Below are 84,190 nucleotides of genomic sequence, written 5' to 3'. Positions count from 1 at the left end.
GTGCCCCGCCGGCGGGGGGGGGGGGGGGGGGGGGGGGGGGGGGGGGGGGGGGGGGGGGCCCCCCGCCCCCCCCCCCCCCGCCGCCGCCTCAGCGCCAGCGGCTGACCTCGACGTTCTCCAGCACGCCGAGCGCGTCCGGGACGAGGACGGCCGCCGAGTAGTAGGCCGTGACCAGGTACGAGATGATCGCCTGCTCGTCGATCCCCATGAAGCGGACCGAGAGGCTCGGCTCGATCTCGTCCGGGATGCCGCTCTGCTGCAGACCGATGACGCCCTGGTCGGCCTCGCCGGTACGCATGCAGATGATCGACGTCGTACGGGCGTCGGAGATCGGGATCTTGCTGCACGGGAAGATCGGCACCCCGCGCCAGGTCGGGATCCGGTTGCCGTTGACCTCGATCGACTCGGGCACCAGGCCGCGCTTGTTGCACTCGCGCCCGAAGGCGGCGATGGCGCGCGGGTGGGCGAGGAACAGCTTGGAGCCGCGGCGGCGGGACAGCAGCTCGTCCATGTCGTCGGGGCCCGGGACGCCGTCGTGCGGCTGGAGCCGCTGCCCGTAGTCGCAGTTGGAGAGGAGGCCGAACTCCCGGTTGTTGATCAGCTCGTGCTCCTGGCGCTCGCGGAGCGCCTCGACCGTGAGCCGCAACTGCTGCTCGGTCTGGTTCATCGGCTGGTTGTAGAGGTCGGCGACCCGGGTGTGCACCTTGAGCACGGTCTGGGCGACGCTCAGCTCGTACTCGCGGGGCGAGGCGTCGTAGTCGACGTAGGTGTGCGGGACGACGGCCTCGCCGACGTGGCCGGCGGAGAGGTCGATGGCGGCCTCGCCGTACTTGTTGGTGCGCTGCTCCGGCAGGGCGGCCACGATCGCGAGGTGGGCGGCGAGCGAGGTGGCCCGGTCCGCGAGGTTGCGCACGTCGTCGCGGGTGAGCTCGAGGACGGTGCAGGCGGTGGCCGCCCGGGAGGTCCACTCCCAGGTGGCGTCGGGGTCGGTGAGCGTGGCGTCGCCGAAGTACGCGCCGTCGGCGAGGACGCCGAGCACCGCCTCGTCGCCGTACGGGCCCTCGCCGATCTGCTCGACCCTGCCGTGTGCGAGCAGGAAGACCCGGTCGGCGGCCTCGCCGGAGACGGCGATGATCTCGCCGGCCTGGAACTCGCGCTGCCGGCAGCGGTTCGCCAGCTCCGTGAGCGCCTCCTCGTCCTCGTAGCCGCGCAGCGCGGGGAGCTCGCCGAGCTCGGCCGGGATGACGGCGACCCGCGCGCCGGTCTGGACGAAGGTGACGCGGCCGTCACCCACGGAATAGCTGAGCCTCCGGTTCACCCGGTAGGTACCGCCCTGCACCTGCACCCACGGCAGCATCCGCAGCAGCCACCGACTGGTGATCTCCTGCATCTGCGGGGCTGACTTCGTGGTGGTCGCCAGGTTCCGCGCGGCGGCGGTACCGAGACTCTGCTGCGGGGACGCCTGCTCCGCGCGGACCTCGTCGCCAACCGAACCAACCGACATGGGACTCCCTCTCGATCATGAAAACCTGCGAGAGGAAGCCTTTCAGCACGCTCGGTGCGCGAGCCATTACACAAATGAGTGGGCATGATCCGCGCATGGCGGGGCAGAACACTCGGTTTCCACCCGATCGGCCGAGCGAGCCGCCGGCCGGGTCGCGGGGTCTGTCCGGATCGGCTCGCACACCGACCGAACGGCTCAGGGCGCAGCTCCGTACTCCGATACATCCGGTAGGAGCAATTCCGGCGGGAGCACATCCGAAACGACGAGTAGGAGGCGGCCATGGCGACACCCATGTCCGCGAGCAGGTTCCTCGACGCGCTGCGCGACGAGGGCCTGACGGTCGTCCAGGTCGGCGACTGGCGCACCCACAACCGCAACCACAAGGGCCCCTGGGGGCCGGTGCACGGCGTGATGATCCACCACACGGTCACCCGGGGCACCGCGAACACCGTCCGGCTCTGCCGCGACGGACACAGCGAGCTGCCGGGGCCGCTGTGCCACGGCGTGATCGCCAAGGACGGCAGGGTCCATCTCGTCGGCTACGGCCGCGCCAACCACGCGGGCGCCGGGGACGATGACGTGCTGCGGGCGGTGATCGCCGAGCAACGGCTGCCGCCCGACAACGAGGCGACGACGGACGGCAACCGGCACTTCTACGGCTTCGAGTGCGAGAACCTCGGCGACGGAAAGGACCCGTGGCCCAAGGTCCAGCTGGAGGCCATCGAGAAGGCCGCGGCGGCGGTCTGCCGGGTCCACGGCTGGACGCACCGCTCGGTGATCGGCCACCTGGAGTGGCAGCCGGGCAAGGTCGATCCGCGCGGCTTCACCATGGCGTCGATGCGGCAGAGGATCGCCGAGCGTCTGAGGTAGCGCGCAGCGCCCGAGTCCCACCCGCCCAGGGGCGGCCGCCCGCGACGCGGGTCGCACCCGCGACGCCGGTCGCCCGCGCCGCGGGCCGGCCGTCCCGTCACAATGGCCGGGTGAACGACTCCCGCCTGCGGCCCCGCCTCCCCTCCCCGCTCCAGGCGGTCGCGGACGAGCGCTTCGCGCGGCACGGCGTGCAGCTGCTGCTGAAGCGGGACGACCTGATCCACCCGGACCTGCCCGGCAACAAGTGGCGCAAGCTGGCGCTCAACCTGGAGGCCGCCGCGGGGCGGCCGGTGCTCACCTTCGGCGGCGCGTACTCGAACCACCTGCGGGCGACCGCCGCGGCCGGTCGCATCCTCGGCTTCCCCACGATCGGCGTGGTCCGCGGCGACGAGCTGGCGGGCCGGCCGCTGAACCCGTCCCTTGCCCGCTGCGCGGCCGACGGGATGCGGCTGGTCTTCGTGGACCGGGGCACGTACCGCGCCAAGGACGATCCGGCGGTGCTGGCGGAGCTGCTGCGCGACGCGCCCCCGGGGACGTACACGGTCCCGGAGGGCGGCAGCAACGCGCTCGCCGTACGGGGCTGCGTGGAGCTGGGCCGGGAGCTCGCCGGGGCGGGGGCCGACGTGGCCGCCGTGGCCTGCGGCACCGGCGGCACCCTGGCGGGCCTCGCCGCCGGGCTCGGCCCGGGGCGGCGCGCGCTGGGCGTCCCCGTCCTCAAGGGCGGCTTCCTCGGCTCGACGGTGGCGGCGCTCCAGGAGACGGCGTTCGGCGGCCGCATCGGCGACTGGAGCCTGGACGAGCGCTTCCACTGCGGAGGCTACGCACGGACGACGCCGGAGCTCGACGCGTTCGCACAGGACTTCGAGACGCGGCATGGACTCGCCATCGAGCGTCTGTATGTCGCCAAAATGTTGCAGGGACTTCTGGTGCTCACGGAGGAGGGCGCGTTCCCCTCCGGGACCCGGCTCGCCGCCGTGATCACCGGCTCGGGGGATGGCTCGAACGTCCGCGCGGTCACCGCCGAGGGTGATCAGTCCGCCGTCTCCTCCCGGTAGGCCGCCGCCTCCTCCAGGTCCAGCCGGCGCAGCAGCGTGCGCATCATCTCGTCGTCGATCCGGCGCGCGTCCCGCAGCTGGACGAAGACCTCCCGCTCGGCCTCGATGACCACGCGGGACAGCCGCCGGTAGGTGTCGTCCACGGTCTCCCCGGTGATGGCGTTGGCCTGGCCGAGCCGCTCCCAGACGGCGTTCCTGCGCCGCTCCACGACCGTGCGAAGCCGGTCGGCGAGCGGCTGCGGCAGTGCGTTGCGCTCGTCGGCGAGCAGCGCTTCGAGCCGTTCCTCCGCGGCCCGGGACGCCTCGCTCTGCGCCTGCGCCTCGGCCAGCGTCTCCGCCTGCACGTCGCGGGCGGGCAGTTTCAGGGCCCGGATCAGCGGCGGCAGCGTGAGCCCCTGCACCACGAGCGTGCCGATGACCGTGGTGAAGGTGAGGAAGAGGACGAGGTTGCGCGCCGGGAAGGGCTCCCCGTCGGTCGTCACCGGGATGGAGAATGCGATCGCCAGCGAGACCACGCCGCGCATCCCGGCCCAGCCGACGATCACCGGGGCGGTCCAGTTCACCCCGGGCTCCCGCTCCCGGATCCTCGGCGAGATCCAGCGCGGCAGAAACGTCGCCGGGAAGACCCAGAGGAACCGCACCACGACGACGGCGACGAAGACCCCGAGCGCGTACCAGGCGGCCTCGCCGATCCCGTACGGGCCGAGGCGCTGGACGACGTACGAGAGCTGGAGGCCGATCAGCGCGAAGACGGTGGACTCCAGGATGAACGCGACCATCTTCCACACCGCCTCCTCCTGGAGCCGGGTCGCGAAGTCCACCTGCCAGGCCCGGTGCCCGAGGTACAGGGCGACCACGACGACCGCGAGGACGCCGGAGGCCCCGACCTCCTCGGCGGCCGCGTAGGCGACGAAGGGGATCAGGAGGGACATGGTGTTCTGCAGCAGCGGGTCGGAGAGCTTGCAGCGCAGCCAGTGGATCGGCGCCATCAGGATCAGTCCGACGCCGATGCCGCCGACGGAGGCCAGCGCGAACTCGCCGAGCCCGCCGGCCCAGCTCACGCCCTCGCCGACGGCGGCCGCGAGGGCGACCTTGTAGGCGGTGATCGCGGTGGCGTCGTTCACCAGGGACTCGCCCTGCAGGATCGTGGTGATCCGGCTGGGCAGCCCGAGCCGGCGGGCGATCGCGGTGGCGGCCACCGCGTCCGGCGGGGCGACGACCGCGCCGAGGACCAGCGCCGCGGTCAGCGGCAGGTCGGGGATCAGGATGTAGGCGAGCCAGCCGACCGCGAAGGTCGCGAAGAGCACGTAGCCGACCGACAGCAGCGCGATGGGCCTGATGTTGGCCCGCAGGTCGAGGTACGAGGAGTCCACGGCGGCCGTGTACAGCAGCGGCGGCAGGATCAGCGGCAGCACGATGTGCGGGTCGAGGGCGTACTCCGGCACTCCGGGGATGTACGAGGCGATCAGTCCCGCCGCCACCAGGAGCAGCGGTGCGGCGACCGGGGTCCGGCGCGCGGCTCCCGCCACCACGGCGCTCACCGCGACCAGTCCCACCAGCTCCAGTGCGTCCATCTCTCCCGTCCCCACCGTCCCGTGCGCCACGTAACCTGGCCATCATGAGCGAGTGCCCGCACGTTGCCGAACTGCCGCGCCCCGAGCCTGTGCCCCTGAGCCCGACCTGTCCGGAGTGTCTGGCCACCGGAGCGCACCCGGTGCAGTTGCGGCTCTGCCTGCACTGCGGGCACGTGGGCTGCTGCGACTCGTCGGCGGGGCGGCACGCGACCGCGCACTTCACCGACAGCGGACACGCGGTGATGCGTACCTTCGAACCGGCGGAGAGCTGGCGGTGGTGCTTCGTGGACGGTTCGATCGTCTGAGGCCTGGGTACGTCACCCCGGTCAAAGGACTGCCGGTTCCTCGCAATTGGGCGTCGCCGACCTCTAGCCACTTTCCGTGCTCATGGACCTACCATGAGTGACGGCCGGTGCGGGACGGTCGGACGGGGGCCCACGGCGACACGGGACCATGGATCGCGATAGTTTCACGGCGGACCAGTGACCGACTGAGTACCGCCCGGTTCGGGGGAGTCCCGCTCCCCCGGGCCCCGAATGAGCTTGTGCCACCTTGGAGGTGAGGGTGTCCCAGATCGCAGGCGAGCCCGGGACCCAGGACTTCGTGGAAGTCCGGCTGCCCGCTGCGGGCGCCTACCTGTCCGTGCTGCGTACGGCCACGGCGGGTCTGGCCGCGCGCTTGGACTTCACCCTCGACGAGATCGAGGATTTGCGCATCGCGGTCGACGAGGCCTGCGCGATCCTGCTCCAGCAGGCCGTGCCCGGCTCCGTCCTCAGCTGCGTGTTCCGTCTTGTCGACGACTCCCTCGACGTGACGGTCTCGGCCCCGACGACCGACGGCCGCGCCCCGGAGCGGGACACCTTCGCCTGGACGGTGCTCTCCGCGCTGGCCGGCAAGGTGGAGTCCTCCGTCGCGGAGGACCGTACGGTCTCCATCAGCCTGTACAAACAGCGCGGCGCCGGACCAGGCCCGGCGTGAGGAACGAGCGCGCCACGGCGGGCATCCCTGGACAGCAAGCTACCGAGCAGGCGCAGGTTGGGGGTACCTCCCAGGCGGAGCCCTGGGGGAGGGCGGTCCATATGAGCGAGCACGAGCAGCAGGAACCCAAAGACCGGAACGAGGGCCCCGCTCCGCAGGAGGCGGCCCCGGGCGGGCACGACCGGAGCGGCGCCCGGGCGATGTTCGTCGAGCTGCGCGACCTGCCGGAGGGCTCCGCGGAGAAGGCGGAGCTGCGCAACAAGCTGGTGCGGATGCACCTGCCTCTGGTGGAGCACCTGGCCCGCCGGTTCCGCAACCGCGGGGAGCCGCTGGACGACCTGACGCAGGTCGCCACGATCGGTCTGATCAAGTCGGTGGACCGGTTCGACCCGGACCGCGGCGTCGAGTTCTCGACGTACGCGACGCCCACGGTCGTCGGCGAGATCAAGCGCCACTTCCGCGACAAGGGCTGGGCGGTGCGGGTGCCCCGCCGGCTCCAGGAGCTGCGGCTGTCGCTGACCACGGCGACGGCGGAGCTGTCCCAGCTGCACGGCCGCTCCCCCACGGTGCACGAGCTGGCCGAGAAGCTGGGGATCTCGGAGGAGGAGGTCCTGGAGGGCCTGGAGTCCGCGAACGCGTACTCGACGCTCTCGCTGGACGTCCCGGACACCGACGACGAGTCGCCGGCGGTGGCGGACACGCTGGGCGCGGAGGACGAGGCGCTGGAGGGCGTCGAGTACCGCGAGTCGCTGAAGCCGCTGCTGGAGGACCTGCCGCCGCGGGAGAAGCGGATTCTGCTGCTGCGGTTCTTCGGGAACATGACCCAGTCGCAGATCGCGCAGGAGGTCGGCATCTCGCAGATGCACGTCTCCCGGCTGCTCGCCCGCACGCTGGCGCAGCTGCGGGAGAAGCTGCTCGTCGAGGAGTGACTGTGAGCGACAGGAGTGACGTGGTGTGACGGCGGGCCGTGAGGCTCCGCCTACGAGGCGTCCTGACCCGGGCGCCGGATGTCGAGCGCCTGGGTCGTCGCGGGGCTGACCAGCAGGGTCAGCCCGGTGACGGCCAGTACGGCGAGGGCGATGCCGCCCGGGATGAGCACGCTGTCCGCCTGGAGCAGCTGCCAGGCCACCGGGAGCGCCAGGATCTGGGTGATGACCGCCGGGCCCCGGCTCCAGGAGCGGAGCAGCCACAGGCCGCGCGCGGCGGCGAGCGGGATGAGGCCGAGGGCGATCAGCGTCGCCCCGCCCATGATCGCCGAGGTGAGGTCGCCGGGCTTTCCGGTCAGGGCGGTCACCAGGACGAAGAGGCCGCCGACCACGAGGGCGAGGGCCTCGGTCCCGGCCACCGCGGCGGCGGCGGTGATGCGCCCGGGACGGGTGGGGGTCTGCTCCGTGCTGCTCATGCAGGCAGGGTAGCCGGGGCCCGTACGGGCGCGGTCGGCAGTGTCCCGGCCCGCGGACCGGACTGGGACGAGTACCGAACGGTAGGTACCCTGGCCGCCATGCGCGCACTTCTCGTGGTCAATCCGGCAGCAACCACCACCAGTGCGCGTACCCGTGATGTCCTGATCCGTGCGCTGGCCAGCGAGATGAAGCTGGAGGCCGTGACCACGGAGTACCGGGGGCACGCCCGCGACCTGGCCCGGCGGGCCGCCGAGGGCGGCGAGACCGAGCTGGTGGTCGCGCTGGGCGGCGACGGCACGGTCAACGAGGTGGTGAACGGGCTGCTGCACGACGGCCCGGACCCGGAGGGGCTGCCCGGCCTGGCGGTGGTCCCGGGTGGTTCGACGAACGTGTTCGCCCGCGCGCTCGGATTGCCCAACGACGCGGTCGAGGCGACCGGCGCGCTGCTCGACGCGGTGCGTGAGCGCCGGACACGCACGGTGAGCCTGGGTCTGGCGTCGGGGACGCCGGGCACGGAGGACGAAGGGGTGCCGGCCCGCTGGTTCACGTTCTGCGCCGGGTACGGCTTCGACGCCGGCGTCATCGGACGAGTCGAACAGCAGCGCGAACGGGGCAAGCGTTCGACTCATGCCCTCTATCTGCGCCAGGCGTTCCGCCAATTCGTGGGCGAGCCGCACCGCCGGCACGGAACGATCGCCCTGGAACGGCCGGGACAGGACCCCGTCGAGGACCTGGTCCTGTCCATAATCTGCAACACCTCACCCTGGACCTACCTGGGCAATCGCCCGGTCTACGCGTCCCCGGGGGCGTCGTTCGAGACGGCGCTCGACGTGCTCGGTCTGAGCCGGCTGTCGGCCCCCGCGATGGCCCGGTACGCGACCCAGCTGCTCACCTCGTCGCCGGAGCGCGGGCCGCACGGCAGGCATGCACAGTCACTTCACGATCTGACCGACTTCACCTTGCATTCGAAGGTTCCGCTCCCCCTTCAGATGGACGGAGACCACCTCGGTCTGCGTACGAGCGTGACGTTCACAGGCGTACGCCGTGCACTGCGTGTGATTGTGTGACCAGAAGGACCGAAAGTCCTTCCACTCGAACGTTTAGGCTGCCATCCACCCCCTAGAAGTACGGCTGTGACCTAGCCGACACCGAGGAATCAAAAAAAACTTTCCGGAAGGGGTTGTATCCGCAGCCGAGGTTTGCGAATCTCTACATGGCGATCGGGACGGCCCGCAACACCGGCCTCCACTGAGAGCCAGAACCCCTCCTCATTCAAGGACCACACCAGTTCTCCTGGCAGTCGGCCCTTCCCTTGCGGGGGGATTCGTGAAAGCGTTCACATTCACAAGCAACCTGCACAGAAGACCAAGAGAGGTAGCAGCCATGGACTGGCGTCACAACGCCGTTTGCCGCGAGGAAGACCCCGAGCTGTTCTTCCCCATCGGCAACACCGGTCCTGCGCTGCTGCAGATCGAGGAAGCCAAGGCCGTCTGCCGTCGCTGCCCCGTGATGGAGCAGTGTCTGCAGTGGGCGCTCGAGTCCGGCCAGGACTCCGGCGTCTGGGGTGGCCTCAGCGAGGACGAGCGCCGTGCGATGAAGCGCCGCGCCGCTCGCAACCGGGCGCGCAACGCCAGCGCCTGACGCCACCTGTGACACGAGCCTGAGGCGACCGGCGCGTACACCGCGTACGCAATCACCGCCCTCGAGCCGCAGCGCGCAGCAGTAACCCACAGCATTCGAGCCCCGGACCGATTCACTTCGGCCCGGGGCTCGCTGCTGTGTTCAGCTCACTTCTGCGGCTGGACGGGCACGTCCAGGACGACCCGGGTGCCGCGGCCGGCGGCCGGCTGCATGTCGAACGAGCCGCCCAACTCCCCCTCCACCAGCGTCCGTACGATCTGCAGGCCCAGGTTGCCCGCGCGCTGCGGGTCGAAGCCCTCCGGCAGTCCGCGGCCGTCGTCGGTGACGGTGATCAGCAGCCGGGCGTCGGCGCGGGGCTCGCCGCGGACGGCGGTGACGTCGACGGTGCCGGTCTCGCCCGGGGCGAACGCGTGCTCCAGGGCGTTCTGCAGGACCTCGGTGAGCACCATGGACAGCGGGGTGGCGACCTCGGCGTCGAGGATGCCGAAGCGGCCGTTGCGCCGGCAGGTCACCTTGCCCGGGGAGATCTCCGCCACCATCGCGATGACCCGGTCGGCGATCTCGTCGAACTCCACCCGCTCGTCCAGGTTCTGGGAGAGCGTCTCGTGCACGATCGCGATGGAGCCGACCCGGCGGACCGCCTCGTTCAGCGCCTCGCGGCCGCTGACCGACTCCATCCGGCGGGCCTGCAGGCGCAACAGGGCCGCGACGGTCTGGAGGTTGTTCTTCACCCGGTGGTGGATCTCCCGGATGGTGGCGTCCTTGGTGATCAACTCCCGCTCGCGGCGGCGCAGTTCGGTGACGTCGCGGAGCAGCACCAGGGAGCCGATGCGGCTGCCCTTCGGCTTCAGCGGGATGGCGCGCAGCTGGATCACGCCGCCATTGCCCTCGACCTCGGCCTCGCGGGGCGCGTAGCCGGAGGCCAGTTTGACCAGGGCCTCGTCGACCGGGCCGCGGGACGGGGCGAGTTCGGCGGTGATCTGGCCGAGGTGCTGGCCGACGAGGTCGGCGGCGAGGCCGAGCCGGTGGTACGCGGAGAGCGCGTTGGGCGAGGCGTACTGGACGATGCCCTCGGCGTCGAGCCGGATCAGGCCGTCGCCGGCGCGCGGGGAGGAGTCCATGTCGACCTGCTCGCCGGGGAACGGGAAGGAGCCCGCGGCGATCATCTGGGCCAGGTCGGAGGCGGACTGGAGGTAGGTGAGCTCCAGGCGCGAGGGGGTCCGGACGGTGAGCAGGTTGGTGTTGCGGGCGATCACGCCGAGGACCCGGCCCTCGCGGCGCACCGGGATGGACTCGACGCGGACCGGCACCTCCTCGCGCCACTCGGGGTCGCCCTCGCGCACGATCCGGCCCTCGTCGAGGGCGGCGTCGAGCAGCGGGCGGCGGCCGCGCGGGACGAGGTGGCCGACCATGTCGTCCTGGTAGGAGGTGGGTCCGGTGTTGGGGCGCATCTGCGCCACCGAGACGTACCGGGTGCCGTCCAGGGTGGGCACCCACAGGACCAGGTCGGCGAAGGACAGGTCGGAGAGCAGCTGCCACTCGGAGACCAGCAGGTGGAGCCACTCGAGGTCGGACTCGCTCAGAGCGGTGTGCTGGCGTACGAGGTCGTTCATGGAGGGCACGTGTGCGAGCGTACCCGTGGAATTCACGGCCGGTGAACCTGGATCTCAGGGCCCTGGTGTTGGAGGATGGGCCGGGAACGGACGTGTTCCGTCGGATGGACAGACAAGATTGGTCTAGTCCACAATGAAGGTGTAAGACCTCCGCCCTCCCCGCACAGGAGGACGGACCGAGGTACCCGGCGCTCTCTGCCCTGACTGCGCCGAGACCTCCCACAACGGCCGCGGGGCCGCACACCCCCGGCCGGCGCAACTCCGGGCTGCGGTGCCGGACGGGTTGAGGGTCCCGTCAGGCGCCGCGGCCCGCGGGTGTTTCCGGGGCCTTTTTCTCTGCCGTTCACGGCGCGCCCGGCCGTTCCCGCTCTGCTAAATTGGACTTTGATTGGTCTATACCACCAGCCCGGCACCAGCCCCTCAGCAGATCGGCAGGCACAGCGTGGAAGTCATCATCGTTCCGGACGCCCGGGCGGGCGGCGAAGTCATCGCGAACGGCATCGCGGACCTGCTGTGGCGCAAGCCCGACGCGCTGCTCGGCGTCGCCACCGGTTCGACTCCGCTGCCCATCTACGAAGCTCTGATCGCCAAGGTCCAGGGCGGCTCGCTGGACGCCTCGCGCGCCCGCGTCGCCCAGCTGGACGAGTACGTCGGGCTGCCCGCCGGGCACCCGGAGTCGTACCGTTCGACGGTGCTGCGCCAGGTCGTCGAGCCGCTCGGGCTCTCCGAGGACGCCTTCCTGGGGCCGGACGGCTCCGCGCAGGACGTCCAGGCCGCCTGCACGGCGTACGACCGGGCGCTGGCCGCCGCCGGCGGGGTCGACCTGCAGATCCTCGGCATCGGCACCGACGGCCACATCGGCTTCAACGAGCCCTGCTCCTCGCTCGCCTCGCGCACCCGGATCAAGACGCTCACCGAGCAGACCCGGATCGACAACGCGCGCTTCTTCGACAACGACATCGACCAGGTGCCGCACCACGTCATCACCCAGGGCATCGGCACCATCCTGGAGGCCCGTCACCTCGTGCTGCTCGCCACCGGCGAGGGCAAGGCCGACGCGGTGGCCGCCACGGTCGAGGGCCCGGTCGCCGCCCTGATCCCGGCCTCGGCGCTCCAGCTGCACCCGCACGCCACCGTCGTGGTGGACGAGGCCGCCGCGTCCAAGCTCAAACTGGCGGACTACTTCCGGCACACCTACGCGAACAAGCCCTCCTGGCAGGGCCTGTAGGCGCGCGCTACGACAGACGGAAGGGCCCGGCACCTCATCGAGGTGCCGGGCCCTTCCGCTTCCCCTCCTCGGGGTCTCAGACGCCCGCGATCCGCTCCGCCGCGGCCCGGCCGCAGACCCGGGCCGCGCCGTACGTGGCGATGTGCAGCGCCCCACGGGGCTCCGCCTCGGCCAGGCCCATCTCGACCACCACGGTGTCCGGACGGGCGGCGAGAAGGCCGTCCAGGGCCTCGGTCATCCAGGCGTGCCGGTGCGCGTCGCGGACCACGGCGACGATCCGCCGCTCCCCCGCGGCGGCGAGCACCGCGGCCACGGCCGGCTCGGCGTACGAGCCCGAAACGGTGCCCGGCAGCAGCCGGTCCAGTTCGGCCGCGACGCCCCAGGGCGTCTCGTCGCCGACCGCGATGTTGGCCTCGGGCGTGAACGAGGCGACGTACGGCGCCTCGGTGAGCGGCTGGAAGGGGAACTCCCCCGGGGTGACGCGTACGGCACGGCGGGCCGCCACCAGTCCGATGTCGGCGCCGGGCGCGGTCCCCTCCTGCACTGCCGCGCCCGGCCCCGATACGACCCCCCTGACCCTGTGCGCCTGGGTCCAGGACGCGAGGGCACGCACGCGCGCCGCCGCATCCACCAGCCGCTCCTCGGGCAGTTCGCCGGACCGTACCGCCGTCACCAGCGCGTCGCGCAGCCGCAGTACGGTCTCCTCGTCGGCCAGGCCGCCGCCGACGCAGATCGCGTCGGCTCCGGCGGCGATGGCCAGGACGGAGCCGCGCTCGATCCCGTAGACGGAGGAGATGGCCTGCATCTCCATGCCGTCCGTGACGATCAGGCCGTCGTAGCCCAGTTCCCGGCGCAGCAGACCGGTGAGGATCCGCGGGCTCAGGGTGGCCGGGCGTTCGGTGTCGAGCGCGGGCAGCAGGATATGCGCGCTCATCACCGCTTTGGAACCCGCCGCGATGGCCGCGCGGAAAGGCACCAGCTCACGGGCGTGCAGTGTGTCCGGATCCACATCGATACGGGGCATCGCGTGGTGCGAGTCGACGTTGGTGTCGCCGTGTCCGGGGAAGTGCTTGGTGCAGGCCGCGACGCCCGCCGCCTGGAGGCCCTCGATGTACGCGACGGTGTGCCGGGCGACGAGCCGGGGGTCGGGTCCGAAGGAACGGACACCGATGACCGGATTGTCCGGGTTCGAGTTGACGTCGGCGGACGGGGCCCAGTTGAGGTCCACCCCGCAGGCGGCCAGCCGGCGGCCCAGCTCGTGGGCGACGGCCCGGGTGAGCTCGACGTCGTCGACGGAGCCGAGCGCGTAGTTGCCGGGGAACGAGGAGCCCTCGCGGACCTCCAGGCGCGTGACGTCGCCGCCCTCCTCGTCGATGGCGACGAGGACGTCGTCCCGTTCGGCGCGCAGCCGGGCGGTGAGCGCGGCGAGCTGCTCGGGGTCCGTGATGTTGCGGCCGAAGAGCCCCACCGAGGAGAGCCCCTCGCCGATCCTCCTCAGCAGCCAGTCGGGCGCCGTGGTTCCGAGGAAGCCGGGCTGCAGGACGGTCAGGGCGTCGCGGGTGAGGGTGTCCGACCCGGTCAGGAGTGTCGTCATGAGGAGCCGTTATCCCTTCACCGCGCCGGCGGTCATCCCGCCGACGGCCTTGCGCTGCAGGAAGAGGAAGACGATGAGCACGGGGAGGGCGAAGAGCGTGGAGGCGGCCATGGTGGCGCCCCAGTCGCTGCCGAACGCGGTCTGGAACTGGGTCAGCCAGAGCGTCAGGGTCTGCGCTTCCTTGTCCTTGTTGAGCATCAGGATCATCGCGAACTCGTTCCAGGCCGTGATGAAGCCGAAGAGCGAGGTGGACATCAGGCCCGGCGCGAGCAGCGGGAAGATCACCTTGCGGAAGGCCTGGCCGCGGGTGCAGCCGTCGATCTGGGCGGCCTCCTCCAGCTCCATCGGGACGGCGGCGATGAAGCCGCGCAGGGTCCAGACGGTGAACGGCAGGACCATCACGAAGTAGATGAGCGTGAGCAGCGGGATGCTGTTCAGCATGTCGCCGTCGCGGGCGATCATGTACATCGCGATGACCATGACCTCCCAGGGGGCCATCTGCGCCATCATCACGATCAGGACGATGCCCTTGCGGCCCTTGAACCTCATGCGGGCGATCGCGAAGCTCGCCGCGAGGGCGACCACGAGGGCCAGCAGCACCGCGCCGAGGGTGACCACGAGGCTGTTCGTGACGTACGTCCAGAACAGGTCGATGCCGGTGGCCGTCGAGTAGTTCTCGAGGGTCGGGGCGAAGACGAAGACCGGGTCCTTGGTGAGGATCTCGTGCTGCGGCTTCAGCGAGGACGAGAACATCCAGTAGACCGGGAAGACGAACAGCAGCGCGAGGACGAGCGCGGTGAGGTTCTTCAGGACCGCGCCGGGCCTCAGCGGCTTCCTGGTGCGCAGCTTCTGCGGGGTCGGGGCGGTGGTGCTCACAGCTCCTCCTCCTGCTTCAGGATCAGGCGGAAGTAGAAGGACATGGCGGCGAGGAGCAGCAGGATCGTCAGGACCGAGATCGCCGCGGCGAGGCCGTAGTGGAACTGGCCGACGCCCTCGATGTAGGCGAAGACGGGCAGGGTCTCGGAGGCGCGGTCGGGTCCGCCCGCGTTCATCGCGTACACCTGCGCGAAGGCCTTGAAGATCCAGATGATCTCCAGGAACGTGGTGATCATGAAGAAGGGCTTGAGGTTCGGGAAGACCACGGCCCAGAAGGTGCGCCAGCCGTTCGCGCCGTCCATCTTCGCGGCCTCGTACAGCTCGGTGCCGATGGTGGTCAGGCCGGCGTACATGTTGAGGGCGACGAACGGGATCGAGCCCCACACGAGCAGGACGGCGATGATCGTCAGGGTGGACAGGCCGGTCTCGAACCAGTTGTGCTGCTCGTAGCCGGAGAAGCCGAGCGTCCGCATCAGCCAGTTGATCACGCCGAACTGCTCGTCGAAGAGCCACCGGAAGACGGTCACGGAGGCGACGATCGGCATGGCCCAGGCGAGCATCAGGGACAGCGAGAGCACCAGCCGCATCTTCTTGCCGAGGCGGTTGAGCAGCAGTCCGATGCCGGTGCCGAGCAGCATGATCAGGAAGACGTTGGCGCCGGTGAACAGGACGCTGCGGACCACCACGGTCCAGAAGTCCGGGTCGGCGAGCAGGCTGGTGTAGTTGTCGAAGCCCGTCCAGACCGTCTCGCGGGTGATGAACTCCTTCCGGTCCAGCTGCTGGAAGGAGAGGATCACATTGCGGATCAGCGGGTAGAGCAGCAGCGCCGCCATGGACAGCAGCGCGGGGGTGACGAGCAGGTACGGCAGCACCCCGGCGGGCAGGGAGCGTCTGCCGCGCGGAGGCTGTAGGACTTCCTTCGGGCCGGAAGGGGATGGCGGAGTCTGCTGCGTCTCCAGCGTCTTCGCCGCCCTCCCGGGCGCGTCCTGAGGAGCGGCTGCGGCCGCCCCCTGGGAGTCCACGGTCATGGTCTTCATTCCTCGCGGTTCTGGGGCTCCCGCGCCCACCGGTCGCGGCCCGGGGGGAGCGGGCCGCTGCTCACTGCGATGACCCGGTGGTGGGGGGGGGGGGGGGGGGGGGGGGCCCCCCCCCCCGGGGGGCGCGCGCCCCGGCCGGGGCGGGGGGGGGGGGGGGCGGCGGGCCCCCGCGGGCGGCGGCGGGGCGGCCCGGCGCCCCCCCCCCCCCCCCCACCACCGGGCGGCGTACTACTTCTGGTTGATGCGCTCGTCGATGACCTTGTCGGCGGCCGCGCCGGCCTTGGCCGGGTCCTCGCCCTTCAGGACCTTGGTCATGTAGTCCTTGATCGGGTTCGGGGCGGTCTCGACGTTCGCCCAGCCGGCGGTGACCGGGGTGATGCGGCCGGTGCCGGAGGCCTGGACCATGGCCTCGGCGAAGGAGCCGGCGGCGGGCTTGAACTGCGCGGCCGGGATGTTCGGGATCAGACCGCCCTGCACGGCCTCGCCGTACTTGGTCATCTGGGCCTTGCCGGCGGCGAAGGCCAGCCACTCCTTGGCGAGGTCCTTGTTGGCGGAGCGCTCGGCGACGGCGAGGTTCGAGCCGCCGAAGAACACGGAGCCCGGCTTGTCGGCGGTCTTGCCCGGGATCGGGAAGTAGCCGAAGTCGGCGGTCTTGCCGGCCTTCTTCATGGCGTCGATCGCGCCGCCGGCCTCCCAGCCGAGACCGATCCAGGACGCCACACCGCCCTTGGGGACGATGTCGGTGGACTGCTGCGGGGTGGCCTCGTCCTTGTCCTTGGGCGCCGTCGAGTAGGAGGCGAGCTCCTTGTAGAAGTTCATGCCGGCGGCGGCCTGCGGGGTGCCGAGGGCGCCCTTCCACTTGTCGCCGTCCTTGACGGCGAGGTCGCCGCCCTCGTCCCAGACGAAGCCGGCGAGCACGTACCAGCTCTGGCCGGGCAGGTAGATCGGCTGCGACTTCGGGTCGGAGGCCTTGAGCTTCTTCAGGCCGTCGATCCACTCCTGGCGGGTCTTCGGCGGGGTGACGCCCGCCTTCTTGTACGCGGCCTTGTCGTAGACGACGACGCGGCTGGCGGCCCACCACGGGGCGGCGTAGAGCTTTCCGTCGAGCTCGGCCGACGGCAGGATGCCCTTGTTCCAGGCGTCGTAGCCCAGCTTGGCCTTGTCGCCGGTCAGGTCGGCGAGACCGCCGGTGGCGGCGTAGCCCGTGGTCTGGGTGTTGCCGAGCTCCAGGACGTCAGGGGCGTTGTCCTCGGAGAGGGCCGCGGTCACCTTCTCCTGGATGCCGTTCCACTGCTGCTTCTCGACCTTGACCTTGACGCCCTTGTGGCTGGCCTCGAACTCCTTGTTGACGGCCGCCATCCAGGCGTCCGGAGCCGAGCCGTCCATGACCCAGACGGTCAGGGTCTTGTTGCCGGACGCGTCCGTCTTCCCGCCCTTGTCGCCGTCCGAAGAACCACACGCAGCGACCGAGACCATCATGCCCGCGACGCCGACCGCCGCGATGAGCTTGCGCTTCACGCCACCCTCCTCAGGGATGCCTGCAACCCCCCTGCCCACCGCGCGAGGTCGTATGACGAGTCATGCTTGTAGGGCTGGGACCTGGCCTTTAATGGTTTAGACCAGTACCGGGAGCTTGGCCTAGACCTTTAGGGGTGTCAAGGGTGTATAAGAAGGGCTGTCGGCTCCGTTATCGGACCGACACCTGAGGCAGGGCGACGACCCGTGACCGGTCCGTGCCACCATGTGAGCCGCTACAGACGGAGGAGCCGGTGACGGCAGCAGCACAGGAGTCGGAAAGGCAGGCCATGGCCACGGACGCGGGCAGCACGGAGACAGAGGGCGGCGCCGCCACCCGGACCGCGCGCGTGCCCAAGTACTACCGGCTCAAGCGGCACTTGCTCGACATGACCGAGACCCAGGCGCCCGGTACGCCGGTCCCGCCCGAGCGGACGCTCGCCGCGGAGTTCGACACCTCGCGCACGACCGTGCGCCAGGCCCTGCAGGAGCTGGTCGTCGAGGGCCGGCTGGAGCGGATCCAGGGCAAGGGCACGTTCGTCGCCAAGCCCAAGGTCTCGCAGGCCCTGCAGCTCACCTCGTACACCGAGGACATGCGGGCCCAGGGCCTGGAGCCCACCTCGCAGCTGCTCGACATCGGGTACGTCACGGCCGACGACACCCTGGCCGGGCTGCTCGACATCTCCACCGGCGGCCGGGTGCTGCGGATCGAGCGGCTCCGACTGGCCAGCGGCGAGCCGATGGCCATCGAGACCACACACCTTTCGGCCAAGCGCTTCCCCGCGCTGCGCCGTTCGCTGGTCAAGTACACCTCGCTCTACACCGCGCTGGCCGAGGTGTACGACGTCCACCTCGCCGAGGCCGAGGAGACCATCGAGACGTCCCTCGCCACCCCGCGCGAGGCCGGGCTGCTCGGCACCGACGTCGGCCTGCCGATGCTGATGCTCTCCCGCCACTCCAAGGACGCCGACGGCGAACCGGTCGAGTGGGTGCGTTCGGTGTACCGCGGCGACCGCTACAAGTTCGTCGCGAGGCTGCAGCGGCCCAACGGCTGATCACACGGCTGAAAACCGATCTGAACCTTTGCCCCGACGCATCCGTGAGGTGTGTCGGGGCATTGGTGTTCCCGGGGCACGGCCCACTCCGAGACCCGCCTGATACACGTCCGTTATTCGGACCAGGGTTCCAAAAGGCGGGACGGTCCCCTAGATTTCGTGCCCATTACACGGGTGATCACTGAGGGGACGGTTCGCCGTATGTCAGAAGTGACGCAACACCAGCAACAGGAAAAGCAGCCAACCGTCACACCGGTGCGGGTCGTTGTGGCGCTCTGCCTCGTCGCACCGTTCGTGGCCATGCTCTGGGTGGGCTCGTACGCGAAGACCGAGCCGTACCTCGCGGGCATCCCGTTCTTCTACTGGTACCAGATGGCCTGGGTGGTCCTGTCGACCGCGCTCACCATGCTCGCGTTCATGCTGTGGCAGCGCGACCAGCGCGCCTGCAAGGGAGGTGAGCCGCAGTGAAGGACGGCGTGAACGGCGTCGCACTCGCCGTCTTCATCTTCTTCTTCCTGGCCGTCACGGTCATGGGCTTCTGGGCCGCGCGCTGGCGCAAGGCGGAGAACGAGAACAGCCTCGACGAATGGGGCCTCGGCGGCCGCTCGTTCGGCACCTGGGTGACCTGGTTCCTGCTCGGCGGCGACCTCTACACCGCGTACACCTTCGTCGCCGTCCCGGCGGCCATCTACGCGGCGGGCGCGGCCGGCTTCTTCGCCGTGCCGTACACGATCCTGGTCTACCCGCTGATCTTCACGTTCCTGCCCCGCCTGTGGTCGGTCTCCCACAAGCACGGCTACGTCACCACCTCCGACTTCGTCCGCGGCCGCTTCGGCTCCAAGGGCCTGTCGCTGGCGGTCGCCGTCACCGGCATCCTCGCCACCATGCCGTACATCGCGCTCCAGCTGGTCGGCATCCAGGCCGTGCTGGACGTGATGGGCGTGGGCGGCGGCGAGAGCACGCACTGGTTCATCAAGGACCTGCCGCTGCTGATCGCCTTCGGCGTGCTCGCCGCGTACACGTACTCCTCCGGCCTGCGCGCCCCGGCGCTGATCGCCTTCGTCAAGGACACGCTGATCTACATCGTCATCGCGGTGGCGATCATCTACATCCCGATCAAGCTCGGCGGCTTCGACGCGATCTTCAGCGCGGCGAACGAGAAGTTCACCAGCAGCGGCAAGGGCTCGCTGGTGCCCGCCGAGGCCGGCCAGTGGACCTACGCCACGCTGGCGCTCGGCTCCGCGCTGGCGCTGTTCATGTACCCGCACTCGATCACGGCGACGCTCTCCTCCAAGAGCCGTGAGGTGATCCGCCGCAACACCACGATCCTGCCGCTGTACTCGCTGATGCTGGGCCTGCTCGCGCTGCTCGGCTTCATGGCGATCGCGGCCGGGGTCAAGGTGGCCAACGGCCAGCTGGCCATCCCGCAGTTGTTCGAGAACATGTTCCCGGACTGGTTCGCCGGCGTGGCCTTCGCCGCTATCGGCATCGGCGCGCTGGTCCCGGCCGCCATCATGTCGATCGCCGCGGCCAACCTCTTCACCCGCAACATCTACAAGGACTTCCTGAAGCCGGACGCCACGCCGGAGCAGGAGACGAAGGTCTCCAAGCTCGTCTCGCTCCTGGTCAAGGTCGGCGCGCTGGCCTTCGTCCTCACCATGGACAAGACGGTCGCGATCAACTTCCAGCTGCTCGGCGGCATCTGGATCCTGCAGACCTTCCCGGCCCTGGTCGGCGGCCTGTTCACCCGCTGGTTCCACCGCTGGGCGCTGCTCGCCGGCTGGGCGGTCGGCATGATCTACGGCACCGCCGCGGCGTACGGCGTGGCCAGCCCGACGCAGAAGCACTTCGGCGGCTCGTCGGCGGAGATCCCCGGCATCGGAGAGATCGGCTACATCGGCCTGACGGCGTTCATCCTGAACGTCGTGGTGACGGTGGTCCTCACCTTCGTCCTGAAGGCGGTCAAGGCCCCCGAGGGTGTCGACGAGACCGCCCCGTCGGACTACACCGCGGACGCCGGCGACCAGGGCGTCCGGACCGACCTCCCGAAGGTCGGCGCCGGCCACTGACCCGCCCCTGTGTGACGAAGGCCGCCGCGCTTCACGACGTGAATGCGCGGCGGCCTTCGCCGTTCCCGGGCGAGGATGGGCGGATGAGACGTCGCCGCCGTACTCCCGCGCTCGCCCTGCTCCTCCTGTCCCTCGCCGTCACCGGCTGCGGCACGGAGGTGGTCGGCGCGGGCACTCCTGACCGGGCGGAGCTGGAGAGCCGCGCCCGCGCCGCGCAGACCCGCGTCGAGCACGTGTACGTCACCGAGTCCGACGGCTTCGAATTGGCCCGGCAGTCGGTCGGCGTCATAGGCGACGACGGCTTCCAGGCCGTGTACGTCGGCACGAAGGGCGAACAGCTCACACTGAGCGTGGAGCGCCGCCCGTTCACCGAGGAGGACTGTGCCGCGGGGCCGGACTCCTGCACGAAGGAGGGCGCGAGCTGGTACCGCAGCTCCCCGGACGGCCACTCCTATGTGCGCAACGACGGCGGGCTGCGCGTGCAGCTCACCGCCCCCGCCTCGATGCCGAAGGACGCCCTGAAGGCCGCCGCCGACCGCGCCCACCGCGCGAACGACGCCGAACTCGACGCCGTCCTGCCGGAGAACACCGCCTCGGGTGGCGGCGCGGGCGGCCCCGTCGAGCGCGGCGACCTGCCCCCGAACGGCGACGGGGCGCCGCGGAACGACGTGGGCGCGAGCGGCTGAGGGGCGGGAGACTGCGGGTATGGACTTCACGATCAGGGTGGTGCGCAGGCAGGAGCACGCGGAGCTCGGGGAGGTCATCGCCCAGGCGTATCTCGTCGACGGGCTGCTGGCCTTCGGGGAGGCGGACTGGTACCTCGGCGAGCTGCGGGACGTGGCCAAGCGGGCCTCCTCGGCCGAGGTGCTGGTGGCCGTCGATGCGGAGGGCACGGTCCTCGGAGGCGTGACGTTCGTCCCCTCCCCCGGCCCGATGGCCGATCTGGCCCGCGCGGGCGAGGCGGAGATCCGGATGCTGGCGGTCGACCGCGCCGCCCGCGGCCGGGGCGTCGGCGAGGCGCTCGTACGGGCCTGCGTCGACCGCGCGCGAGCCGTCGCAGGCTGCGTGCGGATCGTGCTGTCCACGCAGTCCGCGATGCACGGCGCGCACCGCATCTACGAGCGGCTGGGCTTCCGGCGCACGCCGGAACGGGACTGGAACCCCATCCCCGAGCACCCCGAATTCGTACTGCTCAGCTACGCGCTGGAGTTGTAGGCGGCCTCGGGCGACACAACATGTGGGGGGTGCTTCGAGAAGCGCCCCCCACATGTATGCTCTAGCTCGCTGTCGCCGCAGGGGAATCCGGTGCGAATCCGGAACTGTCCCGCAACGGTGTGCTTCGTGCGCCTTCGCGCACGGCCGAGTCCGAAGACCTGCCGACGGTGCGCCCGGTCCGTCCGTTCCGGGTGCCGACTGACGTCCGGGCCTCGCGGAGTGGGCCGGTGGACGCGGGCCCCCGTGCGTACGGCCGCCCGCCCGCCTCCCTCCCCGCGCCGGCCACGAGCGCCGAGCGAGGGAGAGCCCCCACCGTGACCATCGCGCCCGCCGATCCGGCCGCAGGCGTCGAGAGCGACGGCCCCGGCACCGCCCACCCGTCTCCCACCACCACCCTCAACGGAGGCCCTTCGGGCCGCGGATCTGATCTGCTGCGGACCCTGACCGACCTCACCGCCGATCTCGCCGACACCGACCCCGGCCGGGTCGCCGCCGCCGCGCTGCGCGGCCGGCACCCCGGTTCGGACGAGGCGGAGCTGCGCGAGCTGGCCACCGAGGCCGCCGCGGGCCTGATCGCGGAGGACCCCGCGTACTCCCGGCTCGCCGCCCGGCTGCTCACCCTCACGATCGCTCAGGAGGCCGCCGGCCAGGGCGCGGTGTCGTACTCCGCGTCCGTCGCCGTCGGGCACCGCGAGGGTCTGATCGCGGACCGCACCGCCGACTTCGTCGCCCTGCACGCCGCCCGCCTGGACGCGCTGATCGACGCAGACGCCGACGACCGGTTCGGCTACTTCGGGCTGCGCACCCTTTACTCGCGCTACCTGCTGCGCCACCCGATCACCCGCAAGGTCGTCGAGACCCCGCAGCACTTCATGCTCCGCGTCGCCTGCGGCCTCGCCGAGACTGGATTTGATTCGGAAGAGGGCAGCGTCCGGGCGCTGGACGAGGTGGCGGCGCTGTACGGGCTGATGAGCCGGCTCGACTACCTGCCCTCCTCCCCCACCCTGTTCAACTCCGGCACCCGGCACCCGCAGATGTCCTCCTGCTACCTGCTGGACTCCCCGCAGGACGAGCTGGACTCGATCTACGACCGGTACCACCAGGTCGCGCGCCTGTCGAAGCACGCGGGCGGCATCGGCCTGTCGTACTCCCGCATCCGCGCCCGCGGTTCGCTGATCCGCGGCACCAACGGGCACTCCAACGGCATCGTGCCGTTCCTGAAGACCCTGGACGCCTCCGTCGCCGCCGTGAACCAGGGCGGCCGGCGCAAGGGCGCGGCCGCGGTCTACCTGGAGACCTGGCACGCGGACATCGAGGAGTTCCTGGAGCTCCGCGACAACACCGGCGAGGACGCCCGCCGCACCCACAACCTGAACCTGGCGCACTGGATCCCGGACGAGTTCATGCGCCGGGTCAACGCGGACGCCGAGTGGTCGCTGTTCTCGCCCGCGGACACGCCCGAGCTGGTCGACCTGTACGGCGAGGAGTTCGACGCCGCCTACCGCGCCGCCGAGGCCAGGGGCCTGGCGCGCAAGACCATGCCGGCCCGCGACCTGTACGGCCGCATGATGCGCACCCTCGCGCAGACCGGCAACGGCTGGATGACCTTCAAGGACGCCTCCAACCGCACCGCCAACCAGACGGCGGAGCCCGGCTCGGTCGTCCACTCCTCGAACCTCTGCACCGAGATCATCGAGGTCACCGACGACGGCGAGACGGCCGTCTGCAACCTCGGCTCGGTCAACCTGGGCGCCTTCGTGGCGGGTTCGGAGCTCGACTGGGAGCGGCTCGACGAGACCGTCCGCACGGCCGTCACCTTCCTCGACCGGGTCGTCGACATCAACTTCTACCCGACCGAGCAGGCGGGCCGCTCCAACGCCCGCTGGCGTCCGGTGGGCCTGGGCGCGATGGGCCTGCAGGACGTCTTCTTCAAGCTGCGGCTGCCGTTCGACTCGGCCGAGGCGCGCGCCCTGTCGACGAAGATCTCCGAGCGGATCATGCTCGCCGCGTACGAGGCGTCCGCCGACCTCGCCGAGCGCAACGGCCCGCTCCCGGCCTGGGAGAAGACCCGCACCGCCCGGGGCGTCCTGCACCCCGACCACTACGACGTCGAGCTGAACTGGCCCGAGCGCTGGGCCGCGCTGCGCGAGCGGATCGCCGCCGTCGGCATGCGCAACAGCCTGCTGCTCGCCATCGCGCCGACCGCGACGATCGCCTCGATCGCCGGTGTGTACGAGTGCATCGAGCCGCAGGTCTCCAACCTGTTCAAGCGCGAGACCCTGTCCGGCGAGTTCCTCCAGGTCAACTCGTACCTGGTGGCGGACCTGAAGGAGCTCGGCGTCTGGGACGCGCAGACCCGCGAGGCGCTGCGCGACTCCAACGGCTCGGTGCAGGGCTTCTCCTGGGTGCCGGCCGAGGTGCGTGCGCTGTACCGGACGGCCTGGGAGATCCCGCAGCGCGGACTGATCGACATGGCCGCGGCGCGCACCCCGTTCCTGGACCAGTCGCAGTCGCTGAACCTGTTCCTGGAGACGCCGACCATCGGCAAGCTGTCGTCGATGTACGCGTACGCCTGGAAGCAGGGTCTGAAGACCACGTACTACCTGCGCTCCCGCCCGGCGACCCGGATCGCCCGCGCCGCCCAGGCGGCCACCGTGCCCGTCCAGCAGGCCGCCCCCGACGCGGACGCCGTCGCCTGCTCCCTGGAAAACCCCGAGTCCTGCGAGGCCTGCCAGTAATGAGCTCCAACGAACAGAAGAACCTCCTGGACCCGGGCTTCGAGCTGACGCTCCGCCCCATGCGCTACCCGGACTTCTACGAGCGCTACCGGGACGCGATCAAGAACACCTGGACCGTGGAGGAGGTCGACCTCCACTCCGACGTGGCGGACCTCGCCAAGCTCACGCCGGGCGAGCAGCACATGATCGGCCGTCTGGTCGCGTTCTTCGCGACCGGCGACTCGATCGTCGCGAACAACCTCGTGCTGACGCTGTACAAGCACATCAACTCGCCCGAGGCGCGCCTGTACCTGTCGCGGCAGTTGTTCGAGGAGGCCGTGCACGTCCAGTTCTATCTGACGCTGCTCGACACCTACCTGCCCGACCCGGCCGACCGCGCCGCCGCGTTCGACGCCGTCGAGAACATCCCCTCCATCCGCGAGAAGGCGCAGTTCTGCTTCAAGTGGATGGACTCGGTCGAGAAGATCGACCGGCTGGAGACGCAGGCCGACCGGCGCCGCTTCCTGCTGAACCTGATCTGCTTCGCCGCCTGCATCGAGGGCCTGTTCTTCTACGGCGCCTTCGCCTACGTGTACTGGTTCCGCTCCCGGGGCCTGCTGCACGGTCTGGCGACCGGCACCAACTGGGTGTTCCGCGACGAGACCATGCACATGAACTTCGCCTTCGAGGTCGTGGACACGGTCCGCAAGGAGGAGCCGGAGCTCTTCGACGAGCTGCTCAAGCAGCAGGTCACCGACATGCTGAAGGAGGCCGTGGAGGCGGAGCTGCAGTTCGGCCGCGACCTGTGCGGCGACGGACTGCCGGGCATGAACACGGAGTCGATGCGCGAGTACCTCCAGTGCGTCGCCGACCAGCGCCTCACGCGGCTGGGCTTCGCCCCGGTGTACGGCTCGGAGAACCCGTTCTCCTTCATGGAGCTGCAGGGCGTCCAGGAGCTGACCAACTTCTTCGAGCGCCGCCCGTCCGCCTACCAGGTGGCGGTGGAGGGCTCGGTGGACCTGGACGAGGACTTCTAGTCCCGTCCGGCGTACGGCGAGGGCCCCGCTCCTTCACGGGGGGAGGAGCGGGGCCCTACGCGTACGGTCGCGTCGCGCGCGTCAGTCGTTCGGGACCGTCTCGTAGCGCGGGGTGCCCTCGGCCATCTGTCGCAGGGCGTCCTTGCGGTCGCGCTTGGAGAGGCGGTCGATGTACAGGTAGCCGTACAGGTGGTCCGTCTCGTGCTGCAGGCAGCGGGCGAAGTAGCCGGTGCCGCGGACCTTGATCGGGTTGCCCTGGGCGTCCTGGCCGTGCACCTCGGCGTAGTCGGGGCGGGCCAGCGCGGCGTACGCGGTCGGCACCGACAGGCAGCCCTCGTTCGAGTCGTCGAGGATCCGGCGCTCGGCCGGCAGCTCCTGGAGAACCGGGTTGACGACGACGCCGGTGTGCCGCACGCCCTCGTCGTCCGGGCAGTCGTAGACGAAGACCTTGAGGTCCACACCGATCTGGTTGGCGGCCAGGCCCACGCCCTCGGCCGCCTTCTGGCTGGCGAACATGTCGTCGATCAGCGCCGCGAGCTCGTCGTCGAACTCGGTGACGTCCTTGCACTCCTTGTGGAGCACCGGGTTCCCGACGACGGTGATCGGGCGCGCCGTGCCCCGCTCGCGGTACGCGAGCTCGCGCGCCTCGCAGTCCTCCGTGTCGACGACGAACCCGTCGTTCACCTGCTCGTCCGTCTCCTGCTGCGCCATGTTGCCGCCGCGCCTTCCTGAAAACCCGATTCCGTCGGAGGACAGCCTACGGGGCGGTGGCGGAAGGCTCAGCAGACCTCTTCCAGATCACGCCATTCACGGGTGTCCGGGCTGTCCGCGACCCAGCCGTCGAGCAGCCCGCGGACCAGGCCGACCGGGGCGGCGATGCCGCACTCCCGCTCGGGGGTCCACAGTTCGCCGGGCGAGCGGTGGCCGAGCGGGCCGGGGTGGCCGGGCTCGCTGTGGTCGTGCGGGTCCAGGTGTTCGCCCTCGCCCTCGGCGCTGGGCATCGAGGACTCGGAGCAGGCACGGCAGAGCAGCCTCACGGAGGACGACCAGTCCTCGGCGGCGAAGCCGGCGTCCGCGGCGAGCGATTCCAGCGCGTCGCGGTCGTCCTCGGAGGCGGCCTCCAGGAGCACCACCCAGGTGGGGACCGGTGAGGGAGCCCAGAGTTCGATCTCGTCGAAGACCGGATACGACGGGCCGGCGCTGGTCGTCCGCTCCCCGTTGGGCACGCCGTCGTGCAGCACGACCTCGCCCCAGCGGCGGCCGGAGGACGGCAGCGGGATCGACAGCACCTCGATACGGGCCGGGTCGAGCCGCCGGCCCCACACGACCTCGGCCTCGCCCTCGGGCGAGAGCCGCACGGCGGCGCTGCCCAGCTCCATGCCGGCCGGCTCGCCGGTGCCGGCGGAGGCGCCGGGGACCTTCAGTCCGTACGCCTGCCAGGCGCGGCGGGCCAGCGGCCAGTCCTGCAGGGCGGTGGCGGCGATGCCGACGTTCCACCAGTCCGGGGCGCCGGTCTCCTTGTCGAGCAGCGCGACCGCGCGCAGCCCGGCGGCGCGGGCCTGCTCCCAGTCGTGCCGGAACTTGTGCAGCAGCGCCAGGTTGAACCAGGACTCGGAGAGCCAGGGCTCCAGGTCCGCCGCGCGGGTGAGCAGCGCGCCCGCGTCCTCGTACCGGCCGTCGCCGATCAGCGTGAACGCGCGGTCGGTGGCCTGCCGCCACGAGGCGGAGGGCCGATGCCGTACCTTCCCGAAGATCCTCACGATTCCCGCCTGCCGGTCGCTTCACCCTCTTGTTCGCATCCAACCATGCCCGGTCGGACGCGCGCTCATTACCCATGGGTTACCCAGGCCGACGAGGGGCGACGCCGTTCTTGACACCCCCCTTGCCACCGCCGTTCGCGAGGACCCGGGCGAGTGCCTCGACGACCGCGGGACTGTGGTCGCGGGCGGTCCCGAGGCGCAGCCGCTCCAGCGCCGCGAGGCCCCCGCCGGGCCCCTCGCCGGCGAGGTCGTCGTACGCGTTGACGGTGCGGACGATCCGCGCGGGCACGGGCTGCTCGCGGTACGGGTCGGCCTGCCGTTCCACGACGACGGCGACGGCCTCCTGGACACCGGTGCGGCGGACCACCGCGCCGCCGAGCAGGGCGATCCGGCGCTGATCCGCGGCCGGGAGCACGGCGGTCGCGCCGGACGGCACGGGGTCGACGAGGGAGAGCTGGCCGATGTCGTGCATCAGAGCCGCGTGCTCCAGGACGGTCAGCTCGGGCCCGGACAGGCCGAGGTCGCGTCCGACGGCGGTGCTGAGCGCGGCGACCCGGCGCGCATGCCCCGCCGGGGTGTATCCGGCGACCTCGGTGGCGCGGGCGAGGGAGGCGATGGTCTGGCCGTTGGTGACGCGCGCCTCGGTGTAGCGGCGGTAGGAGACCTGGGTGAGCAGCAGCGGCAGACAGAGCACGGGCAGCGCCCACAGTCCGGCGGCGGCGACACCGAGGGCGGTCACCGCGCCGGTCGCGCCGACGGCGGAGCCGATGCCGAGCAGCCCGCGCAGCTCGTCGCGCAGCAGGGGGCCGTACGGGGGTCGGTTGCCGGCCCGGGCGCGCAGCAGCAGGGCGGCGAGCACGGCGTCGCAGAGCGCGGTGAGCCCGATCAGGAGCAGCAGGAACCCGGCGTGGGCGGCACCCTGGCCGAGGTGCCGGTCGAGCAGGCCCGCGTTGTAGAGGGGCTGGAAGCAGAGGGCGGCGAAGCCGATGGTGAGGGTGCGCCGGGCCAGGTGGTCGAGGTCGGGTCCGCCGCCGCGGGCCAGGTGCGGGACGGCGCCGGCGAGCCCGGCGGCCACGACGACGGCGACGATCTGGGGGACGTCGTGGGTGGTGACCCGGCCGCCGCTCTCGCCGAGCAGCGCGTACGCGAGGGCGCCGGCCGCGGCGAGCGGGGCGGGTTCGCGGTCGCGCAGGGCGGCGGCGCGGGGGACGGGGCGCCAGCCGGCGAGCTCGCCGAGGGCGATGAGCACCCCGAAGGCGAGGGCGTTGACGGGTTCGACGACCCCGTCCCGGAGGGTGCGGCCGACGGCGAAGACGGTGAGGACGAGGGCCGCGCCGTGGACGCCGAGGAGCGTGGCGCGGGAGGTGTTCAGGGCCGGGGCGGCCTTGTGGGCGCGGGCCGGGGCGGCGTGGGCGTGGGGCCGCTTCCTCATCCGCTGCCTGGCCGGGAGCCGGGGGCCGGTGCGGCGGCGTACGGGCGGGGCCCGGGCAGGGGGCCGGCGGCGCCGCTCTCCACGGGGCCGGCCTCGCCCGCTCCGGGCGCCCGGCCCACCTCGTACGGACGGGCCCCGGGCAGCTCGGCGCTCGGCGCGGGCTGCGGTTCGTCGGAGGTGACGGCCGTCTGCCAGCCGTGCCGGTCGAGGGCGGTGGCCAGGGCGTGGACCATCCGCGGGTCGAACTGGCTGCCCGCACAGCGCCGGAGCTCGGCCAGGGCGGTCTCGACGGGCCGGGCCCTGCTGTACGAGCGGGTGGACGTCATCGCGTCGAAGGCGTCGGCGACGGCGACCACCCGGGCGAACTCCGGGATCCCGTCGCCGCTGAGCCCGTACGGGTACCCGCTGCCGTCCATCCGCTCGTGGTGGTGCAGGATCGCCGCGCGCGCCTCGCCGAGGAAGCCGATGCCGCGCACGATCTCGTGCCCGTACTCGGGGTGGAGTTCGATCACCCGCCGCTCCTCCGGGGTGAGCGGCCCGTCCTTGCGCAGCACCCGGGTGGGCACGCCCAGCTTGCCGATGTCGTGCAGGATCCCGGCGAAGCGGAGGATCTCCACGCGGTCCTCCGCCATCCCCAGCTCACGGGCGATCAGCACCGAGGCCCGGCCGACCCGTTCGCTGTGGCCGCGGGTGTACGTGTCCTTCAGGTCCACGGCCTGGACGAGGGCCCGGATGGTGCCCTGGTGGGAGGCGCGCTCGCGGTGGTACTGGGCGAAGACCCAGCAGGAGAGGTACATCGGCAGGAGGACGAGGACCGCGGCGACCGGTCCGTACGCGCTGCGCCAGAGCACCGCCGTCATCAGCCCGGCGAGGCCGTGCACGGTGTGCGGGGCGAGCGCGGGGACGAGCAGTCCGCGCCAGGCGGTGCGGACCGGCCGGCGCTCGGCGGCTACGCGGACGGCGCCGTCCAGCGCGGTGACGACGAGGCTGAAGACGACCGCGGCGGCGAGCGCGACAAGCAGGATCCGCGGGAAGCGCGCGGGCGCCAGGGCCTCGGGCCCGCCGAGGAGTTCGGCGGTGCGGGCGGCGGCCCAGACGGCGATCGCGAGCTGTGCGGCGCGCCAGACGCGGCGCGGCCCGGCGGGGCGCTGTTCGACCCGGGCGGCGAACGCGCCGGGCAGCGCGGCGAGCGCGGCGGCGGCCGGCGGCAGCAGGAGCGCGGCGGCGAGGAGTACGGGGAAGAACGTCCCGGCGCCCAGGGGCACGGCCCCGCCGAGCGCCCGGCCGAGGAGCCGGCTGCGGGCGGGCAGTTCGCCGCACGCGTACAGGGCGGCGAGCAGGAGGACCGTGGTCCACGGGGTGTACGCGCCGGGGCGCAGCGCGGGCGCGGCCAGCGCCGCGGCGCACAGGGCGGCGCACACGAGACAGCCGCGTGCCGCTGCCGGGAGTGCCATCACGCCGGTCACGCTAGCGAGTCGGCGGGGGCGGTCCGGGCGCCTCGGCCCGGATTAGCACCATCGGGTGATACAAGCCGATATTCGCATCGGATACGCAGCGGACCGCCGCAGGTCACGGCGGTCCGGTGGAGGTGTGTCCTATTGCTCCTGCGTCGCGGGGGTGACGTCGTGCGACGCGGTGACGTCGTGTTCCGGCACGGCCTGGCCGGCGCGGATCAGGTCGATCCGGCCCATCACCTTGGCCCGCAGGTCGGTGGGCACGTCGTCACTGCCGCAGCAGCGCTTGACGAGCTTCTTCACGGCCTGCTCCAGGCCGTACTTCTCCAGGCACGGGGAGCACTCCTCGAAGTGCACCTCGAACTTCGTGCAGTCACTGTCGGGCATCTCGCGGTCGAGGAACTCGTAGAGATGATCCAGGACCTCTGAGCAGTCCGTCTCGTGCGGCTCTCCGCAGCTCATGAGCCCGAGCCTTTCCGATCGTTCGACGACTCTCCGGCGCCCGCGGGTACCAGCCCGCGATCACGGGCGTAGTCCTCGAGCATGCCGCGCAACTGGCGGCGGCCCCGGTGCAGTCGGGACATCACCGTACCGATGGGTGTACCCATGATGTCCGCGATCTCCTTGTACGCAAAGCCCTCGACGTCCGCGAGATAGACGGCGATGCGGAACTCCTCGGGAATCGCCTGGAGCGCTTCCTTCACATCGGAGTCCGGCAGGTGGTCGAGGGCCTGCGACTCGGCGGACCGCAGTCCGGTCGACATGTGCGACTCGGCGCGGGCGAGCTGCCAGTCCTCGATCTCCTCGGCGGCGCTGCGCTGCGGCTCGCGCTGCTTCTTGCGGTACGAGTTGATGAAGGTGTTGGTCAGGATCCGGTACAGCCAGGCCTTCAGGTTGGTGCCTTCGCGGAACTGGTGGAAGGAGCCGTACGCCTTGGCATAGGTCTCCTGCACCAGGTCCTCCGCGTCCGCGGGGTTGCGCGTCATGCGCAGAGCGGCGGAGTACATCTGGTCGAGGAATCCGAGGGCGTCCCGCTCGAAGCGCGCGTTGCGCTCGGCGGTCGTCTCCTCGGGGCCGTCGTCGGTCCCTGTGTCGGTCCCAGTGACAGGACCCACCTCCTCCAGCGATGGGGCGGGTTCGAAGGCGACCCCGCTCGTTTCGGAGGATAGACGAGGAACCGCTCCGCCCGCCGCCCGAATAGGGGCGTGCTTGGGCGCGGGCAGGACCGTCCAGTCGAGGTCAGCGGCCTGCGAGCGCTGGGGGCAGATGGTCGATCCCATGCGACGGACGTCCTCTCCTTGACTCTCTTCTTACCGACGCCCGTCACAACACGGGGCGCGTGCGCAACATTCCCGGGGTCGTCAGCCACGCGGCGACGGCGTCGGTGAGGAGCGTCACGGCCTCCGACTCCGTCAGGTCGACGCGCTTGGGGACGGCGAAGGAGTGGTCGCCGTACGGGATCTCGACGAGCCGGTACTCCCCTGCGGACGGCTCCGGGAAATCCGCCGGCTTCCCGAACGGGTCGTTGCCGCCCTGCACGACGAGGGTGGGCAGGCCGGCGCCGAGCAGCTCGTCGGCGCGGGACTTCTCGGGGCGGCCGGGCGGGTGGAGGGGGAAGCTCAGCGCGAGCACGGCGGCGGCGCCGAGCTCCCGGGACGTCCGGCAGGCGACGCGGGCCCCGGCGCTGCGCCCGCCGGCGACGACGGGCAGCCCCGGCCGGGCGAGGGCCGGCCAGATCTCGCGCCATCCGGCGTCGAGCGTCTTCGGCGCCGGCGCGACCTTCTTGCCGGCGACCCGCCACGGCATCTCGACGAGCGCCACGCCGAAACCCCGCTCCGGCAGCACGCGGGCCAGCGCGGCGAGGTCCCGGGCGCCGATGCCGCCGCCGGCCCCGTGCGACAGGGCCACGACCGCGCGCGGCTCCGTCGCCTCGTACCAATGCACCCGCGCCGGGCCGGTCGCGGTCTCCGCCGTCTCGATCTTCGTCACGCCCCCATACTGCCGGGCGCGGCGGTCAGAACAGGGTCGCCACCTCCGGGCCCGACAGCTCCGTCAGGAGTTCGGGTCCGTTGTTGCGGACGTTGCTGACGGCGGTGGGGACGGGGAAGGCGCGCATCAGGCCCTCCGGGGGCGCGGTGAGCAGCCCGCGCAGCTCGTCGAGGTCCGTCGTGCGGGGGTCCAGCCAGGCGTCCCAGCGGTCCGGCGTCAGCATCAGCGGCATCCGCGGGTGGATGTCCGCGAGCGAGCCCGGGCCCTCGGCTGGGGCCACGCCCAGCGGGCCGGTCTCCGCCTCCGTCGTCACGACGGAGCAGGTCACCCACCATGCGGACGGGTGGTCGTCCGGCAGGGTCCGGTCGCGCCAGAACTCGTACAGCCCCGCCATCGCGAAGACGGTGCCGTCCGCCGGGGTCACGAAGTACGGCTGCTTCCGCGGCCGCTTCTTCTTGCCCTCGACCTCCAGGTCCCGCTCGTCGACGCCGGTGACCCACTCGTAGTAGCCGTCGGCCGGCAGGATGCACCGCCGCGCCGCGAACGCCCGCCGGAACGACGGCTTCTCGTGCACGGTCTCCGCCCGGGCGTTGATCATCCGCGCCGCGCCGTCCGGGTTCTTCGCCCAGGACGGGACCAGACCCCACTTCAGCGTCCGCAGCTGGCGAACCGGGCGCCGTGTTTCGGCGTCCTTCACAGGGCGCTCCAGGACCGCGTAGACCTCTTTCGTCGGGGCCACGTTCCAGTCGGGCGCCAGCGTCTCCTCCGGCTCCCACTTCTCGATCTCGAAGATCCCCACCAGATCCTCGGGCCGTCGACTCGCTGCATACCGTCCGCACATACGTGCCACACTGCCACGATCCCCCGGTGAGACGAGGAGCCGATCCCCAAAATGAGCGATGTTCTCGGCAGCGACGTGTTCGGCACCCAGCCCGCGCCCGAGCTGTGGATCGTCATAGCCACGGCCGTCGTCGCGCTGCTCGCCGTCGCGCCCCGCCCCGCCTGGCGGCTCTCGCGCAACGCCGTCACGATCGCGCACGAGGGCGGCCACGGTCTGATCGCCCTGCTCACCGGCCGCCGCCTCGAAGGCATCCGGCTGCACTCCGACACCAGCGGCCTCACCGTCAGCCGCGGCAAGCCCACCGGCCTCGGCATGATCCTGACCGCGGCCGCCGGCTACACCGCCCCCTCGCTCCTCGGCCTCGGCGGCGCCTGGCTGCTCACCGAGCACCGCGTCACCCTGCTGCTGTGGCTGGCCACGGCGCTGCTGCTGGCGATGCTGGTGATGATCCGCAACGCGTACGGGGTGCTCACCGTCGTCCTCACCGGCGCCGCGTTCCTCCTCATCTCCTGGCTCACCGACCCGGCCGTCCAGTCGGCGTTCGCGTACACCGTCGTGTGGTTCCTGCTGCTCGGCGGCGTCCGGCCGGCCTTCGAGCTGCAGGCCAAGCGCCGACACGGCGGAGCGCCGGATTCCGACGCCGACCAGCTCTCCCGGCTCACCCACGTCCCCGCCGCCCTGTGGTTCTTCCTGTTCCACACGGTCTCGCTGTGCTCGCTCATCGGCGGCGGCCGCTGGCTGCTGGGGCTCTAGCCGGGGCCTGCCCCACTAAAGTGAGGGCATGACCGAAAGTTCCGTACCCACCACCGACCTGCCGTCCGACCTCTGGCCCGCCCCCTATGCCGGCGGGGCCGTCGACGCGACGGTGACGGTGCCCGGATCGAAGTCGGTCACCAACCGCGGCCTGGTCCTGGCCGCCCTGGCCGCCGAGCCGGGCTGGCTGCGCCGCCCGCTCCGCTCCCGCGACACGCTCCTGATGGCCCAGGCCCTGCGCACGCTGGGCGTCCGCATCGAGGAGACCGTGTCTTCCAGTTCCTCCGTCACGGGGGGCCCCGAAGGTACGGGCGAGGCCTGGCGGGTGATCCCCGCCCCGCTCCGCGGCGACGCCTCCGTCGACGTCGGCAACGCCGGCACCGTGATGCGCTTCCTGCCCCCGGTCACGACCCTCGCCGACGGCCCGGTCCGCTTCGACGGCGACCCCCGCTCCCACGAGCGTCCGCTGCACGGCGTCATCGACGCGCTGCGCGCGCTCGGCGCCCGGATCGACGACGGCGGCCGCGGCGCTCTGCCGATGACCGTGCACGGCGGGGGCGCTCTGGAGGGCGGCCGGGTCGAGATCGACGCCTCCTCCTCGTCCCAGTTCGTCTCCGCGCTGCTGCTGTCCGCACCCCGGTTCAACCAGGGCGTCGAGGTCCGGCACGTGGGCGCGAAGCTGCCCTCCCTGCCGCACATCCGGATGACCGTCGACATGCTCCGCGTGGTCGGTGCCCAGGTCGACGAGCCGGAGACCGGCGGCGAGCCGAACGTCTGGCGGGTCTCCCCGTCCGCGCTGCTCGGCCGCGACCTGACGGTCGAGCCGGACCTGTCCAACGCCCAGCCGTTCCTGGCCGCCGCGCTGGTCACCGGCGGCCGGGTGACCATCCCCGACTGGCCGTCCCGGACCACCCAGCCCGGTGACGCGCTGCGCCGGATCTTCACCGAGATGGGCGGCTCCTGCGAGCTGACCGAGCGCGGGCTGACCTTCACCGGCACCGGCCGGATCCACGGCATCGACGTGGACCTGAGCGAGGTCGGCGAGCTGACCCCGGGCATCGCCGCGGTCGCCGCCCTGGCCGACTCCCCGTCCACACTGCGCGGCGTCGCCCATCTGCGGCTGCACGAGACGGACCGCCTGGCGGCGCTCACCAAGGAGATCAACGAGCTCGGCGGCGACGTCACCGAGACCGAGGACGGACTGCACATCCGCCCGCGCCCGCTGCACGGCGGGATCTTCCACACGTACGACGACCACCGGATGGCGACGGCCGGCTCGATCATCGGCCTCGCGGTGGAGAGCGTCTGGATCGAGAACGTGGCGACGACCGCCAAGACCTTGCCCGACTTCCCGAGGATGTGGACCGAAATGCTCGAGGGCTGACGACATGCGGCGCTACGGGAAGCACACCGACGAGGACGACATCCGCCAGCGGCCCAACCCCAAGGGCAACCGGCCCCGGACCAGCATCCGGCCGAAGCACGAGGACGCCGCCGAGGGCATGGTCCTCACCGTCGACCGAGGCCGGCTGACCTGCCTGGTCGACGACCGCGTCGTGCTGGCCATGAAGGCCCGCGAGCTGGGCCGCAAGGCCGCGGTCGTCGGCGACCGGGTGGAGCTCGTCGGCGATCTGTCCGGCAAGAAGGACACGCTGGCCCGCATCGTACGGATCGGCGAGCGCAGCTCCGTGCTGCGCCGGACGGCCGACGACGACGACCCGTTCGAGCGGGTGGTCGTCGCCAACGCCGACCAGCTCGCGATCGTCACCGCGCTGGCCGACCCCGAGCCCCGCCCCCGGCTCATCGACCGCTGCCTGGTCGCCGCGTACGACGGCGGTCTCGAACCGCTCCTCGTCCTCACCAAGTCGGACCTGGCCCCGCCGGACGAACTGCTGGAGATGTACGGCGCGCTGGGCGTGCCGCACGTCGTGACCACGCGCGACGAGTTCGTGGACGGGGTCGCGGCCCAGCGGGTGCACGAGCACCTCAGGGGACGGACCACCGCGTTCGTCGGGCACTCCGGCGTCGGCAAGACGACGCTGGTCAACGCCCTGGTCCCGGCCGACCGGCGGCGGACCACGGGTGTGGTCAACGCGGTGACGGGCCGCGGCCGGCACACCACCACGTCGGCGCTCGCCCTGCCGCTGGACGACAAGGAGGGCGGCTGGGTGATCGACACACCGGGCGTGCGTTCCTTCGGCCTGAACCACGTCGACCCGTCCCGGGTGATCCTCGCCTTCCCCGACCTCGTACCGGGTACGGAGAACTGCCCGCGGGCCTGCAGCCACGACGAGCCGGACTGCGCGCTGGACGACTGGGTGGCCGAGGGTCACGCCGATCCGGCCCGGCTGTACTCGCTGCGGCGACTGCTCGCCACGCGCGAGCGGCGCGAGGGCGACTGACGCGGGGAGCACGGTGACGCGGGCGACGCGACCGATTGGCGTCCGTTTGTGACTGATATACGCCAGTAAGTGCATAATCGCACCGAGTGAGACGAAGCAGTCAGCGACGGCGTGGGAGGCACTGACGATGGCGTGGCTGCTGGTGGTGCTCGCCGGGTTCCTCGAAACCGGCTTCGCGGTCTGCCTGAAGCTGTCGCACGGCTTCACCCGGCTCTGGCCGACCGTCGCCTTCGCCATCTTCGCCCTGGGCAGCTTCGGTCTGCTCACCCTCGCACTGCGGAAGCTGGACGTGGGTCCGGCGTACGCGGTGTGGACGGGGATCGGTGCGGCCGGCACGGCGGTCTACGGAATGGTCTTCCTCGGCGACGTGGTCTCCACGCTGAAGATCGTGTCCATCTCCCTGGTGATCATCGGCGTCATCGGTCTCCAGTTGTCCGGCTCCTCGCACTGAGGACGGTGCGGACCGTCTGGCCGACGCCCTGCGGACCGGGCGCGACGATGTAGGAGAGGGCCAGCCGGACGGCGAGTTCGCACGACGGCGCGGTCCGCGCGTCCGCGTGCACGAGGGTCGCCGCGACCAGCTCGGCCGGGGCGGGCGCGCCGGCGTCGGCCCGCCGCTGGGCCGGGACCGCGGAGGCCAGGGACGCCGAGCGGGCCGGCCGGGGCGCGGGCAGCCGCTCGGTCCAGCCGCCGGTGAGCAGCGCCCGCAGCAGGGGCCGGTCGGCGGCCTCGGCGACGATCCACTCGGCCACCATCGCGAGCCGCTCCGGGCCGAGGGGTGGCGGCGGGCCCAGACGGTCCGCCGCCGGATGCCGGCCGGCGAGGCCCGGGGGGCGCCGGTCGGTGAGCAGCCGCTCGACGCCGTGCAGAAAGACGTCCGCCTCGCGCCGCACGAGAGCGCGGGCCAGGCCCTCCTTGCTGCCGAACTCGTTGTAGAGCGTCTGCCGGGACACCCCCGCGGCAGCCGCGACGTCGACCATCCGGACCGCCGACCAGGGCAGCCGCCCGAGGGCCGCGAGCGCCGCGTCCAGCAGGGCCTCTCGCGCTGCGGGCATCGTCGCCTCCCGTCCTCGCCTGTTCCTTCGCACAGAGTTGACGGGCGACCACACACTGTCAAGGGGCCCCGCAGAGCACCGCCCGCAGGGAGGATAGAGTTCCGAACATGGCCGATTACCACGACGACCTGCGCCTCGCCCACGTCCTGGCGGACGCCGCCGACGCCGCCACCATGGAACGCTTCAAGGCGCTCGACCTGAAGGTCGAGACGAAGCCGGACATGACGCCGGTGAGCGAGGCGGACAAGGCCGCCGAGGAACTGATCCGGGCCCAGTTGCAGCGGGCGCGGCCGCGGGACGCGGTCCTCGGCGAGGAGTACGGCGTCCAGGGCTCCGGCCCCCGGCGCTGGGTGATCGACCCGATCGACGGCACCAAGAACTACGTGCGCGGGGTGCCCGTCTGGGCCACCCTGATCGCGCTGATGGAGGCCGGGGACACCGGCTTCCAGCCGGTGGTCGGCGTCGTCTCGGCGCCGGCGCTGGGCCGCCGCTGGTGGGCGGCGAAGGGCCTGGGCGCGTACTCCGGGCGCAGCCTGTCGTCGGCGTCGCGGATCGGCGTCTCGAAGGTGGCGGAACTGTCCGACGCCTCGTTCGCGTACTCCTCGCTCAGGGGCTGGGAGGAGCGCGGCCGGCTCGACGGCTTCCTGGACCTGACCCGGGCCTGCTGGCGGACCCGCGCGTACGGCGACTTCTGGCCGTACATGATGGTCGCCGAGGGCTCGGTGGACATCTGCGCGGAGCCGGAGCTGTCGCTGTGGGACATGGCGGCGACGGCGATCGTCGTCCAGGAGGCGGGCGGCACCTTCACCGGCCTCGACGGCCGCCACGGCCCGCACAGCGGAAACGCCGCGGCGTCGAACGGTCTGCTCCACGGCGAACTGCTGAGCTACCTGAACCAGCAGTAACGGCTGCGGCGCGGCGCGCGCCCTCTTGTCGGGTTTCCTCCTCACTGCCACTCTGAAGGTCCCCCCACTTGTGAACTTGTGAAACGGTTCTCGTTGAAGTGGGGACCGTTCACCGAGGAGGTGGCTGCCTTCATGTTCGTCCGTGACGCCATGAGCACCGTGATCCTGACCATCGGCCCGACCCACACCCTCCGACAGGCCGCCCGGCTGATGGCGGCCCGCCGCATCGGCGCGGCCGTCGTGATGGACGCCGACCACAGCGGAGTCGGCATTCTGACCGAGCGCGACATCCTCAATTCCCTCGGCTCCGACCAGAACCCCGACCTCGAGACCGCCGGCTCCCACACCACCACCGACGTCGTCTTCGCCGCACCCGGCTGGACCCTGGAGGAGGCCGCGGAGGCCATGACCCGCGGCGGCTTCCGCCATCTCATCGTCCTGGACGACCACGGAGGCCCCATGGGCATCGTGTCGGTCCGCGACATCATCCGCTGCTGGACCCCGGCACTCCGGCACGAAGGGACGCTGGCCCGCTGAGTTAGGCTGACCCCCATGAGTGACCTGTTGGAACGACTGCGCGGCCGTGGCTGGCGGATGACCGCGCAGCGGCGTGTCGTGGCCGAAGTCCTCGACGGGGACCACGTCCACCTCACCGCCGACGAGGTGCACGCCCGCGCCGTGGAGAGGCTGCCGGAGATCTCCCGGGCGACCGTCTACAACACGCTGGGCGAGATGGTCTCGCTCGGCGAGGTCATGGAAGTCAGCACCGACCACCGCGCCAAGCGCTACGACCCGAACGCGCACCGGCCGCACCAGCACCTGGTCTGCGCCCGCTGCGGGGCGATCCGCGACGTCCACCCGGCGGGGAACCCGCTGAAGGACCTCCCGGACTCGGAGCGCTTCGGCTTCACGATCTCGAACGTCGAGGTCACCTACCGAGGCCTCTGCCCGGACTGCGCGAGCGCGTAGGCGGCCGGAAGCCCCTTCGGGGGCTTCTTTCGTACCGCCGCACGCATGCACGAAGGCCCGGATCCATCGAATGGATCCGGGCCTTCGTTCTGAGTAGCGGGGACAGGATTTGAACCTGCGACCTCTGGGTTATGAGCCCAGCGAGCTACCGAGCTGCTCCACCCCGCGTCGGTGAACCCAACCTTACGGTACCCCTGCGACCAGCGCAAATCGCTTATGCGGTGAGCTCCTGGTGCAGCGCCTCGCTCAGCCGCGCCGCCCGCTCGGCCACCTCCGCGGGCCCGAGCTCGACCGCGCGGGCGCACCAGCGGCGGCCCTCGGTGAGCTCCCCGCGGCGCGCCGCGAGCAGCGCGAGCCGGAGCGCGGCGCGGCCATGGCCCGCGTGGGCGGCGCGGGTCCACCACAGCGCGGCCTCCCGCTCGTTGCCCTCGCGGGCGAGCAGCAGCCCGAGGTTGAACGCCCCGTTGCGGCTGCCCGCCTCCGCGGCCTCGCGGTACCAGTGCGCGGCGTCCGCGATGTCGCCGCGCCCGGCGGCCAGCATGCCGACCCGTACCTGGGCGCGGCGGTGGCCCTGCTGGGCGGCGCGCTCGTACCACTCCTCGCACTCGGTCTTCTCGGCCTGCGGCGCCCCGAGGGCGGTCGGACCGGGGTCGGGGCGGCGGGCGTCGAGGACCGTGCCCAGCCGGTACGCCGCCTCCGCACTGCCGCCGCCCGCGGCGCACCGCAGATGGCGCTCGGCGCTCTGCTCGTCGCCGTCGCGCAGGCAGGCCATGCCGACCTGGAGCGCGGCCTCGGTGTGCCCGGCGGCCGCGGCCCGCTCGTACCAGCGGAGCGCGGCGCGGTCGTCGTCGCGGCCGGCGTGGATGATGCCCAGGTTGAACGCGGCGTCCACGCTGCCGGCCTCGGCGGCCTTGGAGAACCAGGGCTCCGCGCCCTTCGCGTCGCCGGCCTGCAGCAGCAGGACGGCGAGCGCGTTCGCGGCCTCGCGGTGTCCGGCGTACGCGGCACGCCGGTACCACTGCTCGGCCTGCGGGATGCGGTCCTGGGCAGCGCAGAGCAGCCCGAGGTTGTACGCCCCGTTCACGTCGCCGGCGTCCATGGCGGCGCGGTACCAGCGCTCGGCGGTCTGCTGCTCGCCGCGGGCGGCGTGCAGCGCGCCGAGCGCGTTGGCGGCGTTGCCGTCGCCCTCCTGGGCGGCGCGCAGCCACCACACGGCGGCGCTCTCCTCGTCGCCGGCGTCGCGCAGCAGGAAGCCCAGCGCGCAGGCGGCCTTGGCCTCGCCGTCCTTGGCGGAGGTGAGGTACCAGCGGCCGGCCTCCTTGAGCTCGCCGCGCTGCTCCAGGATCGCGCCGAGGTGCAGCGCGGCACGCCGGTGCCCGCGGGCGGCGGCCTGGTGGTACCACTGCTCGGCCTCGGCGAGCGTGCCGCCGGGCTCGGCGGCGGCCTCCGGTGCGGCGGCGAGGTCGCGGGCGGCGCGCAGCCGGGCGCCCGTCTCGTAGGCGAGCGCCTCGCGGGCGGAGCGGCCGGTGCCGGTCTCGTACGCGGCGGCGTCGCGCGGGCGGCGGCGGGCCGGGGCGTCGGTCGCGGTGGCGCTCTGGTCGGCGCGCTTCTCCAGGGCGCGGGCGAGGCGGTACGCGGCCTCGCGGTGGCCCTGCTCGGCGGCAACCCGCAGCCAGCGCTCGCCGCCGACGTCGCTGCGGTGCTCCAGGAGGTCGGCGAGGGCGTACGCGCCGAGGGCGTGGCCCTGCTCGGCGGACTGGCGCAGCCAGTACTCGGCGGCGGGCTCGTCGCCGCGCTCGCGGTGGTGCCGGCCGAGCGCGTGGGCGGCCGCGGCGGAGCCGGCGACGGCGGCGATGCGCCACCAGCCGGCGGCCTCTTCGGCGTAGCCGCGCTGGTGCAGCAGAACGCCGAGGTTGTTGGCGGCGGCCCGGTCGCCCTCGGCGGTGGCGCCGCGCAGGTACGGCTCGGCGCCGTCGAGGTCGCCGCGGCGCAGCAACAGCGCGCCGAGCACGCTCATCGACGCCGTGTCGCCGTTCTCGGCGGCACGGCGGTGACGCGCCTCGGTCTCGGCGCTGTCGGTGTACTCGATGGTCGTCTCGACCACGTCCGCGGTGTCCGAAACGGCATTGGTCGTGTGCCGCTGTACAAACCGCCCTGTCTCCAACAGAGTTGCCCTGTCCCCCATAAATTCCATCGTCGCACCACCCGCAACCCGCGTACACCTGGTATACCGCAGCCAGTGAGGTCACTTCAGCGTTTTGTCGACATGCCCACAGGGAGACAAGTCAAACACGAGTTGCGCATCGACACACGATGAGGGCCCGGATCCTGTTGGATCCGGGCCCTCATCTTCAGTAGCGGGGACAGGATTTGAACCTGCGACCTCTGGGTTATGAGCCCAGCGAGCTACCGAGCTGCTCCACCCCGCGTCGTTGTGTCACCACAGTATCACGACGCGGGGCGGAGTCGATCAGCCGCTGGGGCTGGGGCTGGGACTGGTGCCCGGCGAGCCGCTCGGTGAAGCGCTCGGCGCGCCGCTCGGCTTCGCCGCCGGCGGCTTCTGGTCGGACTTGAGCTTCGCGCTCGCGTCCGCCGCCTTCTGCAGCGCCTCCTGCAGGGCCTGCTGGGCCTTGCCGTAGGCGACCCAGTCGGGCTGCGGCTTCGCCAGCGCGGCCTGGGCGTCGTCGTACGCCTTCTGCGCGTCGGCGATGGCCTGCTTCAGAGCGGCGTCGCCCGTCGCCGGCGGAGGCGGCGTGGTCGTGCCCGGCGGGGTGGTCGGCGGCGGGGTGGCCCCCTCCACTCCGAACACCGCGTTCAGCGCCTTGGCGAGGTTGTCCTCGAACACCGTGGTGTCCTTGGTCGTGTCGCCGTTGGGCTGGTCCGCGTCCACGTACGAGACCGCGACCTTCTTCAGCAGCGGGTACTGCGCGTTGCGGCCCTGGGCGTACACCGGCTCCACGTACAGGAACCCGCCGTCGAGCGGCACCGTCAGCAGGTTGCCGTAGAGGATGTCGGAGTCGGCGCCCTTCATGTCCCGGACGAAGGTGGCCACGGAGGGAAGGCTGTTGAGCTTGTTCTGCACCTGCTGAGGTCCTGGGACGTCAGAGGTGACCCGCAACAGCCTTATGCGGCCGTAGTCCTTGCTGGCGGCGTCCGCGTCGACCGCCATGAAGCCGCCCAGGTTGGGCCGGCCGTTGGGCGTGAACGTGGTCGTCAGCGAGAACTTCTGCGCCGTGTCCCCGGGCATCTTCAGGCTCAGGTAGTACGGCGGGACCGCGTTGCCGTCCTTGTTGGTCGGGTCGTCCGGCACCTGCCACGCGTCGGAACCGCTGTAGAACTGCGTCGGGTTCGTCACGTGGTAGCGGGTCAGCAGCTCGCGCTGGACCTTGAACATGTCCTGCGGGTAGCGCAGGTGCTGGAGCAGGCTCGGCTTGATGGACTCCTTCTTCTCCACCGTGCCGGGGAAGGACTTCATCCAGGTCTTGAGGACGGGGTCCTCGGTGTCCCACTGGTAGAGCTTGACGGTGCCGTCGTACGCGTCGACCGTCGCCTTCACCGAGTTGCGGATGTAGTTGACCTGGTTCTGCTGGGCCACCACCGCGCGCTGCTGGTTGCCCACGGTCAGCGCGTCGGCCGTCGTCTCGCCCAGGGTGGTGCGCGAGGCGTACGGGTAGCCGTTGGTGGTCGTGTACGCGTCGACGATCCACTGGATCCGGCCGTCGACCACCACCGGGTAGGCGTCGCCGTCGATGGTCAGCCACGGGGCGACCGCCTCGACGCGCTCCTTGGGCGTGCGGTTGTACAGGATCCGCGAGCCGTCGCCGATCGCTCCCGAGTAGAGGATCTGCGGCTCGCTGAACGCCACCGCGTACGCGGCGCGGTTGAACGTGTTGGAGAGGTTGACCCCGCTCTTGCCCGTGTAGCTGGTGGTCTTCTCGCCGTTCTCCTCGTAGTCCAGCTCCTTCTGCGGGCCGCCCACGATCGAGTACTGGTCGGTCTTCTCGCCGTAGTAGATCCGCTGCTGGTACGTCGGCAGCATGCCGGTGGTCGGCAGGCCGGCCTCGGTGAACACCGGGGAGCCGTTGGCGTCCGTCGTCGTGCCCGCGGCCATGATCGCGCCGTAGCCGTGGGTGTAGGTGAAGTGGTCGTTGATCCAGTTCCGCTTCGGGATGCCCTTGATGTTCAGCTCACGCAGGCCGACGACGGTGTCCTGGCCCTTGTAGCGGTCCACGTCCAGCGTGGTGGGGAACTGGTAGTACTTCCGCTTCTGCTCCAGCTGCTGGAACGTCGGCGAGACGATGTTCGGGTCCACCAGCCGGTAGGCCGCCGCCGTGTCCGCGTTGCTGCGCAGCTTGCCCTTGTCCTTGACCGTCGACTTGCCCGAGTAGTTCTCGAGCGTGGTCGCGTCGATGTCGTAGGCCTTGCGCGTGGCATCGATGTTCTTCTTGATGTACGGCGCTTCCTTGGCCTGCTCGTTCGGCTGGACCTGGAACTTCTGCACGATCGCCGGGTACAGACCGCCGATCAGGATGGCCGACAGGACCATCAGGCCGAAGCCGATCACCGGGAGCTGCCAGGTACGCCGCCACAGGGTGGCGAAGAACAGCACGGCGCAGATGACGGCGATGCAGAACAGGATCGTCTTGGCCGGCAGGTAGGCGTTGGCGTCGACGTACCGCAGACCCGTCCAGTTGCCGGTCGCCTTGAAGTCGCTGGACTTCACCGCGAGGCCGTACCGGTCGAGCCAGTACGCCACGGCCTTCAGCGAGACGAAGACGCCGAGCAGCACCGACAGGTGGCCGGTGGCGGCGGCGGTCGCGCGGGCGCCGGGGCTGGTGATCCGCAGCCCGCCGTACAGGTAGTGCGTCACCGTGGCGGCGATCAGCGAGAGCACCGTCGCGGCGAAGCCGAAGGCCAGCAGGAAGCGGTACCAGGGCAGGTCGAAGGCGTAGAACGACACGTCCAGCTGGAACTGCGGGTCCTTCTGGCCGAACGACACGCCGTTGACCCACATGAGCCATGTGCGCCACTGGCCGGACGCGGACGCGCCGGCGATCAGCCCGACCAGGGCGGTGATCGCGAGCAGCACCCACTTCTTGAACGGGGCGACGCCCATCCGGTACCGGTCGAGGCTCTGCTGCTCCAGCGACATCGCGCTCAGCGGCGGGCGCAGCCGGTGCGCCAGCCAGATGTTGAACCCGACGGCCAGACCCATCAGCAGACCGAAGACGGCGAACAGCCCGATCTTGGTCCACAGGGTGGTGGTGAACACGGACGAGTAATGGACCGAGCGGTACCAGAGCCAGTCCGTCCAGAACCCGGCGAACATGACGAACGCCATGGCCAGCACGGCCAGCACGCCCAGTGTCATGAGCAGGGTACGGGCGCGCCGGGACGGCCGGCCGACTCTGATCCTTGGCCCGGACGGGCCGCCCCCGCCACGGTCCGGCATCTGGAAAGCCAACGTGCGCCCCTCGAGGTTGATGCGTCGATAAGCAGGCCCCGCGATCGTAGAGCCCACTGATGCAACTTACTGAGGCTTTACCTAGTTCCCGTCTCCGGGTCCGAAGGAGGCAGGATGTTCACCATGTCCAACGTTTCCCCCTCCGGTCCTCCGATGGCCGCGAGCCCCCTCACCCGCGCCGTGCTCGAGATCGACGAGTACGCCTCGGGCCTCGGCTGGGACCGGCCGGCCCGGCTCTTCGCCCTCGTCGACACCGCCCGGCTGCGCGCCCAGGAGCCCGGTCTGGCCTCCCAGCTGGGTCTGGCGGCCGACGAGAACGCCGCCCAGTACACCCCGATCGAGCAGGAGGAGCTGCCGCGCGGCAAGCCGCTCGACGAGTTCCTCGGCACGATCGCCTGGCCGGACGCGGTGGTCGGCTGCGCCCTGACCGTGGAGCGGCTGATGCTGCCGCCGTCGGCGGAGACGTCCGTGCCGGAGGGCCTGAGCGAGGCCGCGCTGGCGAAGTGGGTGGCCCGGCACCCGGACCGGCAGGAGGTCCGGATGACGGTCGCGGTGCTGCGCGACGGGGCGCGCGAGTCCGCGGTGCGGCTGCGCGAGAAGGACTCCCCCACCGAGGTGCTGACCGGACCCGACCTGGTGCCGGGCCTGGCGGACGCGCTGGCGGCGACCTTCGAGTCCTGAGGCCGGGGGCGGTGGCTCGTCTGCGCCGGGCGGTCAGCCCTTGGCGCAGGCGGGCAGGCCCTTGACGTCGCCCTTGGCGATCTTCTCCAGCGACTTCGTCGCGTCGTCGATGGTGTCGACCTTGACCAGGGTGAGGCCGTCCGGGATGTCGGAGGCGGCGGTCGCGCAGTTCTCGGCCGGGGTGAGGAAGTACTGCGCCCCGGCGTTGCGCGCGCCGACCAGCTTCATCTCGATGCCGCCGATCGGGCCGACCTTGCCCTTCTCGTCGATGGTGCCGGTGCCGGCGATGAACCGGCCGTCGGTCAGGCTGCCCGGGGTGAGCTTGTCGACGATGCCGAGCGCGAACATCAGGCCGGCGCTGGGGCCGCCGACGTCCGCCAGCTTGATGTCGATGGTGAACGGGAAGACGTGGTCGGTGCCGGCCTGGATGCCGACGACGGCCCGGTCGTCGTCCTTCGCCGCGGCCGTCGTGATGACGACCTTCCGGGTGACCGTCGGCTCCTTGCCGGCCTTCTCCGCCGCGGCCGCCTCCTTGGCGGGGACGATGGTGAACACGACCTTCTGACCGGGCTTCCGCTTGGTCACCTGCGCGGCGACGTCGCCGGGCTCCTTGACCGGCTTCCCGTCGACCGAGCGGATCACGTCGCCGGCGTGCAGCCGACCCTCGGCGGGGCTGCCCTTGACCACGGTGGCGACGACGACCCGGGAGGTCACCGGGATGTCCAGCTCGCTGAGCGCGGCGACCTTGGCGCTCTCCTGCGACTGGCTGAACTCCTCGGCGTTCTCCTGGCTCGACTCCTCCTCGGTCTTCCCGTCCGGGTAGAGGGTGTCGTGCGGGACCACCACGTTGTCATGAGCCAGCCAGCCGTAGACGGCCTCCACCAGGTTCATCCGGTAGTCCGCCCCGGTGACGCGGACCGTCGTCATATTGAGGTGACCGGTGGTGGGGTAGGTCTGGTGGCCGGAGATCTGCAGCACCGGCTCCCCGTCCGCCTCGCCGAGCGTGTTGACCGTGGGCCCGGGGCTCATCTCGGAGTACGGCACCGGAAGGACGACGCCCACACAGAGCAGCGAGATCAGGACGAGGGTGGAGGCGAGCATCGTCGCGGTGCGGCGTGGCATGGAACGACAGTACGGGACCAGCCTGTCAGTGCACCGCTCGGGCGGTCCGTACGAGGCTGCCGACGCGCCCGGCGCGTCCGGGACTTGGCTACTGCGTATGGTGCGCGAGCGGTGCCGACGACGCCGAGGCCGTCTCCAGCTGGCCCGTAGCGGAACCGGTGGAGGCGTGCTGGCGTTCCATGGCGTCCCGGAACCGGGCGTACCCCGCGAGTTCGGCGACGTCGCCGATCGTGCGGTTCCTCGAAACCCAGCCGGCCCATATCCCCGCGCCGACGACTGCGAAAAGCGGAATCAGCAACCAGGCAAGCGCTGCCATCCCGACCTCCCATCCCCAATGAGCGACCGCAATTGATGGTTGAGCAGATGATCGTTGAGCAGATTAGCCATCCGCTGCTTCAACGCTGCTGCCAGGGGGGCGGTTACGCAAATCGGGGCGTACGACTACAGGAGGTCGGCGCGTCGCTGGACAAGCCGGAAGAAGCCCTCGGACCTGATGAATCGCGGTCACCGAGAGTGCCGGTTCCCTAACAGGCCCCCACCCTCCCCCAGCCTTCGGCCGGGGGGGACCCCCAGAGTCCGGGCTGGGGCTCAGCAGGCCCCGACCCATTCCTCGGTTCCGTCCGAGAATCGCTGGTGCTTCCAGATCGGGACCTCGTGCTTGAGGTCGTCGATCAGCTTGCGGCAGGCCTCGAAGGCCTCCGCGCGGTGCGGGCAGGAGACCGCGACGACGACCGCGAGATCGCCGACCTCCAGATCGCCCACCCGGTGGACGGCCGCCAGGGCGCGGACCGGGTAGTCGGCCACGACCTTCTCCGCGACACGGCGCAGCTCGGCCTCCGCGGACGGGTGCGAGGAGTACCCGAGGGCGTCCACGTCGGCCCCGCCGTCGTGGTTGCGCACCGTGCCGACGAACAGCGCCGTGCCGCCGGCCGCGTCGTCCCCGACGGCCCGGAAGACCTCGTCGAGGGAGAGCGGGGTCTCACGGATCGCGAGCAGCTTGACGGGGTCCGTGGCGGCCAGCTCGCCGGGGTGGTCATAGGTGCGTGCCATGGGCCCCATGGTGCCGCACCACGCCGACATCCCGGAATTGCGTGTTCGACCGGTGGCCGGGACCCTCCGTAGGAGGGTCCTACAGTCCGCGCCGCTTCCGCATCTGCCGCACCAGCGCCGCCGTGCCGAGCAGAGCCACCGTCGCGCCCGCCGCTCCGGCCGCCGTGGCGTCCTTGCGGCCCAGGCGGCGGCCCGCCACCGTGTGCCGGCCCTGGACCTCGTCCAGGAGCGCCGAGAGCACCTCCTCGTTGGTCCACCCCGGCCGCCAGCCCGCGTCGTGCAGCCGGCCGACGCTGACCACCCAGGGGTGCATCGTGTACGCGAGGTCGCCGGCCGGGGACGGGGTCAGTCCGATGCGGTGCAGCCGGGCGGCCGCGCCCAGGGCGACGGCGGAGGGCAGCTCCATGCGCCGGATGCCGCTGAGCTCCTCGACCTCCTCCTGCTCCAGCCAGCCCTCGCAGCCGACCGCGAACTCGCCGTCGACCTTCTCCAGGGCCGCGTACTCCAGCGCGCTGACCAGGTCCTCGACGTGGCAGAACTGCCACGTGGGGCGGGATCCGGCGACGACGAGCAGCCGCGGCGACTCGAAGTAGCGGGTCAGGGCGGTGTCGGTGCCGCCGACCAGGACGGCGGGCCGGACCACGGTGACGTTGAGGCCGGGGTGGGCGCGCGGCGCCCGGCGGCCGAGCCGCTCGATCTCCAGCAGGTCGCCGACGCCGGTGGCCTCTGCGGTGGCGCGCAGCTCGGCGTCCTCGGAGAGCGGGATGTCGTTGTCCGGCAACGCGCCGTACACCATGGCCGAGGTGCACAGCACGACACGCCGGACGCCGGCGGCCGCGGAGGCGGTCAGCACGGTCTGCGCGCCGCGCACGTTGTATGCCGTCCGGGCGGCGGCGTCGGTCTCCAGGTCGAGGTCCACGGCGAGGTGTACGACGACGTCGGCGCCGCGCAGCTTCTCGGCGATCGCCGGGTCCCGCACGTCGAGGATGTGCCACTGCGCCTCGGGCACCTCGCCGCGCCGCTCGTCGATCGCGACGACCCGCCTGACCTCCTCGGAGGCGGCGAGGCGCCTGGTCAGAAGGTCGCCGATGCCGGTCGCGGCGCCGGTGACCGCGACGACGGGCCCGCGCGCGGCGGATCTGGTCGGTTGGTTTCGCGCTCCGCGAACCTGAGGATCTGGGGAACTCACCGGGCGTCTCCAGCGGTTGTCTTCAGTACGCAAGCGAATGACGCGTACGTACCAGGTGGCGTCCATCCTGCCGCAGGCGGCGAGACGGCGAAGCACTGAGGCCTTGTCCGCCCTCGATGTCTAGGCTTGGTGGTGTTGTCGGGCAGTCGCCGCCGGCGCAATGCCGGTGGCCCTACGAGCCGAGGAAACCCGTGAGTGACACCCCATTCGGATTCGGCCTTCCGCCGGAGGAGCCGGAGAACGGCGACGAGGGCAAGAAGAAGGACCCTGCCGGAGGCGGTCAGGGTGCTGGCAACCCCTTCGGCTTCGGAGGCCTGCCGGGCGGCGGCGACAACCCCTTCGCCGCGATGTTCGGCTCCCTGAACCCCAATGACCTGGGGGCGGCCTTCCAGCAGCTCGGCCAGATGCTGAGCCACGAGGGCGGTCCCGTGAACTGGGACATGGCCAAGCAGATCGCCCGCCAGGTGGTCGCGCAGGGCACCCCCGACGGCGTCAAGGACGCCAGCATCGGCCCGGCGGAGAAGTCCGCCGTGGAGGAGGCCGTGCGGCTGGCCGACCTGTGGCTGGACGAGGCGACCTCGCTGCCGTCCGGCGCGAACACCGCCGTGGCGTGGAGCCGCGCCGAGTGGGTCGAGGCGACCCTGCCGGCCTGGCAGCAGCTGGTCGACCCGGTCGCCGAGCGGGTCGGCACGGCGATGGGCGATGTGCTGCCCGAGGAGATGCAGGCCATGGCCGGCCCGCTGATCGGCATGATGCGCTCCATGGGCGGCGCGATGTTCGGCCAGCAGATCGGGCAGGCCGTGGGCGCGCTGGCGGGCGAGGTGGTCGGTTCGACCGACATCGGTCTGCCGCTCGGCCCGGCCGGCAAGGCGGCGCTGCTGCCGCTGAACGTGACGGCGCTCGGCAAGGACCTGAGCGTGCCGATGGACGAGGTGCGGCTGTACCTGGCGCTGCGCGAGGCCGCCCACCAGCGGCTCTTCGCCCACGTGCCGTGGCTGCGCTCGCATCTGTTCGGCGCGGTCGAGGCCTATGCCCGCGGGATCAAGGTCGACACCTCCAAGCTGGAGGACGCGGTCGGCAATCTGGACCCGACGCATCCGGAGCAGCTGCAGGAGGCCCTGCAGCAGGGCATGTTCCAGCCGGAGGACACCCCGGAGCAGAAGGCCGCCCTGGCCCGGCTGGAGACGGCGCTCGCGCTGGTCGAGGGCTGGGTGGACGCGGTGGTGCACGAGGCCGCGAAGACGAGGCTGACCTCGGCGGACGCGCTGCGCGAGACGATGCGCCGGCGTCGTGCCTCGGGCGGTCCGGCCGAGCAGACCTTCGCCACGCTGATCGGTCTGCAGCTGCGTCCGCGCCGGCTGCGGGACGCCTCGCGGCTGTGGGCCTCGCTGACGGACGCGCGCGGCGTGGACGGCCGGGACGACCTGTGGAGCCACCCGGACATGCTGCCGACGGCCTCCGACCTGGACGACCCGGACGGCTTCGTGCACCGCGAGCAGCTCGACTTCTCGGAGCTGGACAAGATGCTGGGCGAGGCCGCCGGTGGCCGCGCCGAGGGCACGGGCGAGGACCAGGGCCAGGACGGCAACGGCGAGGGCAAGGACGACCAGGGCAAGTGAGTCTGCACGACGACGCCGTACTCGTACTCAAGGAGTACGAGGGCCAGCCGGAGCTGCGCGAGGTCTACCTGGACCATCTGGCCGCGCATCCGGACGGCATGTACAAGCCCTGCTCGGCGGGACATCTGACCGGCAGCGCGCTGGTGGTCGACGCGGCGCGGGGCCGGGTGCTGCTGACCCTGCACAAGAAGCTGAACATGTGGCTGCAGATGGGCGGCCACTGCGAGCCCGGCGACGAGACGGTGGCCGCGGCCGCGCTGCGGGAGGCGACGGAGGAGTCCGGGATCGCCGGTCTGACGCTGCTGCCGGGCGGCCCGGTGCGGCTTGACCGGCATCCGATCCCGGCGCCCTGTCACTGGCACCTGGACGTGCAGTACGCGGCGCTGGCCCCGGCCGGCGCGGAGGCGGAGATCAGCGAGGAGTCGCTGGACCTGCGCTGGTTCGCGTACGACGAGGTGGCCTCGGTGGCGGACACCTCGGTGGTCCGGCTGCTGGAGGCCACGCTGGCCCGGCTGTAGCGCATGCGTAAGGGGCGGTCGCCATGGCGACCGCCCCTTACGCATGTCCCGGCGTCAGTTCCAGGCGTTGTTCTGGTTCTGCGCGTGGGAGCCGTGCTGGCCCACGCCGAACTGGGCGGCGACGCCCTGTCCGAGGGCGGCGTTCTGCGGCGGCATGACCTCGCTGGGCTGGACCAGGGCGTAGCCCTGTCCGAGGAAGCTGAGCTCCCAGCCCTCGCCGGTGTTGCCGCGGCGGCGCATCACGCTGCTGTTGACCGTCTGCGACTGCATCTGCACCCGCAGCCCGGTGGACCAGGCGACGATCGCGTCCGCGTCGACGTTGACGTACTTGTCCGGCGTGACCAGCATCATCAGCGGCTGGCCGGAGGTCATCAGGGCGACCTTGCCGCGGCCGGAGATGTTGAGCTGGTACTTGCCGGAGCCGGAGATGCCGTACTGGCTGTCCACGGCGATGACCTCGGTGTGCAGCGTCGAGTCCAGCGCCAGGACATAGGCGCTGTCGACGGTCATGCCCTCCTGGTCGACGTCCACCACGTGCACGTACTGGGCGAGGTTGGCGAAGTAGACCGTGCCCTGCCCGGAGCAGCGCATGAGGTCCAGGCCCTCGCCGGTGCGGGCGCGGGCCCGGCGCTGGCTGGGGGTCTGGTACTCGCCGTCGAAGTCGACCAGGCCCTGGTACGCGACCATGGCGCCCTTACGGGCCAGGATGTCGTCCTGGCCGGTGAGGGAGACCCGCAGCAGCTGCGGGTTCTGCATCACGTACCGTTCCTGGCTCTGCTGCTCGCCGTGGTTGAAAAGCGGGCTCTGCATGATGTGTTCTCGCTCCCCCTCAGCCCCGGATCCGCAGGCGGTCGGTGCTGTCCTCGCTCGGCTGTACGACGACGATGCCCTGGCCGGAGAAGGCCATCTGGAACGCCTCGCCGCTGCCCCGCCCGATGAGCGAGGAGGCCTTGAAGCTGCGCTTGCCCTTGACCTTCAGGTTCGGCGACCAGGCGACGAGCGCGTCGGGGTCGACGTACGTCTCGTCCTCGCCGCGGCCGCAGTCGACCACGATCGGGGTGCCGCGCGAGGTCAGGGCGACCCAGCCGGTACCGGCGATCTCGACGTTGAACAGGCCCTGTCCGGCGAACTTGGCCAGGCCCTTGACCTTCTCGACGCCCCACTGGAGGTGGGCGTCGAAGGCCAGGACGTTGGTGCCGTTGACGGAGAGCGACTCGTTCTGGAGGTTGATCACGACGACGTCGGCGCCGTAGTCGGCCAGGTAGAGCAGTCCGTCGCCGGAGCACTTCATGACCGGCGCGCCCTCGCCGGTGGCCCACGCCTGGGCGACCTGGCGCAGGGCCGGCGGGTTGGGCTCGTAGGTGACGAAGCCTTCGTAGGCGACCATCGAGCCGGTGCGCGCGTACAGGTCCTGGCCGCTGGCCATGGCGACCTTGAGCATGGTGCGGCCGTGGTTCTCCATCCGGGCCGCGATCGGGGTCGGGGCGAAGCCCGCGAGCTGCTGGTTCATCGGTTCGGGCTCCCTCAGACCTCGTACGGCTGGACGACGATGAAGTTGCCGGGGGCACCCCGGAACTGGAGGTTCACCGTCTCGCCGCTGTGACCCGGGTACGCGTTGCGGCGCAGCCGGACCTGGCTGGAGAGGATCACCTGGGACGCGGACGACCAGGCGACGACGGCGTTGCAGTCGGCGAAGGTGGTCGGCGTGACGGGCAGCACCACGGGGATGCCGTGGGTCTTCACGATGACCGTGCCGGTGCCCTGGAACTGCATGGTGAACAGGGCGCCGCCGGGAATGCCGTGGCCCTCGATGCGGCGCACCTCGTGCTGCAGGGACTCGTCGAACGCGAGGACGTTCTCGGCGGAGACGCAGATGCCGTCGCCCTGGAGCTCGATCTGGTGCAGATGCGCGCCGTTCTCGGCGAGGAAGACCTGGCCGCGGCCGGTGCAGCGCATCAGCTGCATCTCCTGGCCGGTGGCGTTGCCGACGATGCGGCCGGCGAAGCCGGCGCTCTTGTAGGCGAAGTCCACCTTGCCCTGGTACATGACCATGCTGCCCTGGCGGGCGAGGACCGCGTTGCCGCCCATCTGGAGGTCGACCCGCATGAGCTGCTGGTTCTGCGGGGTCCAGCGGGCGCCGGTCGGGGCCTCCCGGTACGGGGCGAGCGCGGCGGTGAGGCCGGGTCCGGCGGCGGCCGGGACGCCCATGCCGGGCTGGGGCACACCGGGCGCGCCGGGTGCTCCGGGCATGCCGGGCTGCTGGCCGTACTGCGGCTGCCCGTACGGGGCCTGGCCCGGGATCTGGCCCGGGATCTGGCCCGGCTGGCCGGGCATCTGGCCGTACGGCTGCGGCGGTTGCGGCGGTTGCGGCGGCTGGCCGTACGGGCCGGGGGCGGCCGGAGCGGGAGCCGTGGGGGCGACGGGCGCCACCATGGTCGGCTGCGCGTGGATCGGCTGGGCCGGCGGCACGGGCTGCTGCGGGGCCGCCGGGGCGCCGAACGCCGGTGCGGGCTGCGGCATCTGGGGTGCGGCGGGCGCCGGCGGGGCGGCCGGGGCGCCGAACGCGGGCGGCGCGGCGGGCGCGGCGCCCTGCGGCGGGGCGAAACCGGGGGCCGCGGCCGGAGGCTGCTGGGCGCCCGGCTGCTCCTCGGCGACCTCGCCGCCGAAGTTCTTCAGGAGCGCATCGAGTCCGCCGTCGAAGCCCTGGCCGACGGCGGCGAACCGCCACACGTCCTTCAGGTAGAAGTCGCCCAGCATCACGGCGCGCTCGGTGGAGAACTCCGAGCCGTTGAACGCGTATCGGGCGACCTCGGCGCCGCCGGCGACGATCCGGATGTAGCCGGGGCCGATCTGGCTCATCTGGCCGGCGCCGTCGAGCGTCGCGGTGAACGACAGCTTGTGGATGTTCGCCGGCAGACGGTCCAGCGTGACGCGGAAGGCTTCGGTGTCGCCCGCCTGCGCGCCGAGCAGCTGGATGGACTCCTCCGGCGACTTCGGCTGGTTGAAGAAGATGAAGTACCGGTCGTCCGAGAGCCGCTCGTCGGCGTCGAGGCCGAAGCAGCTGATGTCGAAGGTCAGTCCGGGCGCGGCGATCTGCACACCCACGTACAGATCGGTCCCCGGTGTCAGATCACTGATCTTGGCCTTGTGGCCGCGTTGGAATTCCCTTGCCATGCGTAACGACCGTCCCCCATCCCGATATCCGAATGCGTCGCGCCAGGCTAACGGCTGCACACGGCATTGAGCCAAGCTGCGACGGTTTCGGTACACGATTGGCGAGTGACCCGGCCGCAGCGTGCTCCTGCCGTCACTCCTCGCGTGCGGCGGGCAGGTGCGGCAGCCGGTCCGCGGCGACCACGCCCTCCAGATAGCCGCGGGCCCGCTCCGTCTTCGGGTACGCCTCCAGGAGCCGCCAGAAGCGGGGGCCGTGACCGGGCACCAGCAGGTGGGCGAGTTCGTGCACGAGGACGTAGTCGACGACGTACTCGGGCATGCCCTGGAGCCGGTGGGAGAGGCGGATGCTGCCCTCGGCCGGGGTGCAGGAGCCCCAGCGGGTGTTCTGGTTGGTCACCCAGCGCACGGAGGTGGGGCGGGCCCGGCCGTCGAAGTACTGCATGGACAGCCGCTCGGCGCGCTCGGCGAGTTCGCTGTCGCCGAGGATGCTGCGGCTCTCCTGCGCGGCGAGCTTGTCGAGCATGACGGTGACCCAGCGTCGTTCCTCCGCCTCCGACATCCGGGCGGGGATGAGCACGATGGTCCGGTCGCCCTCGCGGTAGGCGGAGACGGTTCTGCTCCGCCGTGAGCTTCTGCGGACCTCGACCGCGCTCGTTCCCGAGCCGCGGGGCGGTTTGCTTGTCACGCTGCGCTGTGGGTGGTCGGCCGGCACGGGCCCGACGTTACCCGCTGTCAGCGGGGGAAGTCCCGCCTCCGGGGCCGTTCCGGGGCGATCCGGCGGCGCCGTGCACCATTTGAAGTACTAATACCCCTCCCCTGTGGACGACTTCGGAGAACGGGTCACGCGGGCGGGCATTCTCGGAACAGGTCGACGGGATCGCGCCCGGGAAGGCACGGGCGGGGAAGCGGGGGTGTCGGATGCATCCGATGGTGAAGCCGGCGCTGCGGCGCGCCTGGCGGGATCTGCAGTTCGTGCAGTTCGGGGCCACGTCCGCGCACGCGGTGGTCGTGGGTCCGGTGGACATGACCACGGGCAGTCTGATCGCGCGGATGGACGGCACGCGCGGACGGGAGCTGCTGCGGGCGGAGGCGAAGGCGCTGGGCCTGCCGGACGGCCGGGTCGACCGGCTGGTCGCGCGGCTGGCCGAGGCCGAGCTGATCACCGACGGGGACGGGGCGCGGCCCCGGACGGCCGGGGCGTCGCGGCACGCGGACGGCGCGCTGGATCCGCTGCGCGCCGACCTGGCGGCGCTGTCGGTGGTCGAGCGGGAGCCGGACGGGCCGGTGCGGCGGATGGGCGCGCGGGCGGCGCTGCGGGTGCAGGTGCGGGGCGCGGGCCGGGTGGGCGCGGCGGTCGCAGCGCTGCTCTCGGCCTCCGGGGTGGGCCGGGTGGAGGTGCTGGACTCGGGGTCGGTGCAGCCGTGGGAGGTGTCGCCGGGCGGGCTGCCGGCCGAGGCGGTGGGCGAGCGCAGGGCGGTGGCGGCCGGGCGGCTGGTGGGGCGGTCGGCGCCGGGCGGGCGGCCGCCGCGGGAGGCCCGGGGCGCGGGCGGCGGCGAGCCGGGGCCGGCGCTGGTGGTGGTGACGCCGCGCGACGGACTGGGGGCGTACGTCCCGGATCCGGTGCCGGCCGAGCCGTGGATCGCCGGGGGCGTGCCGCATCTGTACGCGGGGGTGGTCGAGGCGACCGGGGTGGTGGGGCCGCTGGTGCTGCCGGGCGGGACGGCTTGCGCGGAGTGCCTGCTGCGGGAGCGGACGGACCGGGAGCCGGTGTGGCCGAGGATGCTGGCGCAGTGGCGGTCCGGCGCGCCGGATCCGGCGCCGGCCTGCGACACCTCGCTGGCCGCGGCGGTGGCGGGGCTGACGGCGGCTCATGCGCTGGCGTTTCTGGACGGGGAGCTGCCGGCGTGCACGGGGGCGCGGTGGGAGGTGTCGATGCCGCTGCTCGAGTGGCGTGTCGAGCGGTTCGCGCCCGCTCCGGGGTGTCCGTGCGGCGCCGCAGGTAACAGAGAAGGAGACGGAGTGGGGGAGCGCCGCTCCGGGCTTCGGAGGGTGCAGGACACAATGGCGGGGTAACGGCCACCCTCGGAGCGGCAGTCCGGTATTTGGAGGGCGTATGTCTGATCTTCCCCGGAAGGCGGTCACCAGGACCGCGAAGTTGGCCGCGCTGCCGCTGGGCATCGCCGGCCGCGCGACGTGGGGCCTGGGCAAGCGGATCGGCGGGAAGTCGGCCGAGATCGTGGCCCGCGAACTGCAACAGCGCACGGCGGAGCAGCTGTTCAAGGTCCTGGGCGAGCTCAAGGGCGGGGCGATGAAGTTCGGGCAGGCGCTGTCCGTCTTCGAGTCGGCGCTGCCGGAGGAGGTGGCCGGGCCGTACCGTGCGGCGCTGACGAAGCTGCAGGACGCGGCGCCGCCGATGCCGACCCGGACGGTGCACGCGGTGCTGGCGGAGCGGCTGGGCGAGGACTGGCGCGAGCTGTTCCTGGAGTTCGAGGACAAGCCGGCCGCGGCGGCGTCGATCGGCCAGGTGCACCGGGCGGTGTGGCGGGACGGCCGCGAGGTCGCGGTGAAGGTGCAGTACCCGGGAGCGGGCGAGGCGTTGCTGTCGGACCTGACGCAGCTGAGCCGGTTCGCCCGGCTGCTGGGGCCGCTGATTCCGGGGATGGACATCAAGCCGCTGATCACGGAGCTGCGGGACCGGATCTCGGAGGAGCTGGACTACGGCCTTGAGGCGGAGGCGCAGCAGGCGCACGCCGAGGAGTTCGCGGACGATCCGGACGTGGTGGTGCCGGGGGTGGTCCATCAGTCGGACCAGGTGCTGGTGACGGAGTGGATCGACGGGATCCCGCTGTCCGAGGTGATCGCCGACGGCACGCGGGAGCAGCGGGACCGGGCGGGGCAGTTGCTGGCGCGGTTCCTGTTCTCCGGGCCGGGGCGGACGGGGCTGCTGCACGCGGACCCGCATCCGGGGAACTTCCGGCTGCTGCCGGGCGCGGACGAGGACGGCGGGCCGGAGAGCTGGCGGCTGGGGGTGCTGGACTTCGGCACGGTGGACCGGCTGCCGGGAGGGCTGCCGGAGACGATCGGCGTCTGTCTGCGGACGACGCTGGCGGGCGAGGCCGAGACGGTCTACGAGCTGCTGCGCTCCGAGGGGTTCGTGAAGGAGAAGGTCGCTCTCGATCCGGACGCGGTGCTGGAGTATCTGCTGCCGATCATCGAGCCGGCGCAGGTGGAGTCCTTCGGCTTCACCCGGGAATGGGTGCGGACGCAGGCGGCCCGGATCGCCGATCCCCGCTCCCCCGCGCACCAGTTGGGCAAGCAGCTCAATCTGCCGCCCTCGTATCTGCTGATACACCGGGTGACGCTGAGCACGATCGGGGTGCTGTGCCAGCTGAACGCGACGGTGCGGCTGAGGGACGAACTGGAGGCGTGGCTGCCCGGCTTCGTCGAAGAAGAGTGAGCGAGGTCACCCCCGGCGGGGTCGCGTACGGCGGGGTCACCACCAGGACGAGTCGAGTCTGCCCTCGATGGCTCTGATGTTCTCGCGCGCGCAGGACTCGCAGAAGTAGCGGCGGCTGCCGTTCTCCACCGAGCAGGTCCAGGTCACGGGCAGGCTGTCGGCCGCCACCGCGCCGCAGCGGGCGCACACGAAGCTCTCCTCGGAGGTCCGGGGTTCCCGCCCGGAATCGCTGTTCCGCACTCTGCAGACGATAACCCCGGCGGGGTGCGGCAGGCGCGTGCAACGCGGCGCGGGGGCCGGTCCGTTCGGACCGGCCCCCGGGCGCGAGGCTCAGCGGAGCCTCAGTGCATCACGGCCATGGCCAGGGCGCGACGGGCGCGCAGGGAGACTCGCTCGGCTCGGCGCTGCATGCGCCGGGCGGCGACGAGGCGCACGGCCCGGCGCTCCGAGTCGGCCTCCCGTAGGCGCTCGTACATATGGGCACGGGCCAGGGCTTCTGGAATGAGTTGCATCTCGCGGGTCCTGTTCTGACGCGAGGCGTTCGCGCCGATGGTGGCAACGTCTGGGGTCGCGGAGCCGGAGGGCTCGCTGGTGGAAGAGGTCATCGGGGCCAGCTTCTGGGGATCGTGCGTGAGGGGTCGGTCGATGGTGCCCGCGGTGTTCATGCCGCGACCGGGTTCTTGCGCGGGCGGCCACGGGGCCGCTTGCGGGCGACGACCACGCCCTGCACGAAGAGCTCGCCGCCCCAGACGCCCCAGGGCTCGCGCCGCTCCTTGGCGCCCGCGAGGCAGGCCTCCATCAGCGGGCAGGTGCGGCACAGGGACTTGGCGTACTCGACGTCCGCCGGGGACTCGGCGAAGAAGACCTCCGGGTCGTAGGAGCGGCAGGGGACGGGTACGCCGAGGTTCTCGATGGCGTCGTCGAGCGCGGTGAGCGCGGTGAGGGGGGTCAAGGTGGAGTCCTCCGTGAGGCCGGGCGGGGGGATCGTTTCGGAAGGCGGTACGGACGGGGCGTGCGCTTCGAGTTGCACGGGTGTTCTTCCTCGTCTGTTCGTTCCGGCCTGTTGACCGGGGTTTCGGCTGGTACCGGGTTCTGCTGGTCCCGAGGCGCCTTCGGTCCGTCGTCCCCGTTCGGGGACAAACAGAAGGGCCGCGGATCCCGGGTGGGGTTCCGCGGCCCTGAAGGCGCCGGCCTGATCGTCGATCAGGCTGGATCACTCCAGGGTTCGAGCCCACGGAAGGCCCACATCGTGTGATGCGTCATCGTCTGCTGCTGGGTGCCGGCACCGGTCGCCGCGAAGCCATAGGCCAGGTGCTTGGCCTTGCCTGCTACGGCTGCTTCCAGTGCCTTGGTCGGTCGCTCATTGCGCCGCTCGACGACGGGAAGAGCCGTCGCGGAGAGCGCCAGGCGCGCAGCCTCGACACCGGAGAGACCGGTGGCGGACAGACCGCTGCCAATGAAGGCCGAGCCGGAGAGGCCGAGCGAGCAGGTGGAGGCGGCCGAGCGATCGGTCATTTTGGCGGTGCGGACGATGATGCTGTCGATGTTGCTGATCACTGGAATCGCCTCCTCTCGGCGTCTCGGTGGGATCGGGGTGAGCCGGTCCCACATGTATTCGGACAAGTACAGCACGGAGGCAGCGCTTCGGAGAAGCCGCTGTCCGTGGTTAAGAACCTATGGGGCTTGACGGGGCGGGCGCAAACTATTTTTTCGACGAGTTTTCGTCAGTCCTCGTCGTCGCCCCCGCCGGGCTCCTCACCGGCGCAGATGGCCAGCACGTCGGCGCCGAACCGGTTCAGCTTGCGGGTACCCACGCCGGCGATGCCGACCAACTCGCGGTTGTCGGAGGGTACCCGCTCGGCGATCGCCATCAGCGTCTTGTCCGTGAAGACGCACCAGGCCGGCTGGCCGAGCCGCTGCGCCTGCCCGGCGCGCCAGTCGTGCAGCCGCTCGTACAGCCCTTCGTCCATGTCGGAGGGGCAGTCCTCGCAGCGCATCAGCTTCATCGCGCCGGCCTCGGTGAGCGAGGCCCCGCAGACCCGGCAGCGGACCGGGCCGCGCGCCCTGCGCCGTACGACGGCGCCCTCTGCGTTCTCGCCGTCCCGGCCGCCGGGGCCGCCGGTGCCGCGCTCGATGCCGCCGACGCCGCCGGTCCAGCCCGTGGCCAGCCGCCCGGAACCGGGGCGCAGCCCGTTGAGGAAGCGGCTGGGGCGGCGCGAGGGGCGGCCGCCCGGAGAACGGGACAGCGACCAGGAGAGTGTGAGATGCAGCCGGGCGCGGGTGACGCCCACGTACAGCAGGCGGCGCTCCTCCTCGATCTGCTCGTCCGTCTTGGCGTAGGTGATCGGCATCATGCCCTCGGTGAGGCCGGCCAGGAACACGGCGTCCCACTCCAGGCCCTTGGCGGCGTGCAGCGAGGCCAGCGTGACGCCCTGCACCGTCGGGGCGTGCTGGGCGGCGGCCCGCTCATCCAGCTCGGCGACCAGGTCGGACAGGCCGGCCCCCGGCCGGGCTCGGGCGAAGTCCTCGGCCAGCCGGACCAGGGCGGCCAGGGACTCCCAGCGGTCGCGGGCCGCGCCGGAGCCGGCCGGGGGCTCGCTCGTCCAGCCCTTGGTGGAGAGCACCGCGCGCACCTGGGCCGCGAGGTCGTCGGCGCCGTCCAGCAGTGAGTCGTTCCCGCCGGCGCGGGCCGCGCCGCGCAGCGCGATGCCGGCCTCCCGGACCTCCTGGCGCTCGAAGAACCGCTCCGCGCCGCGCAGCTGGTACGGCACGCCGGCGTCGGCGAGGGCCTGCTCGTAGACCTCCGACTGGGCGTTGATCCGGTACAGCACGGCGATCTCGCCGGCCGGGACGCCCGCGGCGATCAGGTCCCGGATCCGGCGGGCGGTGCCCTCGGCCTCGGCGGGCTCGTCCGCGTACTCGGTGTAGACCGGCTCCGGGCCGGCGTCGCGCTGCGAGACCAGCTCCAGGCGGTGCTCGGCGGCCCGGCCGCGGGCCTGGCTCAGCACCCCGTTCGCCAGGTGCACGACCTGCGGGGTGGAGCGGTAGTCCCGGACCAGCTTCACCACCGTGGCGTTCGGGTGCCGCACGCGGAAGTTCAGCAGGTGCTCGGGGGTGGCGCCGGTGAAGGAGTAGATCGTCTGGCTGGCGTCGCCGACCACGCACAGGTTGTCCCGCTCCCCCAGCCACAGGTCGAGCAGGCGCTGCTGCAGCGGGGAGACGTCCTGGTACTCGTCCACGACGAAGTGCTGGTACTGGCGGCGGATCTGGTCGGCGATGTCGTGCCGGTCCTGGAGGATGCCGACGGTGAGCAGCAGCACGTCCTCGAAGTCGATCACCGAGCGGTCCCGCTTGAGCTGCTCGTACATCGCGTAGATCTGGCCGATCTCGGCCGGGTCACGCGGGGCGTCGCGGTACGCCTTGGCGACGGCGGCCGGATAGTCGGCCGGCACGGTCTGGGTGACCTTCGCCCACTCGATCTCGCCGGTGACGTCGCGCAGCTCGTTCCGGTCCAGCCGGACGCGGCAGCGGGCGGCCGCCTCGGCGACCACCTGGACCTTCCGGTCCACGAGCCGGGGCAGCTCGCCACCGACGGCTTTCGGCCAGAAGTACTGGAGCTGCCGCAGCGCCGCCGAGTGGAACGTACGGGCCTGCACGCCGCCCGCGCCGAGCTGGCGGAGCCGGCCGCGCATCTCGCCGGCGGCCCGGTTGGTGAAGGTGACGGCCAGCACGGCGGCGGGCTGGAGGATGCCCGCCCGCACCCCGTACGCGATCCGGTGGGTGATCGCGCGGGTCTTGCCCGTGCCGGCGCCGGCGAGCACGCACACCGGACCGTGCAGCGCCGTGGCGACCTCGCGCTGCTCCGGGTCGAGCCCGTCGAGCACCGCGTCGGCCGACTCCGGCACCTGCGGGAAGAGAGTGGAGTGCGTTGCTGCTGTCACCCCGCCATGCTGCCAGGTTCCACACCGTCGGCGCGGGCCGTCGTCCACAGGCAGCGCCTGGTAGTCGTACGAATACCGGGGGCTTTCTGACATAGATGCGGCGGCGGGGAATGGTCGCGCGGCGGCCCACGTTCTCTACTGTCGGCATCCACCCGCGAACAGAGGAGCGCCTGGCCATGCAGGGCACTGTGACGATGTACAGCACCGAGTGGTGCGGCTACTGCCGCCGGCTGAAGGGCCAGCTGGACCGCGAGGGCATCGCGTACACCGAGATCAACATCGAGCAGGACCCCGAGTCGGCCGCGTTCGTGGAGAAGGCCAACGGGGGCAACCAGACCGTCCCGACCGTCCGCGTGCTGCCGAGCGCCGGCGGCGGCGAGGTCGTCATGACGAACCCGAGCCTCGCGCAGGTCAAGCAGGCCCTCGGCGTCTGATTTCAGCCAGAACGCATGACGGCCCCCGGCTTCACGCCGGGGGCCGTCATGCGTTCCGTTTTCAGGCCGCGGGGGTCTCGCCGGGCCTCGGGAGCGGCTTGCCGTACCAGAGCTCGATCAGCCGGGACGCGATCGAGATCCCGTACGGCGGCAGCACCTCGCCCGACGCGAAGGCCGCGGCCAGGTCCTCGCGGGAGAACCAGCGCGCCTCGTGGATCTCCTCGCCGTCCACCTCGATCTCCGACGAGGTGGCCCGCGCCATGAAGCCGAGCATCAGGCTCGACGGGAACGGCCAGGGCTGGCTGGCGACGTACTCGACCTCGCCGATCGTGACGCCGGCCTCCTCGAAGACCTCGCGGACCACCGCCTGCTCGATCGACTCGCCCGGCTCGACGAAGCCGGCGAGGGTCGAGAAGCGGCCCTCGGGCCAGTGGACCTGCCGGCCGAGCAGCGCGCGGTCCTCCTCGTCCGTGACCAGCATGATCACGGCCGGGTCGGTACGCGGGTAGTGCTCCGCGCCGCAGGCCGGGCAGCGGCGGACATGGCCCGCGGCGGCGATGACGGTGCGCTCGCCGCAGCGGGAGCAGAAGCGGTGCATCCGCTGCCAGTTCTCCAGGGCGACCGCGTGCACCATCAGACCGGCGTCGCGCGGCGAGAGCAGCAGCCCGGCCTCGCGCAGCCCGGCGGGGCGGGCCGACTGGTCGATGCGGCCCGGCAGCGCGTCCTTCTGCAGCGCGAAGTAGCTCACACCTTCCTCGTCCGTGCCGAGGAAGTAGCGGTGCGTCTCGGTGACCGGGGCCTCGAAGGCGGGGGTCATGACCAGCTCGGTGCGGCCGTCGGTGCTGTCTGCGGGCTCGTCGATCAGAACCTGTCCCCCGGAGACGACGAAGACGCGCGTCTTCGGGTGGCTCCAGGCGGCCGCGAGCCACGCCTCGTCGAGCCGGTGGTGCGCGGCCCGGTCGATCCCGCTCGGGGCGGTGAGGCTGATGGGTCGGTCTCCGGCCGCGTTACTGATGATGCTCACAGGTGCTTCCAGCTCCCCCGGGATCGGATGGACGGTATGGGTCAGCGGTTGCGCAGGGCGGTCGGCAGGTCGGCCCACAGGTGGGCACTCGCCTCGACGCCCTTGAGGAGCAGGTCGAGCTCGACCTTCTCGTTCGGCGCGTGCCAGCCGTCGGACGGGACGGAGACGCCGAGGAAGAGTACGGGAGCGGCCAGTACGTCCTGGAGGTCGGCCGCCGGTCCCGAGCCTCCCTCGCGGGTGTAGCGGACCTTCGCGCCGTCGAAGGCGGCGCTCATCGCCCTGGCCACGGAGCGCAGCGCCGGGTGGTCGAGCGGGGTGAGGCACGGCCGGGTCGGGGCGCCGAAGGACAGCTCGTACCGGATGCCTGCCGGGATCCGCGCGATCAGCCAGTCGTGGACCGCCCGCTCGATCCGCGCCGGGTCCTGGCCCGCGACCAGCCGGAAGGACAGCTTCAGCTGGGCGGACGCGGGGACGACGGTCTTGCCGCCGGGGCCCTGGTACCCGCCGCCGATGCCGTTGACCTCGGCGGTCGGCCGGGCCCAGACGCGCTCCAGGGTGGAGTAGCCGGCCTCGCCGAGCGTGCCGTACGACTTCGCGGTGCGCAGCCAGGCGGCCTCGTCGAAGGGCAGCTCGGCGATCAGCTCCCGCTCCGCGTCGGAGAGTTCGGTGACGCCGTCGTAGAAGCCGGGGATCGCGACCCGCTCGTCCGCGTCGTGCAGGGCGGCGACGATCCGGCCGACGACGGTGGCCGGGTTCGGCACCGCGCCGCCGAACGAGCCGGAGTGGATGTCCTGGTCGGGGCCGTACAGCTCCAGCTCGCAGTCGGCGACGCCGCGCATGCCGGTGCAGACGGTCGGGGTGTCCTCGGACCACATGCCCGTGTCGGAGACGATCACCGCGTCGGCGGCGAGCCGCCCGGCGTGCGCCTCGACCAGGTCGCGGAAGTGCGGGGAGCCGGACTCCTCCTCGCCCTCGACCAGCAGCTTGAGCGTGACGGCGGGGGCGGTGCGGCCGGTGGCGGCGAGATGGGCGCGGACGCCCAGGGTGTGGAAGAAGACCTGGCCCTTGTCGTCGGCCGCGCCGCGGGCGTACATCCGGCCGTCGACGACGACCGGCTCGAACGGCTCGGTGTGCCAGCCGTCCTCGCGGGCGGCGGGCTGGACGTCGTGGTGACCGTAGACGAGCACGGTCGGCGCGTCCGGGTCGTCGGACGGCCACTCGGCGAAGACGGCCGGGGCGCCGGCGGTCTCCCAGACCTCGACGGTCGGGAAACCGGTCTTGGCCAGCGCGGCGGACAGCCACTCGGCACTGCGCCGCACATCCCCGGCGCGCTCCGGCTGCGCCGACACGGACGGGATCCGCAGCCAGTCGACGAGGTCGTCGAGGAAGGCGTCGCGGTGCTGCGCGATGTACGCGCGTACGGTCTGGACGGCGCTGTCCGGGGTGTCGCTCATGCTTCTGAGCCTATCCGGCGTCCGGCGCCGGTCCGTCCGAGGTGGGGTCGGCCCCGGGGCCGCCGCGCAGCAGCTCCTCCAGCTCGGCGCGACCGGGCAGGTTCGCGGGCCGGGAGACCTCGCCGCTGCGTACGTACACGAACGCGGCGGCCACCTCCTCCGGGTCCAGGCCGTGCTGCTCCGCCCAGGCCAGGCGGTAGATCGCCAGCTGGAGGGGGTCGGCGGCGCGGAAGTGGCTGGTCTTCCAGTCGACGATCTCGTACGCGCCCGTCGCCTCGTCCCGGTACACGGCGTCGATCCTGCCCCGCACCACCCGGCCCGCGAGGGCGAGCTGGACGGGCGCCTCGACGCGGTACGGGGTGCGGTGGGCGTACGGGGTGAGCACGAAGGCGTCCTTGAGCGCGGCGAGGTCGCGCTCGTCCACGATCTCCGGCTCGTCAGCGAACACCTCCCCGCCGGGGAGCTCGTCCGGGCCGAGCATCGGCAGCGGCAACTCCTCGAACTGCGCCTCCACCCACGCGTGGAACCGCGTGCCGCGCCGGGCGGCGGGCTGCGGGGGCTTCGGCATGGGCCGGGCCAGATCCTGCGCGAAGCCGTCGGGGTCGGCGGCGAGACGTATGACCTGCGAGGTCGTCAGGTACGTGGGGAGCAGGACGTCGCGGGTGCGGGAGCGGCTGCGGCGCAGTTCTTCTGCCAGGACGGTGAGGTCTCTGTCCCAGGAGGCGACGGCCCTCGACTCCTCGGGGGTGAGGGTCGGGGCCGTCTCGCTCCTCGGAGCGGGGATGTCCTCCGGCGGGGGTTCGTCGTCCCAGTACGGGTCGTACGGGGGTTCCTCGGGGTCGAGGGCCTCCGGGGCGGGAGCCGTGCTCGGGGCGTTGTGCCCACCCGTTCCTCCCTGCGGGACGATTGCCCACAACCGGGTCAGGACCGTCTCCGCCGCCTTCCTTCTTCTCCTCAGGCTCGTCTCGTCCAAGGGCAGCGGCCAGGCCTGGTCTGTTTTTGCTTCCTCCAGCGTCGGGTTCTGCGCGTCCTTCTCCGGTTCGTCCGCCCATGCCTCGATCTCGCCGTGGCCCGCCGTGCAGTGGTCGTACAGGGCGTGCAGGAACGGGGACGGGCCGCGGGGGCGCTTCTGGGACGGGCCCCACCAGTGCGCGGAGGCGAGGAGCAGCGAGCGCGGGCGGGTGAACGTCACGTATCCGAGGCGGAGCTCCTCCGTGTGCTGGTGCTGCCGCAGTTCCTCCTTGAAGCCCTTCAGGGACGCAGCGTCCCACTCCTCGATCGCCGGCAGCGTCGCCGCGTCGCCGCGCAGGGCGTGCGGGAGCACCTGGGCTTGCGCGGTCCACGCCTCGCGCGCCCTGCTGCTCGGGAACTGGGAGGCGACGAGGCCGGGCACGGCGACCACGTCCCACTCCAGGCCCTTGGACTTGTGCGCGGTCAATACCTTGACGGTGTTCTCGCCGCCGGGCAGCGCGTTGTCCAGGCCCTTCTCGTACTGCGCGGCGGTGCGCAGGAAGCCGAGGAAGGCCAGCAGCGTGGCCTCGCCGTCGAGCGAGGCGAAGCCGGCGGCGACGTCGAGGAAGTTGGAGAGGGTCTCGCGGCGGCGGGCGGCCAGGGCGTGCGGGGAGGCGGAGAGTTCGACCTCCAGGCCCGTGGTGGCGAGCACCCGGTGCAGGACGTCCATCAGCGGGTCGGCGAGCGTCATGCGCAGCGAGCGCAGTTCGGCGGCGAGGCGGGCGAACCGGACCCGGGCCTCGGACGAGAACGGCAGTGCGTCGTCCTCGCCGCCGGAGTCGAGGAAGGTGTCGAGCGCGTCGGCGAGGGAGATCACCTCGGCCGGGTCGACGCCCTCCACGGCGGCCGCGAGGCGTTCGTCCGGGTCGTCGGAGCCGTCGGCGGCGCGGTGGACGAGGAGCCGGGCGCGACGGCCGAGCAGGGCGAGGTCGCGGGGGCCGATGCGCCAGCGCGGGCCGGTGAGCAGCCGGACGAGGGAGGCGTTGGCGCCGGGGTCCTGGAGGACCTCGCAGACCGCGACGAGGTCGGCGACCTCGGGCAGGTTCAGCAGGCCGGACAGGCCGACGACCTCCACGGGGACCTCGCGGGCGACGAGGGCGGCCTGGATGGCCGGGAAGTCGGTGGCGGTCCGGCACAGGACGGCGATCTCGCCGGGCGCGCTCCCGGTGCGGACGAGGTGGGCGATCGAGTCGGCCAGCCAGTCGAGCTCCTCCGCGTGGGTGGGGAGCAGGGCGATGCGTACCGTGCCGTCGTGCTCCGCGCCGGGCGCGGGCCGCAGCGCCTCGACGCCTTCGTGCATGGCCCGCAGCGGGGCGGCGAGGCCGTTGGCGAGGTCGAGGAGGCGGCCGCCGCTGCGGCGGTTCTCGCTGAGCGCGTAGCGGGTGGCGGGGGCGCCGTCGGCGTACGGGAAGTGCTCGGGGAAGTCGTCCAGGTTGGCGACGGAGGCGCCGCGCCAGCCGTAGATCGCCTGGCAGGGGTCGCCGACGGCCGTCACGGCGTGGCCCGTGCCTCCCCCTGGGACTCCGTCCTGGGGGCACCCCCTGCCGAACAGGCCGGAGAGCAGCAGTCGCTGGGCGACGGAGGTGTCCTGGTACTCGTCGAGCAGTACGACCCGGAACTCGTCGCGGAGCAGCGCGCCGACCTCGGGGCGGGTGGTGGCGATCTCGGCGGAGAGCGCGATCTGGTCGCCGAAGTCGAGCAGGTCGCGGGCGCGTTTGGCGGCGCGGTAGCGGACGACGAGGTCGAGCAGTTCGCGGCGGGCGGCGGCGGCCTCGGGGACCTTGCGCAGATCGGCGTTGCCGAGCTTCGCGGACTCCAGGGTGCGCAGCAGGGCGGTGTCGTGCGCGAGGAGGTCGGCGGGGCGGACCAGGTGCTCGGAGAGTTCGCCGTCGAGGGCGAGGAGGTCGGCGACGAGGGTCGGGAAGGACTTGGTGAGCGCGGGGTACGGGCCGGGGGCCTCGCGCAGGACGCGGGCGGCGAGCTGGTAGCGGGTGGCGTCGGCGAGCAGCCGGGCGGTGGGCTCCAGGCCGATGCGCAGGCCGTGGTCGGTGAGGAGCTGCCCGGCGAAGGCGTGGTACGTGGAGATGCGGGGCTCGCCCGGCGGGTTGTCCGGGTCGATGGCGTCGGGATCGGTGACGCCGGCTCGGACGAGGGCGGTGCGGACGCGTTCGGCCAGTTCGCCGGCGGCCTTGTTGGTGAAGGTGAGACCGAGGACCTGCTCGGGGGCGACCTGCCCGGTGCCGACCAGCCAGACCACCCGGGCGGCCATCACCGTCGTCTTGCCGGAGCCGGCGCCGGCCACGATGACCTGCGGGGCCGGGGGCGCGACGATGCAGGCCGTCTGCTCCGGCGTGAACGGGATGCCGAGCAGCTCCTTGAGCTGCTCGGGGTCGGTGAGGCGTGCGGTCACCCAAGAGAGGCTAACGGGGCGCGCCGACAGCGCCGGCCGTCGTCCACAGGCGCGGTGCCGTCGTCCACAGACGCGGTGGGGGCGATCAGGCGGGGGTGGCCGGGGTGGCCGGTGTCAGCCTGCTCAGATCGACGGTCTCGTCGGCGGGCGGTGTGACGACCTTCACGGGCTTGTCGAAGGCGGAGAACCGGACCGTGCCGGGTTCCTCGCCGCCGGTCCTGGCGATGCGGAGGATGTACGGCTTGCCCTTCAACGCGACGGAGACGGTGCTCCGCTCGTCGCCGGACTTCCTCTTGACCAGGGTGGCGGTCGGCGTCTTGCCGACCGCGCCGTCCTTGCCCCGGGTCATTCCGGTGCGCGCGGCCTCGTCCTGTTCGAGGTCGGCGAGCAGCCGCTCCAGGTCGCAGACCCCGGCGAGCTCGGCGCTGCCGGGCGAGCCGGCGGCGAACTTCACCCAGCGGCCCTTGAGGAGTTCGAGGGTGGCCTCGATCTGGGCGGGCGGGAGGCCCTGGGCGGTCATGGAGGCCCGCCAGAACTTGGCGTCGCCCTTCATGTACGCGACCCGGTCCTTCTGCCGCACCTCGGCGACGCCGCCCTCGACGGTGAGCCGGCCGGTGCACTCGGCGCGGTCGTTCACGGAGAAGTCGATGTTCACGGGCTGTCCGTCCGCGGAGACCCGCCCGGTCATCCGCAGCGACTTCGCGGCCGTGGTCGCGTCCACGGCCCGCTCGGCGATCTCGTCGGCGCTCAGCCCCGCGAACGGGTCGGGCGAGACCGACGGCGACGGCGCGGCGGCGACGGGCACGGCGTCCGCGTCCGCCCGCACCAGGTCGAACTGCGAACACCCGGCGGTTCCGCCGACCGCCACGACCGCGCACACCACGGCCGCCGCCACACTCCGACCGGACGCCATAAGGCCCTCCTCGCGCACACCCCCCGCGTTGCCCGACCACCAGCGTCACCCGAACGGCGCAGCGCCGCGACTCCGGGGAGGTCACTCCACGACGTGCCGGCCCTCCGGGCGGGCGCTGCAGGAGGTGCGGAAGGTGCAGGTGGTGCAGTGCTGGCCGGCGGTGGGGGTGAAGCGCTCGTCGAGGACGCGGCCGGCGGCGGTGGCGAGGAGGTCGCCGACCCACTCGCCCTCCAGGGGCTCCTGGGCCTGGATCTTCGGCAGGGCCTCGCCGCCCTCCTTCTTGGCGGCGGCCTGGCGGAGCTGGACCAGTTCGGCGCCGCCGGGCTCCGGGCGGCGGCCGCCGAAGACCTCGTCGACCGCGCCCTCGCGGACCGCGAGCTGGTAGACCGCGAGCTGCGGGTGCCGGGCGACCTCGTCCTTCGTCGGCGCGGACTTGCCGGTCTTGAAGTCGACGACGTACGCGCGGCCCTGGTCGTCCTGCTCGACGCGGTCCATGGAGCCGCGGATCCGGACCTCGTACGCGCCCGCCTCCAGGGTGACGTCGAAGTCGTGCTCCGTCGCCGCCGGGGCGCGGCCGCCGCGGTCCATGACGTGCCAGCGCAGGAACCGCTCCAGGGCGGTACGGGCGTTCGCCTTCTCCTGCTCCGACTTCCACGGGGCGTCGAAGGCGAGGCCGTCCCAGACCGAGTCGAGCCGGGTCATCAGCACGTCGAGGTCGGCCGGCGTACGGCCGGAGGCGACCTCGTCGGCGAGGACATGCACGACGTTGCCGAAGCCCTGGGCGGCGGAGGCGGGCGTGTCGGCCTTCACCTCGCGGCCCAGGAACCACTGGAGCGCGCAGGTGTCGGCGAGCTGGGCGAGCGCGGAGCCGGAGAGCGCGACGGGGACGTCCCGGTCGCGCAGCGGCACCGTGCTGCGGGTCGGCTCGAACAGGCCCCACCAGCGCTCCGGGTGCGCGGCCGGGACCAGCGGCTGGCCCTCGTCGTCGGTGAGCGCGGCGAGCCGGGCCAGCCGCTCGGCCGCGGCGGCGCGCAGCGCGTCGGACGCCTCCGGGTCGACCGTGGTGGCGCGCAGCTCGGCCACCAGCGCGGCCACCGCGAGGGGGCGGCGGGGGCGGCCGGGGACGTCCTTCGGCTCGACCCCGAGTTCGGCGAGGAAGCGGGAGGGCTGGTCGCCGTCGTCGGCCGGGGCCTTCACCGCGGTGACGACCAGGCGGTGGCGGGCGCGGGTGGCGGCCACGTAGAAGAGCCGGCGCTCCTCGGCGAGCAGTGCGCCGGGGGTGAGCGGCCCGGCGATGCCGTCGCGGCCGATGCGGTCGGCCTCCAGGAGCGAGCCGCGGCGGCGCAGGTCGGGCCAGAGGCCCTCCTGCACGCCGGCCACGACGACCAGGCCCCATTCCAGGCCCTTCGCCCGGTGGGCGGTCATCAGGCGCACGGCGTCGGGGCGGGCCTGGCGGCGGGTCAGGGTGTCGGCGGCGATGTCCTGGGCGTCGAGCTCCTCCAGGAAGTTCAGCGCGCCGCGGCCGCCGACCCGGTCCTCGGCGCGGGCGGCCGTCTCGAACAGCGCGCACACCGCGTCCAGGTCCCGGTCCGCGTTCCGCCCGGCCGCGCCGCCGCGCAGCGCGGCACGCTCCAGGCGGCCCGGCCAGGGAGTGCCGTTCCACAGCAGCCAGAGCGCCTCCTCGGCGGTGCCGCCGCCGGCCAGCAGCTCCCGGGCGCGGCGCAGCAGATCGCCGAGGCGCTGCGCGCCGCGCGCGTACGCCGGGTCGTGCGCGACGAGCCGCTCGGGCTCGGCGAGCGCCCGCGCGAGCAGGACGTCGGACGGCGCGGGCACCTTCACCCCGGCCGCCCGCTCCTCGTCCCGCAGCGCCCGCCCGAGGCGGCGCAGGTCGGCGGGGTCCATGGCGGCGAGCGGCGAGGCCAGCAGATCGAGCGCGGTCTCGACGTCGAGCCAGGCGCCGGTGTCCGCGTCCTGCCCCGCTGCGTCTTCCGTCCCCGCGTCCGCGTCCCGCGCGGTGTCCGGCTCCGTGTCGTCCGGCTCCGTGTCGTCCGCCGCCGCCGTCGCCCTCAGGGCCAGCAGCAGCGGTGTCACCGCCGGTTCGTGGCGGAGGGGGGTGTCCGCCGTGTCGGTCTCCAGGGGGACGCCGGCGGTCGTCAGGGCGCGGCGGAGGGACGGGATCATGGAGGCCGCGCGGACCAGGACGGCCATGTCGGACCAGGGGACCCCGTCCTCCAGGTGCGCCCGGCGGAGCAGGTCCGCGATGTTGTCGACCTCGGTGGACGGCGTGGGGTACGTGTACGCCTCCACCCGGCCGCCCTCGCGGACCGCGGCCGGTTCGCGGTGGGCGCGGGTCTTGTCGTGCGGGAGGCGGGGCAGCGGCATCCGCCGCGTGAGCAGACGGGTCGCCGCCAGCAGGTCCGTGCCCGCGCGGCGCGAGGTCGTCAGGACGCGTACGTCCGCGCCGGGGAAGGTGTCCGGGAAGTCGAGGATGCCGTTGACGTCCGCGCCGCGGAACGCGTAGATCGACTGGTCCGGGTCGCCGAAGGCGACCAGCGTCGTCCCGCCGGCCACCGCCCGGAGCAGCCGCACCTGCGAGGGGTCGGTGTCCTGGTACTCGTCCACGAACACCGCGTCGTACCGAGGCAGCGCCCCCGGCCCCCGCTCCGCCAGCAGCACCGCCCGGTGCACCAGCTCGGCGTAGTCGAGGACGCCCTGCATGTCGAGCACGTCCAGGTACTCCGCGAGGAAACCGGCCGCCGCCTTCCAGTCGGGCCGCCCCACCCGCGCCGCGAAGTCGGCGAGCGCCTGCGGGCCGAGCCCCAGCTCGCGGGAGCGGGCCAGCACCGCGCGCACCTCGTCGGCGAAGCCGCGCGTCGTCAGGCAGGCCCGCAGCTCGTCGGGCCAGCGGATCCGGGCCAGGCCCTCCCGCTCCAGGTCCAGCTGGCCGGCCAGCAGCTCGCGCACGGCCACGTCCTGCTCGGGGCCGGACAGCAGCCGCAGCGGCTCGGCGAACAGGCCGGCGTCCTGGTGGGCGCGGACCAGCGCGTAGCAGTACGAGTGGAAGGTGGTCGCCTGCGGGGCGCGCCGCCCGCGCAGCCGCGCGGCCATCCGGTCGCGCAGTTCGACGGCCGCCTTGCGGCTGAAGGTGAGGACGAGGATCCGCTCCGGGTCCGTCCCCGCCTCGATCCGCGCCGCGACCGCCTCGACCAGCGTCGTCGACTTCCCGGTACCCGGTCCGGCAAGGACGAGCAGCGGCCCGCCGGGATGCTCAACCACACCCCGCTGCGCTGCGTCCAGCTGAGGAGGGCGCACGGCGGCGGGGGCCGTGCGGACCAGCCGGTACGCGCCATGAGTCCTCGGACGTGCCGCGGCCTGATGCGGCGTACGCCTGGTGGTGGAGGAGGAACTCACGTGGATCGCCGGTCCTGGTGGAGGTGCAGATGCTGAAGAGAGAGCGCGGATGCTGAAGAGAGAGCGCGGATGTCTACCGAACGGTGCGGAGCAGACGACCATACGGGAATCCCGCTCCGGCCAGTGGGCTCATCCCCGTACGTCCGCCGCGCCTCCGGCCCGGCCGGTACCCTCCGCGCCGGCGTCCTTGGTCACGCCGTCCCACCGCGCCCGCCGCATGTCGATCTTCGGCAGGTGGTCCTCGGCGCTGCGGGACGCCTCCTTGAGCGGGGTGCCCTCGTCCCGGTAGTGGCCGAGCGCCCGCTGCTCGTGGCCGGGCAGCAGCCGGCCGTCGGCGCGCACGACCCGCCACCAGGGGGCCGCTCCGCCGTACAGTGCCATCACACGGCCCACCTGGCGCGGGCCGCCCTCGCCGAGCCATTCGGCGACGTCTCCGTAGGTCATCACCCTGCCGGGCGGAATCAGCTCGGCGACGTCCAGCACCCGCTCCGCATACTCGGGAAGGTGTGCGGAAAGCTCCTCGTCCGTCATCCGGCACATACTGCCGCACCGCACCGACACCACCCTGATGCCTCCGCGACACCCCTTCCCGTGCCACCATCGTCCGGGCGGTGACTGGTGATACGAGATCAAGAGCGACAAGAAGAGATCACGAACATGGTGATGGGGCACGACGCGGAGCCTCCGGAAGAGGCCCGCTCCGACGGACCCGCGGGGCCCGAGGAGCCCAGTGAGCGGGTCTCGGGCGACGAGCCCCTGCTCGCCGCGCGCGTGCACCGCCCCTCCGACCTGCTGCGGGCGCTGGTCGGCGTGCTCGCCATCGTCGTCGTCCTGGGCATCGCCGCCTTCGCCCACGGCACCACCTCGGGCCTGGAGCAGGACATCAACAAGGGGACGACCGGCGCGCCGGACGTCTTCGTCAGGATCGCCGGCCTGGTCTCGTCGATCGCCGTGCTGCTCGTGCCGGTCGCCTTCGCCATCGAGCGGCTGATCAAACGCGACGGGCTGCGGATCGCCGACGGCGTGCTCGCGGCCGTCCTGGCGCACGGCGTCACTCTCGCCACCGACCTGTGGGTGGCCCGGGCCGCGCCCGGCACCATCCAGGACGCGCTGACCCAGCCGTCCTCGGGCGGCGGGCTGACCGACCCGGTGCACGGCTACCTCGCGCCGGTGATCGCGTACATGACCGCCGTGGGGATGGCCCGAAGACCCCGCTGGCGGGTCGTGCTGTGGTTCGTCCTGCTGCTCGACGCCTTCACCATGCTGGTCGCCGGCTACACCACCGCGTTCTCGATCATCCTGACCGTGCTGATCGGCTGGACCGTGGCGTACGGCACGCTCTACACGGTCGGCTCGCCCAATGTCCGACCCACCGGTCAGACCCTGCTCGCCGGCCTGCGCCGGGTCGGCTTCCGGCCCGTCACCGCGCTGCGCACGGAGGGGCTGCCGGACACCGCCGAGCACGGCGACCGGGGCCGCCGCTACATCGTGACCCTGGAGGACGGCCCGCCGCTCGACGTCACCGTCGTCGACCGGGAGCAGCAGGCGCACGGCTTCTTCTACCGGGTGTGGCGGCGGCTGACGCTGCGCGCGATCACCACCCGCCGCTCGATCGTCTCGCTGCGCCAGGCCCTGGAGCAGGAGGCGCTGCTCGCGTACGCGGCGATCGCCGCCGGGGCCAATGCGCCGAAGCTGATCGCCACCTCCGAGCTGGGCCCGGACGCCGTGATGCTCGTGTACGAGCACCTCGGCGGCCGGCCCCTGGACTCGCTGGAGGACAAGGAGGTCACCGACGAGCTGGTGCGCAGCGCCTGGCGTCAGGTGAAGGCCCTCCAGTCGCGCCGGATCGCGCACCGCAGGCTCGCGGGCGACGCGATTCTGGTGGATCGTTCCGGCAGGGTGATCCTGACGGATCTGAGCGGCGGCGAGATCGCCGCCGGCGATCTCGTGCTGCGGATGGACATCGCGCAGCTGCTCACCACCCTCGGTCTGCGGGTCGGCGCGGAGCGCGTGGTCGCCGCCGCGGTGGAGGTCCTCGGCCCGGACACGATCGCCGACTGTCTGCCGCTGCTGCAGCCCATCGCGCTGACCCGTTCCACCCGCGCCGAGCTGCGCCGGCTGGCGCGGGAGCGGTCGAAGCGGGAGCGCGAGGCGGTCCTGGAGGCGTCCGAGGCGGCCAAGCTGGCCCGCGCCGAGAGCGCGGCGGCGGCCGGCGCGGACGCGGAGCCCGGCACGAAGGCGGACCGCAAGGCCGTACGGGCGGCCGTCCGGGCCGAGCGGCAGGCCGACAAGCGGGCGGAGAAGCGGGCGCTCGACACCGCCCTGGACGAGGCCCGCGAGGAGGATCTGCTGGCGCAGATCCGCCAGCAGGTGCTGCTGATCCGGCCGCAGGCCCCGGTGGAGCCGGTGCGCCTGGAGCGGATCAAGCCGCGGACGCTGGTCAGTCTGATCGCGGGCGCGGTCGCCGCGTACTTCCTGCTCTCGCAGATCGCCCGGACCCCGCTGTCGACGATCGCCGAGGCGAACTGGGGCTGGGTGGCGGCGGCGGTGCTGTTCTCCGCGCTCAGCTACATCGCGGCGGCGATGAGCCTGCTGGGCTTCGTGCCCGAGCGGGTGCCGTTCTGGCGGACCGTGGTGGCGCAGGTCGCCGGCTCGTTCGTGAAGATCGTGGCCCCGGCGGCGGTCGGCGGCGTGGCGCTGAACACCCGCTTCCTGCAGCGGTCCGGGGTGCGGCCGGGGCTCGCGGTGGCGAGCGTGGGCGCGTCGCAGCTGTTCGGGCTCGGGGCGCACATCCTGCTGCTGCTGGCCTTCGGCTATCTGACCGGCACGGAGAAGTCGCAGTCCTTCACGCCGTCCCGGACGGTGATCGCCGGTCTGCTGACGGCGGCGGTGCTGGTCCTGGTGGTGACGGCGATCCCGTTCATGCGGAAGTTCGTCTCGACGCGGCTGCGGTCGCTGTTCGCGGGCGTGGTGCCGCGCATGCTGGACGTGCTCCAGCAGCCGATGAAGCTGGTCACCGGGATCGGCGGGATGCTGCTCCTGACGGGCGTGTTCGTGCTGTGCCTGGACGCGTCGATCCGGGCGTTCGGGCAGGGCGAGGCGGAGACGCTGAGCTTCGCCAGCGTCGCGGTGGTGTTCCTCGCGGGCAACGCGATCGGCTCGGCCGCCCCGACGCCGGGCGGCATCGGCGCGGTCGAGGGCGCGCTGACGTTCGGCCTGGTCGCGGTGGGCCTGCCGCTGGACGTGGCGACGCCGGCGGTGCTGCTGTACCGGCTCCTGACCCTGTGGCTGCCGGTGCTGCCGGGATGGGTGTGCTTCAACTGGCTGACCAAGAAGGAAGCGCTCTAGCGCTCTGCTCGCCCGCGGGTCCCTCGCTTGGCGCACGGCGCGCGCGGGCCCGGGCGGGGGCGCTCAGGATGGGCGTATGGCCCATGCGTCCCGTCGTGTCGTCCTGACCGCTGCCGCCTCCGCCGCCGTCCTGCTCGTCGGCGGATGCTCGGACGACGGGGGTGGCTCCGCGAGCGACGGGCCCAGCGCCTCCGGCTCGGCGATGGCCGAACTGGCCGCCCAGAAGCCTCAGTGGGCGGTCTGTCCGCCGCCTTCCGCCGCCGAGGGCGGCGGACCCGCACCCTCGCCGCTGCCCGGCGGGGCCGGCTGGGAGTGCGCCTTCATGGAGGTGCCGCTCGACTACGACGACCCCGGCGGCGAGAAGATCGAACTGGCGCTGATCCGCGCCGAGGCGCGTGACTCCGCGAACCGGATCGGGTCGCTGGTGTTCAACTTCGGCGGGCCCGGCGGCTCCGGCGTCACTGCCCTGCCGTCCTTCGGCGCCGAGTTCGAGTCCCTGCGCTCCCGCTACGACCTGGTCTCCTTCGACCCGCGCGGGGTCGGCCGCAGCCAGCCCGTGGAGTGCCTGGACGACCGCGCGCTCGACGCGTACTACGCCGAGGACGGCACCCCCGACGACGCCGCCGAGCAGACCGCCCTCGGCGACAACCAGAAGGAGTACGCGGCGGCCTGCGAGAAGAACTCCGGCCCCGCCCTCCCGCACGTCGGCACCGAGAACGCGGCCCGCGACCTGGATCTGATGCGCCAGGTCCTCGGCGACGACAAGCTGCACTACTTCGGCATCTCGTACGGCACCGAGCTCGGCGGCGTCTACGCCCACCAGTTCCCGAAGAACGTGGGCCGCGCCGTCTTCGACGCGGTCGTCGACCCGAACGCCGGCACCCTCGACGGGGCGCTCGGCCAGGCGCGGGGCTTCCAGCTCGCCCTGGACAACTTCGCCAAGGACTGCGTGGCCCGCGGCGACGACTGCACCCTGCCCGGCTCCTCCGTCGCCGAGATCGAGGCGTTCATCACCGGTCTGCTCGCCGAGCTCGACAAGAAGCCGATCCCGGGCCTCGGCGACCGGGAGCTGACGCAGACGCAGGCCACCAACGGCATCGCGCAGGCCCTGTACTCGAAGGAGTACTGGCCCTATCTGGAGCAGGGCCTCGACGAGGCCGACGCCGGCCGCGGCGGGCTGCTGCTCGCCCTGTCCGACTCGATGAACGGCCGCAACGAGCAGGGCCAGTACAGCAACATCCAGGCGGCCAACGCGGCCATCAACTGCGTGGACTTCAAGGAGCGCTACAGCCTCGACCAGGCCAAGGCGAAGCTGCCCGAGTTCCGTGAGGCCTCCGCCGTCTTCGGCGACTACATGGGCTGGGCGCTGTCGTCCTGCGGGCAGTGGCCGGTGCCCGGCACCTTCGAGCACCCGGACGTGTCGGCCCCCGGCGCCGCCCCGATCCTCGTCGTCGGCACCACCGGCGACCCGGCCACCCCGTACGCGGGCGCGCACGCCATGGCCGAGGCGCTCGGCGAGGGCGTCGGCATGGAGATGACGTACCAGGGCGAGGGCCACGGCGCCTACACGAGCGGCAACGCCTGCGTGAAGCGGGCGACGGACGCGTACCTCCTGAACGGCCGGGTTCCGGCCGCTGGTACCGTCTGCCGCTAGTCATCCGCACGGGGGCCACGGGGGGTCGTTCGACACATGTCCACGTCCATACGGATACGGATACGGGCCACGGCGGCCGTCGCCGCCGCGCTGCTGCTGGCCGGCTGCACCGGCCAGGGCGGCGGGAGCTCCTCCGCGAAGACCCCGCCGGCGACCACCGCCCCCGCCGGCTCCCCCGCCGTCCCCGGGCTGCCCGCCGCGCTGACCGGCCAGCGCCCCGACTGGCACTCCTGCCCCGCCCCCGAGGGCGGCCAGAAGCCCGGCAAGGGCTGGCGCTGCGCCGACGTGAAGGTGCCGCTGGACTACAAGAAGCCGGCCGGCGAGACCATGACGGTCGCCCTGATCCGCAAGGAGGCCCGGGACACGGACCGCCGGCTCGGCTCACTGCTGTTCAACTTCGGCGGCCCCGGCGCCTCCGGCGTCGACATCCTGCCGCGCGCGGCCGTCCAGTACGGCAAGCTGAACGAGCGGTACGACCTGGTCGGCTTCGACCCGCGCGGCGTCGGCCGCAGCGGCGCGGTGGTCTGCCGGGACGACAAGGAGCAGGCGGCGTCCGAGGCCCGTACCGACCTCACCCCGGACACCCCGGCCGAGGAGTCCGCGTTCGTCGCCGACGGCACCGCGTTCGGCGCGGGCTGCGCCCGCCGCTCCGGGAAGACCATCGCGCACACCACCACCAGCAACACCGCCCGGGACCTGGACCTGGTCCGGCACGTCCTCGGCGACGCGAAGCTGAACTACTTCGGCATCTCGTACGGCACCGAACTCGGCGGCACCTACGCCCACCTGTTCCCGAAGAACGTGGGCCGCGCGGTCCTCGACGCGGTCGTCGACCCGACGGCCGACAACGTCGGGCACGCCCGCAACCAGGCCATCGGCTTCCAGCGGGCCCTGGAGAGCTATCTGAAGGACCGGGGCGAGTCCCCGAAGGCCGGCACCGCCCGGATCGCCGCCCTGCTGGGGCGCCTCGACCGCAGCCCGCTGCCGGTCGGCGACCGCAGGCTGACGGACGGTCTCGCGCTCACCGGCATCGTGATGCCGCTGTACTCGCAGGAGAGCTGGCCGATGCTGACCTCCGCGCTGCAGAAGGCGGAGGCGGGCGACGGCGCGGAGCTGCTGCGGCTCGCCGACTTCTACAACGACCGCGAGGAGAACGGGCACTACGGCACCCAGTCGCACGCCCAGCGGGCGATCGGCTGCGCCGACTCCACCGAGCGGCCGACGGCCGACCAGGCACGGGCGCTGCTGCCGGAGTTCCGGAGGCTCTCGCCGGTGTTCGGCGAGTTCCTGGCCTGGGACACGGCCGGCTGGTGCGCGAACTGGCCGGTGAAGGGCGAGCGCGAGAGGCCGGTGGCGAGCGCCCCGGGCGCGGCCCCGATCCTGGTCGTCGGCACCACCAACGACCCGGCGACGCCGTACGAGGGTGCGCCGCGGATGGCGAAGGAGCTGGGCGAGGGGGTCGGCGTGCTGGTCACCAACGAGGGCGACGGGCACGGCGCGTACGGCACGTCGTCCTGTGTGACGCGGACGGTCGACGCGTACCTCCTGGACGGGAAGGTTCCCGCGTACGGCAAGAAGTGCTCCTGACGCCCGTCCCGCCGACGGCGGAAGGCCCCGGAACCGGTGACCGGTTCCGGGGCCTTCCTCATGCCGAGGGGCAGCGAGGGGGCGGTCTAGTAGACCGGCTTCTCCGGCTCGATCTGGTGGACCCAGCCGATGACGCCGCCGCCGACGTGCACCGCGTCGGCGAAGCCCGCGGACTTCAGCACCGCGAGGACTTCCGCACTGCGGACACCCGTCTTGCAATGCAGGACGATGCGCTTGTCCTGCGGCAGGTCCTGGAGGGCGGTGCCCATCAGGAACTCGTTCTTCGGGATCAGCCGGGCGCCCGGGATCGAGACGATCTCGTACTCGTTCGGCTCGCGGACGTCGATGATGTCGATGCTCTCGCCGTCGTCGATCCACTCCTTGAGCTGCTTCGGAGTGATCGTGGAGCCGAGCGCCGCCTCCTGGGCCTCCTCGGACACGACGCCGCAGAAGGCCTCGTAGTCGATGAGCTCGGTGACGGTCGGGTTCTCGCCGCAGACCGCGCAGTTCGGGTCCTTGCGGACCTTGACCTGGCGGTACTGCATCTCCAGGGCGTCGTAGATCATCAGCCGGCCGACCAGCGGCTCGCCGACGCCGGCCAGCACCTTGATGGCCTCGGTGACCTGGATGGAGCCGATGGACGCGCAGAGCACGCCCAGGACGCCGCCCTCGGCGCAGGAGGGGACCATGCCCGGCGGCGGGGGCTCCGGGTAGAGGCAGCGGTAGCAGGGGCCGTACTCGGACCAGAAGACGGAGGCCTGGCCGTCGAAGCGGTAGATCGAGCCCCAGACGTACGGCTTGTTCAGCAGCACGCACGCGTCGTTGACGAGGTAGCGCGTGGCGAAGTTGTCCGTGCCGTCGACGATCAGGTCGTACTGGCTGAAGATGTCCATCACGTTGTCGGCCTCGAGCCGCTCTTCGTGCAGGATCACGTTCACGTACGGGTTGATGCCCAGGACCGAGTCCTTGGCGGACTCGGCCTTGGAGCGGCCGATGTCGGCCTGGCTGTGGATGATCTGGCGCTGCAGGTTCGACTCGTCGACCTCGTCGAACTCCACGATGCCGAGCGTGCCGACACCGGCCGCGGCCAGGTACATCAGGGCCGGCGAACCGAGGCCACCGGCGCCCACACAGAGCACACGGGCGTTCTTCAGCCGCTTCTGCCCGTCCATCCCCACGTCGGGGATGATCAGGTGGCGGGAGTACCTGCGGACCTCGTCTACGGTGAGCTCGGCGGCCGGCTCGACCAGGGGTGGCAGCGACACGGGGACTCCGTTGGTCGGTATGTCAGTACGGTTGTTCCTTCCGTAACACTGCCACGCGACTTCTCATTCCGAGACACCCGGTCCGATCCGCGAGACGATTTCGTCCCAGTAGCCGGGCAGTGCCTGGAACGGATCGGTTTGTCCGCCACCGTGCGCGGCGCGATCGCTGCGGTCGGTGAAGAAGACCGTCCCGGCCCCCTGCCAGCGCGCGATCCGCATCGCCTCGTCGAGATGGCTGCGCGGCACCCCGTGGACGAGGTGCACGAACCGCTGCGGCGGATGGTCGGCGGTCCACTCCGCCACCTGCGACCAGCGGTAGTCCGCCCACGGTCCGCAGAAGGTGACGAGCTGGTCGGCGACCTCCGCGTAGCCGGGGTACGGGTGGCTGCCGTGGCCGAGGACCAGGTGCGCCGCGCCGTCGAGCACCGCCTCCAGGGTGGCCGTGACCCGCCTCACCTCGGGCAGGTCGATCCGGTCCGTGGGGCAGCGGTCCAGGTAGTAGCCGTCCACCTTGTACCAGTCGAGATAGCGGTGGGCGTCCGACACGATCTCGCCGAAGTCGCGCGAGCCGTGCCGCAGATCCAGATGTCCCAGGACCCGCCCGCCCGTCGCCCGACCACCGCCCCCGGCCGACGCGCTTCGCGCGGCCCCTCCGTATGCGTTCTTCAGCCGCCCCGCGGCCTCCAGGCAGTGCGGGTCCGGCCGGTCCCCCGGCCCGCCGGCCACGTTGAGCACCGCCCAGTGCAGCGGGGTGCCGGGCCGGGTCAGTTCGGCCCACTCCACCGGCGCGAGCAGCGGATGCGCGTAGCCGGGGACGCCGACGCCGGTCTCCCCCAGCGCCCCGGCGACGTCGGGGCGGGTCGTCAGATCCGGCATGCCGCCTCCATCCAGATGTCGGCCAGGGATTCCTCGAGGTTGATCCGCGGCCGCCAGCCGAGCCGGTCGCGCGCCGTGCGCACGTCGGCCTGCTGCCAGGGGCCGCAGCCGTCCGGGTACGGGTACGGCGGCCCGCTCACGTGGTGCTCGGCCACGGCGACGCCGGCCTCGGTGCGCGGGGCGCCGATGACGGGACGGTTCGGCGGGGCGTCGAGCTCGTGCAGCGCGCCGGCGTAGCCCGCGACCCTGGCCAGTACGGCGGCGGCGTCGCGGAGCCGGACGGCGCGGCCGGTCCCGATGTTGACGACGCCCTGCGCGGCGGAGAGCGAGGCGGCGTGCACGGCGCGGGCCACGTCCCGTACGTCGACGAAGTCGCGCTGCACGCCGAGGCCGGCCAGCTTCAGCTCCGAGTCGCCGGACTGCATCGCCCGGCGCATCGCCTCGGCGAGCCGGCCCAGCGGGGAGCCGGCCGGGGTGCCGGGGCCGACCGGCGAGAAGACCCGCAGCACCACCGCGTCCAGGCCGGAGCCGAGGACCAGTTCGGTGGCGGCCAGTTTGGACACGCCGTACGGGCCGCCGGGCCGGGGCACCGCCTCCTCCGCGGTGGACGAACCGGGCTGGGAGGGCCCGTACTCCGAGGCGCAGCCGAGCTGCACCAGGCGGGCTCCGCAGCCGCTGCGGCGCAGGGCCTCGCAGACGGTGGCGACGGCGACGGTGTTGTGCCGGGTGAGTTCGCGGGCCCCGCCGCGGGTGGCGCCGGCGCAGTTGACGACGACGCCGGGGTGGACGGCGTCCAGGAACCGGGTGAGCGCGCCGGGGCTGCCCCCGGCGAGGTCGAACCGGACGTCGGCGTCGTCGCCGCGGCCGAGCGCGGTGAGGTGCACCGCCGGGTCGGCGAGCAGTCGGTCGGCGACGAACCGGCCGAGGAAGCCGTTGGCTCCGAGCAGTAGCACCCTCATCGTGCGGCCCCTTCGTGCCGACCGGCCGGTGCAGGGGGTTGGGGCGTCATCTGTGGTGTCTCCTTGGGGATGCGTGATCGCGGTGGGCACGCCCGCGGCGTCGGCTCCGCGGGTGCGCTCGGAACGGGTCAGGGGGTGGCGTCGGCGTGCGCCGAGGCGCGGCAGAGGGCGACGGCGGCATGGACCAGGAGGCCGAGCGAGACGGCGCCGCAGACGAGGGCGGGCACCGCGCCGGGGCCGGAGGCGGCGAGGGCGGCGCGGACGGGCTCGGCCAGCGGGTCGAGGCCGGGGAGCCGGGCGGCGAGGACGCTCGCGAGGGCGAGGGCCTCGGCGGTGCCGGCGGCGGCGAGCCCGGCCGCGGCGGCACGGGCCCGTCCGTGGACGGTGAGCAGCCGGGCGAGCAGCAGCAGCACGCCGAGGGCGACCGTGCCGTACGGGGCTCCGGCGACGGCGGTCAGGGCGGTGAGCGCGAGCAGGTGGAGCGCGACGGCGGCGAGCAGCAGGGGCCGGACGCCGGACGCGAAGTCGTCAAGGCCCCGGCTGGCGGCGAGCCGGCGGCGGGCCCGCACCCCGAACAGCCGGGCGCACCAGGCGGCGGGGGCGACGGACAGCGCGAGGACGAGGAGCTCGGCGGGGGCGAGCGGCCAGAGCGCGTCGGGTCCGCCGGTGGCCAGGGCCTGCAGGAGGCCGTCGCCGCCGAGCGCGTAGGCGAGCAGCCAGACCGTCCACAGGGCGCCGCTGCGGCCGGCGGGCCCGGGCGCGGCGCGCAGCGGCCCGCGCCGTAACGCGGCGGCGAGGGCGACGCCGAGGCCGACCGCGCCGGCCGCCCCGACGGCGAGCCGCGCCGGCCCCTGGGTCAGGGCGAGTCCGCCGGCCGCGGCCAGGGCGGCCGCGCCGGGTGCGAGCACCGCCCACGCCCAGGCGGACACCGGCTCGTCGGCCGCCGCGGGCGCGGTCCGGGCGGGCCCGTCGCCGCGCGGCACCCGCGCGTACAGCTCCTCGGCCAGCGAGAACACGTCCCGGTGCCGGAACCGGGCCGCGGTCCGGTCGGTGACCCCGTGCACCTCGAGCCCGGCCGCGATCTCCAGCGGGTCGACGGCCTGCTCGACGAGTTCCCGGTGCCGGTGCAGCAGGGTCTTCACGGGGTCGGCGGCGCCGCGCCGGGGCGCGCGGGCGGGCGCGGCGGGGGCGGCGGTCTGCGGGGCCGCGGCGACCGTGGCGGCCGCGGCGGCCTCGGGGGGCGGCGGGTCGGCGGCGGGGGCGCGCATGGGGGTGGCTCCTTCAGGCATCGGCGCTCATCGCGTGGTCGTCGGCGGGGGCGCTGCGGGTGGTCCAGTGGCCCGGGACGGACGCCTCGGCGGGGTGGGCGAAGGGGACGCCGTCGGCGGTGCGCCGCCGTACCGGGGAGTGCGAGAGCAGCTCCAGGTAGATGCCGCGGAAGGCGGCGAGATTCTGCTCGACGGTGAAGAGTTCGAGCGCGCGGGCGCGGGCGGCCGCGCCGAGCCGGCGGCGCCGCTCGGGGTCGCGCAGCAGGGCGAGGCAGGCGTCGGCGAGGGCGCGCGGGTTGCGCGGCGGGACGACGAGTCCGGTGCCGCCGATGACCTCGACGACCGCGCCGACGTCGGTGGAGACGGTGGCGCGGGCGCAGAGCATCGCCTCGACGAGCGTGAGCGGGAAGCCCTCGACGACGCTGGAGAGGACGACGACCGCGCCGCCGGCGTAGGCGTCGGCGAGGTGCGGGGCCTCGGGTCCGCCGAGCTCCTCGAACGAGACCGGATTGTCGCCGACGGCGTACTCGTCGGCGGCCTCGTCCGGGAACAGCTGGGCGGCCAGCGCCCGGCAGTGCGCGAGGTAGCTGTCCGCGCCGGGCTCCCGGGCGGGCACGGCGACGATCCGCAGCCGGGCGTCGGGCTGTTCGCGGCGGACCTCGGCGAAGGCGTGCAGCAGCGCGATGAGGTCCTTGGCGGGCTCGACCCGGCCGACCCAGACCAGCGCGGCCGGGTCGGCGCCCTCCTCGTCCTCGCCGACCTCGGTGAACCGCCCGGCCGCCATGCCGGGGTAGACCGTGCGGAGCTTGGCGCGGTCGGCGCCGCACCGCTCCTGCCAGCGGCGGGCGTGGGTGTTGCCGGGGGTGAGCAGTGCGGCCTGCCGGTAGATCTCGGCGGCCAGCCGCCCGTGGAAGGCGGCGAGCAGCGCGCGTACGGGCGCGGCGACGGCGGCCGGGGAGGCCGCGAGGTACTGGGTGCGGAGCTGTACGCCGTACTCGGTGACCAGCAGCGGAGTGCCGAAGAAGCGTTTGGCCAACAGACCGGGGAGCGCCGCCGTTCCGCCGGACGCGGCGTGGCAGAGGTCGGCCGCGCCGAGGGTGTCCTCGGTGTACCAGCCGAGCGAGAGCGGGCGCAGCGAGCGCTCCAGGCGGTCGGCGAACGCGAGGTGGTCGGTCAGGGCGGCGTCGCGTACGCCCCGGCGCGCGCCGGGGGCGCGGCAGGCGGACTCGAGGATGCGGACGGCGGTCTCGGAGCGGAGCGCGGCGGGCAGTCCGCCGTGCTCGCGGGCGAGTTCGGCGAGTCCGTACAGACCATCGGCGAACTCCGCGGCCCCGGCGGCCTCGTCGGCGGCGCAGAAGCCGGCGGTCAGCGCGGCGAGGTGCGCGGCGAAGAAGCGGCGTTCGCGGCGGCCGAGGCGGCGGCCGTCGTCCTGCGCGCCCCAGAGCGGCGCGGCGGCGACGCGGCGGACCTGCTGCGGGAGGTCGACGAGGCCGGCGTCCTCCTGGCGGGCGCTGCGGGCGAGGGCGTAGACGTCGAACTCGTGCGGGCCGAGACCGCGCACCAGCCGGTCGCACCAGAGCCTGGACTCACCCGTGGCGTACGGATAGCCACCCTCGGTGAGCAGTGCGATGCGCACGAGAACACACCCCCGATCTCCCTTGTGTGCGGCCGCCGTTCGGTCCGGCGACCCGCAGCGGGATGAACGTAAGCGGATATGCCGGTGGGGGGGGGGGGGGGGGGGGGGGGGGGGGGGGGGCGGGGGGGGGGGGGGGGGGGGTGGTGGGGGGGGGGGGGGGGGGGGGGGGGGGGGGGGGGGGCGT

At 72.5% G+C, this 84,190-nt stretch carries 74 protein-coding genes, 2 tRNA genes and 1 riboswitch; of the genes, 31 read left to right on the top strand and 45 right to left on the bottom strand.

What is annotated here, in order from left to right:
- Positions 1–88: 88 nt before the first annotated feature.
- The gene (locus ACGFMM_RS04900) at positions 89–1,504 is read right to left on the bottom strand and encodes a family 2B encapsulin nanocompartment shell protein (RefSeq protein WP_393643181.1); all 1,416 of its coding nucleotides are present in this window, start codon (positions 1,502–1,504) and stop codon (positions 89–91) included.
- 279 nt (positions 1,505–1,783) lie between these two features.
- On the opposite strand from ACGFMM_RS04900, the gene ACGFMM_RS04895 reads away from it, so the two are divergent.
- Together ACGFMM_RS04895 and ACGFMM_RS04890 are read left to right on the top strand one after the other, a co-directional pair.
- Positions 1,784–2,374 carry an N-acetylmuramoyl-L-alanine amidase gene (locus ACGFMM_RS04895; RefSeq protein ID WP_393643180.1) on the top strand — a complete coding sequence of 197 codons (591 nt, stop codon included), beginning with the start codon at positions 1,784–1,786 and terminating at the stop codon, positions 2,372–2,374.
- A 110-nt stretch (positions 2,375–2,484) separates the two neighbouring features.
- Positions 2,485–3,429, top strand: coding sequence for a 1-aminocyclopropane-1-carboxylate deaminase/D-cysteine desulfhydrase (locus ACGFMM_RS04890; protein ID WP_393643178.1), 945 nt, complete (start codon positions 2,485–2,487; stop codon positions 3,427–3,429).
- Here ACGFMM_RS04890 and ACGFMM_RS04885 read toward each other — a convergent pair.
- Positions 3,405–5,003, bottom strand: coding sequence for a Na+/H+ antiporter (locus ACGFMM_RS04885; RefSeq protein WP_393643176.1), 1,599 nt, complete (start codon positions 5,001–5,003; stop codon positions 3,405–3,407). The genes ACGFMM_RS04890 and ACGFMM_RS04885 overlap by 25 nt on opposite strands.
- Before the next feature lie 44 nt (positions 5,004–5,047).
- On the opposite strand from ACGFMM_RS04885, the gene ACGFMM_RS04880 reads away from it, so the two are divergent.
- From ACGFMM_RS04880 to ACGFMM_RS04870, 3 genes are all read left to right on the top strand, one after another.
- Positions 5,048–5,308, top strand: a complete 261-nt coding sequence (locus ACGFMM_RS04880) for a UBP-type zinc finger domain-containing protein (RefSeq protein WP_393643174.1) — start codon at positions 5,048–5,050, stop codon at positions 5,306–5,308.
- Positions 5,309–5,567: 259 nt separating this feature from the next.
- A complete protein-coding gene (locus ACGFMM_RS04875) occupies positions 5,568–5,981 on the top strand; it encodes an anti-sigma regulatory factor (protein ID WP_015036094.1) in 414 nt (137 codons plus the stop codon).
- Positions 5,870–6,910: an RNA polymerase sigma factor SigF gene (locus ACGFMM_RS04870; RefSeq protein ID WP_393643747.1), complete on the top strand. Its 1,041-nt coding sequence runs from the start codon at positions 5,870–5,872 to the stop codon at positions 6,908–6,910. The genes ACGFMM_RS04875 and ACGFMM_RS04870 overlap by 112 nt, the downstream gene beginning before the upstream one ends.
- Before the next feature lie 50 nt (positions 6,911–6,960).
- On the opposite strand, the gene ACGFMM_RS04865 is transcribed toward ACGFMM_RS04870, so the two are convergent.
- Positions 6,961–7,383: a hypothetical protein gene (locus ACGFMM_RS04865; RefSeq protein WP_393643172.1), complete on the bottom strand. Its 423-nt coding sequence runs from the start codon at positions 7,381–7,383 to the stop codon at positions 6,961–6,963.
- A gap of 99 nt (positions 7,384–7,482) precedes the next feature.
- Here ACGFMM_RS04865 and ACGFMM_RS04860 point away from each other — a divergent pair, with 99 nt between their 5' ends.
- Both ACGFMM_RS04860 and ACGFMM_RS04855 read left to right on the top strand, forming a co-directional pair.
- A complete protein-coding gene (locus tag ACGFMM_RS04860; protein ID WP_393643170.1) occupies positions 7,483–8,451 on the top strand; it encodes a diacylglycerol/lipid kinase family protein in 969 nt (322 codons plus the stop codon).
- Positions 8,452–8,767: 316 nt separating this feature from the next.
- Positions 8,768–9,025: a WhiB family transcriptional regulator gene (locus tag ACGFMM_RS04855; RefSeq protein WP_003953983.1), complete on the top strand. Its 258-nt coding sequence runs from the start codon at positions 8,768–8,770 to the stop codon at positions 9,023–9,025.
- A 146-nt stretch (positions 9,026–9,171) separates the two neighbouring features.
- On the opposite strand, the gene ACGFMM_RS04850 is transcribed toward ACGFMM_RS04855, so the two are convergent.
- The gene (locus tag ACGFMM_RS04850) at positions 9,172–10,638 is read right to left on the bottom strand and encodes a sensor histidine kinase (RefSeq protein ID WP_393643745.1); all 1,467 of its coding nucleotides are present in this window, start codon (positions 10,636–10,638) and stop codon (positions 9,172–9,174) included.
- 442 nt (positions 10,639–11,080) lie between these two features.
- Here ACGFMM_RS04850 and nagB point away from each other — a divergent pair, with 442 nt between their 5' ends.
- Positions 11,081–11,866: a glucosamine-6-phosphate deaminase gene (gene nagB / locus ACGFMM_RS04845; protein WP_393643168.1), complete on the top strand. Its 786-nt coding sequence runs from the start codon at positions 11,081–11,083 to the stop codon at positions 11,864–11,866.
- Positions 11,867–11,942: 76 nt separating this feature from the next.
- On the opposite strand, the gene ACGFMM_RS04840 is transcribed toward nagB, so the two are convergent.
- The 4 genes from ACGFMM_RS04840 to ACGFMM_RS04825 all read right to left on the bottom strand — a co-directional run bounded on the left by ACGFMM_RS04840 (position 11,943) and on the right by ACGFMM_RS04825 (position 16,891).
- A complete protein-coding gene (locus ACGFMM_RS04840; RefSeq protein ID WP_393643167.1) occupies positions 11,943–13,460 on the bottom strand; it encodes a glycoside hydrolase family 3 protein in 1,518 nt (505 codons plus the stop codon).
- Between the two features lie 9 nt (positions 13,461–13,469).
- Positions 13,470–14,336 (bottom strand): carbohydrate ABC transporter permease, encoded by an 867-nt coding sequence (locus ACGFMM_RS04835; protein WP_393643165.1) that lies wholly within the window; start codon positions 14,334–14,336, stop codon positions 13,470–13,472.
- Complete coding sequence (locus ACGFMM_RS04830) at positions 14,333–15,364, bottom strand: carbohydrate ABC transporter permease (RefSeq protein ID WP_393643164.1); 1,032 nt, start codon at positions 15,362–15,364, stop codon at positions 14,333–14,335. The genes ACGFMM_RS04835 and ACGFMM_RS04830 overlap by 4 nt, the downstream gene beginning before the upstream one ends.
- 237 nt (positions 15,365–15,601) lie before the next feature.
- Entirely contained in the window at positions 15,602–16,891 is a 1,290-nt protein-coding gene (locus ACGFMM_RS04825; protein ID WP_393643162.1) for an extracellular solute-binding protein, read from the bottom strand.
- A 287-nt stretch (positions 16,892–17,178) separates the two neighbouring features.
- Between ACGFMM_RS04825 and ACGFMM_RS04820 the strand changes: the two genes are divergently transcribed.
- The 7 genes from ACGFMM_RS04820 to ACGFMM_RS04790 all read left to right on the top strand — a co-directional run bounded on the left by ACGFMM_RS04820 (position 17,179) and on the right by ACGFMM_RS04790 (position 24,981).
- Entirely contained in the window at positions 17,179–17,943 is a 765-nt protein-coding gene (locus tag ACGFMM_RS04820; protein ID WP_393643744.1) for a GntR family transcriptional regulator, read from the top strand.
- 201 nt (positions 17,944–18,144) lie between these two features.
- Positions 18,145–18,411: a DUF3311 domain-containing protein gene (locus tag ACGFMM_RS04815; protein WP_393643160.1), complete on the top strand. Its 267-nt coding sequence runs from the start codon at positions 18,145–18,147 to the stop codon at positions 18,409–18,411.
- Entirely contained in the window at positions 18,408–20,012 is a 1,605-nt protein-coding gene (gene mctP, locus ACGFMM_RS04810; protein WP_393643158.1) for a monocarboxylate uptake permease MctP, read from the top strand. The genes ACGFMM_RS04815 and mctP overlap by 4 nt, the downstream gene beginning before the upstream one ends.
- Positions 20,013–20,095: 83 nt before the next feature.
- On the top strand, positions 20,096–20,698 hold the full coding sequence (locus ACGFMM_RS04805) for a hypothetical protein (RefSeq protein ID WP_393643156.1): 603 nt from the start codon (positions 20,096–20,098) through the stop codon (positions 20,696–20,698).
- Between the two features lie 19 nt (positions 20,699–20,717).
- A complete protein-coding gene (locus tag ACGFMM_RS04800) occupies positions 20,718–21,227 on the top strand; it encodes a GNAT family N-acetyltransferase (RefSeq protein WP_393643154.1) in 510 nt (169 codons plus the stop codon).
- Positions 21,228–21,308: 81 nt separating this feature from the next.
- A riboswitch (cobalamin riboswitch) is annotated at positions 21,309–21,386 on the top strand.
- A 155-nt stretch (positions 21,387–21,541) separates the two neighbouring features.
- A complete protein-coding gene (locus ACGFMM_RS04795; RefSeq protein WP_393643153.1) occupies positions 21,542–23,965 on the top strand; it encodes a ribonucleoside-diphosphate reductase subunit alpha in 2,424 nt (807 codons plus the stop codon).
- On the top strand, positions 23,965–24,981 hold the full coding sequence (locus ACGFMM_RS04790) for a ribonucleotide-diphosphate reductase subunit beta (RefSeq protein WP_393643151.1): 1,017 nt from the start codon (positions 23,965–23,967) through the stop codon (positions 24,979–24,981). The genes ACGFMM_RS04795 and ACGFMM_RS04790 overlap by 1 nt, the downstream gene beginning before the upstream one ends.
- 81 nt (positions 24,982–25,062) lie before the next feature.
- Here the strand turns inward: ACGFMM_RS04790 and def are convergent, their stop codons facing one another.
- The 8 genes from def to ACGFMM_RS04750 form a co-directional block, all read right to left on the bottom strand.
- Positions 25,063–25,692: a peptide deformylase gene (def, locus tag ACGFMM_RS04785; RefSeq protein ID WP_393643149.1), complete on the bottom strand. Its 630-nt coding sequence runs from the start codon at positions 25,690–25,692 to the stop codon at positions 25,063–25,065.
- Positions 25,693–25,760: 68 nt separating this feature from the next.
- Positions 25,761–26,741, bottom strand: coding sequence for a tetratricopeptide repeat protein (locus ACGFMM_RS04780; RefSeq protein WP_393643147.1), 981 nt, complete (start codon positions 26,739–26,741; stop codon positions 25,761–25,763).
- 79 nt (positions 26,742–26,820) lie between these two features.
- Positions 26,821–28,173 (bottom strand): metal-dependent phosphohydrolase, encoded by a 1,353-nt coding sequence (locus ACGFMM_RS04775; protein ID WP_393643145.1) that lies wholly within the window; start codon positions 28,171–28,173, stop codon positions 26,821–26,823.
- A complete protein-coding gene (locus ACGFMM_RS04770) occupies positions 28,170–29,630 on the bottom strand; it encodes an HD-GYP domain-containing protein (protein WP_393643143.1) in 1,461 nt (486 codons plus the stop codon). Before ACGFMM_RS04770 ends, ACGFMM_RS04775 begins: the two co-directional genes overlap by 4 nt.
- A 138-nt stretch (positions 29,631–29,768) precedes the next feature.
- Complete coding sequence (rsrA, locus tag ACGFMM_RS04765) at positions 29,769–30,089, bottom strand: mycothiol system anti-sigma-R factor (RefSeq protein WP_393643141.1); 321 nt, start codon at positions 30,087–30,089, stop codon at positions 29,769–29,771.
- Positions 30,086–30,742 (bottom strand): sigma-70 family RNA polymerase sigma factor, encoded by a 657-nt coding sequence (locus ACGFMM_RS04760; RefSeq protein WP_393643139.1) that lies wholly within the window; start codon positions 30,740–30,742, stop codon positions 30,086–30,088. Before ACGFMM_RS04760 ends, rsrA begins: the two co-directional genes overlap by 4 nt.
- Before the next feature lie 208 nt (positions 30,743–30,950).
- Positions 30,951–31,616, bottom strand: coding sequence for an alpha/beta family hydrolase (locus tag ACGFMM_RS04755; protein WP_393643137.1), 666 nt, complete (start codon positions 31,614–31,616; stop codon positions 30,951–30,953).
- 25 nt (positions 31,617–31,641) lie between these two features.
- Positions 31,642–32,457 carry an SOS response-associated peptidase gene (locus tag ACGFMM_RS04750; RefSeq protein ID WP_393643135.1) on the bottom strand — a complete coding sequence of 272 codons (816 nt, stop codon included), beginning with the start codon at positions 32,455–32,457 and terminating at the stop codon, positions 31,642–31,644.
- A 51-nt stretch (positions 32,458–32,508) separates the two neighbouring features.
- On the opposite strand from ACGFMM_RS04750, the gene ACGFMM_RS04745 reads away from it, so the two are divergent.
- The 4 genes from ACGFMM_RS04745 to ACGFMM_RS04730 all read left to right on the top strand — a co-directional run bounded on the left by ACGFMM_RS04745 (position 32,509) and on the right by ACGFMM_RS04730 (position 36,063).
- Complete coding sequence (locus ACGFMM_RS04745; RefSeq protein WP_393643133.1) at positions 32,509–33,210, top strand: M50 family metallopeptidase; 702 nt, start codon at positions 32,509–32,511, stop codon at positions 33,208–33,210.
- A gap of 28 nt (positions 33,211–33,238) precedes the next feature.
- Complete coding sequence (aroA, locus tag ACGFMM_RS04740) at positions 33,239–34,594, top strand: 3-phosphoshikimate 1-carboxyvinyltransferase (protein WP_393643131.1); 1,356 nt, start codon at positions 33,239–33,241, stop codon at positions 34,592–34,594.
- A 4-nt stretch (positions 34,595–34,598) separates the two neighbouring features.
- A complete protein-coding gene (rsgA, locus tag ACGFMM_RS04735; RefSeq protein ID WP_393643129.1) occupies positions 34,599–35,612 on the top strand; it encodes a ribosome small subunit-dependent GTPase A in 1,014 nt (337 codons plus the stop codon).
- 127 nt (positions 35,613–35,739) lie between these two features.
- Positions 35,740–36,063, top strand: a complete 324-nt coding sequence (locus tag ACGFMM_RS04730) for a DMT family transporter (RefSeq protein ID WP_393643128.1) — start codon at positions 35,740–35,742, stop codon at positions 36,061–36,063.
- Here ACGFMM_RS04730 and ACGFMM_RS04725 read toward each other — a convergent pair.
- Positions 36,029–36,667 carry a TetR/AcrR family transcriptional regulator gene (locus tag ACGFMM_RS04725; protein WP_393643127.1) on the bottom strand — a complete coding sequence of 213 codons (639 nt, stop codon included), beginning with the start codon at positions 36,665–36,667 and terminating at the stop codon, positions 36,029–36,031. The two genes, ACGFMM_RS04730 and ACGFMM_RS04725, sit on opposite strands and share 35 nt — an antisense overlap.
- A gap of 107 nt (positions 36,668–36,774) precedes the next feature.
- On the opposite strand from ACGFMM_RS04725, the gene hisN reads away from it, so the two are divergent.
- The 3 genes from hisN to ACGFMM_RS04710 all read left to right on the top strand — a co-directional run bounded on the left by hisN (position 36,775) and on the right by ACGFMM_RS04710 (position 38,541).
- The gene (gene hisN / locus ACGFMM_RS04720; protein ID WP_393643126.1) at positions 36,775–37,572 is read left to right on the top strand and encodes a histidinol-phosphatase; all 798 of its coding nucleotides are present in this window, start codon (positions 36,775–36,777) and stop codon (positions 37,570–37,572) included.
- Positions 37,573–37,704: 132 nt separating this feature from the next.
- Entirely contained in the window at positions 37,705–38,109 is a 405-nt protein-coding gene (locus ACGFMM_RS04715) for a cyclic nucleotide-binding/CBS domain-containing protein (protein ID WP_393643125.1), read from the top strand.
- Positions 38,110–38,124: 15 nt separating this feature from the next.
- A complete protein-coding gene (locus ACGFMM_RS04710; protein ID WP_393643123.1) occupies positions 38,125–38,541 on the top strand; it encodes a Fur family transcriptional regulator in 417 nt (138 codons plus the stop codon).
- A gap of 94 nt (positions 38,542–38,635) precedes the next feature.
- Here the strand turns inward: ACGFMM_RS04710 and ACGFMM_RS04705 are convergent.
- The 4 genes from ACGFMM_RS04705 to ACGFMM_RS04690 form a co-directional block, all read right to left on the bottom strand.
- A tRNA-Met gene (locus tag ACGFMM_RS04705) sits at positions 38,636–38,709 on the bottom strand.
- A 46-nt stretch (positions 38,710–38,755) separates the two neighbouring features.
- On the bottom strand, positions 38,756–40,735 hold the full coding sequence (locus tag ACGFMM_RS04700; RefSeq protein ID WP_393643121.1) for a sel1 repeat family protein: 1,980 nt from the start codon (positions 40,733–40,735) through the stop codon (positions 38,756–38,758).
- A gap of 161 nt (positions 40,736–40,896) precedes the next feature.
- Positions 40,897–40,970 (bottom strand) — tRNA-Met (locus tag ACGFMM_RS04695).
- A gap of 41 nt (positions 40,971–41,011) precedes the next feature.
- Complete coding sequence (locus ACGFMM_RS04690) at positions 41,012–43,993, bottom strand: UPF0182 family protein (RefSeq protein WP_393643742.1); 2,982 nt, start codon at positions 43,991–43,993, stop codon at positions 41,012–41,014.
- A 135-nt stretch (positions 43,994–44,128) separates the two neighbouring features.
- On the opposite strand from ACGFMM_RS04690, the gene ACGFMM_RS04685 reads away from it, so the two are divergent.
- Positions 44,129–44,686: a PPA1309 family protein gene (locus tag ACGFMM_RS04685; protein WP_393643119.1), complete on the top strand. Its 558-nt coding sequence runs from the start codon at positions 44,129–44,131 to the stop codon at positions 44,684–44,686.
- 33 nt (positions 44,687–44,719) lie between these two features.
- Here the strand turns inward: ACGFMM_RS04685 and ACGFMM_RS04680 are convergent, their stop codons facing one another.
- The 4 genes from ACGFMM_RS04680 to ACGFMM_RS04665 form a co-directional block, all read right to left on the bottom strand.
- Positions 44,720–45,808, bottom strand: a complete 1,089-nt coding sequence (locus tag ACGFMM_RS04680) for a PDZ domain-containing protein (RefSeq protein ID WP_393643117.1) — start codon at positions 45,806–45,808, stop codon at positions 44,720–44,722.
- Positions 45,809–45,896: 88 nt separating this feature from the next.
- Positions 45,897–46,124 (bottom strand): hypothetical protein, encoded by a 228-nt coding sequence (locus ACGFMM_RS04675; protein WP_393643115.1) that lies wholly within the window; start codon positions 46,122–46,124, stop codon positions 45,897–45,899.
- 272 nt (positions 46,125–46,396) lie between these two features.
- On the bottom strand, positions 46,397–46,858 hold the full coding sequence (locus tag ACGFMM_RS04670; protein WP_393643113.1) for a molybdenum cofactor biosynthesis protein MoaE: 462 nt from the start codon (positions 46,856–46,858) through the stop codon (positions 46,397–46,399).
- A 79-nt stretch (positions 46,859–46,937) separates the two neighbouring features.
- The gene (locus ACGFMM_RS04665; RefSeq protein ID WP_393643111.1) at positions 46,938–48,047 is read right to left on the bottom strand and encodes an SDR family oxidoreductase; all 1,110 of its coding nucleotides are present in this window, start codon (positions 48,045–48,047) and stop codon (positions 46,938–46,940) included.
- A gap of 191 nt (positions 48,048–48,238) precedes the next feature.
- Between ACGFMM_RS04665 and ACGFMM_RS04660 the strand changes: the two genes are divergently transcribed.
- Both ACGFMM_RS04660 and ACGFMM_RS04655 read left to right on the top strand, forming a co-directional pair.
- The gene (locus tag ACGFMM_RS04660) at positions 48,239–49,666 is read left to right on the top strand and encodes a zinc-dependent metalloprotease (protein ID WP_393643109.1); all 1,428 of its coding nucleotides are present in this window, start codon (positions 48,239–48,241) and stop codon (positions 49,664–49,666) included.
- Positions 49,663–50,184, top strand: a complete 522-nt coding sequence (locus ACGFMM_RS04655; protein ID WP_393643107.1) for an NUDIX hydrolase — start codon at positions 49,663–49,665, stop codon at positions 50,182–50,184. Before ACGFMM_RS04660 ends, ACGFMM_RS04655 begins: the two co-directional genes overlap by 4 nt.
- A 54-nt stretch (positions 50,185–50,238) precedes the next feature.
- Here the strand turns inward: ACGFMM_RS04655 and ACGFMM_RS04650 are convergent, their stop codons facing one another.
- From ACGFMM_RS04650 to ACGFMM_RS04635, 4 genes are all read right to left on the bottom strand, one after another.
- On the bottom strand, positions 50,239–50,994 hold the full coding sequence (locus ACGFMM_RS04650; RefSeq protein ID WP_393643106.1) for an AIM24 family protein: 756 nt from the start codon (positions 50,992–50,994) through the stop codon (positions 50,239–50,241).
- A 19-nt stretch (positions 50,995–51,013) separates the two neighbouring features.
- Positions 51,014–51,694, bottom strand: coding sequence for an AIM24 family protein (locus ACGFMM_RS04645; protein WP_393643104.1), 681 nt, complete (start codon positions 51,692–51,694; stop codon positions 51,014–51,016).
- A 14-nt stretch (positions 51,695–51,708) separates the two neighbouring features.
- Entirely contained in the window at positions 51,709–53,358 is a 1,650-nt protein-coding gene (locus ACGFMM_RS04640) for a TerD family protein (protein ID WP_393643102.1), read from the bottom strand.
- Between the two features lie 133 nt (positions 53,359–53,491).
- On the bottom strand, positions 53,492–54,070 hold the full coding sequence (locus tag ACGFMM_RS04635; protein WP_393643100.1) for a M48 family metallopeptidase: 579 nt from the start codon (positions 54,068–54,070) through the stop codon (positions 53,492–53,494).
- Between the two features lie 206 nt (positions 54,071–54,276).
- On the opposite strand from ACGFMM_RS04635, the gene ACGFMM_RS04630 reads away from it, so the two are divergent.
- Positions 54,277–55,431, top strand: a complete 1,155-nt coding sequence (locus ACGFMM_RS04630) for a TOMM precursor leader peptide-binding protein (protein ID WP_393643098.1) — start codon at positions 54,277–54,279, stop codon at positions 55,429–55,431.
- A gap of 40 nt (positions 55,432–55,471) precedes the next feature.
- Complete coding sequence (locus tag ACGFMM_RS04625; protein WP_393643097.1) at positions 55,472–56,815, top strand: ABC1 kinase family protein; 1,344 nt, start codon at positions 55,472–55,474, stop codon at positions 56,813–56,815.
- A gap of 36 nt (positions 56,816–56,851) precedes the next feature.
- Here ACGFMM_RS04625 and ACGFMM_RS04620 read toward each other — a convergent pair whose 3' ends face one another.
- From ACGFMM_RS04620 to ACGFMM_RS04600, 5 genes are all read right to left on the bottom strand, one after another.
- Positions 56,852–57,055, bottom strand: a complete 204-nt coding sequence (locus ACGFMM_RS04620) for a hypothetical protein (RefSeq protein WP_393643095.1) — start codon at positions 57,053–57,055, stop codon at positions 56,852–56,854.
- Between the two features lie 101 nt (positions 57,056–57,156).
- Positions 57,157–57,480 carry a hypothetical protein gene (locus tag ACGFMM_RS04615; RefSeq protein WP_393643094.1) on the bottom strand — a complete coding sequence of 108 codons (324 nt, stop codon included), beginning with the start codon at positions 57,478–57,480 and terminating at the stop codon, positions 57,157–57,159.
- Complete coding sequence (locus ACGFMM_RS04610; RefSeq protein WP_351226385.1) at positions 57,477–57,845, bottom strand: WhiB family transcriptional regulator; 369 nt, start codon at positions 57,843–57,845, stop codon at positions 57,477–57,479. Before ACGFMM_RS04610 ends, ACGFMM_RS04615 begins: the two co-directional genes overlap by 4 nt.
- A 173-nt stretch (positions 57,846–58,018) precedes the next feature.
- Entirely contained in the window at positions 58,019–58,372 is a 354-nt protein-coding gene (locus ACGFMM_RS04605; protein ID WP_393643092.1) for a hypothetical protein, read from the bottom strand.
- Positions 58,373–58,539: 167 nt separating this feature from the next.
- Positions 58,540–60,699: an ATP-dependent DNA helicase UvrD2 gene (locus tag ACGFMM_RS04600; RefSeq protein ID WP_393643740.1), complete on the bottom strand. Its 2,160-nt coding sequence runs from the start codon at positions 60,697–60,699 to the stop codon at positions 58,540–58,542.
- A 233-nt stretch (positions 60,700–60,932) separates the two neighbouring features.
- Between ACGFMM_RS04600 and ACGFMM_RS04595 the strand changes: the two genes are divergently transcribed.
- The gene (locus ACGFMM_RS04595) at positions 60,933–61,190 is read left to right on the top strand and encodes a mycoredoxin (RefSeq protein ID WP_393643090.1); all 258 of its coding nucleotides are present in this window, start codon (positions 60,933–60,935) and stop codon (positions 61,188–61,190) included.
- A 61-nt stretch (positions 61,191–61,251) separates the two neighbouring features.
- Here ACGFMM_RS04595 and nudC read toward each other — a convergent pair whose 3' ends face one another.
- The 6 genes from nudC to ACGFMM_RS04565 form a co-directional block, all read right to left on the bottom strand.
- The gene (gene nudC / locus ACGFMM_RS04590) at positions 61,252–62,214 is read right to left on the bottom strand and encodes an NAD(+) diphosphatase (protein WP_393643088.1); all 963 of its coding nucleotides are present in this window, start codon (positions 62,212–62,214) and stop codon (positions 61,252–61,254) included.
- 41 nt (positions 62,215–62,255) lie between these two features.
- Positions 62,256–63,668, bottom strand: coding sequence for a dipeptidase (locus ACGFMM_RS04585; protein ID WP_393643087.1), 1,413 nt, complete (start codon positions 63,666–63,668; stop codon positions 62,256–62,258).
- 10 nt (positions 63,669–63,678) lie between these two features.
- Positions 63,679–67,089 carry an ATP-dependent DNA helicase gene (locus tag ACGFMM_RS04580; protein ID WP_393643085.1) on the bottom strand — a complete coding sequence of 1,137 codons (3,411 nt, stop codon included), beginning with the start codon at positions 67,087–67,089 and terminating at the stop codon, positions 63,679–63,681.
- An 85-nt stretch (positions 67,090–67,174) separates the two neighbouring features.
- Positions 67,175–68,002 carry a hypothetical protein gene (locus ACGFMM_RS04575; protein WP_393643083.1) on the bottom strand — a complete coding sequence of 276 codons (828 nt, stop codon included), beginning with the start codon at positions 68,000–68,002 and terminating at the stop codon, positions 67,175–67,177.
- An 81-nt stretch (positions 68,003–68,083) separates the two neighbouring features.
- Entirely contained in the window at positions 68,084–71,413 is a 3,330-nt protein-coding gene (locus tag ACGFMM_RS04570; protein WP_393643081.1) for an ATP-dependent helicase, read from the bottom strand.
- 129 nt (positions 71,414–71,542) lie between these two features.
- Positions 71,543–71,944 (bottom strand): MGMT family protein, encoded by a 402-nt coding sequence (locus ACGFMM_RS04565; protein WP_393643079.1) that lies wholly within the window; start codon positions 71,942–71,944, stop codon positions 71,543–71,545.
- A gap of 126 nt (positions 71,945–72,070) precedes the next feature.
- Between ACGFMM_RS04565 and ACGFMM_RS04560 the strand changes: the two genes are divergently transcribed.
- From ACGFMM_RS04560 to ACGFMM_RS04550, 3 genes are all read left to right on the top strand, one after another.
- Positions 72,071–74,761 (top strand): lysylphosphatidylglycerol synthase domain-containing protein, encoded by a 2,691-nt coding sequence (locus ACGFMM_RS04560; RefSeq protein ID WP_393643077.1) that lies wholly within the window; start codon positions 72,071–72,073, stop codon positions 74,759–74,761.
- Positions 74,762–74,837: 76 nt separating this feature from the next.
- A complete protein-coding gene (locus tag ACGFMM_RS04555; RefSeq protein ID WP_393643075.1) occupies positions 74,838–76,415 on the top strand; it encodes an alpha/beta hydrolase in 1,578 nt (525 codons plus the stop codon).
- A 36-nt stretch (positions 76,416–76,451) separates the two neighbouring features.
- The gene (locus tag ACGFMM_RS04550) at positions 76,452–78,002 is read left to right on the top strand and encodes an alpha/beta hydrolase (RefSeq protein WP_393643073.1); all 1,551 of its coding nucleotides are present in this window, start codon (positions 76,452–76,454) and stop codon (positions 78,000–78,002) included.
- 86 nt (positions 78,003–78,088) lie between these two features.
- Here the strand turns inward: ACGFMM_RS04550 and moeZ are convergent, their stop codons facing one another.
- From moeZ to ACGFMM_RS04525, 5 genes are all read right to left on the bottom strand, one after another.
- Positions 78,089–79,267, bottom strand: coding sequence for an adenylyltransferase/sulfurtransferase MoeZ (gene moeZ / locus ACGFMM_RS04545; RefSeq protein ID WP_393643071.1), 1,179 nt, complete (start codon positions 79,265–79,267; stop codon positions 78,089–78,091).
- A 63-nt stretch (positions 79,268–79,330) separates the two neighbouring features.
- On the bottom strand, positions 79,331–80,143 hold the full coding sequence (locus ACGFMM_RS04540) for a spherulation-specific family 4 protein (protein ID WP_393643070.1): 813 nt from the start codon (positions 80,141–80,143) through the stop codon (positions 79,331–79,333).
- Positions 80,131–81,102 carry an NAD-dependent epimerase/dehydratase family protein gene (locus ACGFMM_RS04535; protein WP_393643068.1) on the bottom strand — a complete coding sequence of 324 codons (972 nt, stop codon included), beginning with the start codon at positions 81,100–81,102 and terminating at the stop codon, positions 80,131–80,133. Before ACGFMM_RS04535 ends, ACGFMM_RS04540 begins: the two co-directional genes overlap by 13 nt.
- Positions 81,103–81,230: 128 nt before the next feature.
- A complete protein-coding gene (locus tag ACGFMM_RS04530) occupies positions 81,231–82,370 on the bottom strand; it encodes a hypothetical protein (protein WP_393643066.1) in 1,140 nt (379 codons plus the stop codon).
- 13 nt (positions 82,371–82,383) lie between these two features.
- Positions 82,384–84,006 carry a DUF3492 domain-containing protein gene (locus ACGFMM_RS04525; protein ID WP_393643065.1) on the bottom strand — a complete coding sequence of 541 codons (1,623 nt, stop codon included), beginning with the start codon at positions 84,004–84,006 and terminating at the stop codon, positions 82,384–82,386.
- Positions 84,007–84,190: the final 184 nt, after the last annotated feature.

This window comes from Streptomyces sp. NPDC048604, from assembly GCF_043199435.1.
In the GTDB taxonomy this organism is placed as follows: domain Bacteria; phylum Actinomycetota; class Actinomycetes; order Streptomycetales; family Streptomycetaceae; genus Streptomyces.
This window is presented reverse-complemented; position numbering and strand designations above follow the sequence as displayed.

What these genes read in the sequence shown, in the direction of transcription:
- ACGFMM_RS04900 (WP_393643181.1), bottom strand. Translation starts at nt 1,504, where the DNA reads ATGTCGGTTGGTTCGGTTGGCGACGAGGTCCGCGCGGAGCAGGCGTCC.
- ACGFMM_RS04895 (WP_393643180.1), top strand. Translation starts at nt 1,784, where the DNA reads ATGGCGACACCCATGTCCGCGAGCAGGTTCCTCGACGCGCTGCGCGAC.
- ACGFMM_RS04885 (WP_393643176.1), bottom strand. Translation starts at nt 5,003, where the DNA reads ATGGACGCACTGGAGCTGGTGGGACTGGTCGCGGTGAGCGCCGTGGTG.
- ACGFMM_RS04880 (WP_393643174.1), top strand. Translation starts at nt 5,048, where the DNA reads ATGAGCGAGTGCCCGCACGTTGCCGAACTGCCGCGCCCCGAGCCTGTG.
- ACGFMM_RS04865 (WP_393643172.1), bottom strand. Translation starts at nt 7,383, where the DNA reads ATGAGCAGCACGGAGCAGACCCCCACCCGTCCCGGGCGCATCACCGCC.
- ACGFMM_RS04860 (WP_393643170.1), top strand. Translation starts at nt 7,483, where the DNA reads ATGCGCGCACTTCTCGTGGTCAATCCGGCAGCAACCACCACCAGTGCG.
- ACGFMM_RS04855 (WP_003953983.1), top strand. Translation starts at nt 8,768, where the DNA reads ATGGACTGGCGTCACAACGCCGTTTGCCGCGAGGAAGACCCCGAGCTG.
- ACGFMM_RS04850 (WP_393643745.1), bottom strand. Translation starts at nt 10,638, where the DNA reads ATGAACGACCTCGTACGCCAGCACACCGCTCTGAGCGAGTCCGACCTC.
- ACGFMM_RS04840 (WP_393643167.1), bottom strand. Translation starts at nt 13,460, where the DNA reads ATGACGACACTCCTGACCGGGTCGGACACCCTCACCCGCGACGCCCTG.
- ACGFMM_RS04830 (WP_393643164.1), bottom strand. Translation starts at nt 15,364, where the DNA reads ATGACCGTGGACTCCCAGGGGGCGGCCGCAGCCGCTCCTCAGGACGCG.
- ACGFMM_RS04820 (WP_393643744.1), top strand. Translation starts at nt 17,179, where the DNA reads ATGGCCACGGACGCGGGCAGCACGGAGACAGAGGGCGGCGCCGCCACC.
- ACGFMM_RS04815 (WP_393643160.1), top strand. Translation starts at nt 18,145, where the DNA reads ATGTCAGAAGTGACGCAACACCAGCAACAGGAAAAGCAGCCAACCGTC.
- ACGFMM_RS04805 (WP_393643156.1), top strand. Translation starts at nt 20,096, where the DNA reads ATGAGACGTCGCCGCCGTACTCCCGCGCTCGCCCTGCTCCTCCTGTCC.
- ACGFMM_RS04800 (WP_393643154.1), top strand. Translation starts at nt 20,718, where the DNA reads ATGGACTTCACGATCAGGGTGGTGCGCAGGCAGGAGCACGCGGAGCTC.
- ACGFMM_RS04790 (WP_393643151.1), top strand. Translation starts at nt 23,965, where the DNA reads ATGAGCTCCAACGAACAGAAGAACCTCCTGGACCCGGGCTTCGAGCTG.
- def (WP_393643149.1), bottom strand. Translation starts at nt 25,692, where the DNA reads ATGGCGCAGCAGGAGACGGACGAGCAGGTGAACGACGGGTTCGTCGTC.
- ACGFMM_RS04775 (WP_393643145.1), bottom strand. Translation starts at nt 28,173, where the DNA reads ATGAGGAAGCGGCCCCACGCCCACGCCGCCCCGGCCCGCGCCCACAAG.
- rsrA (WP_393643141.1), bottom strand. Translation starts at nt 30,089, where the DNA reads ATGAGCTGCGGAGAGCCGCACGAGACGGACTGCTCAGAGGTCCTGGAT.
- ACGFMM_RS04750 (WP_393643135.1), bottom strand. Translation starts at nt 32,457, where the DNA reads ATGTGCGGACGGTATGCAGCGAGTCGACGGCCCGAGGATCTGGTGGGG.
- ACGFMM_RS04745 (WP_393643133.1), top strand. Translation starts at nt 32,509, where the DNA reads ATGAGCGATGTTCTCGGCAGCGACGTGTTCGGCACCCAGCCCGCGCCC.
- aroA (WP_393643131.1), top strand. Translation starts at nt 33,239, where the DNA reads ATGACCGAAAGTTCCGTACCCACCACCGACCTGCCGTCCGACCTCTGG.
- rsgA (WP_393643129.1), top strand. Translation starts at nt 34,599, where the DNA reads ATGCGGCGCTACGGGAAGCACACCGACGAGGACGACATCCGCCAGCGG.
- ACGFMM_RS04730 (WP_393643128.1), top strand. Translation starts at nt 35,740, where the DNA reads ATGGCGTGGCTGCTGGTGGTGCTCGCCGGGTTCCTCGAAACCGGCTTC.
- ACGFMM_RS04725 (WP_393643127.1), bottom strand. Translation starts at nt 36,667, where the DNA reads ATGCCCGCAGCGCGAGAGGCCCTGCTGGACGCGGCGCTCGCGGCCCTC.
- hisN (WP_393643126.1), top strand. Translation starts at nt 36,775, where the DNA reads ATGGCCGATTACCACGACGACCTGCGCCTCGCCCACGTCCTGGCGGAC.
- ACGFMM_RS04715 (WP_393643125.1), top strand. Translation starts at nt 37,705, where the DNA reads ATGTTCGTCCGTGACGCCATGAGCACCGTGATCCTGACCATCGGCCCG.
- ACGFMM_RS04710 (WP_393643123.1), top strand. Translation starts at nt 38,125, where the DNA reads ATGAGTGACCTGTTGGAACGACTGCGCGGCCGTGGCTGGCGGATGACC.
- ACGFMM_RS04700 (WP_393643121.1), bottom strand. Translation starts at nt 40,735, where the DNA reads ATGGAATTTATGGGGGACAGGGCAACTCTGTTGGAGACAGGGCGGTTT.
- ACGFMM_RS04690 (WP_393643742.1), bottom strand. Translation starts at nt 43,993, where the DNA reads ATGCCGGACCGTGGCGGGGGCGGCCCGTCCGGGCCAAGGATCAGAGTC.
- ACGFMM_RS04685 (WP_393643119.1), top strand. Translation starts at nt 44,129, where the DNA reads ATGTCCAACGTTTCCCCCTCCGGTCCTCCGATGGCCGCGAGCCCCCTC.
- ACGFMM_RS04680 (WP_393643117.1), bottom strand. Translation starts at nt 45,808, where the DNA reads ATGCCACGCCGCACCGCGACGATGCTCGCCTCCACCCTCGTCCTGATC.
- ACGFMM_RS04675 (WP_393643115.1), bottom strand. Translation starts at nt 46,124, where the DNA reads ATGGCAGCGCTTGCCTGGTTGCTGATTCCGCTTTTCGCAGTCGTCGGC.
- ACGFMM_RS04670 (WP_393643113.1), bottom strand. Translation starts at nt 46,858, where the DNA reads ATGGCACGCACCTATGACCACCCCGGCGAGCTGGCCGCCACGGACCCC.
- ACGFMM_RS04650 (WP_393643106.1), bottom strand. Translation starts at nt 50,994, where the DNA reads ATGCAGAGCCCGCTTTTCAACCACGGCGAGCAGCAGAGCCAGGAACGG.
- ACGFMM_RS04645 (WP_393643104.1), bottom strand. Translation starts at nt 51,694, where the DNA reads ATGAACCAGCAGCTCGCGGGCTTCGCCCCGACCCCGATCGCGGCCCGG.
- ACGFMM_RS04640 (WP_393643102.1), bottom strand. Translation starts at nt 53,358, where the DNA reads ATGGCAAGGGAATTCCAACGCGGCCACAAGGCCAAGATCAGTGATCTG.
- ACGFMM_RS04630 (WP_393643098.1), top strand. Translation starts at nt 54,277, where the DNA reads ATGCATCCGATGGTGAAGCCGGCGCTGCGGCGCGCCTGGCGGGATCTG.
- ACGFMM_RS04625 (WP_393643097.1), top strand. Translation starts at nt 55,472, where the DNA reads ATGTCTGATCTTCCCCGGAAGGCGGTCACCAGGACCGCGAAGTTGGCC.
- ACGFMM_RS04615 (WP_393643094.1), bottom strand. Translation starts at nt 57,480, where the DNA reads ATGAACACCGCGGGCACCATCGACCGACCCCTCACGCACGATCCCCAG.
- ACGFMM_RS04595 (WP_393643090.1), top strand. Translation starts at nt 60,933, where the DNA reads ATGCAGGGCACTGTGACGATGTACAGCACCGAGTGGTGCGGCTACTGC.
- ACGFMM_RS04585 (WP_393643087.1), bottom strand. Translation starts at nt 63,668, where the DNA reads ATGAGCGACACCCCGGACAGCGCCGTCCAGACCGTACGCGCGTACATC.
- ACGFMM_RS04575 (WP_393643083.1), bottom strand. Translation starts at nt 68,002, where the DNA reads ATGGCGTCCGGTCGGAGTGTGGCGGCGGCCGTGGTGTGCGCGGTCGTG.
- ACGFMM_RS04565 (WP_393643079.1), bottom strand. Translation starts at nt 71,944, where the DNA reads ATGACGGACGAGGAGCTTTCCGCACACCTTCCCGAGTATGCGGAGCGG.
- ACGFMM_RS04560 (WP_393643077.1), top strand. Translation starts at nt 72,071, where the DNA reads ATGGTGATGGGGCACGACGCGGAGCCTCCGGAAGAGGCCCGCTCCGAC.
- ACGFMM_RS04555 (WP_393643075.1), top strand. Translation starts at nt 74,838, where the DNA reads ATGGCCCATGCGTCCCGTCGTGTCGTCCTGACCGCTGCCGCCTCCGCC.
- ACGFMM_RS04550 (WP_393643073.1), top strand. Translation starts at nt 76,452, where the DNA reads ATGTCCACGTCCATACGGATACGGATACGGGCCACGGCGGCCGTCGCC.
- ACGFMM_RS04540 (WP_393643070.1), bottom strand. Translation starts at nt 80,143, where the DNA reads ATGCCGGATCTGACGACCCGCCCCGACGTCGCCGGGGCGCTGGGGGAG.
- ACGFMM_RS04535 (WP_393643068.1), bottom strand. Translation starts at nt 81,102, where the DNA reads ATGAGGGTGCTACTGCTCGGAGCCAACGGCTTCCTCGGCCGGTTCGTC.
- ACGFMM_RS04530 (WP_393643066.1), bottom strand. Translation starts at nt 82,370, where the DNA reads ATGCGCGCCCCCGCCGCCGACCCGCCGCCCCCCGAGGCCGCCGCGGCC.